Source organism: Vibrio sp. CB1-14 (assembly GCF_040412085.2).
Taxonomy (GTDB): domain Bacteria; phylum Pseudomonadota; class Gammaproteobacteria; order Enterobacterales; family Vibrionaceae; genus Vibrio; species Vibrio chaetopteri.
The window spans coordinates 57,672-173,014 of sequence record NZ_CP115920.1; the positions used below are offsets into that span (position 1 = coordinate 57,672).

Sequence of the window (115,343 nt, forward strand, 5' to 3'; positions counted from 1 at the left end):
CGCCGTGTGTCGTATTCGCGGTTCTATCTTGGATGAGCTGCGTCGCCTTGACTGGCGTTCACGCAAAACTCGTCAGGAGGCTCATGAGCTCAATGATGTCACGCGTGATTTAACCAAGCGCCTACGCCGAGCGCCAAGTGAGCAAGAGATCATCGCAGCCCTTGGCACCACACCTCAGGACTATCATGCCAGGCTAAACGCGACCATGGCGGCTGAGATGCAGAGCTTGGATCAACTGATTGAAGGTGGCTTTGAAAGCTCAGTGGAGTCCGGGTGTGAGGGCGTAAATCACGAACATATCCGCCGCAGCCTGGAGAAGGCACTCAGCCAGCTACCCAAACGCGAGCAGCTACTGCTGACGCTGTTCTACCAACACGATTTGAACTTACACGAGATTGCTCTGGTGTTAGAGCTGACCCCGCCACGGATTTGTCAGCTTCACAAGCAAGCGCTCAAGCAACTCAACCAACTACTGTCTTCTTAGGAGTCCACTATGCAAAAGTTTACTGGCGCAATCATCATTTTGATGTGTGTCTTCGGCGGTTACGTCTGGGCTGGAGGCAGTCTGATGGCCATTTGGCAACCGGCAGAAATGCTAATCATCATCGGCGCGACCATTGGCTCCCTCATCATAGGCAACCCGCCTCAAGTTCTTAAAGAGATGCGCAATCAGCTGCGAGGCATCATCTCTCCACCTAAGGATGAGCGCGAGTTCTACATGGAACTGATGGCGCTGCTGCAAGTATTGCTGGAAACCGTGCGCAGTGGTGGTTTCAAAGCACTAGATAAGCACATTGAAAACCCAGAACAGAGCGATATTTTTGCTCGTTACCCACGCGTAAGCAGTGATTATCGCTTAGTTTCTTTCATTACCGACAATTTACGTTTAATGGCAATGGGACAAATGTCGCCTCATGAGTTAGAGGGACTACTAGAGCAAGAGATTGAAGCGATTGAGGCCGACTATATGCAGCCCGCTCGCTCCATGCAGCGCACCGCAGAAGCCATGCCTGGCTTTGGTATTTTGGCTGCCGTTGGCGGCATCATCATTACCATGTCCGCCATAGATGGCTCTATTGCCATGATTGGCTATCACGTTGCTGCCGCTCTAGTAGGCACATTTATCGGTATTTTCGGCTGTTACTGCTGCTTAGACCCAGCAAGTAACGCCATGGCTCAACGCGTTAAACGCAACATGTCCGCTTTCGACTGCACCCGCGCCACCTTAGTGGCCTACGTCGCGAAGAAGCCGACACTATTGGCGATTGACGCTGGCCGCAAGCACATTCAGCTAGACATTAAACCGACCTTTAATCAAATGGAGGTGTGGCTCGCTGAACAGGAGGGATAATGCAAAAACATGAGCAAGTAGTCTTCAAACGCGCCAGTCGTAGTCATCATCATGAGTCTCATGGTGGTGCATGGAAAGTAGCGTTTGCTGACTTTATGATTGCCTTGATGGCGTTATTCCTCGTACTTTGGGTCATGCAGGTGGTCGACAAAGAAGAGCGCAAAGCGATTGTCGCCCATTTGCAAATGGCCAGTGTCTTTGACCAAGGCAGTGGCAACCTATTCGACACCTCAAAAAGCATTTCTCCTATCGATCTAACCACGGATTCGTCCGTGGCCAGTCGTCACGATTCGGTGCATTCGGTTAGTTCTTTTTTCCAAGGCGATCGCGAAGGGCCAGAATCGGACTCACTTATCGACGGCACCTTTGATACCCAAGAGCGCCTAGCGGCTCTTGCTGAGGTCATCAATGACATGGTGCGTCAGATCAATGCTCAAGGAAATGTCGATGTCACCGTTACGCCTCAAGGATTGCGCATCGTGCTGCAAGATGACTACAAACAGAACATGTTTGGTCGCGGCGGCTCAACGTTAACGCCATTTTTTGAAGATTTATTGCTAGCTTTAGCACCTGTGTTTGAGCGAGTGGAAAATCCAATGATCATCAGCGGTCATACCGATGCGACTCAGTATCGTAAAACCTTCTCCAGCAAATCCAACTGGGAGCTCTCTGCCTCACGCGCCAACGTCGCTAGACAGACTCTCGCCTCTGGCGGCATGCCAGAGCAACGTGTGCTGCAAGTAACGGGCATGTCTGACCGTGCCTTACTCAATCACAGCGATCCCTCATCAAGCGAAAACCGCCGAATCGAACTGTTTATCCTCACCACACCCGCGGCTGAGGTCATCAACACCTTGTTTGGACAATCGCCAAACAGTGAATCGAAGAACGAGCTAGAGAAGGCGCGCGACAAGGCCAAATTCAATCAACCTGTGTTTCGAACCGACACCATTCGATTTGACGCAGGCGACGCCTCAAACGCGACCTCCAACGTGCAAGCACTGTAACTTGCACCTTTAATAGGGTGTTCTATGCTTTTGGTAGTACACCCTTGATCTCACTATCTTTTGCTATTGAGCACCCAGTCAGTAGGGCATGTTATGCGACAATCTATCCCGCACATACCGCCAAAATCAAACCGATCGCCAGATGGATTACAAAAGGCGTTCCTATGGCTGATCATCATTGATTACGCCCTACTTGCACTGTTCTTAAGTCAACTCACCACCCTCTCGCTAAAGGGCGGTACGTTAATCAGCTTGTTATTAGTGGTATACAACAGCCTACTTACTTTTATGTGCTTTAGACGCACCGCACGTCAAGATGCCTACATCATCTATCCGACGATATCGGCTACCTTGTTGGCGTTTGTGTGTTTTTTGTATTTTTTCTTTTTGGTTTGATGGCAAAGACTAGAACCCGTTCGCTCGAAGCACAGTCACCTAAAGCACAGTTTTCCAGAATACTGACATCCACAACAACGTCATTCTCGTGGAAACGAGAGTCTTCTGACGCGTGTACCTTGGGTTATTGGGACAATAATAAGTGAGCCACGTGCGGTGGGAGATCCTCACTTGCGTGAGGATGACGATTGCTGTTTAGATTGATTATTTTAATAAAGCCACGACCGTATGACGTCTCACATTCGCCTGTGCATTGAGCGCCTGAAATGTTGTCGTAAAATCTTGTGAAAGCTGACTAAAGCCAGAGAGCGTTTCGTTAACTTGTTGCTCGGAAGGGAGCTTGGATTGGCTCTGAATACGCGTCATTTGCGTATCGAGTTGGGATTGGAATTGCCTTGCTTCGCTTAAGCTGGATTGTGCTTGTTTTAGGTGTTGGTTCACCTTGGCGATGGATTGTTTGATGCCATCGCGAGAACCTAGGTCAAACTTGAGTTCCGCCATGCCATCTGGCTCAGCTTGAATCGAGAAAGTGTTGGCTTGTCCTGCCGGGAAGCGGTGGCCTTCGCCTGTGACTCGAACTTGCTGCTGCATCGCAGCGTAGGCCGATTCGTGCACCTCAAATACGATGCTGCCATCGTTGGCAAGTGACGCGCGCATGCCCATTGGGATGACGCTTCGGTCGAGCTGTTTAACGGTGCGCTGGCCGTCTGACTGGCCGTCAAATTGCAGCATCACCGAGCCGCCGCTTGGAAAGTCTAGACGCACTTGTTCGGCACGCTCGCTCATGCGGTGCACATTGAGACCCGGGATCGAAAAGCGCCTTACATCCGAGGTATCAAGCTTTAGATGCAGCTCATTGTCGACCACACGTTTACCATCAAAGCGTGCCTGATTAAGCGTTGCTTCAATCACTTGCTTTGAACGCGACAGCTTGTCGGTCATCTGTGGCGTGGAACCGTGCGATAACGCTTGGGTGAGCTGCTTTTTCACTTGTGTCAGCTCTTTGCCCACGCCTTGTAGTGCTTTCGTGGCAATTTGTACCGACGTGGCGTGCTGCTGACCTTGTGTCAGCAGCACGCCGGATAACGAATAAGCGGAAGAGATTTCCGCTTGCGGCTTGAGAAGATGTTTGGAGAGCGAGGTTGTTGTGGTATCAGACGCTTGCGAGGGAGCAATACTCGTCGTTCCCTGCCCTGTGAGCTTTATACTATGCGGTCTAACTTCAACCGTACTTACTGCCATAACACCGTTCCTTGAGCCTTATTGCCGAGTGGCAAAAACGACCGCTAAATGCGGTCGAATAGAGATAAATCATTAATCTGCATGTAGCTGGCCTGTGTGGCTTGCAGCGCTGCCATATAGTTGCTAAGCCGCACCGACGCCTCGCCGTAATCGAGTGCAGAGACATCACTAGTCACCTTGTCGACAAACAGCTTGTTCTCACTGTGGGCGCCATCCATCAAATCGAGGTTGTTGTGGCGGCCGCCAATTTCTGTCATCGCACCAAGCACATTGCCTAAGGTATTATCAATGGCATCCAGACTGGCACCAACTTCGGTTTGAAAATTTGGACTCGGGTTCTGAAATTCCACAATCAATCGGTCGATTTGATTCAATACATTGTCGCCGCCACCTAAATCTAAGATGTCTTGCGCCGTAGTATTAGACTCCATTGTTACGCCTTTAGCGACGGTCACTACACGCTTATCACTGTTGCCATCCAAGGAATACACACCGCCTCCCGCATCAGAAATCGCTGGGGTATCGGTTTTAGTACCGGAGAAAAGGTAATGACCCTCTTCATCTTGAGAGTTGAATGATGACTGAACCGAGTCACGCAAGCTTTCAAGTTCCGTAATCATCCCTTGTCGGTCTTCATCGGTAAGCGTACCGTTCGCCCCCCAAAGCACCAACTCGCGCATGCTTTTTAGACTCTCATTGACCGAGTCTAAGTGAACTTCTTGACTAGATAGCGTGGTTTTGACATTGGCGATGTTGCGCTGATACTGATTGATTGCCGCGCCTTCTCGATCGAGGTTGAGCAATTGAATCGATGCCATTGGGTCATCTGACAATTTAATCAGTCGATCGCCTGTGGCCATTTGCTGCATCACTTTGCCAAGGCCTGCGTTATTGGTTTGCAGGCTTTGCAGCATCATTTGGCTAAATTGAGTATCACTGATCCTCATGGTCTCTCCTTAAAATAGCTGCAATACCGAATCAAACAGTTGATTCGCTGTACTGATCACTTTCATGTTGGCGTTGTGTGCGTTAGCAAACGTCATTAGGTTCGCTGCTTCTTCGTCGCTGTTGACCGCACTGACATTATCGCGTGCGGCAACCGCCTGCTCAGACATCGCCTGCTTCGCCTGATAATCCGACTCAGCCTGTCTAGCTCGAATAGCGGTGTCACCTACCATAGCGGTAAATGCATCATTGAGGGTGACTGACCCATAGCCGCTGATGGCCACCTGTTTGTTACTGATATCAATCAGGTCTTTAAGATTGTCGCTGTTGCCTGGATTCCCATCGCTAGAAAATGCCAATTCATCAGCACTGATAGCAGTAATATCTAAACTGGCCGCAGGGTTAGCAGGGTCGTAAGTAAACAGTGGCGCACCCGGATTACCATTGAGATCAGTGCCAGCTGCCAATACCGCATTAAACTCGTCGGCCACACTGCGCGCCATATCATCAATCGCCTGTTGATTCGGCTTGAGCACGTCGATTTGATAATCATGCAGCGCCCCCAGCTTGCCGCCAATATCCCCTTTGGCTGCAAACGTCTGATTGCCAAATTCGATGTGCAAATCCGCAAGGTAAGGGTCACTTGGATCTGGAATCGCTTTGATGACACTGGCATCTGAGCCCATGACTAAGGGCTGACCAGACGCTAAAGAGACTTGAACACTGCCATCAGGCTGCTCTGTGGTTTTCACCGCCATGATGGTAGACAACTCACCAATCAAGGCATCACGGGTATCCATTAGTTGCGAAGAATTACCGCCCGTGCCTTGCATCTCAACGATCTGCTTGTTCACTTGGGCAATGTTAGCCATCACACTGTTGGCATGCGACAGTGCAGCATTGCGCTGATCGTGTACATCTTTATGCTGATTATGCAGCGATTCGGTGAGCGTATTGAAGCGGCGCGCTAGGGCTTCCGATTCATTGACCACCTGCTGACGAAGTGGGGTCGATTCTGGTTTGGTGGTCGCATCGTTGAGTGAAGCAAACAGGCTATCAAGCCCAGATGACAAACTGAAACCATCGGCACCCAGCATATTTTCTAACTGGCTCATCGCCGACGTATAGCCAGCAGAGTAGTTAGCTTCACTGGCTGTGGACCAGGTTTGCTTCACCAAGTATTGATCGGTCACGCGGCGAATGCTGGTGACTTCCACGCCCATTCCTGGTGAATTGTAATCGTATTTTCCCCCCGTTACCGAAGACATGAGTGCCTGCTGGCGACTGTATCCAGGGGTATTCACGTTCGCCACGTTTTGCGCGGTGACATTTAATGCCACGCGATTGGCATTCATCCCGGTGAGGGCGATATTAATAAGACTCATGACGATTAACGCTCCGTGATTTTCATAAGAGGCTGAGAAAATGCCATGGTCATGGCTGCCTCACTAGGCGACTGAAGATTAAAGGCGGCCGCGTTATTGGCTTCATTAACCGCAGGTGCGCCATTTGTAAGGCTGGCTGTATGAGATTGTGATTTGGCTTCCAAATCGTTGGCCGCCCCTAACGATTGTACGCGCGAGGCATCAAACTGCACTTCTCGATTCGACTGAAAAGAGTGAGCGGGACCGAGCTGTTTTACCAGCATGTCGGCAATGCCAGAGTTCTGTTTTTTGGCCAGTTCAATCGACAGCTGTCCATCGTGCATATCTCTAAATACGCCGTGTTGTTGCGAGGAAAACGGACTGTCTTCGTCGGCCAGTGCGTCACTGCTGCTACGCATTTGTCTTAGCACCATTTGCAAGAACATGGCCTCAAACTGCCCCGCCACTTCTTTTAGCGCTTCAGGGCTGTCGTTGCTGTGTTTGATATTAGTTAGCGCCGCATTGTCATGATAAAGCATGCTGTTGACGCGAGTCGTATCGTTCATGGCATCGATTTTCATACTGCGTCTCCTATATCACAACCAGCTCAGCATTGAGCGCGCCTGCTTCGTGCAGCGCTTGCAGAATAGACATCAAGTCTGTTGGCGTTGCACCTAAGCTATTGACTGCATTGACAATAGTATTCAGTTCGGTTCCTTCCGGCCAAATCACCATTTGTGCTTGGTCTTCATTAATGTCGATTGTGGTTTGGTCTACCACTACGGTATCGCCATCGGCAAAGGCATTAGGCTGACTGACGCGCTGCGATTCACTGATCGCGACCGTCAAGTTGCCATGGCTAACCGCCGCTTCCGTGACTTTGACGTTTTTACCCACCACCACAGTGCCGGTGCGCGAGTTAAACACAATGCGCGCTGGCTTGCGGCCTTCAACCACGCTCATCTCTTCAAGCATCGACATCATAGTCACGCGCTGCTGGGAATCCTTTGGCGCGCGCATATCCACACGAACCTTGTTGACCGCAATTGCTACATCGGGACCAAAGGTGCCGTTGATTTCACGAGCGATGTTCTTCGCCGTGGTAAAGCTTGCTTTGCGCAGGTTTAAGGTAATTTGTGGACGAGTATTAAAGTCGGATGGAATTTCACGCTCCAGCGTCGCGCCATTTGGCACGCGGCCGGCTGTTGGCGTGTTCACGGCTATCTTAGACCCACTGCGCCCTTCCGCAGACACACCGCCAACAACCACGTTGCCTTGAGCCACAGCGTACACTTCACCGTCCACACCACGCAGAGGTGTTAACAATAACGTGCCGCCACGCAAGCTCTTGGCATCACCAATCGACGAAACCACGATATCCAGCATTTGGCCGGGACCTGCCATCGGATCGACCGAGGCGGTCACACTAACCGATGCCACGTTACGCAGCTTTGGGTTAGCATCGTCGCCAATCTGCACGCCAAACTGACGCAACATATTGGTAATAGATTGAGCGGTAAATTTCACTTGGTTGCGGTCGCCTTGGCCATCAAGGCCTACTACCAAGCCGTAACCGACAAGTTGGTTGCTACGCACACCTTGTACGTCAACCAAATCCATAATTGGGATTTCCACTTCCGCCTGTGCCATTGGCATTAAGCCAAGGGCAAGCACAGCAGTAAGGGCGTTAAAAAAGTGACGAAGTTTCAACATTAGAATGGCATCCAAGGGCTTGTGAAGAATTGCGTTAGCCAACCCGCTGAGTTGCTATCTGCTAAAGCGCCGCGTCCTGAGTAAGTAATGCGAGCATCACCGATACGGTGTGAAAAGACTTGGTTATAACGGTCAACATCGTCAACGCGGACGATACCAGTGACGCGGATAAATTCATCACCTTGATTGAGGCGGATCCACTTTTCACCGCTGACTTTGAGTACGCCATTTGGCATCACTTCATGCACGGTGACCGTAATGGCACCCTCAAGCTTGTTGCCTTGCGAACTGGCGGCACTGCCGTCAAAAGCGCGGTTACCGCTAATGCCCACCGCCGTTTCATTAATCGTAGTACCACCTATGTTGGCGGCACCAAAATCCACATTCGATGACTTACCAAACTTGGTATCGGCTTTTTTGCTCGATTGGGTTTCTTCCACCAGCAAAATGGTGAGCACATCGCCGACGCGATAGGCGCGGCGATCTTGAAATAACGTAAGGTTGTATTGATGACGGTACAAACTGCCATTGGTTGCCTCGGGCAGCGCGTAGTTTAACTCTGGCGGCGCGTACTTCTGCTCATCTGGCTCTGGCGGCACAAACTCTTGTCTGGCTGCACATCCAGCGAGCAGTAGCACCGTCAGTGCCACTATGCCTTTTTCTATTAGGCGTCGCGAAAACCATTTCATATTACTACTTCCTTTCACGTTATCTCCCGCTCACTCAACTCAATTCCTCAACGAGTTTGGTTAACTTGTTTGGTTAACGGAACCCGTTACACCGCTTGCGCGACAAACTTAAGCATGTCATCGGCCGCCGATACGACCTTGGCGTTCATTTCATAAGCGCGCTGTGTGGTAATCATGTCGACCATCTCTTCCACCACTTGCACGTTTGAGCCTTCCAGTGAGCCTTGCTTGATGCTACCTGCGCCTTCTTCACCCGCAATCAGCTCTTGTGCTTGACCGCTTGCTTCAGTCTCTTTAAACAAGTTGCCACCAATCGCTTCAAGGCCAGCGGGGTTAATGAATTTAGCTAGGGTAATTTGACCCAGTTCTTGTGGTGCAGGGCCGTCGGCTGTTGTTGCCGTCACCGTGCCATCGACACCCACAGAAACCGTCAAGGCGTTGTCTGGGATCTGCACTTGCGGCTCAAGCGGTAGACCTTGGCTGTTGACCATTAAACCTTCTGAGTTGACATGAAACTGGCCGTTACGGGTGTACATGATCTGGCCATCGGAATTTTCGATTTGGAAAAAGCCCTGTCCCATGACGGCTAAATCTAGCTCTTGCCCTGTGTTTTGTGAGCTGCCTTGAGTGAACACTTTTTGCGTCCCCACAACGCGAACACCGCTACCCAACTGAACACCGGTTGGTAGCTCATTCACTTGGTCTACCTGAGCACCAGGTTGGCGCTGAATGCTGTAGAACAAGTCCTCAAATACCACTCGGTCACGTTTGAAACCGACGGTATTAACGTTGGCAAGGTTGTTGGAAATCGCCGTCATTTTGGTGTCTTGGGCGGCCATCCCTGTTTTACTGACCCACAATGCTGAATGCATGGTTAACTCCTGTTGGCGAGCCTTCTAGCTCGCACTCATTAATTTGTTTCCGGATTGCGCTAAGGTTTCCGCGGTTTTCATCATGCGGATCTGCATCTCGAAGTTGCGGGTGAGTGACATCACGCTCAGCAGCTCATCAATGGCTGAAACGTTACTGCTCTCGATATGCTCAGGCGCTAGATTGACCGTCGCATCCGCCGCAAACGGCTGACCATCAAGACTATGCAGTAGGCTGTCACTCTCTTTTTGCAACTGAGTGATATCCGGCTTAACCAGTTTCAGCGTGCCAACTTCCACTTCCGCACCGCCGCCAGGTGGGATCACCGACACACGGCCGCGTTCACTGATTTCCACTTTCTGAAATTCAGGCAATACCATAGGACCGTTATCACCAACAACGGCAAAGCCATTGATGCTCATAGCACCCAAATCGTCCACTTTGATGTTACCGGCGCGAGTGTAGGCTTCGTTGCCGGCAGGGGTTTGAACACTGATATAGCCTTCGCCCATGATGGCAATGTCAAGCGGGCGACCGGTTTTCACCACGTCGCCTGAATCAAATCGCGTCGCGGCTGAGTTGGTGACCACCATAGTGCGGCCATCGAAACCTGAGCCTTGCAATGGAACGCTGTTGACGCGCTCCATATCCGCACGAAAGCCCGCCGTATCGGCATTCGATAAGTTGTTTGAACGAACATGCTGCGCTTTAAGGACGCGACTTGCGCCCGTGGTCGCAGTAAATAGCAAGCTATCCATGGCCTACCTCTATACCGCGTTAAACAGCGCTTGAGTAAGTTTGTCAGACGTTGAAATCGTCTTCGCGTTCGCTTGGTAATTGCGCTGCGCCGTCATCAGGTTCACAAGCTCAGATGTGAGGTCTACGTTGGAGCCTTCCAGCGCACCCGGTGTCAGATCGCCCAATACGCCTGTACCCGGCGTGCCCACCACTGGTGCACCAGAGCTAAAGCTCTGTGTCCACGCGGTACCATTGGTTTTCGCCAGGCCTTGTGGGTTCGCGAAGTTCGCCAGCACTACCTGACCTTGTAGCTGTGACTGACCGTTGGTGTAAGTCGCGAAAACCATGCCGTTGTTCTCAACACGCACACCCGCAAGCTCACCAGAGGTGTAACCATTTGGACTGTTGGTACTTACGCCAAATGCCGCGCCAAACTGGGTGCTGCCCGCTAGACTGATATCGATGCTCATCCCTTTTGCACCGGCAGCAGGGAAAGAAACATTAAAGCTGCCAGTTGGAGAAGCAAGCGTACCGTCAGCTTTAAAGTCTACTTGCTGTGTTGTCGCTGGCGTCGTTGGCGAACCATCCACCTCAACATTCACCTGCCATGTGTTGTCCGCAGTTTTAGTGAAGTACTGCGTCACTGTGTGAGAGTTACCCAATGAGTCATAAACCTTTGAGGTATAAGACGAGTTAAAGGAGTCTGGGTTGCTTGGGTCAAAAGCAATTGCGGTCGAATCGTAAACTGGGTTCGGTGTCACGCCGTCGGCCTCAAATGGAGCGAGTGACGGATCGCCAGCAGGTACGACATTAGTCGCCGATGCACTTGCATCGAAATTAGCGATAAAGTCCAGCTTGTCGGTTGCTTTTGCGGCGAGAGATGAGGTGCTGATTTTGATGTCGCCAACGGAGCCTTCAAGCAGGTTGTTATTTCTATCAACACTGTAGCCTTGCAGCTTAGCGCCTGTATTACCGACTACGTAGTTGTCTTTGTCCGTACCAAACACACCAGATCGGGTGTACAGGGTTTGCCCCATGCCGTCTTTAGTGACAAAGAAGCCGTTACCATTGATGGCCAAGTCCATCGAACGCCCCGTGCCGGAAACCGAACCATTTTTGTCGAAGTTTTGTGAAATAGATGCCACTTCCACACCGCCTGCCTGCATGCCGTTATAGACCGCAGAAAACTCGGTACGCGCTTGCTTAAAGCCATACGTCGAAGCGTTAGCAATGTTGTGACTGATAGTGTTTAGCTGAGTATTCGTAGCATCCAAGCCACTTAAAGCAATATTAAAACTCATGATGTCCTCTTAATTCTGATAATTATGGGTTTTACACTCGGCGCTAAGCACCAAACTGACTGATTTCATAGAAAGGCACATTGCCCACGCCAGCGACATTGACCATCGCCGCGCCGCCTGTGCTAGGAATACGGACTTGTTGAACTTCACCTGCCAGCAGCAAATTTGGCTGCGCTTGACCGTCTTGTACTTCGACTGAAATAGAGTACTTGCCCGGCTTAAGACCCAGCTCTTCTGGGTTGATGGTGAAATCCACGTCACCGGCAGGGTGAGCGCCCAGTGGCACTTTGGTTTTTTGACCAAACTCGTCTTCCACCACCACATTCACTTGGCTCGATGAATGGGCGAGCTCAATACGACCTTTTTGCGCGCCGTCCGCCAGTTCAACCTCGTTGCTGCTGACATACACGGTTTGACCCACTAGGCTTGCAGTCGATAGCACCTGCATGTTGTCGAGAAGCACCATGCTGTTTTGCATTAGTGTTGACATGTTCTCGGTACTTTGTACCTGAGAGAACTGCGCCAGTTGGCTAACGTACTCGGTGCCATCAAGCGGGTTGAGTGGATCTTGGTTCTGGATTTGCGCCACCATTAAGGTGATAAACTCATTTTGTAGTGAGCTAGCGCTGTTGGCGTCTTGCGGATTCGCAGACACATTAGCATTAGTTTGCTGGGCGACTGGAGAGTCCGTATCCAGCGCGGTGAACTGTGCAATACTCATTAGCTGCCCTGCCCTAAACGAAGTAATCCTTGCTGCATGCTTTTCACATTCGACAGCACTTCCACATTGGTTTCAAAGCTGCGTGATGCGGACATCATGTCTGCCATTTCCGCCACCACATCAACGCCCGGGTAGTAGACATAACCTTCTTCATTGGCGAGTGGGTTATTCGGCTCAAAACGTTGTTCGGCTTTAGCACCACTATTCACCACATCGACAATGCGCACTTCGGCATTGGGGTACACCCCTTGATCACTCGCCAATTGGGTTTGGCTGTAGACAGTGGCAAACACAGGCTTGAGCGGCTTATAAGCGTCATCTGGGTTGGCCGACACGGCGTCTGCGTTGGCAAGGTTACTGGCCACGGTGTTAAGTCGTACCGTTTGCGCCGTCATGGCTGAGCCAGCGATAGAATAAATATCGGTAAATGACATGATTAACGTCCCTCAATCGCTTTCGCTAGCCCGCTAAACTTCATGTTCATGAAGGTCAGGCTAGTTTGAAAATCCATGTTGTTTTGGGTGAATTTGGCCTGCTCAACGCCCAGCTCTACCGTGTTACCGTCTTTGCTGTTCTGGTACGGCACGGAGTATTGAGTGGCAATGTCCAACTTTGGTGTCGTGCTGTGCACACCATTGGCGCTGGCTTGCTTCATCACCGTGGTAAAGCTCAGGTCTTTTGCTAGGTACCCAGGTGTATCGACATTTGCTAAGTTACTGGCTAGCACCTTGGTTCTCTGAACTCGAAAATTGAGTGCTTCGGGATGCACGCCTAACGCACTGTCAAAACTGATTGCCATCTCTTTGTCCTTAAATGGGCGGTCGTCCCTAATTAACAACAAGATGCGTGCCAATTTTTTATTTCAATAAAAACAATGAATTACACAAAACAAAGGAAGAGGAACTTCCGATTCACGGAAGCGAGATATGACATGGGGAAATGGATCATAGGTCTATTATTGGGGGCAATATCACTGTCTGCTTTCGCCACCAGCCACGCCAAAATGACGCGGTTGGATATCGAGCACGCGGTGCGCCACGCGCTTGATTTGGAGATTGAGCAGCTCGCCGAGCGCCATCGCTGGGGTAAGCACGACGCCAAACTGGTGATATTGGTTCCAGAGTCAGCAAAACATCTCGATCAATGCATAGCACCGCTCATCATCAGTAGCCGTGACCATCAAGCGCTGCCTGTAGGCAATTTAAAACGCAGCGTCAGCTGTGAAGACGGAGTGAATGATTGGCGCATTAATGCCAGCATCAAGGCGACCTTATCCTTGCCTGTGGCAGTGGCAACCACCACGCTCAATCGTCATACCACGGTAGATGCCACATCGGTTCGACTCGAAACACGCACCTTGTCGCGCGCAACGGCCTTTGTGACCGACCTGTCGACATTGCGTGGTAAACAGGTCACGCGAAGGATGCGTGCCGGGCAGATCATTGATGCTAAGTTTGTCAGCAATCCACCGTTGGTCGAGAAGGGCAACGAAGTGGTGATCATCGCCGCCAAGGGAGGCTTTAATGCCACCACCAAGGGCGTCGCGCTACAAACGGCAGGAGAAGGTGAACAGATCAAAGTACAAAATAGCCAGTCGAAGAAAGTGATTCGCGCCGTTGTCACTGGCTTGAACCAAGTTCACACTCAGTTTTAATTTTCTGACTCAAGGTAACAAATTTCACACAGCACGCTCGAAATTAATACTGAGATTAAGATAGAAAAAAAGGGCAACAATTTAGGTGGGCAGATTTAATACTGTCGCTCGCTTTGTCGCCCTATACTGTTATCGACATCTTGATAGGACAGCAACACCATGAAAATCGACAAAGTGGCTGGCGGACATGTTCCACAAACTAACTTCAACCAGTCTAAAACTCAAACCGCAGAAACGCCGCAGCGTAAAACCGTGTCTGAAGCCGCATTCAACGCCAACACAGCCGCGCTAGACAAGGCACAAGCCGAACTCGCTGCTATGCCAAATGTGGATATGGCCAAAGTCGAAGCGGTGCGTAATGCACTGGCGAATGGCGAATTGGGTCTGGATGTTAAAGCCCTGTCGCAAGCGGTGATGCGTTTTCATACTGGTCACGAATCCTAAGCACGCGACCCCATTGAGTGGAGTAACCAACCATGGCCGCATCGAAAACCGAGCTAGTACAAGCCTTCGTGCTGAGCATTTCTGACGATATTAAACTGTACCGAAAACTGCTCGCACTACTGCAACATCAAAAAGCCTTGTACCTCAAGTTTGATGGGGAATCGCTGAGCGACAATATCCAGAGCCAACTGCCGATATTGAATCAACTTGGCCGCAATGCCAGCAACCGCAGTCAGGCACTCACCCAATTAAAACTGCCTTGCTCTCAAGCTGGGGTTGAACGCTTAATTAGAGCGCTGCCTGCAAAGCTGTCAGACAACGTGCACAAACAATGGCACATCCTTGAGTCTTTGATTGCACAGTGCCAAAAATACAACCAAAACAACGGCCAAAGCTCTGCCGCTTTCCAAGAATTACTCGGCGAGTTAACGGGTCAAAAACAGCACAGTTATGAGGAACATGCTCGAACGGTTTAGCCGTTATTGGCGCCAACCTCACTGGCATACTTTGCTAGTGATGAGCCTGCTGTGCCTTGGGCACAGCGTGAGTTATGCCAAGCCGACCCAAGGTGCCCCAGCCCAAGCGGACATAGCGCCGCACATCGCCACGTTAAAACCCTATCAAACCCATATCACTAAAAAGTTCGAAGAGTTCAGTCCTTTAGTGGATGAGATATTCAAACAACTAAGCAAAAGGTCACTACCAGAAAGCCTCGTACTGGTGCCGATGCTAGAATCTTCCTATAACCCCAAGGCGGTTTCACCAGCGAAAGCCGCTGGGCTCTGGCAACTCATGCCTGCCACCGCAAAACGCTTCGGGTTAATCGTAGAGCAAAACCTCGATCAGCGATTTGACATCGAGCCGAGCACGCAGGCAGCGATGCAATATCTGTCATTTTTATATCGAAAATTTGAGGGCGATATTAATCTTACTCTAGCGGCCTATAACGCGGGAGAAGGACGAGTACAACGCGCAATCAATAAAGCGGGCAGTCGTGAATTCTCAAAACTCAAACTGCCCAATGAGACCGTGCACTATGTACGGCGTTTTTACGCCTTAATGAGTCTCGTCGACATTTCTTCACTTAAAGGAAATCACGTTGATACCTTATGGCTGTTTGCCAGTGAACCTTCATGGCAACAAGCGCCATTGATCGATCTGACACCGCTGCCACCGCTGATCTCACTTTAGTTGAGCTCGCTGCAATCTTGTGTGATTCGTCACCACAAACTGCTGTTTTCAGAATGCCATTCACTGGTAAGATGCAGACATTGTTTACTCCATCCTAATGCTAACTCTCCATGCAAAACGAACGCAAAGCCCTGCTGTTTGGGTTATCTGCTGTCCTACTGTGGTCTACGGTCGCGACGGCATTTAAACTCACATTGGCTGAATTTACCCCTGCGCAAATGGTCGCCGCAGCATCGGTTGCCTCAACCATCGCTCTGGTCATTGTCTGTGCCGTAAAAGGGACGCTGTCTCAACTCAAAACCACGTTTTTTTCCAATCCTTGGTACTACCTATTGCTGGGACTCATCAACCCACTCGCGTATTACCTTATTCTGTTCAAGGCGTATGACTTACTGCCAGCGTCGCAAGCGCAGCCCATCAATTACAGCTGGGCAATCACATTAACCTTAATGGCGGCGGTATTCCTAAAACAGAAAATCCGTCCGCAAGATTGGTTTGCGTGTGCACTCGGCTATTTAGGCGTGGTGGTCATCGCTACTAAAGGGGATGTGCTAGGACTGCAATTTGATAGTCCAGCAGGCGTGGCACTAGCGCTGCTTTCCACTTTGCTTTGGGCAGGCTATTGGATCCTGAACACCAAAAACACTGCCGATCCGGTTGTTGGTGTACTGCTCGGCTTTTTGGTGGCGTTACCATTTGCTTTCGGTGTCGCGATCTATGAGGGCGCCGCTTGGTCAAGTATCACCCTAAAGGGCTGGCTGGCGGTAAGCTATGTGGGTCTTTTCGAAATGGGTATTACCTTTGTTCTTTGGCTGAGCGCTTTGAAGCTGACACAAAATACTGCGCGTATCAGTAATCTGATCTTTGCTTCGCCATTTATCTCACTGATGCTGCTTGCCACCGTTATCGGCGAAGAAATCCATCCATCGACACTCGTCGGCTTAATGTTAATTGTGATTGGACTGGTTGTGCAGCAGCTGAAGAGAAAACCTAAAACTTAATCGCTAGATAGCACCCTATTACTAGCGTCGCGAGCCTTTGTGCTCGCGACTCCTTCCAATATTTTTCCTACTCTTTTTTGCCAACCTCCAATGAGGATGCATTATCTATCCCAAGATAATCAGCACAAACATCCACTTCTAACTCATTTTATAGATACACCGACCAAACCAAGGCGTCCTTTTCATTCCATCACATTGCATCCTGCTGAAATTACTGTAGAAATGAATGTGTTGGAAATAATTTTTTATCGTTTCGTAAATAATTTTTTACAGCGATTGCAGTACGGATAATAATCATAAAGGACTCATGTCATGGATACTTCACTCCCTTCAGAGCCAGCATCACGCCCAGGCTTATCTCACTTAGTACGTTCTCTTGGTCCAGGCATCATGATGGCAGCGGCCGCCGTTGGTGGTTCTCACCTTGTTGCTTCTACTAAAGCAGGTGCCATCTATGGCTGGCAACTCGCAGCACTGATCTTGCTCGTTAATCTATTTAAATACCCATTTTTTAGAGCTGGGGTTCAGTACACCGTCGGTACAGGCAATAGTCTGATTCAAGGCTATGAAGGATTAGGCCGTGGATACCTTTGGGTATTTACGCTGCTGACGGTCATTTCCGCAGTGGTCAATACGGCAGCACTACTCTTGTTTAGCGCCAGTTTACTCGGCTACTTTTTACCATTTGAGCTGTCCTCGCTTGCCCTTTGCGGGGTTGTGCTGGTGACCTGTATTGGGATTTTATTCGCCGGTCACTACAAAGCGCTCGACGGACTGTCCAAAGCGATTATGGCCACATTGACGGTGGCAACTGTGACAGCGGTGATTATCGCAGCGTCTAACGGCAGCGTCGCGCCCGCCGATTATCAAGCCCCATCTCCGTGGACCATTGCCGCCATCGGCTTTATCGTAGTGACTATGGGTTGGATGCCTGCACCGATTGAGATATCTAGCATCACGTCCATGTGGCTTAAGAGTCAGTGTAAGAAGCAGAAAGTGACCGCTGAGTCGGCGCTGTTCGATTTTAATGTGGGCTATATTGGTACGGCTTTATTAGCCTTGGTTTTTGTTGCGCTGGGCGCACTGGTTATCCACGGTTCTGGGACAGAGCTGTCTGCTTCGGGAGTGGGGTTCTCTCATCAAATAGTCGGCATGTACGCATCAACCATTGGTGAATGGTCACGCTACCTGATCGCTGTGATTGCCTTCTTCTGTATTTTTGGCAGCACCATTACCGTGATTGATGGCTACTCGCGCGCAATTGCCGAGTCACAGCGCCTGCTTCAAAACAAGACTGAAGAGAACCCGAAGTCTTACCAAGCATGGGTCATTGTGGTGTCGATTGCGGCTATTTCGATTATCGCTTTCTTTGCCAAAGCACTGATGCCAATGCTCAACTTTGCGATGATCATGGCGTTTGTTACCACTCCAGTGTTTGCACTGCTCAATTATGTTTTAGTGTCTAAAACGGCTCTTCCTAAAGCGCTGCAAATGGGTAGTAAACTAAAAGCACTATCGATTATTGGTCTTGTTTACCTGTTTGGTTTCCTTGCCGTGTTTATTTGGTGGAAGTGGTTGATGTAACGACATTACACACTTGAGATCAAAGAGGCCTAGGGACAGTATCGTCACCTAGGCCTTTTTCGTAGAGGGAGGAAAAGGTATTAGCGCTTACGCCATCGCCTCCAAGAACTCATTCACTTCCTGGCGCACGGATGCTACGTGACTGCCGAAGATGATTTGAATGTTTTGGCCTTTGTTGACCAGACCCATAGGGTTCGATTCTTGAATTTTCGCCTCGTCCACCAAAGATGGGTCACGAACCTCCACACGCAATCGGGTGTAGCAGTTTTGCACATCAACGATGTTATCTTTACCACCTAGACCTTCAATGATAGCAATCGAGTTGAACTCACCGACTGCAATATCAATGGCGTCTGTTTTGTTGCGGTTCTTGTAGTCGTCTTTGGTTTGTAGCTTCATTTCAGCTTCACCGCGACCAATGGTTTTTAGATTGAGGTGCGTGATCAGCGCGCGGAACACAAAGTAGTACACCGCTAGCTGAACCAGACCAATCGCCACGTACATCGGCCAATCGGTTTTATCGGTACCCAGTGGAATGTTGTAAACGATGAAGTCGATAAGACCACCTTTACCTACCGCCACGACATCCAGCAACGACAACACAGCCATGAATAGACCAGTAAGGATAGCGTGCACAACAAACAGGATTGGCGCTACGAAAAGGAATGAGAATTCAATCGGCTCAGTAACACCCACCAAAATAGAAGACAACACAGCAGGGAACACAATCGCTTTCACTTTTTCGCGCTTGTCTTGGTCAGCACAGTGGTACATAGCAAGACCCGCACCTGTCAAACCAAAGATTTTTACTAGGCTGCGTGAGTCAAACACGATTGAACTAGAAAGACGCGTAGTCTCTGGGTCACCAATTTCAGCAAGGAAGATATTCTCGATGCCGCAGTAGTTTTGACCTGCGACAGCAGCACAGCCACCGAGATCAGAGAAGTGCATTGGCACCCAAAGCAAGTGGTGAAGACCTGTTGGAATCAAGATACGCTCTAGGAAACCGTACACACCAACACCCATAGAACCTGCGCCGCGAATGCTTTCGCCAAAGCCGAAGATAGCGTGCTGAACCGGTGGCCAGATGTGGGTAAACAGAATACCAAGGCCAATCGCAACCGGGATCATGATAATAAGCACAAGTCGAGATTCACCGTATAGTGATAGCGCGCCTTTAAGTACCTTTTGGCTGTATTTGTTGTGGAAGTAAGCGTTAACAATACCGATCAGCATGCCAACGAAGATACCTGTATCGACCACTTGCAAGCCAAGGATGTTCGCCTGACCGGTTCCCCCTAAGTCACCATCTAATAGCAGACCATTGAACTTCATATAGGTATGCATGGTGTACAAGTAGATGAAGTAGATGATCAGCGCGTTAAAGCCAGCTAGGTGCTTGTCTTTTTTCGCAAGCCCCATCGAAATACCGACAGCGAAGATGATATGCAGGTTAATAAGAACGCTCAGCGTTGACCAAACCAACACTTCTCCCATCCCTTTAAAGAAAGGGGCATCTAAGAAAGGCAGTACTTCGACAATGCCTGGGTTGGTTGTTGCCGCTCCGATGGCAATCACAAAACCCACTAGTGGAAGGACATATATCGGTGCCAGCATGGCGCGCGATAAGTCACTCATATAAGTGGTTATAGCTTCTTTGTTCATTATTGATGTTCCTAAATACGCTATTAATTATTTTCTTTCTGAAAATCACTTTATTCAGAAAAGAAGTCATAACAACTTTGTTGCACCTAGAATGTGATGAATGACCTAATATAGAACCAATTTATTATGTTATTTTGATATTGATATAACCAATAATTTTTTGGAAATGACATCGTGCTATACGTAAAAGTATTAGAGAGCTTAAAAGAGAAGATCAACGCGGATGTGTACAGCGTTGGATCAGCATTACCGACAGAAAAGCAGTTAATTGAAGAGTACCAAGTCAGCCGCATCACCATTCGCAAGGCCGTGGATGAACTGGTTAAGCTCAAGCTGGTCGAAAAGCGCCGTGGGTCTGGTACCTATGTACTGGAAAAGCAATATTCGCATCAACTCAATTGTTTGGCTGGCACCTCTGAAATCCTGACCCACAACAATAAAACCGTGAAGTATCAGGTGACGCAATTTTTGATGAGTAGTGACAACGCCCCCGTCCATAAACTCCTAGGACTAAAACCCAACGAGCCCTTGTATTACATACGTCGGGTGAAGTTTATTGATGACCAACCAAGGATTGTCGAAGACAGCTATATGCCGGTCGCATTGTTTCCCGACCTCAATATCTCTACGTTACAGAAATCAAAATTCGATTATGTCGAGCATGAGAAAGGAATGTTGATACAAGGCAGTCGCCAAGAGTTCACCGCCGTTGACTCCGATGAGGAGATTATGGCCTTGCTTGGAATGGAGAAAAGCCACCCGATCATGAACCTGCGCTCAATATCCAACCTAGAAGATGGGCGCTACTTTGATTATACCGAAGCCTGGTTTCACCCTAACGCTCACAAACTGGCAATCTACTTATCTCGTAAAAGAGGGCATAGAAAACCCGTATTTCCATAACCAATCCCAACTATTGTTTGAATACGATCACACATTAAAGGTATTCAATTTGTCACATCAGATCAAATCCATAGGATAAGACTTATTCAATATAGGTTATAAATTACATGACCTTTAAAATATCCGAACAGCATTCAAAATCAAATTGGAGTTGGTTATGACCAAGCAACCACAAATCATCGCAATCGCAGGCGGCGGCTCAACATACACTGCCGGTATCGTTAAAGCTCTTCTAATGAAAGGGGGTGACTTCCCTATCGCGGAAATCCGCATGTACGACATTGATGCCGAGCGCCAAGACAACGTTGCAGTATTGGTGGACTACGTGGTCAAAACTCACGCTCCACACGTGAAACTGACGGTGACGACGGAACCAGAAGTGGCTTTCTCTCACGCTGACTTCGTGTTTGCTCAAATCCGCGTAGGTCAGTACAAGATGCGTGAAACTGACGAAAAAATCCCTCTTCGTCACGGCTGTGTAGGCCAAGAGACTTGTGGTGCTGGCGGTCTGGCTTACGGCATGCGTACTATCTTCCCAATGATTGAGCTTATCGATCATATGGAGCGCTTCGCTAAAGAATCTTGCTGGATGCTGAACTACTCAAACCCAGCGGCGATTGTGGCTGATGCAGTTCACCGCCTACGTCCTAACGCTCGCGTGCTTAACATCTGTGACATGCCAGTGGCGATTGAGCGTAACCTATCGAATATCCTTGGTGTGAATCGTTATGATCTCGACGTTGAGTACTTCGGCCTGAACCACTACGGCTGGTTTACGTCTATCAAAGTTGATGGCGAAGAGAAAATCCCGTTCCTTCGTAGCCACATCCAAAAATTCGGCATGCTGACTGAAGAAGAAGTGGAAAACGCGTGTCACTCTGAGCCTTCTTGGATTAAAACCTTCAAGAACACTCAGCCTCTAATGCAAATGTTCCCAGAGTACGTGCCAAACACTTACCTTCAATACTACCTAATGGCTGATGATATCGTGGCTCAGTCTAACCCAGAGCACACTCGTGCTAACGAGGTCATGGAAGGTCGTGAGAAGAAGATGTTTGAAGCGATTGAGCAAATCAAAGCATCAGATGGCAACGTTGAAGGCAAATTCCATGTTGGCGTGCACGGTGAGTTTATTGCAGACGTGGCGATGTCGATGGCTTATGACCTACGCCAGAAGTGGCTAGTGATCATTCCTAACAACGGCATCATCAAAGGCTTGCCAGATGACGCAATGGTGGAAGTGCCTGCACTACTCGGCCGCGATAAAGTCTACCCAATCCAAGTGGGTGAAGTGCCACACTTCTACCAAGGCATGCTGCAGCAACAGCTAATGTCTGAGAAGTGCTTAGTTGATGCTGCAATTGAAGGCTCTTACGACAAAGCGCTGCAAGCCTTTGCGCTTAACAAAACCATTCCATCAGCGAAAGTGGCGAAGCTTATCCTTGATGACATGCTCGAAGCGAACAAAGAGTACTGGCCGGAACTTAAGTAATCCAATCCCGACCCTTGAATGAGAAAACAAGAGAACGAATGATGAAAAACAAACAAATCAAAGATCTTAATGCCTCAGCGGTGGGTTTTGGCTGCTGGGCAATCGGCGGGACTTGGAACAACGTCTCTGACAATGAATCCATCAAAGCAATCAAAGCGGCGCTCGACAACGGCATCAACTTTTTCGATGTTGCACCGGTTTACGGTAAAGGTCACGCGGAAACGGTACTTGGCCAAGCGCTGAAAACCGAGTCTCGCGACAACATTATCATCGCGACCAAGTGTGGCCTGCCATGGTCTCAAGATGAGCGCAAAAAGACTCGTAAAGATCTGACAAAAGAGAGCATCTCCAAAGAGATTGATGACTCACTAACTCGCTTGCAAACTGAGTACATCGACCTGTACCAAGTGCATTGGCCAGATCCAAACACGCCAATTTCAGAAACGGCAGAGGCACTGGCTGAACTTAAACGACAAGGCAAAATTCGCCACGTCGGTGTATCGAACTACTCGCTTGATATGACGCGTGAGATGATGACAGGTGTTGAAGTGGCGACCTTCCAAGGTCTCTACAACCTACTTGAGCAAAACCCAGAGCATTACCACAACATTCCGCTGCAATACCGTGCACGTGAAGAAGCGCTGCCGTTCTGTAAAGAGCACGACATGAAGTACCTACCGTACTCACCGCTAATGCAGGGTCTGCTGACGGGTACGTTAAAGCGCTCTGGTAACTGGGATGAGAACGACGACCGTCGTAACAACCCTAAACTCAATGGCGAAGCGTTTGAACCCTACTTCAACTGTGTTGAAGAGCTAAAAGCGCTGGCTAAAGAAGCCAACATTCCGCTTTCACACTTAGCGATCCACTGGCTTGTGGCGCAAGAAGAAGTAGGGCCTGTGATTGCTGGCGCGCACACTGTCGAGCAAGTGCGTGATAACGCAGCGTTCATGCAATCGACATCGAGCACTGAGTTACTGGCACGTGCCGAAGCGATTGTAGAGAAATGGGAACTAAAATAACGGCTCTCGAGCCTGTTGCTAGGCTAATGACAATTTAAAGCTTGGAATGCGCTTGCAGTAGACCCCTGCCTGCGCAGGGGTGACGAAATTTTAGGGTAAGACAAATCCAAAACGTACGTCATTCCTGCGTAGGCAGGAATCTAGTTTGAATGCGATCGAAATTACGATAGAACTCTGTTGCGATAATTATACGTGCTGACCCGCCACAAATCCTGATGACCAGCACCATTGGAAGTTGTAACCCCCTAACCAACCCGTCACGTCCATGACTTCACCGATAAAGTACAAGCCCTCAATAGACTTACACTCCATCGTTTTAGAAGAAAGGTGGTTAGTGTTCACTCCGCCCAGCGTCACCTCTGCAGTGCGATAGCCTTCGGTGCCATTAGGCGCAATCGTCCAGTTTTCTAGTGACTCACGAATCGCCACCAGCTCTTTCGGGTTGTACTGTTTAAGTGGCTTATCCGCAAACACCTTACGCTCAATCAGCACTTCGACCAAACGCTTTGGCAATAATCGTGCTAAGGTATTTTTCAGGCTTTGATTAGGATGTTTCTCTAGCGAGCGCGTCAGAAGCTCTTCAATATCTGCCTCTGGTGCTAGGTTCACCGACACGTTTTGTCCCGGCTTCCAGAACGAGGAAATCTGCAGCACCGATGGACCAGACAATCCACGGTGAGTGAACAGCAATGCTTCTTTGAAGAGCGTACCATCATTCGCCGTAATCTCTGCTGGAACGGCAATGCCAGAGAGCTCCGCAAAATCTTCTTTGTCTTCTTTGTGCAGCGTAAATGGCACTAAACCCGCTGTCGTTGGCACAACTTCAAGGCCAAATTGCTCGGCAATCTTATAACCAAACGGCGTCGCACCCAGTTTTGGCATTGAAAGACCACCCGTAGCCACCACTAAAGAGTCACATTCAATCGTGTCGGTATCGGCATGCAAAGAGAAGCCTTGCTCGGTTTTCTCGATGCTATGCACATCGGTTTGGTAGCGGAACTGAATGTTTGGAGACTCACACTCAGAGAGCATCATTTTAACGATGTCTTTCGCTGACTCTAGGCAAAACAGCTGACCGTGATCGCGCTCTTCAAACTCGATGCCGTATTTACTGACTAACGAGATAAAGTCCCAGTTAGTGTATTGCGACAGCGCCGATTTTACGAAGTGTGGGTTTTGACATAAATAGTTGTTTGCCGACACATCGTAGTTAGTAAAGTTACACTTACCACCACCGGAAATCAGAATTTTACGACCTGGTTTTTTTGCATGATCCAGCACCAGCACGCGACGACCTCGCTTGCCCGCTTCTGCTGCGCACATCAACCCCGCAGCGCCTGCACCAATAATCACCACATCAACTTTCTGATTCATCACGGTTTTCCGACAAAATTCAAATAAAAAAAGGATGTGCGTATTGCACATCCCTTCAACAATCTGGCGCTATTCTAGCGGCTTCATCGATTAAAGCCAACACTTCCAACGCTACTAAGCAGCCGGAGACTGACACCAAGTTCGTTGCGCCGTACACGACCGCAACCGGCTCACTATTGTCAGCTATCGTCTAAAGCATAAAGCCAGCAAGTAAGGTCACACCTGTCAACGCCACACAGAGTACAAACAACTCACGGACGCGATCACACTTACCTGTAAACACCGGATCATGGTGGTGATGGTATTCTTTGCTTTTGAGATAGTGATACAGCCTCACTTGCTTCGACATATTGCCGTGCGTCGTGAAAAAGCCACGTCCGTCGACTTGCTGATACAAGAGCGGATGTGCCTCACGCATGATGAAAATTAGTGCGCGTAGTGCTGTCAGATACCTCGCCATATTGACTGAGGTAATGAGCATCAATGCTAATAGAATAGTGTCTCCACTGATCATCTTTTCCTCCCTACGTCTTCCTAGACACCCAAGAGAAAAAGACAATCAATGGTCTTTTAAACGCTGATGTTACTCAGCAGGGGCGTCCATAATGGAAGAAGAACCCTCTTTTGCTAACGTTGCTAAATCCTTGTCGATGAAGAATAACGCCTGTCCATTTTCACCTACGAGTTCTAGCTTATCTAAGATCCCTTTAAACAATTTTTCTTCTTCATGCTGCTCCGCAACATACCACTGAAGAAAGTTGAACGTTGAGTAGTCTTGAGCCGAGAAGGCAACATGCGCCAGCTTGTTGATTTTCTCCGTAATCATCTGCTCATGTTTGTACGTTTCGCGGAACACATCGCCAAGGCTTTCAAAATCGTGACGAGGTGCCTCAATACTGCCCAAAATTGGCAGTGCACCGGTTTCGCTTACGTAGGTAAACAATCTTTGCATGTGCTGCATTTCTTCGTCCGCATGCTTACGAAGAAATTCTGCCGCGCCTTCAAATCCTTTGTCTTCACACCAAGCACTCATTTGTAAGTATAGATTGGATGAAAAGAATTCGAGGTTAATTTGCTCGTTCAGGTGTTGAACCATAGATGGAGAAAGCATTTACGACTCCTAATTTCGTAACTGGAATTAACGCCACTATAACATAACTAATTGAGGAGTCTTCTGATCTCATGCCCAAACCTGGCAACAACTGTGCACTCAGCGCTTACTTTGATTCTAGAAAACTTTAGCGACTTTGCTCACATTTTGTCGTCTTGTAATTGAGAAAATTATTGAGGGAGACTCGTTGTATTTAGTCACGACAAGGCAGAGTTTTATAGCTATGACGACCGATTTGGGATCACATCAGCATAATTTTCAGGTGTTAAATGCTATGTTTTTAGTAGGACGAACGTCAGGAGGAGTGCGTTATGGGTTACAAACATATTATGGTCGCATTAGATCTCTCAGAAGAAAGCAAAATGCTCATAGACAAAGCGGTCTCACTCGCGAAACCATTGGATGCCGAGATATCGTTTATTCATATCGACGTCAACTATGCCGAGCTTTATACCGGCTTGATTGACCTCAATATGGCAGAGACACAGCATCAGGCCATGGAAGCCTCGATGACTCAGCTAAGAGAATTTGCTGAGTACGCGAATTACCCGATTAAACATTCATTGGTTGGCAGCGGTGACTTAAGTAATGAGCTGCGCGATACCATTGGTGAATACAATGTCGATTTAGTGGTGTGTGGTCACCATCAAGACTTTTGGAGCAAAATCCTGTCGTCTACCAGACAGCTTATCAACACCTCACCCGTCGATATGTTGGTCGTGCCGATCAAAGACTAAAAATTGCAAAAGGCTTCTTCGGAAGCCTTTTTTGATCGGATCTCTCATCGTGACGAAAAGTGTTACACTGACGGCATTTGTTATTAAATGATAATTGTTAACTATGGGTTATCTCTATTCTGTTACCCTGCTTTGGGCTTTTTCTTTCAGCCTAATTGGGGTTTATCTCGCGGGTCAGGTTGATTCTTGGTTTTCGGTACTAATGCGCGTTGTCCTAGCGGCACTGGTCTTTTTGCCGTTCACTAAGTTCAAGCAAGTTCCCAACAAGCTCAAAGCCAAACTGATGGCGATTGGTGGTATCCAGCTAGGACTGATGTACTGCTTCTACTATCAATCATTTTTGCTGCTTTCGGTGCCGGAAGTGCTGCTGTTTACCGTTTTCACACCAATCTACGTCACCTTGTTCTATGACTTGCTCAAAGGTCGCTTTTCGCCATGGTATTTGGTGACGGCGGCAATTGCGGTCGCGGGCGCGGCGTTCATCAAGTTTGCTGGCATTAACGATAACTTCTTGATGGGCTTCTTGGTCGTGCAAGGCGCGAACCTCTGTTTTGCTATTGGTCAGGTGGGTTACAAATACGTGATGGAGCAAGAGCAGGTTGAGCTGCCGCAGCATAGCGTGTTTGGTTATTTCTATATTGGCGCGACGATCGTAGCCACCATCGCCTTCTCGATTTTTGGTAGCTTCGATAAGATGCCAACAACGGGCGTGCAGTGGGGTGTGCTTATCTACTTAGGAACCATTGCTTCTGGATTGGGTTACTTTATCTGGAACAAAGGTGCGACAATGGTCAACGCGGGCGCACTGGCGGTAATGAATAACCTTCTGGTGCCAGCGGGGCTTATCGTTAATATTGTGATTTGGAATCGCGATGTGGACTTGGTGAAACTGTCGATTGGTGGTGGGATCATCTTGCTATCACTCGTGGTCAACGAGCTTTGGGTCAAACCAAAAGCAGAAGCCCAGCTGGCAAACAGCTAGGCTTAGCTCGAAATAAAGATCTTATTAGTGCAGCTGTTCTGGCTGCACTTTCATTACCTGCTTTTCAACCGTGGCTGCCGCTAACTGGTACTTGTGCTCAAGTTTGCTCTGCTTACGTAACAACTTCTGACTTTTCTTCAGTACCTTACGCAATTTCTTCTGCGCTTTTTTCTGCGCTTTGAGTGCTTTTTTCGCACGCTTCAGTGATTTCTTATCGATAGCATCTACGCTCAACGCTTCGGTCATTTCCACGTTGGCCGCTGGTTTAGGCTCGGCTTTGTTGGCAATCTTGGTTAGTTTCGGCACAGTTGTGGTCGGCAATGCTTCAGCCAACACACCACATTGCTGCTGTTCAGCTATTGGCTTGCTTTGGCAAGATGCTGGCGGGATAGCCGCCGGTTTGCAAAGTGTGGATTTATCGGCGGATGAACGTGAGCAAGAACGGCACAGGAACTTAGGTTCTGCGACCAAACGATGGATGTCACCAAGGTTGTCACTGATGTCACGACGATTTAACTTGCACAGTCGCTTCTTTCCAACAGATACGGTCATACCACTTAATCTCCAACTAACCACAACGAAAACAGGAATGATTCTTAGTTAGATATAACGTCAATTGGCAGCGGTTGCAAGTAACTTGCTCCAGTTACACCAGAGCAAGTTACTCAAAAACATATAGGAAAGGATTAACTCATTGATGCGTTAACGTAAACATCGAAGCGATTTTTTTTGGTCTCAATCGCCATTGTCGGTTTTTTCTCATCCAGCCACTCGGCGTAGTCTGGACGTTTGACCACAACGCGTTTTGCCGCAAGCTTAAGAGCAGGCTCAAGCAGTCCGTCTGCATCGGTATCTGCGCCAACCAAAGATTGAAAAACACGCATCTCTTTTTTCACCAGCGCCGATTTCTTTTTGTTCTCTGGATGCGGATACATAGGGTCTAGATACACAACATCGGGCTTGATAAAGGCGTTGTCATCGGCAAGTTCACTTAAGGCATCTAGGCTCGACGCATGCAGCAGCGACATACGCTCACTGACCCACTCGCCAATTTCAGAGTCTTGTTTGGCGCGCTCAAGGCCATCATCCAGCAATGCGGCGACCACAGGATGGCGCTCTACCATCTGCACCTTGCAGCCAAGAGATGCGAGCACAAAGGCATCGCGACCTAGACCAGCAGTACCATCGAGCACCGTAGGTGTCGCCCCTTTGTTTAAACCTGCTGCTTTAGCAATAGCTTGACCTTTACCACCACCAAACTTACGCCTGTGCGCCACTGCACCACCAGCAAGATCGACGTAAATCGCGCCCAGTTTCGGTTCATCCAGCTTTCGAAGCTCGAGTCTTTGTTCGGTCAGCACCAATGCAAATTCGGAATCGTCAGACGCCACCAACCCCCAACGCTCGGCAAGTTGCTGAAGCTCTGGTTGACGTGGTTGATGTTCGCAAATGAGTTGAATGTGCAAAGTGAAACTCCGAAATAAGACAATGGGCGCCAGTGTACCTCAAGTCGATAGCACGACCAATAAGCGTGATCGACACAAAGACGACTGCGCAAAAATAGTGATAAGCTTGTGCACCAATGAAACGGCACGTGTTCAGCGATGTCGCCCACTCACTCAGACAAAGGATTCGATATGCACGGTACCAACAATCTCGACGATCTGGATAAAGCGATCCTAAAAACCTTGATGGAAGACGCCCGTCGCCCGTATGCCGAGATGGCAAAACAGTTTGATGTGAGCCCAGCGACGATTCACGTGCGTATCGAGAAGATGAAAGCGGCCGGGATCATTGAGGGTACTGAGGTGGTCGTGAACACCAAAAAGCTCGGCTATGACGTGTGCTGCTTTATCGGTATCAACCTATACGCTGCGCGTGACTATCACTCGGCGCTGGAGAAGCTCAATGCCTTGGATGAAGTGGTCGAAGCCTACTACACCACTGGGGCGTATAACATCTTCGTGAAGTTGATGTGCCGCTCGATTGAAGAGCTGCAGCACGTGTTGATCGATAAGCTGCAGGCGATTGAAGAGGTGCAATCGACGGAGACGCTGATTTCGTTGCAGAACCCGATTAGTCGAAATGTGAATCCTTAGGTTTGGTGGACGTTCAGTGAACACGCGCTGTTAGTAGATTCCTGCCTGCGCAGGAATGACGACATGGTTGAGTGTGATACCTTTTATTAGTGCGTCACCAAACCCAAAAAAGGCGCTCATCAGAGCGCCTTTTTACTATTTCAAGTGAGAGATTAAACCCACTTAATCTTAGTTGCTTCTTTCACTGCAGACATAACCAGCGTTGGTAGTGATGCTGCCATGATGACACCAAATAGGTGACCTGCTGCCAGTGCTTCAGTATTGAAGATTAGCTGGCCTAGACCTGTGTAGATAACCCCTAGCGATAGAATCGCTGACACCGATACTGCACCTAGTAGGTACTTGTTGGTGAAAGGGTTTCTGCGGTATAGCGACGTAAATGTACGTGAGTCAAATAGATGCCATAGCTGAGCAAAGACTAGCATCGCAAATGCCATTGTCTGTGCGTAGTTCGCAGAGAAACCATTGGTCAGTGCCCAGTTGAACGCCATGTAGCTCATGCCACCCAGTGCTAGACCACGAGTTAGGATACGAGTACCTAGGTGGTCACTGAAGAAGCTCTCGTTACGTTTGCGAGGCTTACGCTCCATCAGATCTTTCTCTTCTGGCTCAACACCTAGCGCAAGCGCTGGTAGACCATCCGATACCAAGTTGATCCATAGAATCATTAGCGGTGTTAGCGGCAAGATAGCCTCTGGCCCCATCATTAGGAACGCAAACAGGATAACCGATACTTCACCCACGTTCGCTGTCAGAGCCTGACGGATGAACTTACGAAGGTTATCGAAGATTTGACGACCTTGGCGTACCGCTTTCACGATAGTGCTGAAGTTGTCATCCAGTAGGATAAGGTCACCTGAGTCTTTCGCTACAGACGTACCAGTGATACCCATAGCAACACCGATATCTGCACGGCGCAGTGCTGGTGCATCGTTCACACCGTCACCTGTCATCGCTGCTACTTCGTTGTTGAACTGCTGAGCCTGAACGATACGTAGCTTGTGCTCTGGTGTTACACGGGCAAATACTGCAACTTCCGGACAGATCTGACGAAGCTTGTCATCGTCCATCTCATCAAGCTCTGCACCCGTCACAACCAGATCTTTCTCGCTGCGGATGATACCGATATCACGTGCAATCGCTGCTGCTGTTAGCGCGTGGTCACCGGTGATCATTACCGTTCTCACACCTGCTTGGTAGCAGCTTTCAATCGCATCGCGTACTTCTGGACGCGGTGGATCCATGATGCCGTAGAGACCCAATACCGTAATATCTTTCTCTAGCTCTTCAAAGTCACGCTCTAGGTCTGCTTCTGTTAGCTCTTTGAAGCCAACGGCTAGCGTACGCAGTGCGTCTTGAGCAAAGTTTGCAATCGCAGCTTCGTAGTTTGCAACGATCTCAGCACTTGGGCTAGTCGCTAGCGCAAGGTTGCCGTCCGATGCTGTTGGTGTGTGCTCAACAGACGTACCGTCAACCATGAAGCCTGCTGCGTTGCGAAGAATCACATCTGGCGCACCCTTGATAGCAAGGAAGTGATTGCCTTCAGGACCTTTCACGATAACCGACGCCATCTTACGAGAAGAATCGAACGGGAATTTCTCAACGATAGAGTAGCCACCTGACGTTAGCATCTCAGACTGGTTCAAACCCGCCTTCGCAGCTGCCACAATCAGTGCACCCTCTGTTGGGTTACCACGAACAGCCGACTTGTCGCCATCCATGATGTACTCAGAATCGTTACATAGTGTCGCGACGACTAGACCCTTCATCATCTCTGGGCTTTGCTTGGCATCTGTGCTGTGCGATAGCGGCTTGAACTGACCTTCAGGGCTGAAGCCTTTACCGCTTACTTGCCAGTAACGACCGCTTGCATCGTACGCCTTCATTACCTGCATTTGGTTTTGAGTTAGCGTACCTGTCTTATCAGAACAGATAACCGTGGTTGAACCTAGCGTCTCAATCGCAGCCAACTGCTTAGCCAGAGCATTGTTCTTCACCATGCGAGTAGAACCCATGGTTAGAACAATAGTGATGACCGTCGGAAGACCTTCAGGAATCGCAGCGACAGACAGAGAAATACCTGTGTTGAGGATCTCTAGCCAAGGCATACCGTAGTAAAGACCGATAGCACACACAACCGCTACAACGCCTAGGGCTACTAGCATTAGCGTTTTAGCAATGGTGTCCATGCGCTCTTGCATCGGCGTCTTGGTTTCTTCAGTGTTCGCCATTAGGTCAGCGATGTGACCCACTTCGGTCTGCATACCTGTCGCAACCACAACACCTAGACCTGTACCCGATGTCACCATCGTCGTCATAAAGCCCATGTTTAGCTGGTCGCCAAGGCCTACGGTTTCGTCTTCGATAACCTTAGACGTCTTGTCTACTGGCTCTGACTCACCCGTTAGCGCTGCTTCGTCGATAGATAGACGGTTGGCCTCGAGGATACGTACATCAGCCGCTAGGATGTCACCTGTGCTGATTTTTAAGATATCACCTGGAACGATGTCGCTCGCTGGGATGTCAATCCACTCACCATCACGCTTAACCTGCGCCGACGGTGCCGCCATTTGACGTAGCGCTTCCATACCTTTCTGAGCTTTGAACTCTTGCCAGAAAGCAATCAATGCGTTGATAAAGATGATCGCTGTAATCGCGATCGCATCCACTAGGTGCCCGGTGAAATAGGAAACAATGGCACCGACGCCCAGAATGAAAATCAGTGGATTTTTAAATTGGTGGATAAACAGCTCAAGCGCAGATTTGCCAGCCTTCTCTTGCAGCTCGTTTTTTCCGTATTGTGATTGGCGCTCGGCTACTTCCTTTGAAGTCAGGCCTTGCTCCGCCGACACACCCTGCATCTGCTGAGTGTTCTCAACGGTTTCAGTAAACCATTTTTTAGTCATGGGGGTAACTCTCCAAGTAAATTCAGTCGACATCGGTAGAATGACAAACCGATAAAAAGCAATCGCTGAATAAAATGATGAAAATGCCCCGCCTTTAATTTGCATTTTTATTAACATTTAATGCGTAAGCGGAAAGCCAAATTAAGTTACCCGAAACTGAATATCCCTGTAATTAACTTTCGGAGAGCTGGCATGCACTCTAGGACGCTTCTTTGACTCAAAACAAACTTAGATTTTATTCGAGTCTCAAACGTAGCAAGGCTTTGTAAGCAAAGTTAAATAACACCTAATTTTGGCTGAAAGGATACTTCTGTTTTTTCGAAGTGTGAAAGTGGGTGACATTATTGGGAAGGTGATTGGGGGATACATTTTGGCAACCAAATGGGGCCGAGAGGGTTTTATTCAATAGTTATTCACTGGGGATATATCATTTGAATTGGAGGAATGACCACGTTGCGATGCGACGATAGGAGCTAGCATAAGTTCTCCCCCTTTATAACGGGGCGCTGTAGTGGTTTAATGATCCCGGACACCAAATTAGGTGGTAAAGTCTCCACCGTAAATGAGGTGTTCAATGACAAAACGACAACGACGTACATTTTCTCCTGAGTTCAAAGTAGATGCCGCAAGCTTGGTTCTTGATCAAGGTTACTCAATATCTGAGGCGGCACGATCCTTAGATATCGGCGATACAGCCTTACGACGCTGGGTAGATCAACTAAAGATTGAGCGCGGCGGAGAAACGCCAGCGGTTAAAGCTCTAACGCCAGAACAGCAGAAGATCCAAGAGTTAGAAGCTAGGATTAATCGCTTGGAAAGAGAAAAATCCATACTAAAAAAGGCCACAGCTCTCTTAATGTCGGACGAACTCGAACGTTCTCGCTAATTGACCAGTTGAGGGAGCATGAACCGGTCAAAGTTCTTTGTGAGCTGTTCGATGTAGCTTCTTCCTGCTACTACGAGTTTAAACAACGAAAGCCGGATGCCAATCGTATTCGGTTAGTCAGCCGAGTTAAGCAGCTCTTTAACATGAGTCGTGGCTCTGCCGGAAGTCGGACTCTTGCTTCTATGCTGCAGTCTGAAGGCTTCGATGTCGGACGCTTCAAAGTACGCAAGCTTATGCAAGAAGCCGGGCTGATGAGCAAACAACCAGGCTCGCATCGCTATAAGCAAGCTAAGCTAGAGCGACCAGATATCCCCAATCGATTGAAGCGTGAGTTCTCAGTTTCCACTCCAAATGACGTTTGGTGTGGCGATATTACTTACATCTGATCCGGTTCAAAGTGGAGTTATCTGGCTGTTGTACTCGACTTATTTAGTCGCAGAGTAGTGGGTTGGGCGCTATCAGACAAACCCAACGCAGAGTTGACTTGCAAAGCTTTGGATATGGCTTGGGAACAACGAGGACGGCCTAGCAACGTGATGTTCCACTCAGACCAAGGAAGCCAATACAGTAGCCTTAAATACCGTCAAAGGCTTTGGCGATATCGCATAACTCAGAGCATGAGTCGTCGAGGTAACTGCTGGGATAATGCTCCTATGGAGAGGCTATTTAGAAGCTTAAAAACCGAATGGATACCAGCTACTGGATACCTGACCCAAACTCAGGCAAAGAAGGATATCAGCTATTACTTGATGGATTACTACAATAGGCAACGGCCTCATCAAGCAAATGATGGGCTATCGCCAGTTACTGCCGAAAATCGGCTTAAGTTAGTGTCCGGAATTTGTTGACCACTACACGCGTAGCCGGGGGGGGAGTTAGAGGGGGGTGCTCTTGGGCTCTTTGCTTTTTTACTTTAATGGGCAAAAACAAGAAGAGCACCCCTCCCAGCCTCCCCTTATTAAGGGGGAGGAGCTACTGGCTCGCTCGCGCGTCGCCCTGTTTTTCTCAATAACACAGTTTTGCGATGCGACACCAGGAGCAAAGGGCTAACTAAGCACTAATCCCAGAATGACGCAGCAATGCATCAATCTCTGGCTCACGGCCTCGGAAGCGCTTAAACAGCTCCATCGGCTCTTCACTGCCACCCATCTCTAGGATGTTGTTTAGGAAGCTTTGGCCAGTCTCTTTATTAAAGATGCCCTCTTCTTCAAAACGTGAATAAGCATCTGAAGACAACACCTCTGCCCATAGATAGCTGTAGTAGCCAGCACTGTAGCCACCAGCAAAGATATGGCTGAAGCTGTGTGAGAAGCGGTTCCACTCTAGGCTTGGCAATACGGCGACCTTGGATTTCACATCCGCAAGGGTTTCTAGAACGCGTGCGCCGATGTCTGGATCGTATTCTGTGTGCAGCGTGAAGTCGAACAAACCGAACTCAAGCTGACGCAGGATAAACATCGCCGATTGGAAGTTCTTCGCTGCCAGCATCTTGTCGAGCATGGCTTTTGGTAGCGGCTCGCCGGTTTCATAGTGACCAGATATAAATGCCAGCGCTTCTTCTTCCCAGCACCAGTTTTCGAGGAACTGACTTGGCAGCTCGACCGCATCCCATGGCACACCGTTAATGCCAGACACAGCACCAGTATCGATCTTAGTCAGCATGTGGTGAATGCCGTGGCCAGTTTCGTGGAATAGTGTCACCACTTCATCGTGAGTGAACATGGCAGGCTTATCACCCACTGGTTTGTTGAAGTTGCACGTTAGGTACGCCACTGGGGTTTGCAGTTCACCTTCAGCATTGGTGCGGCGCACTCGACATTCGTCCATCCATGCTCCGCCACGTTTGTGCTCACGTGCATACAGATCTAAGTAAAAGCTGCCGCGCAGCGTGTCTTCACTATCGAAGATATCAAAGAAACGTACCGACTCATGCCAAGTATCCACACCTTCACGTTCAGTAATCTTCATACCGAAGACGCGATTAAGCACCTCGAACAAGCCACTAACCACTTTTGATTCTGGGAAGTATGGGCGCAGCTCTTCATCTGAGAACTGGAATAGGTGCTGCTTTTGCTTCTCGCTGTAGTAAGCGATATCCCAAAGGTTTAACTCAGTGACGCCAAACTCTTTTTCGGCAAATTGGCGTAGCTCTTCGACTTCACGTTCACCTTGAGGCTTGGCTTTCGTCGCGAGATCGTTCAAGAAGCCAAGCACTTGCGCCGGGCTCTCAGCCATTTTGGTCGCCAGTGATTTCTCACTGAAGGTACCAAAACCAAGCAAGCGAGCAATTTCATGGCGCAGTTTTAACTGCTCTGAAATGACATCTGTGTTGTCCCACTGACCCGCTGTCGGGCCGCGATCAGAGGCACGAGTGACGTATGCTTCATACAATTCTTGGCGCAGCGCTTGGTTATCACAGTAAGTGAGAACTGGAAGATAAGATGGAATATCGAGCGTTAATAAATAACCCTCGAGTTCTTTGGCTTCAGCGGCCGCTTTCGCTGCGGCCAGCGCCGATTCCGGCATGCCTACTAGCTCTTTCTCATCGGTGATGTGCTTAGTCCAGCCCATAGTGGCATCGAGCACATTGTTAGAGAACTGCGAGCCTAGCTCTGACATGCGCTTGCTGATCTCGCCGTAGCGATGCTGCTCGTTAGCAGGTAAGCCAATACCAGATAGCTCAAAGTCACGCAGTGAATCTTTGATGGTTTTTTGCTGAGCTTGGCTTAACGCCTCAAACTCATCGCTGGCTTTGATCGCTTTGTAAGCTTCATACAGACCTTTGTGCTGGCCTACCCAAGTGCCGTACTCCGACAAAATAGGCAAACAGCTTTCATACGCTTCGCGCAGCTCGTCGCTGTTGACCACAGAGTTCATATGGCTCACTGGTGACCAAAGGCGGCTTAGCTTGTCATCAATCTCTTCGATTGGCGCAACAACATTATCCCAAGTCGGATTGGTATTGCCTTCAAGCACCGCATCAATTTTCGCGCGGCAGGCATCAATCGCTTGCTCGACTGCTGGTTTCACATATTCTGGTTTAATTTGTGAAAAAGGAGGTAAGTCGGTAAACGTCAGTAGTGGGTTTGACATGCAGCGTCCCTTTTTAGTTATTGGGTTCCCTCACTCATTGGGTAGCAAGTGAGCGTAATTATTAAATAAATGTAGTCATTGGACTCGAATTTCAATCCTTACGATAAGACGAAGTTGTAAGATCTCTGCCGCTTCGGGAAAGAAGAGGTTATACTTCGTGCATTATTGTCTAACCGAGTCATTATTTTGCTGAGCTATCGTCACAGTTTTCACGCGGGCAACCATGCCGACGTCGTGAAGCACATAGTACAAAGTCTTATCCTTAATTCTCTAAAAAACAAGGAAAAGCCATTCGTTTATCACGACACCCACTCAGGCGTAGGTCGCTACGATCTTACCCATGAATGGTCGGAGAAAACGGGCGAATACAAGCAAGGTATCGGCAAACTTTGGGGTAACTCAGACATCCCAGAAGACATCGCCAGCTACATTGAGTCGATTGATACGCTAAATAACGGTGATGCTCTGCGCTACTACCCAGGCTCCCCACGTGTGGCGCGCGCGCATCTGCGCCCGCAAGACCGTATGGTATTGACCGAGCTGCACCCCAGTGACTTCCCGCTACTTGAGCAAGAATTCCATCGCGACCGTCAGGTTAAGATCTTTAAAGAAGATGGCTTTAAGCGCCTAAAAGCGAGCCTACCACCAGCAGAGCGTCGCGGCTTAGTACTGATAGACCCACCCTACGAGCTCGCCAGAGAGTATCGCGATGTGGTGACCGCGATTGCACAGAGCCATAAACGCTGGGCAACGGGTATCTACGCGATTTGGTACCCAGTGGTGAATCGCTACGACATCGACGACATGATTGATGGTCTGGAAGGGCTTGGCATTCGCAAGATCCTTCAAATAGAGCTTGGGGTGTCTCCTGATACCAACGAGCGTGGTATGACAGCTTCAGGCATGATTGTTATCAACCCGCCGTGGATGCTAGAGCAGCAGATGAAAGAGATCCTGCCATACCTTAAAGAGAAAATTGCCCCAGCAACAGGCCACTTTAAGGTGGAATGGATTGTTCCTGAATAAGCTCTGATATAAATCGGTGAACGAAACGAAAGGCGCAAGCATCTGTTTTTCATAACAAGCTTGCGCTTTTTTATTGTCTCGAACACCTTCTCTAGAAAAATATTTCGACTTTTTTGAAATTATTTTCGTCTTATTCAAACACCACTCGTCTTACTAGTGAAAGTACTGAAGCAGTACACCCAAATTACATCCTAGTGAGGAAACCAACATGATTAAGATTGTTAGCTTTAAGATTTGTCCCTTTGTTCAACGCGTGACAGCAGCACTAGAAGCTAAGCAGATCCCTTACGAGATTGAGCACATCAGTCTAAAAGACAAACCGCTGTGGTTTTTAGATATCTCACCGAATGGGCAAGTACCAGTCATGGTGACCGAGTCCGGCACGGCGCTGTTTGAGTCTGACGCCATCATTGAGTACATCGAGGATGAATATGGTTCGCTAGAGCAAGGCGTCACCAATGAGCAACGAGCGCTTGACCGCGCATGGAGTTACCTAGGGTCGAAGCACTATCTTGCTCAGTGCGGCACCATGAGCAGTAAAGATCAGCAAACTTTTGAAGAGCGCGCAGAGAAGCTGATCAAAGCGTTCCAAAAAGCAGAGAACCAACTGTCGGGTGAGACAAAGTTCTTTAAATCGGATGCGCTCAGCAATGTGGATATGGCATGGCTACCGCTACTGCATCGAGCTGCCATTGTTAAAGCCCACTCTGGGTATGATTTCTTCTGTGGTCTACCTAAGATGCAAGCATGGCAGCAAAACATTCTCAAGTCGGGTCTGGTCGAGAAAACCGTATCAGAAGACTTCGATACGCTGTTTAGCAACTTCTATCTAACCAACACCTATCTGGCGGAAGGTAAAGATATGGCTACAACATCAGGCTGTGGAACAAGTAGCTGCTGTGGTTAATCATGACGCTCTGAGGGCGCTCGCCCTCAGACTCATCGACATTAATCGTTATTAGTCATAATCAACGCAACTTTTTCCCATTGGAGAAAGTTGCTAGACTCGATTTATTATACGGACAGAGATTGTGGCTAACGTTTTGGGTTGTTGAGTTCTGACAACATCGCCCCAATATGCTTTAGTACAAGCAATCAAAATATTTATAAGCTCTTGGAGAACGTAATGGCAACGCATTTTGACTATATCTGTATTGGTGGCGGCAGCGGCGGTATCGCATCTGCAAACCGTGCGGCAATGTATGGCGCGAAGGTTGCGCTTATCGAAGCGAAAGACCTAGGCGGTACTTGTGTAAACGTTGGCTGTGTACCTAAAAAGGTCATGTGGCACGGTGCACAAATTGCTGAAGCCATGAACCTATACGCGGAAGACTATGGTTTTGACGTTGACGTTAAAGGCTTCGACTGGAACAAGCTGGTTGAAAGCCGCCAAGCGTACATTGGTCGTATCCACCAATCTTACGATCGCGTACTTGGTAACAACAAAGTAAACGTTATCAAGGGCTTTGCTAAATTCGTTGACGAAAAAACCGTTGAGGTTGATGGCGAGTTATACACGGCTGACCACATCCTTATCGCAGTCGGTGGTCGTCCAACAATTCCAAACATCCCTGGTGCCGAGTACGGCATCGATTCAAACGGCTTCTTCGACCTAGACGCACAACCAAAGCGTGTTGCCGTAGTAGGTGCAGGTTACATTGCTGTTGAGATCGCAGGCGTTCTCAGCGCACTGGGTACAGAGACACACCTATTTGTTCGTAAAGAGTCACCACTACGTAGCTTCGATCCAATGATCATCGACACCCTAGTCGAAGTAATGGATGCAGAAGGTCCTACACTGCACACCCACTCTGTGCCAAAAGAAGTAGTTAAAGAAGCAGATGGCAGTCTGACTCTGCACCTAGAGAACGGTGAAAGCCAAAACGTTGACCAGCTAATCTGGGCAATTGGTCGTCACCCAGCAACAGACGCAATCAACCTAAGCGCTACAGGCGTTGAGACTAACGATCGCGGCTACATCAAGGTAGACGAATACCAAACAACCAATGTTGAAGGCATCTACTGTGTGGGCGATATCATGGAAGGTGGTATCGAGCTAACACCAGTGGCAGTTAAAGCCGGTCGCCAGCTTTCTGAGCGTCTGTTTAACAACAAACCAAACGCGAAGATGGACTATGACCTAGTTCCTACCGTGGTATTTAGCCACCCACCTATCGGCACCATTGGTCTAACAACACAAGAAGCTGAAGCTAAGTACGGCGAAGACAACGTGAAAGTGTACACATCAGGCTTCACAGCGATGTACACCGCTGTCACTAAGCACCGCCAGCCTTGTAAGATGAAGCTAGTATGTGCGGGCGACGATGAGAAAGTGGTTGGTCTACACGGCATCGGCTTTACGGTTGATGAGATGATTCAAGGTTTTGCCGTTGCGATGAAGATGGGCGCAACCAAAGCGGACTTTGATTCTGTTGTGGCTATCCACCCAACGGGCTCTGAAGAGTTCGTTACCATGCGCTAAAAGCCGCGCAGCTCACTTAATACGATTTCAGCCCAGTTTCGACTGGGCTGTTCTACATCTAAAGTTTCGAACCACTACACACCTTTGCGTAATCGAGCAAACACTCATTCCTCCCTAGCTTGAGACGCCTCGCATCGCTTGAACCTCAAGCACAGGATTAATGGTTTTCACAGTAACTAGCACATAGCCTTTGTTTTAGTTTTTTCTGCTAGCTAACAGATCTCATCCAGCATGAGTCTCTGCAAACTAGTCAAATTAAATAAAAGGAACGTGAAATGAAACCTTCTCATTTGTTGGCAGTTGCGACACTTATCAGCACCAGCTTGCCCGCTTTTGCAGTCAACCCGCAACCCGATCCAACCAACCCCACGGGTTACGTGTTACTGCGCAGTGAAGTGCAAGCCAGCGCAGCCGCCCAAACCAATGACCCTATGTATGCGGTATGGGCAAATGCCCTCTCCACTGCACCAAACACTGTCGTCGATGCGATTGACGCAGGATTGGCGACCAATCCCGGCAACGTAAAACGTGCCGAGCGCGTATTCCCGAGCTCGGAATGGGACTTTCTCACACAAATGGCCGCATCAGAATACACCTACCAGCGTTTTTTGCAGGCCATCGGTAAGTTTCCCGCATTTTGTGGCGACTACACGGATGGACGTGATGCCGATGCCATCTGTAAGCGCTCCATTGTCACTGCATTTGCCCATTTCGCCCAAGAAACCGGTGGACATATCGCACTGGATAACACTTGGGATAACCCGCTTGCTTTAGAGGAGTGGCAGCAAGCTTTAGTTCATGTGCGTGAGATGGGATGGTCTGAAGGTCAGGAAGGCTATACCACAGGTTGCGGACAGAATGACTGGCAAAACAAACGCTGGCCATGTTCACCCAATCAAGGATATTTCGGTCGCGGCGCCAAACAGCTTTCCTACCATTTTAACTACGGTCCTTTCTCGGAAGTGATGTTTGATGGTGATGCGACGGTACTACTTAACAATCCAGCTCTGGTTGCCGATTCTTGGTTAAACCTTGCCTCTGCGATTTGGTTCTTCCTAACTCCACAAGCACCTAAGCCCGCCATGCTTCACGTGATTGACCGTACATGGAAACCCTCACAGCGAGAAATTGACGCGGGGATTGGCTATGGTTTTGGCACCACTATTAACATCATCAATGGTGGCATTGAGTGTGGCGAGCAGAACAAAACCAAAGGCCAACCGGTTAACCGTATTCGTTATTGGGAGGGGCTAGCGGCACACTACCAGATCCCCATTGAAGCCGATGAAGCCAACACCTGCTGGCAACAAACACCTTATGGCAGCCTCAATCTCAATGGTGCGACCGATGTGCTCTACACCAACTGGGAAGCAAGCTGGAAGTACCATGCGAACCGCCCAGGTGGCGTCTCATTTGAATGTAATCTAGTGGGATATCAAACCGCCTATTCGGCACTGGTTCCTGGTGACTATGAAAAGTGTGTTACCAACTTCTACGGCTCTCACGCTAATTGGCTCGAGGTGCGTATTGTCGATACATTGCCATCTGATGGTGGTACCGGCGGCGGAAACACTGGTGGTGGCGACACAGGTTCAGACACCCCTTCTAGTATTCTCGTTTGGGAGGCCGGAGTCACTCAAGCTAAGGTTGGCGACACCGTGATTCATCAAGGCAAGTGTTTTACCGCCAAAAACAAACCTGGCGTATGGGAAACACCAGCGCAAACTAACTGGTTTTGGCAGCAAGTGAATTGCCCAGATTAAGAACATCACCAATATCTATAAATTACTGATTTATTATAGAAAACAGAGCAGCAGTTCGGTATCCTCTAGCCTGGTTAAAAAGGACGCATTGGCCAGACATTGAAACATGGACATCGCACAGAGCTGCTGCTCAACTTCCACTATATGGATGAGACTGAGCAAGCCACATATCTTGAACAACTAAAACACTCAGATCCCAAGCTGCATCTCGAGCTACTCAGTGAACAGAGCACCGCACATTCGGAGCTAACACAAATATTAGGTCGACACGCCAGTGTGCATGTCGATGACTCAGCGATTGCCCAAACTAAGCTCGGTTCCTATCGAGTTTGCGAGCGAATTGGGCGTGGTGGCATGAGCCAAGTCTATCTGGCCGAGCGATGTGATGGTCGATTTGAACAGTCCGTCGCCATTAAGGTGTTCGAGCCGCACCTGAGCAATATGGTTGGCAAAACCATGCTGTATTGGGAAGCGCAGCTTCTGGCGAAGCTCAATCACCCCAATATCGCCAATGTACTGGATGCTAACGAAACAGATTCCTCGGTATTTTTGGTGATTGAACATGTAAAAGGTCAATCACTCACGCAATGGCTGACCACTAGTCCCTGCAATAGCGTTAAACTAGCACTGTTTTTCGATATTACCGACGCCATACACCACGCTCATGCGCAAGGTGTGTTCCATGGGGATCTCAAGCCAGAAAATATCCTCGTCGACGAGAATGGCGACGCCAAGGTGATCGATTTTAGTATCGCGACTCATGATGCTCGCTATGCTGATCTGCACATTTACAGCGCCGACTATGCCAGTCCAACGCAAAAACAAACCGGTAAAGTCGATGCCTCAAGCGACATTTATGCCCTTGGAAAAATTTTCAACAAACTGTTTCCCAACCAACAGCACAAATCTGAATGGCAATGGGTCTATCAAAAGTGTACTCAGCCAAGTGCACTTCAATACTCTCGTATAGCGGAGTTGAAGTCAGACATTAAAGCACTTCAGCACAATAAGCCCATCTCCCACCCGGATGCAAACGCCCTTTATCGATGTGGCAAGCTTTTAAAGCGAAGACCACTCGCCAGCGCCTTGACGGTGCTACTCATGACTTCCGGCTTAGGCTTTGTTTCTGCGTTAATCAATAAAAACCTTGAACTCCAACAGCAGCAACGCGTCTCCAATGAACTATTACTCGAAATGACGCAGCTACTGTTTCACGGCCATCACAGTGATGCCACCTCTCTAAAAGCCATGCTGGACTTAACCAGCATGCGGCTACTGAGCCATCAAGATTTACCCATTGATATCAAACAGAAGCTGGTATTGGCGATGTTAATGCCAGAGCAAGGCTCTGCCGAACAAGAACAACAAGACATAGGTACAACCTCAGAATGAAACGTATGAATCCTGCCTGGGTGGCCATGGTAACCACCCTTGCGAGCACACAAATTTTCGCAACTGATATTCAGATAGGCCACTTTATTGATGCACCCGTCACAGGCCTCTACTACGAGACCAGCTCCAAGATTCGCGGTTACACCCAACAGGGACAATTTGAGTTTAAAGACGGCGATGAGGTTCGCTTTTACTTGGGCAGCAACAACCAACATAAACTGCTCGCCACAGTTGCCGCGCAAGAGGTGGTTACGCCTAATCTCGCTTCAACCACACCCAGCAAAAGCCTTAATATGGTTCGTCTCTTGCTTGGCATCGATACCGCTCCTAATCGCGACGACCTCATCAAGCTCGATAGTGACTGGCTGTCAACGGATAAGGTTCAAGCGCTACTCAACGCACTGGATCTCAACAACCTACCTGAGAGTCTCAGCATCTCGAATAAACCTCTCGCCAGCGTGCATGAAGCCGCCAAACACCTAGAAAGCAGCCAGCAATACATAGAGCAGAACTTTACCTCCAAACAAGTGCTCACAGCGCCATTAGACGTAAAGCTAGTCAACACAATTCTTAAACGTCGAGACTGGCGAGGAAACCTGTGTTTTTACGATACTGCGCGACGCGACGAACCGAATTATCACGGTCCAATTGGCAGCACCACCTATAAAATTGTTGATGGAGGCATAATTCTCTATCCGGATGTGGGCGATTACTATGGCAGCCGTGATGGCTCCGTCAGCAGCTGTGAAGTCAATGTCAGTCAAAGCTACCAAAAGCAAGAGTTTGAGAAGATAGACGACTATTCCGACTGGGGCGGACTCATCGCTTGTGCCCATACCGGCTGCACCCACCTAGACCTAAATGGATTCGATATCGAAGATTTTGATGATGAGGGCGATTGGAAGTACCGAACCGTGGCAATTAGCTACAACACCACCACCAAGCTACTGACTCAAAAGTCGCAAGGGTTGGGCAAGAAGGCTAAGGTAGAACACGACAATCTGACCGAGCACCTATGGTTTACCTCAGCTGTAGATGAAAAGCAGTCTATCGATTTCCAAGGCTATTGGCGCCAGCGTAATCTTGCGTCCGGTGACACTCGTTGTCTGTACATTGACAAGGATCACGTTCTACAAAGTAAGCGAGCAACATGCACTAAAAACCACCAAGACTATACCCAAGATGTCACGGCAGAGTTTGGCGATATGTGGTGGCTCAGCAGCGACGGTTCGAGTTCAGCAAGTATTGAGCAGCTCAACAGCGGAGTAAAGTGGTACAGCACCGATAACACACCTCGCTATAGCTTATGGGAGTTCTTACCGACTCAAAATCAGTGGAGCGAGGGCAAAATTTATCGCCGCTTTCAAGACATTCAAGTCGACCAGTTCGGCAAACAGCAAGCTCGCACCATTGCTGTGTTCGAACTGGAAAGATTAGCCAACAACTCATGGATATAGGAAAGCCAATGCAACTGACAGATATCATCGTCCGGTGGCACAACGGCGATAAGCAGGCTGAGGGGCTGCTGTTTCATTATGCCTATGAACAACTAAAGAGCATCGCCCACAAAGAGCGGGTGCGTGCTTTAGATAAATTTGGTGATAATGCAGAACACCACGAGCAAGAGGTAAACAACACCACAGCTCTGATCCATGATGCTTACGTCAAACTGTCCCAGCATGACGTCAGCTATCTGCAGAATCGGAAGCAATTCTTCTTACTGGTCTCCAAGGTCGTACGCCAAATCCTTATCGACCAATCCAGAAAACGCCTCGCACAAAAGCGCCAACCCACAACCGCGACCACGCGAGACCAACAGAACTTTGATCAACTGATGAGCTTTGATAGTGCTTTAGGAGAGCTTAAAAAACGCTTCCCACGCCAATCCGAAGTGCTCCAATTGCGCTACTTTGCTGGCCTTAAAAATAAAGAAATCAGTGACATGCTGCAATGCAGCCCCAGTCTTATCGAGAAAGACCTCAAGTTCTCTCGCAGTTGGATGCAGTCACAGATATAAATTATTTTTACGGTTTTTTGTGACAATTACGTTCCTTGTTGCTCATTCAGTAAACGGTTAAAAAAGGGTCATTAACCGAGTGAAACCAAACAAGGAACGACCCTATGAAACAACTTAGCGCAATCGCCATCGCGGTTTCTTTGATTCTTACTGGCTGCGGCGGTAGCGATAATGGTGATGCCGGCACCTCAACTGGCGGCGGTGAGCAAACTAAGCCTTCGTTGCAGCGACTAGCTCTTGATGGCTACTTGGTAGACGCTGATGTCTACATTGACCGTAACCGTAACAACATTGCTGAAACCGACGAGAAGTTGACGGCTACCACTGATTCACAGGGTAAGTTCACCATTTCGGAGGCCGATGCCGAGTTCCCAGTCATCGTTCGCGCCGTTGCAGGTCGCAGTTACGATACCGATAAAGGCGGCAGGCTGATCAACACATTTGAGATCGCGGCACCAGCAGGCACCGCAGTTGTCAGCCCATTCTCAACCATTGCCGTTCTCGAACAGAAAACGCTGGAAGAAGTCGCGACAGATTTAAATATCGACAGCACCACCCTAGATACTGACTACGTGGCTGCAAAGCAAGCCAACGCCAACGCGAAACAAGTGCATGCCATTGCTCGCTCACTAACGTTGCAACTAGATAATGATCTCGCCAGCTCAGAAGCGAACCTTTCTGATATCAAAACTCAGCTCACAAACATCCAAGATAAAATTGCAGAACAGGTAAATAACGACGTCGATCTAGACACCATCATCGTTGATGAAAAGGGTAACGTTAGCGAATCGCCAAAAACCGTCAAAGACATGATGGTCGGCTCAACCTATTACTATGTGTCGACCAATGATGACTATTTCCACAAAGAGGGGGTTTCAGAAATCACCTTCCACGAGAATAAAGTCAGCTTTATCGATGACAACGGCAAAGTCGGCGAACACTCGCTTACCTACACCGATACTGGCTACATTACTCCTGACGGCGAAGAGACCATCATTTTACTTGGTGAAAAGCTCAGTCTAACCGTGACGCCTCAAAACGATTTGTTTGTCGCTAGCCAAGTAAACTTTGGTGACAACGGCTACGAAAAGCGTGTGGTAACGGCATCAGAGTTTGCTGGCAAGACTTTGTATCACTTCTGGGATGATTCCACGTCTAACAAGGCGGACCCAGATATGGCGAAGATTACCCTCAACACGGATGGTAGTGGCGTGATTGTGGAAAGACAGGGACTCAATTGGCCAGAGACTGAAATGCAAGGATCATGGCGTATTAGTGACCAAGGCGACCTCGTCCTTAGTGCTAGCGACTTCGATGAAGATTGGGTGATCTCGTTCACTACATTAACAAGCCAAGGCTTGCATGTAGCCTACGAAGACAGTCGTAATCAATCTAAGCCGCTATTGTTTACTGAGAACCACGATCTGGCTGACAACCTATATAGAGAATGGCTTAAACTCGCGAAGTAACGCGAGATCCTCAAACTGCCCTGCGGGGCAGTTTTTACACAACTCTGATCCCCACTCCCTTTCTTAGTTGGCAAAACTTCCTTATAGTTTGTGAAGACTGTAAGGAGTTGTTAATGGACAAAAAACACGTTTATTTCTTTGATGCGATGCGCTGTGTGGCGGCGCTGGCGGTGATCATCATTCATGCGCTTGGGCCTTACCGTCATGAACTTGGACAAATCCCAATGGGCGAATGGGTAACAGCGATCACCTTTAATGGTTTTAGCCGCTGGGCAGTACCAGTGTTTATCCTTATCACTGGCGCTCTCATGCTTAATGATACGCGCCCTTTCGATCTTAAATACTACCTATCGCGCCGATTAGGCAAAGTGCTGATCCCATTTTTAATGTGGTCGCTGTTTTACGCCTATTTGTCAGGCTGGACGATTGAAGGTTTTAATGGCGAAACGGTAAAAGAGGTACTCGCTGAGAGTTATCATCACCAAACTTATTACCACCTGGGATTTTTTTACTACTTCATCCCACTTTACGCAGCTATTCCGTTTCTGCAAATCTTCGTTCGTAAATTCGACGATGGGGCGCTTTATGCGTTCACAGGGCTCTGGTTATTGACGACCCTGCTATTCTTGATGCGTATAGATGGCCCTTGGAGTGAGCAGTTCTGGCTGTATATGGGATTGCTGCCACTGGGCTACATTTTGTATCAAAAGCTGCCTGCCAGTCGCGGCGTGGTGGTGATATCCGTCATCCTTGGCGTTGGTGCGATGGCACTAAGCAGCTACATGGTGGTGCAAGGCAGTATTGAAGCCGACCGCTATTATGTCGGCCGCTGGTTCTCATACAAGACGCTGAATACAGTTCTCGCGGCAAGTATGATTTTCATTGTCTGTAAGGCATATGCGGACAATCTAAAACCAAAAGTGAAGAAAGTGGTGAGCTTTATCAGTCAATACAGTTTAGGTATCTATATTCTGCACCCGCTGTTTTTATGGCCGATGAATGAGCTAGGACTGCACCATGGACACCCGATTTATATGATCCCTTTCTGGGTCATCATCAGCGGCAGTTTGGCGCTGGCCACCAGCTGGCTGCTCGCTCGCAGCGCAAAAACTCGCTGGTTGCTGCCATAACGTTTACTTCCCGACACACACCACGTTCAGCAAGGTGTTACCTTTAAGCGGTGACACCTTGCCGTTGGTAAATAGTCCCTTCTGACCATCTCCCCAATACGGCATTTGCATCGGCCACTGGTTGTTGTTCATGACCTTGGAACCAACAAGTGCTTGCCACTCACTGTTGCTCACTAAATGCATATCGAGATCGCTGCATACCTTAATGGCGCTGTTGTAGCTTAAACGATTCCAAGCCTTATCATGCTCCATATAGAACTGATGGTCACCGCCCGAGAGGTAAGGAACAGCATAGCGTTTGCCATCGACCTGTGTAGAGAGTCGAACGGAGAGAGAAAAAGACTTGGTTGTAGGCAGTGCTGGAATGGTTGTCGCTTTCTTGGCAGGTTTTGGCGCTGTCGATTGGGATTGAGGTGTTGGTTGGGACTTGTCTTGGCCAGACTGAGGCTTAAGGGCAAGGGTTTTCTCAGATGCTTGTGGTTTACTGAAGGCGGCTTTTACACCGGTAGGGTTGGAGGGCTTGGCAACGGAGGAAGACGAAGCGCTCACCATCTTCCCGCTGCGCTCAACCACACGAATAAATGCATCTCCGTAGCCGCTTACTCCTTTAACCTCGATTAAGTCCCGCTTGGCTTTATTCACATCGGTGTAAGGGCCAATCAAACAGCGGTAACTGCTCTGCTGTGGCAGCATCCAGACATCGGAGGATATCTCCGAGTACAGTGGCATTGCCTGCTCAAGAGGCATCGGCGTCTCGAGTATCCCACATTGAATCCAATAAACAGCGTCTTTAGACTCCGGAACTGTGCTACCCCAAACCCCACTGCCGATGGGGCAGTTTTCCGCTAACACTGGGAGTTGATTCGTAGAAGCTTGGCTAGCATCACACAGAGCATCGTCTGCCAATACGTTCGTCGACACAGTCAATACCCCGAGCAGAACACTACTACGCAGCCAGCGTGATGAAACGCTTGCTAATCCCTTAACTCTGCCGAAAGAGCCCATACCTATCCCCTGAACACTTCATCTGGAATTTGCGACACAAATAAAAAGAGTCGCAATCATTTGCGACTCTTAGTGTAGTGAGGATTGGGTTTAAAAATCAATCTCTCTCGATCACCCTTTGTAGATTTTCGGGTTAAATACATCACGTAACCAGTCACCTAATAGGTTGATTACTAGTACTAAAGTGATCAGAACCAGGCCTGGGAACGCCGTGATCCACCAAGCACCCGAGAAGATGTACTTGAAGCCGATACTGATAAGTGCACCCAGCGACGGTTGGTCAACCGGTAGACCAAGTCCAAGGAACGACAGCGCTGCTTCTGACATGATCGCGTTCGCCACCTGTACTGTTGAGATAACTAAGATTGGCGACAAACAGTTTGGCAGAATGTGACGGAACATGATGCGTGGTGCTTTAAAGCCCATCACGCGCGCCGCTTCCACGTACTCTTTCTTCTTCTCAGCCAGTACCGAAGCACGGATGGTACGCGCATACTGTGGCCATTCGGCAATACCGATGATCACCACCAGCATCAGCACCGCATATTGACTGAAGAACTCGCTGCCAAAGCTCGCCTTAAAGATAGCCGAAACAATGATCGCCACCATCATGGTTGAGAACGATAGCTGAACGTCAGCAAAGCGCATTAGGAAGCTATCAACACGACCACCGAAGTAACCCGCTGACAGACCAATAACGGTACCTAGAAGTAGCTGAAGACCTACAGCAGCAAAGCCAATCGTTAGTGATAGACGAGAGCCGTAAAGAATCGTCGACAGAATATCACGACCTTGCTCATCGGTACCCAGCGGGAAGGTTGCGTCGCCGTCTTCCATCCAAGATGGTGGCAACTCGGCATCCATAATGTCGATGGTACTGAGATCATACGGGTTATGCGGTGCAATCAACGGCGAGGCCAACGACATCACTAGAATCACCATAAAGACAGTGAAACTCGTCATCGCAACCTTGTCGCGCTTAAAGTAATACAGAAAATCCGATTGTTTGAAACGCTCCCAACGTGAAGGAACAGTTTGTACTGCTTGTGTCATGGTTATGCTCCTTTACCAGTTAGGTTTACAGTTGGGTTAATCAGGCCGTATAGCAGGTCGACAATAGTGTTCGTCACAACGAAGATAAGACCTACAAAGATAACGTACGCAGTAATAAGTGGCGTATCTACACGGTTGATTGCCTCAAGGAAAAGGAAGCCTGTACCAGGCCACTGGAATACTGTTTCGGTTAGAATGGTATACGCCACCATAGTACCGATTTGTACGCCACCTACCGTCAATACCGGCAGCATGGTGTTTTTAAGAGCGTGTTGGTAGTAGATCTTATGCAGCGCTAGACCTTTCGCCTTACCAAACTTGATGTATTCAGAGCTCAGCACTTCTAGCATTTCTGCGCGCACTAGACGAATAAACAGCGGCAACATAATGGAAGCCAGTGCGATACATGGCAGCACTAGATGCGCCAGACCATCAAGCGTTAGGAAGCCAGAGTCCCAACCAAACCAGTTTGCGGTTTCACCTCGTCCGTAGGACGGGAGCCAGCCTAGTTCGATAGAGAAGACATACATCAACATGATTGCGGTTAGGAAAACAGGGATCGAGATACCGATGCTACTGCCTGCCATCACAACTTTGGTAAAGAAACTCTTCGGGTTAATTGCAGAGTAGACCCCAAGAGGGATAGATAAACAGATTATGATTAACGTGGCACCCAGTACCAGCTCTAGCGTCGCCACTAATTTGCTCGCAATCACTTCAACCGCAGGGCGCTTGAAGAAGTATGAGTTACCTAAATCACCTTGTACCGCGTTACCAAGAAAACGCGCGTATTTCGTAATGAAGGGATCGTTGAGGCCCATTTCATCTCGCATCGCTTGACGCTCTGCTTCTGAAACCGACTGACCTACAAGTTCACGCAACGGGTCGCCCAGGTTATCCTGAATGGCAAACGCCACCAAACTGATCACAAACATCACTATCAGTGCCTGAAACAGGCGCTTGACCAGAAACGAAAACATTCCTTGCCCCTTATGTATCCATTACATTAAAAATTTCGTTCAGCCTAAAAAAACGCGCTCTGCTCGCTGAACAAAGCAGAGCGCGATTATCTGTCGCTTACTCAGCGAGAGAGTGCCGCTTACTTAACGACTAGATCACCAAAGTATGGGAAGTTCATGCCGTTGATGATTGGGCCAATCTCAACGTTAGACTTCGCTGCCCATGATGGATCTTGCCAGTGTAGAGGAACAAACGCCGCTTCATCGTATAGCGTTGCTTCAACTTGCTTAAGCATCGCGCTTCGCTTCGCTAGGTCTGTCTCAGAGTTAGATGCAGCAACAATCTTGTCCACTTCTGGGTTAGAGTAGTGACCACAGTTGTACTGACCACGACCCGTTGTTTCATCACGAGTCATTGTTAGGAACTCTGTGAAGTTCGCTGAATCTTCTGTATCTGGGTGCCAGCCGATCATCATCATGTCTGCTGCACACTTATCAAACTCTGGCCAGTATTGCGCTTTAGGCATTGTCTTCAGATCAACCTTGATGCCGATCTTAGACAGCATTGCTGCCGCAGCTTGAGCAATCTTGTCATCGTTCACGTAACGGTTGTTTGGCGCCATCATAGATAGCGTAAAGCCGTTCTCGTAACCCGCTTCCTTCATTAGCTCTTTCGCTTTCTTCAGGTCGTAGCGTGGTGTTAGCTCTTCGTTGTAACCCGCGTAACCAACTGGGCTTTGCTGACCTGCAGGTGTCGCAGCACCTTTCATGATCTTCTTAGCAATACCTTCGTTGTTGATGGCGTGAACGATAGCTTGACGAACGCGAACGTCTTTCAGCGCTTCGTTGCTGTTTTGGTTCATTTGGAACGTGATTACACGCGTACCAGGCATAGTGTATAGGTTGATGTTGCTCGCGCTATCCACACGTTTGTAGTCGTTTGGTGCTACTGGAGCAATCATGTCTACGTCGCCAGAAAGAAGTGCTGCTACACGCGTTGCTGCTTCTTTGATTGGTACAAGTGTTAGGTTATCAACGTTACCTTTTGATGCGGTATCCCAGTAGTTAGGGTTACGCTCAAACTCAACCTTGATGCCTTGCTCACGTGATTTGACCGTGAATGGGCCAGTACCAGAAACGTTAGTAGAAGCAAAAGAGTTACCGTGCTTAACGATTTCGCCTTTGTCTGTACCGTCTGCCGCTGTACCTGAGTAGAACTTGCTGTCCATTGGGAAGATGTACGTTGCCACGTTCTCAACTAGCGGGTAAGTACCGTCAGTCTTGATTTCGATGGTGTAGTCGTCAACTTTAGTCAGTGATACTAGCGGCGCAAAGATACCTTTAAAGTCAGCAGACTTCTTAAGACGCGCAAATGTCCATACTACGTCGTCAGCCGTTAGCTCGTTACCAGAGTGGAACTTAACACCTTTACGTAGGTTGAAACGCATAGTTTCGTTGTCGACACGATCCCAAGACTCAGCCAAACGAGGCTCAAATTCCATGTCTTGGTTAAAACGTACTAGTGGGTCAAATACCATGTGTGAAAGCTGCATCACACCGCCAGATAGCTGCTCTTGTGGATCAAGCGTTACTGGGTCAGCGTCGTATGCTACGGTGATGTTTGCCGCTGCAGCGCTAAAGCTCAGGCCAGCTGCCATCAAAGCCACTGCTAATTTACTTTTCATGGTTTTCATTGTGCATAACTCCTTCATGCGGGGATCCGGATCCCTTTTTGTTGTGTTTGCTTCTGCTTATATTTCCATTAGGAACTTATTTGGCTTACGCCGTTTTTACTACTTCTTCTCTTAAACCTGTAAATTCAGGCATCAAGGAAATCAGGTGTTGGCTGTATTCGTGTTGTGGGTCGGTAAACAATTGCTCGGTTGGTGCCACTTCCAGTAGCGTACCCATCTGCATTACACCCACTCGATCACACATCTGACGGATAACCGGCAAATCGTGACTGATGAACAGCATGGTGAGGTTCAGCTCTTGCTGAAGGTCTTTAAGTAAGTTCAAAATCTGCGCCTGAACCGATACATCAAGGGCTGATGTAGGCTCATCACAAATCAATAGACGTGGACGCGTTGCCAGTGCGCGCGCGATAGAAATACGCTGACGCTGACCACCGGAGAACTCATGCGGATACTTCACACCCGCCATCTTACCAAGCCCCACGTGCTCAAGCAGATCTTCAACAATCTGTTTGGTTTCTGACTCGTTTGCGGTCAGTTTGTGGAAACGAATTGGCTCAGCGATGATGTCGTAGATCTTCATACGCGGGTTCATTGAGGTGTATGGGTTTTGGAACACCATCTGCATCTGACGACGCATTGGACGGCGCTCTTTCTCCGACTTAAGTGAGGTTAAGTCGATACCCTCAAAGGTCACTTTGCCTGAGTTTGGCGCGTACAGACCCGCGATAACGCGAGCAATGGTTGATTTACCAGAACCTGACTCACCCACCAGACCAAATGTCTCGCCCTCATGAACCTCAAAGCTCACGTTGTTCGACGCCTGAACGTACTCACGACGGCTTTCGAACAAAGAATCTTTGGTCACAAAGCGAAGGTTTACGTTCTCTACGTTAAGGAGTGGACCGGTGTAGTCACGGTGATCTTGGCTTTGACCTAGCCAGTGGTTTTTTACATCAAGCGGCTCCATTTCTTGAGCTTCTTCGATGTAACTAACCAGCGGGAAGCGATCCAGTTTCATGTCTGAACGAGGAACCGCAGAAATCAGGCTACGTGTATATGGATGATCAGGGTCACCCAGTACTTTCTTAGTCGCACCAAACTCAACCAGGTCACCGCGATACATTACCGCCACCCGGTCAGTCACGTTAGAAACCACACCCATATCATGCGTAACTAGCATACAACCCACGTTGTTCTTAATGCACAGGTCGCGAATCAAACCTAAGATTTGATCTTGAATTGATACATCCAGTGCCGTGGTTGGCTCATCAGCAATGATTAGCTCAGGCTCTCCCGCTAGCGCGATAGCGATAACCACACGCTGACGCATACCACCAGAGAACTGGTGTGGGTATTGTTTAAGACGGTTTTCTGGTTGTGGGATACCCACTTGCTTCATTAGGTTAAGCGAGCGCTCATAGGCTTGCTCATCCGTCACCTTCATATTGGCGTGGATGGTCTCTTTTAATTGTTGCTCAACCGTGAAGAGTGGATTAAGTGAGGTCATTGGGTCTTGGAAAATAAACCCGATTTTTGAGCCACGAACTTTTCGCATCTGTTCAGGAGATAGACCGGAGATTTTCTCTCCATCCAAGAACACTTCGCCACCAGCGATCGTTCCTGGAGGTGATAGCAAATCAATGACCGCATTACCTACGGTCGATTTACCTGCACCAGACTCACCCACAACACCAACAATTTCGCCGCGCTCAATATTGAACGACAAATTTTTAACCGCGGCATGTACCCCATGGCGAGATGGGTATTCGATACGAAGATCTTTAACTTCTAATAATGACATTACCAGACCTCTACTGCTTTGGCAGTTTTCTGCCCCTGTCTGAAAAATTGAATCCATTCTTAGACAGCATTTTCTGCTGACTAATTACAAGTGCATCAATTTGGCAAATCTTTCACAGAAAAGCAACAAAAATAGGATAAAAATTCGAATTCAGGCAAATCTAAAGCAGTATAAATAAATATTTATGCACATTAACTACATATAGCAATGGTAAGACCTATTGAAAAACTTGATGTAGCACCAATAAAACCCACTAAAAAACGATCATAAATCGCTACACATCACGATATTAGCCACATTAATAACTAACCAGCTTCGAATAGTTATTCCACAATGATTTTAACACCATGGAAACATAAATTTTGTCACAAAGTCATTTGCAGAACTAAAGTCTAGATCTTAATCACACTTCCTAGCCTAAATGCTCAGATTTTGAAAGTGAGCAACATTTTACTCTACATTAAATTGCAACATAGTCAGTGCTATCATTATGAACAAAACTCTAGCTTTTCCAGAAAACGCAGAGCGAAGCACCATTTCTTATCTCACAAGAATCGTAGAAATGTTATTCAGCCTACTCCAAGAGACACATCAGGCTATTTATAGAAAGAAATAGTACCTAGAAGAGTAAGCTTTCGCGTTTTAATCACAGCAATCATATGAAACCAGACTAGCGAAAGTCATGAAATCGAGCTCATTAGCTCTCCTGAGTTCACTCACCTACGCCACTTCGGAGTTTTCCAACCATCGAAAACGATAAAACCCCGTCTTTTGACGAGGCTTTCGAATAGTGGTCGGTAGAGGGATGTGATTGGTTCGACACTCGACGGCAGGGCTTCCATGGGACTGGCCACCTAGCCTCCCACCCGCATGGGCTTTCCTAAAACTTATGAAAACACATACGAAAAAGGCCTTGTCTTTCGACAAGGCCTTGAATGGTGGTCGGTGAAGAGGGATTCGAACCCCCGACCCTCTGGTCCCAAACCAGATGCGCTACCAAGCTGCGCTATTCACCGACAATTTTTATTACGCTTTGCAACGTAAAGGGGAGCACTTTAATTTGAAAGGCTACCAAAATTAATGGGGTGGCTAACGAGATTCGAACTCGCGACCACCGGAATCACAATCCAGGGCTCTACCAACTGAGCTATAGCCACCACAAATTTTGTTTTGTCACCGTTAATACGATAACTAAAATAGTGGTCGGTGAAGAGGGATTCGAACCCCCGACCCTCTGGTCCCAAACCAGATGCGCTACCAAGCTGCGCTATTCACCGACGATGTTCTTTTCAGAACGATTTCGTTTCGATTAAATCAAAACAGGAGACAAAAGTCACCGAAATAATGGGGTGGCTAACGAGATTCGAACTCGCGACCACCGGAATCACAATCCAGGGCTCTACCAACTGAGCTATAGCCACCACTATTTGTTGCCAATAATTATATCCGGATGGCACGCCCGAAAGGATTCGAACCTTCGACCTTTGGCTCCGGAGGCCAACGCTCTATCCAGCTGAGCTACGGGCGCATGCCCTATCGGCGGATGGGAATAATACGGATATCACACTATGTCGTAAAGTACTTTTTCAACTTTTTTTCTCGTTTGTTGTCTTTTTCAGCACTTTGGTACCGAAAATAGTAGCTTGACGATGTGATTCACCCCGTGAAGCTGAAAAGTTGTGGTTTATTGCAACAAGTTAACAGGATATAATCACCCAATGTTTACATTGATTTAACAGCTGTTAGATCAGCAAGCAGAATAAAATCGTATAAATGAATAGCAAGCACCGACTTGCTACCTTGTTGGATAGTAAAGTGAGTTTAATGGATATGTCTCGTCGAATCTTAACTGTGTTGGTCGCTGCACTAACTTTTTCTACTGCCTCTTTTGCAGCGGATGTGAGCCAAGAAGAATATGACGCTATCGCAGAGCGTATTAAACCTGTTGGTGGTGTTTACTTAGCCGGCAGCGAGCCAGTTGCTGCAGAGCCGACTGGTCCACGCGATGGTGCAACTGTTTACAACACCTTCTGTACAGCTTGTCACTCAATTGGGGTGAGTGGTGCACCGAAAACGGGTGATGCGGGTGATTGGGCTCCGCGTATTGCACAAGGCAAAGACGTGCTAGCGGATCACGCAATCAACGGCTTTAACGCAATGCCAGCAAAAGGCTCTTGTATGGATTGTTCGGATCAAGAAATCATCGATGCTATCGAGCACATGATTGCTGGTCTGTAATTCAGAAAAAGCACTCTATATAAAGAAGGGGCTCACTAACCAGTGAGCCCCTTCTTTATATAGAGTGCAAAATGTCGTTACTTCTTATTGAACATCGCACGAATATTGGCAATGTGCGCTTGGCCTTTTTGCATCCGCTCTTCGGCAGAGACTGGCTTTTTGGATTGCTCCCAATCGACATCATCAAATGGAAGCTCATCTAGGAAACGACTATGCTCGGGTTTGATGAGCTCACCAAACTGACGGCGCTCTTTACAAATAGTAAATGTCAGCTCTTTTTGTGCCCGCGTGATACCCACATACATAAGTCGGCGCTCTTCCTCGACGTTGTCCTCATCAATACTGGTTTGATGCGGCAAAATCCCCTCTTCCGATCCAATCAAATAGACATAAGGGAACTCCAAGCCTTTTGAGGCATGCAGAGTCATAAGTTGAACAGCGTCGCTATCATCATCTTCTTCACCGCGCTCCATCATGTCACGCAAAGTAAGGCGCTGAACCACCTCTTTAAGTGTCTTCTCTTCTTTATCGTAATTGTCGCCCTCTAAGTCTGCGACAATCCAGGAATAGAGATCCGACACGTTCTTCATGCGCATTTCTGCTGCTTTTGCGCTTGATGAAGTCTCGTAGAGCCAGTCTTCGTAATTAATATCACGAACTAAGGCGCGCACAGCTTCTACTGTGTTTCCACGCTCGGCATTGTCGCCAATGGTCACTATCCATTGAGTAAAGCGACGCAGATTCTCAAGCCCCCGACCAGTTAGGTGCTGCTCTAGCCCCAACTCAAAACTGGCTTCGAACAGGCTCTTGCTACGCATATTGGCGTAGCTACCCAGCTTCTCCAATGTCGCCGGTCCAATTTCTCGACGCGGCGTATTGACGATGCGCAAGAATGCATTGTCATCGTCCGGGTTCACCAACACACGCAGGTAAGCCATGATGTCTTTAATTTCGGCACGAGCAAAAAACGAGGTGCCACCCGAGATCTTGTAAGGTACTCGGTTTTGCATCAACGCCTTTTCAATCAAGCGCGATTGATGGTTGCCTCTATATAAGACGGCATAATCACGATAATCGGTGCGATTAACAAAGCGGTGTGCAATAAGCTCGCCCGTAACGCGCTCTGCCTCATGTTCTTCATTCTTGGCTTTGAGTACCTTGAGCTTTTCGCCATCAGGGATCTCTGAGAACAGTGATTTCTCGAAAACGTGTGGGTTGTTAGCAATCAAGATATTCGCCGCACGCAGAATTCGACTCGTTGAACGATAGTTCTGCTCGAGCATCACCGCTTTAAGATTTGGGAAATCTTTGTTAAGCAGAACCAAGTTCTGAGGCTTAGCACCGCGCCATGAATAGATAGACTGATCGTCATCGCCTACCACGGTAAAACGAGCTCGCTCGCCAACAAGCAGCTTAACCAGCTCATACTGGCTGGTATTGGTATCTTGATACTCATCCACCAGCAAATACTGAATGCGTTTTTGCCAGCGTTCGCGCACTTCTTGGTTGGTTTTAAGCAAAATCACTGGCAACGCAATCAGATCATCAAAATCGAGCGCGTTGTATGCTTTCATCTGGATTTGGTACATCTCAAAACAGTAAGCAAATAACTGCTCTTGCTCTGATCGCGCACTGCCTTTGACCTGCTCAGGAGTGAGCAGGTCGTTTTTCCAGTTCGATATGGAACTCAGTAGCAAGCGCAACAAATCTTTATCGCCATCAAGCTGCTTTTCTGTCAGCTCTTTGAGCAAAGCCATCTGATCCTGATCGTCGAATAGAGAGAAGCCAGCTTTCAAACCCAGCGCTTTGTACTCGCGGCGGATAATATTCAGCCCCATGGTATGGAACGTCGATACCATCAAGCCTTTTGATTCATTCTTTCCTAAGGTTTGCCCTACACGCTCTTTCATTTCGCGCGCAGCTTTATTGGTAAACGTCACCGCAGCGATATTTCTCGCCTTATACCCGCAGTTTTGTACTAGGTAGGCTATCTTATTAGTAATCACGCGGGTTTTACCCGACCCTGCGCCGGCAAGAACCAGACATGGACCAGAGACGTATTTAACCGCCATATCTTGCTGCGGATTTAGCTTCATTGAAGTGCTCACTAGTGAAGTTTTGTAACGCGCACATAATAGACTGCGAATGCAGACAATGCCATGTCCCGTAGGTTTTTTTAACCTTTATAAAAGAAGGTTAAAAAATAAGTTGCACAAATATGCCCAGATTGTTTTATAATGAATGAACGTTCATTCACTGATAAGCGGATGGCTAATGATGGCAATCAATACCAACGACAAACGACTGCAAATCCTAGAAGCGGCGCAAAAAATGGTCGCCGAAGTTGGGATACAGGGCGTGTCGATGCAAAAACTCGCCAATAGAGCAGGTGTCGCAGCCGGCACAATTTATCGATACTTCGATGATAAGGACCATCTTTTAGAAGAGCTACGACAGTTTGTGGTGTCTCGCATGGCGAAGGCAGTACAAGAAGGCGTGGATGCGGACAAACCGCTCAAGGAGCAGTATCGCACCATGTGGTTAAACATTTGGCGGGTAGCAGCCTCCAATATCGACTCGTTAAAGACTCGCGTCCAATACGATTCGATTCCTTCAAAAAATAGTTATGAAACTCGGGAACAGGAACGAAAAATGTTTGCCCAAGTGGATAACCTATTCAACGAAGGAAAGAAACAAGGGGTTTTCAAAAACCTCGATAATGAAATTCTGTCTGGACTAAGCTTAGAAGCAAGCGTATCGCTTGCTCGCAAGCATGCTCTGGGTCTGTATCAACTTGATGATGCATCGCTGGAAGCTGCGATTGAAGCAAGTTGGGATGCAATTATTAAACACTAATGTGGAGTTCTCGTTAGAATGAAAAAGTGGACATTTTTCATGCTACTTATCGCAATACTGCTGTTCGGCAGTGTGATAGGTTTCAACCTGTTCAAGCAACAGAAAATTGCTGAGTATTTAGCTAACCGCCCGGAGCCTGAGTTTCCAGTCACCGTGACCACTGTTAAACCTGTAGATTGGGTACCAGTTATCGAAGCCATCGGTTTCGTAGAACCTAACCAAGGTGTCACGCTGACTTCAGAAACGAGTGGTGTGATCAGCAATATCTCGTTTGCATCTGGCTCTATGGTTGAAAAGGGTCAATTGCTGGTATCTCTGGACTCAGACGTAGAAAAAGCGAACCTTAAAAGTTCACAGGCGCGTCTACCTGCAGCGAAAGCAAAGTACGAGCGTTACCAAGGTCTTTACAAGAAAGGCTCTATCTCTCGTGAAGCTTACGATGATGCCGAAGCGAGCTACTTCTCTCTATCCGCGGATATCGAAAGCTTGAAAGCTCAGATTGACCGCCGTGAGATCAAAGCGCCATTCTCTGGTGTTGTTGGTATCCGTAACGTATTCCTTGGTCAATACCTACAACCAAGTGACGACATCGTGCGTCTTGAAGACACTAGCCTAATGAAGCTGCGTTTTACTGTTCCTCAGACAGATTTCTCTCGCGTTTCGATTGGCCAAGATGTCGACATCTTTGTTGATGCATATCCAAACCAACCATTTAAAGGCTCTATCTCTGCGATTGAACCTGCGGTTAGCATCCAAAGTGGTCTGATCCAAGTTCAAGCAGACATTCCAAACAACGATGGCAAACTGCGTAGCGGTATGTTCGCTCGTGCGAACATCATTCTGCCTAAGCTAGAGAACCAAGTGACGCTACCGCAAACTGCTATCACGTTTACGCTATACGGCGACAACGTTTATGTCGTGACTGATGTTGATGGCGAGAAACGCGTTAAGCAGCAAGTCGTTAAAGTTGGTGAGCGTACTGGCGATATCGCCCACATCCTAGAAGGCGTGAGCCCAGATGACATCATTGTTACCTCTGGTCAGGTTCGTCTGAGTAACGACGTGAAAGTTAAAGTGGTGGAAAGTGATGCGACTGTCCCACCAGCTGAGACACCGATGCTGTAATTGGAGGCAAAATGCGTTTTACTGATATTTTCATAAAACGTCCTGTTCTTGCGGTATCGATCAGTTTCTTGATTGCCTTGCTTGGTTTGCAAGCCGTATTCAAGATGCAGGTACGTGAATACCCAGAAATGACGAATACGGTTGTCACAGTGACAACCAGCTACTACGGTGCGAGTGCCGACTTGGTGCAGGGCTTTATTACTCAGCCCCTAGAGCAAGCGGTGGCACAAGCCGACAACATCGACTATATGACATCGCAATCGGTGCTTGGTAAGTCGACAATTACGGTAAACATGAAGCTCAATACAGATCCGAATGCGGCGCTGTCAGATATTCTGGCAAAGACCAACTCGGTTCGTTCTCAGCTTCCTAAAGAGTCTGAAGACCCTACGGTAACCATGTCGACGGGTTCGACAACCGCGGTACTTTATATCGGCTTTACCAGTGATGAGTTGGCGTCGAGTCAGATTACCGACTACCTAGAGCGTGTAATCAACCCGCAGCTATTTACCGTCAACGGCGTATCGAAAGTGGATATGTATGGTGGTATGAAATACGCACTACGCGTATGGCTAGACCCACTGAAAATGGCCGCACTGAAGATGACGGCATCGGACGTAATGAACGTTCTGAATGCCAACAACTATCAGTCTGCAACGGGTCAAGCAACGGGTGAGTTCGTTCTGTATAACGGCAGCGCCGATACTCAGGTATCGAACACAGAAGAGCTAAAGAACCTTGTTGTGAGCTCAAGTGACGGTCAAGTGATTCGCTTAGGTGACATCGCAAAAGTGACGCTTGAGAAAAGTCACGACGTATACCGCGCAAGTGCGAACGGCCAAGAAGCGGTAGTAGCAGCGATCAACGCGGCACCAAGTGCTAACCCGATCAACATTGCAGCCGATGTGCTTGAACTTCTTCCTCAGCTTGAGAAGAACCTACCAAGCAACATCAAAATGAACGTGATGTATGACTCAACAGTAGCGATCAACGAATCGATTCAAGAGGTTATCAAAACCATCCTTGAAGCGGCATTAATCGTACTGGTGGTTATCACTCTATTCCTAGGTTCGTTCCGTGCGGTACTGATCCCTATCGTAACTATCCCGCTATCCCTGATTGGTGTAGCGATGGTGATGCAGGCGATTGGCTTCTCATGGAACCTGATGACGCTGCTGGCGATGGTACTGGCTATCGGTCTGGTAGTAGATGATGCGATCGTTGTTCTTGAGAACGTCGACCGTCACATCAAACTAGGTGAGTCACCGTTCCGTGCAGCCATCATTGGTACACGTGAGATTGCGGTACCGGTTATCGCAATGACACTTACATTGGGTGCAGTATATGCGCCGATCGCTTTGATGGGTGGTATCACAGGCTCGCTGTTTAAAGAGTTTGCCCTGACGCTGGCGGGGTCGGTATTTGTCTCCGGTATCATCGCATTGACGCTATCGCCAATGATGTGTTCGAAGCTACTCAAAGCGAACGAGACACCAAACCGTTTCGAGGAAAAAGTACATCATGTACTTGATCGCATGACCGCTCGCTACGAGAAAATGCTAACGGCAGTTATGCTGCACCGTCCGGTTATTATCGGCTTTGCGATCATCGTGTTTGCCTCTCTCCCTATGCTGTTCAAGTTCATTCCAAGTGAACTTGCACCATCGGAAGATAAAGGCGTAGTGATGTTGATGGGTACTGGTCCGTCGAATGCGAACCTAGACTATCTACAAAACACCATGAACGATGTGAACAAAATTCTGAGCGATCAGCCGGAAGTGGCGTTTGCACAGGTGTTTACTGGTGTTCCTAACTCAAACCAAGCATTTGGTATTGCGTCAATGGTGCCGTGGAGTCAACGTGAAGCAAGCCAAGCTGAAGTGGCGAACCGTGTAGGTGCTCTTGTCGCTGAAGTACCAGGTATGGCTGTGACTGCGTTCCAGATGCCTGAGCTTCCTGGTGCAGGTTCAGGTCTGCCTATTCAGTTTGTTATCACGACACCAAACAGCTTTGAGAGCTTGTTTACTATCGCGACTGATATCTGGAGTGACGTACAGCAAAACCCACAGTTTGTATACTCAACACTGGATTTGAACTACGACTCAGCGACGATGAAAATCAATATCGACAAGGACATGGCTGGCGCCTACGGCGTGACCATGCAAGATATCGGTATTACGCTGAGTGCTATGATGGCCGATGGCTACGTCAACCGTATCGACCTAAATGGTCGTTCGTATGAGGTAATTCCTCAGGTTGAACGTAAGTATCGTCTAAACCCAGAGTCGATGAACATGTACTTCGTACGCTCTGACGACGGTCAAGCTATCCCACTAGGTAGCCTTATCAGTATCGATGTGGTTGCAGAGCCTCGCTCACTGCCTCACTTCAACCAGCTGAACTCAGCAACGGTAGGTGCGGTACCGTCACCAGGCGTAGCGATGGGTGATGCGATTGCATGGTTTGAATCGATTGCAGAAAGCAAACTGCCAAGCGGCTACAACCATGACTACATGGGTGAAGCTCGTCAGTACGTAACTGAAGGTAGCGCACTGTACGCAACATTTGGTCTGGCACTGGCGATCATCTTCTTAGTACTGGCTATCCAGTTTGAGTCGATTAAAGACCCATTCGTTATCATGGTCTCGGTACCGTTAGCGATTTGTGGTGCCTTGATTGCTCTAGCTTGGGGCGCAGCGACCATGAACATCTACTCGCAGGTTGGTTTGATTACCCTAGTCGGTCTGATCACCAAGCACGGTATTCTTATCTGTGAGGTAGCTAAAGAAGAGCAGCTTCTGCATAAGAAGAGCAAGATGGAAGCGGTCATGGAAGCGGCGAAAGTACGTCTTCGCCCAATCCTAATGACAACGGCGGCGATGATCGCAGGTCTTATCCCACTGATGTACGCATCAGGTGCGGGTGCGGCTCAACGCTTTAGTATCGGTATCGTAATCGTTGCAGGTCTTGCCATTGGTACGCTGTTTACGCTATTTGTACTGCCAGTTATCTACACCTACTTGGCAGAACGTCATAAGCCACTACCTGTGTTTGTTGAAGACAAAGACTTAGAGAAAATTGCACGAGTTGACGAAGCTTCAGCTGCATGCAAAGAGAATCGCGTATAAACAGTTAATGTGATTCTACGTTGTTAATTGAAGATAACGTAATTAGAAAAAGGCCACATTGTGGCCTTTTTTATTACGCTAAATAACGACATTGCTCGGTGGATTACATAGAATAGTGGGATTACTTAAGGAGTTACCAGACATGTTTGACCCAAAGAAACTTGAACAGATTGCTAAGCAAATTCACGACTCTATGCCACAACCCGTGAAAGAGCTTGGTGCGGATGTTGATCAGAAAGTACGTCAAGTGATTCAAGGCCAATTGAATAAGCTTGATGTGGTTAGCCGTGAAGAGTTTGACGTGCAGACTCAAGTACTGCTTCGTACTCGCCAAAAGCTAACGGAAATGGAACAAAAGCTTGCCGAGCTAGAACAAAAGCTAGCTGACAAGTAACCATTTGTTCGCTGCATTCCGAGCATTAAGCTCAAATGACACTGACAAAAAAAAGGGGCTACCGATTGGTAGCCCCTTTTACTATGTTGTGTTTACTTTTTTATCTAATTTATGGTCGGCTTAGCCGCCTACAGCGATGCGCTTCATGTCTGTCATGTAGCCACGTAGCTCTTCACCGATGTACTCAACTGGGTGGTTGCGGATAACGTCGTTTACTTCGATTAGCTTGCCGTTATCTACATGGTTAGATGTCTCACCTAGGCCTTTACCGATTACGTCAGTACCTACTGATGGCATGAACTTCTCACGAAGAAGTGGGGTTGCAACGTTAGCGAATAGGTAGTTGCCGTATTCAGCAGTATCAGAGATTACTACGTTCATTTCGTATAGACGCTTACGTGCAATCGTATTTGCAATCAGTGGTAGTTCGTGTAGAGACTCGTAGTATGCAGACTCATCGATAATACCAGATGCCGTCATTGCTTCGAACGCAAGCTCAACACCGGCACGAACCATAGCCACCATTAGGATGCCGTTGTCGAAGTATTCTTGCTCAGAAATTTCTACATCAGATGATGGGTAGTTTTCGAATGCTGTTTCAGCAGTTTCTTCACGCCAGCCTAGAAGGTTCACGTCATCATTTGCCCAGTCAGCCATCATAGTGCTAGAGAATTCGCCTTGGATGATGTCATCCATGTGCTTGTTGTAAAGCGGACGCATTAGGTCTTTTAGCTCTTCAGACAGGTCAAACGCCTTCACTTTCGCTGGGTTAGATAGGCGATCCATCATGTGCGTGATGCCACCAAATTTCAGTGCTTCCGTGATAGTTTCCCAACCGAACTGAAGTAGTTTACCTGCGTAGCTTGGGTCAATACCGTCAGCAATCATCTTCTCGTAACATACGATTGAACCCGCTTGTAGCATGCCACAAAGGATAGTTTGCTCACCCATTAGGTCAGACTTAACTTCAGCAACGAATGAAGACTCTAGAACACCTGCACGGTGGCCGCCTGTTGCTGCTGCCCATGCTTTCGCGATTTCAAGACCATCACCTTGAGGATCGTTTTCTGGGTGAACTGCGATAAGAGTCGGAACACCAAAACCACGCTTGTATTCTTCACGAACCTCTGTACCTGGACACTTAGGCGCAACCATGACAACCGTTAGGTCTTTACGGATTTGCATACCTTCTTCAACGATGTTGAAGCCGTGAGAGTAACCTAGTGATGCGCCTTCTTTCATTAGCGGCATTACCGTCTCAACCACGTTAGTGTGCTGCTTGTCTGGAGTTAGGTTAACAACTAGGTCAGCTTGAGGGATTAGGTTTTCGTAGCTACCAACAACGAAGCCGTTGTCTTTCGCGTTTTTGAACGATTGACGCTGCTCATCAATTGCAGCCTGACGAAGTGCGTACGACACGTCTAGGCCAGAATCGCGCATGTTCAAGCCTTGGTTTAGGCCTTGAGCACCACAACCAACAATGACTACTTTCTTACCTTTTAGGTAATCCGCTTCTGAAGCAAATTCAGAGCGATCCATAAAACGACAACGACCTAGTTGGTCTAATTGCTCACGCAAGTTAAGAGTATTGAAATAGTTAGCCATAGTTGGGCTCTCCTGTTGAATTCTGTCCATAGTGTCGATGCTTATCATCGAATGACTTCATACTAAAACAGAGACCAAATTGCTTAAAGTGATATATTCACAATTTGTTATTGCAATTAATGCAACTACCGATATCTTTAGTGTTATGAATATTAAAAGCCTTCAAGCTTTTATCCACCTTTGTGAGAGTAAAAGCTTCAGTAAAACCGCAACAGCGATGCATGTCAGTGCTTCTGCACTGAGTCGCCAGATTCAAAAGCTAGAACAAGACACCCATCAAAGCCTGTTCTTACGTGATAACCGCTCAGTAGAGCTAACGCCTGCAGGCAAGAAATTACTGCCGATCGCCGTTAACATTGTGAGTGAGTGGCAACAGTTTCAATCAGACAGCCAACATGGTGAACAGGAACTTCGCGGCAAGCTACGACTGTTTTGTTCGGTCACCGCAAGTTACAGCCATCTGCCCGAACTATTGGCAGAGTTTAGGCTGCTCTATCCCTATATCGAGTTTGAGCTCTCAACAGGCGATCCCGCGCAAGCAATAGATAAAGTCATTAACGATGAGACCGACATTGCTATCTCAGCTTTGCCCGAACTGCTTCCTGCAAGGTTGGAATTTGAGACCATCAGTGAGATCCCTCTATCTGTCATCGCGCCAGCAGGGGTCAGCAGCTTTGGCTCTGAACTTGCTGATGGCATGCCAGACTGGAATAAGATCCCGTTTATAGTCCCAGAAGCGGGTACCGCTCGCGAAAGAGCCAATCTATGGTTTAAAAAAATGCGCATTAAGCCCAACATCTATGCACAGGTATCGGGTCATGAAGCCATTGTTAGTATGGTGGCACTGGGGTGTGGCGTGGGCATTGCACCAGAGGTCGTTATCGTCAACAGTCCGGTTCGGGACAAGATCCAGCGTCTAAAGCTGGAGCCTATCAAACCCTTCAAGTTAGGGGTGGTATGTAAACGCTCAAACCTCGATAACCCACTGCTGTCCGCATTTTGGAAAGTCGCTGAGAAGGTCTATATTCAGCCTTAGTACAGCAGTGGTCGCATCAACAAATCTGTTGACTGCATATAGTGTGTACGGACGATATAAGTAGAAAAATACGAAAAAGGCTCTGACCTAAGTCAGAGCCTTGAATATAGCAGATGTAAAAAAGCCCCGTCTTTCGACGAGGCTTTAAATATGGCAGGGGTGGACTGGGTCGGCATTCCGGAGATTCGACCGGGCTGGCGACCCAGCTCCCAACACGTTGCTTTGAAAAAGCAAAACGAAAAAGGCTCCGACCTAAGTCAGAGCCTTTGAATATGGCAGGGGTGGAGAGATTCGAACTCCCAACACGCGGATTTGGAATCCGCTGCTCTGCCAATTGGAGCTACACCCCTAAAGTGTTATCTAATCTATGCTATTTAATTTCTTAAATCAACACGTTAGATTCAAAAAAGCCTCGTCGTTAGACGAGGCTTCTTAATAAGTGGCGGAGTGGACGGGACTCGAACCCGCGACCCCCGGCGTGACAGGCCGGTATTCTAACCAACTGAACTACCACTCCGCAGTGGCATACTTGCTATTGCAAGTGTCCAAAATTCAAAGCCTGGCGATGTCCTACTCTCACATGGGGAAACCCCACACTACCATCGGCGCTATTGCGTTTCACTTCTGAGTTCGGCATGGAAATCAGGTGGGTCCACAATGCTATGGTCGCCAAGCAAATTCTGTTTTGCCTTCAGATTTTCTGAAAATCTGAAAACAATAAATTCGGAAAGCTGTTAATGCGTTCTCTACACATTCAATTTGTTCTTGCTTTGAGTCCAATCAAAACCCTTTGGGTGTTGTATGGTTAAGCCTCACGGGCAATTAGTACAGGTTAGCTCAACGCCTCACAACGCTTACACACCCTGCCTATCAACGTTCTAGTCTCGAACAACCCTTTAGGACACTTAAAGTGCCAGGGAAGACTCATCTCAGGGCTCGCTTCCCGCTTAGATGCTTTCAGCGGTTATCGATTCCGAACTTAGCTACCGGGCAATGCCATTGGCATGACAACCCGAACACCAGAGGTTCGTCCACTCCGGTCCTCTCGTACTAGGAGCAGCCCCCTTCAATCTTCCAACGCCCACGGCAGATAGGGACCGAACTGTCTCACGACGTTCTAAACCCAGCTCGCGTACCACTTTAAATGGCGAACAGCCATACCCTTGGGATCAGACTTCAGCCCCAGGATGTGATGAGCCGACATCGAGGTGCCAAACACCGCCGTCGATATGAACTCTTGGGCGGTATCAGCCTGTTATCCCCGGAGTACCTTTTATCCGTTGAGCGATGGCCCTTCCATTCAGAACCACCGGATCACTATGACCTGCTTTCGCACCTGCTCGAATTGTCATTCTCGCAGTCAAGCGGGCTTATGCCATTGCACTAACCACACGATGTCCAACCGTGTTTAGCCCACCTTCGTGCTCCTCCGTTACTCTTTGGGAGGAGACCGCCCCAGTCAAACTACCCACCAGGCACTGTCCGCAGCCCCGATAAGAGGTAGACGTTAGAACATCAACACTACAAGGGTGGTATTTCAAGGACGGCTCCACGAATACTGGCGTACTCGTTTCAAAGCCTCCCACCTATCCTACACATGTAGGGTCAATGTTCAGTGCCAAGCTGTAGTAAAGGTTCACGGGGTCTTTCCGTCTAGCCGCGGGTACACTGCATCTTCACAGCGATTTCAATTTCACTGAGTCTCGGGTGGAGACAGCGTGGCCATCATTACGCCATTCGTGCAGGTCGGAACTTACCCGACAAGGAATTTCGCTACCTTAGGATCAGTTATAGTTACGGCCGCCGTTTACCGGGGCTTCGATCAAGAGCTTCGACCTAAGTCTAACCCCATCAATTAACCTTCCGGCACCGGGCAGGCGTCACACCGTATACGTCATCTTACGATTTTGCACAGTGCTGTGTTTTTAATAAACAGTTGCAGCCACCTGGTATCTGCGACTCCCCATAGCTCCATCCGCAAGGGACTTCACCGCGAGGAGCGTACCTTCTCCCGAAGTTACGGTACCATTTTGCCTAGTTCCTTCACCCGAGTTCTCTCAAGCGCCTTGGTATTCTCTACCCGACCACCTGTGTCGGTTTGGGGTACGATTCCTTACAATCTGAAGCTTAGAGGCTTTTCCTGGAAGCATGGCATCAATGACTTCACTACCGTAGTAGCTCGACATCGTGTCTCAGCCTTAAAGAGAGCCGGATTTACCTAACCCTCAAGCCTACGCACTTGAACCTGGACAACCGTCGCCAGGCCCACCTAGCCTTCTCCGTCCCCCCATCGCAATTGTAAGAAGTACGGGAATATTAACCCGTTTCCCATCGACTACGCCTTTCGGCCTCGCCTTAGGGGTCGACTCACCCTGCCCCGATTAACGTTGGACAGGAACCCTTGGTCTTCCGGCGTGGAGGTTTTCACCCCATTATCGTTACTCATGTCAGCATTCGCACTTCTGATACCTCCAGCAGACCTTACAGTCCACCTTCAACGGCTTACAGAACGCTCCCCTACCCAATGACCTAAGTCATTGCCGCAGCTTCGGTTTATAGCTTAGCCCCGTTACATCTTCCGCGCAGGCCGACTCGACTAGTGAGCTATTACGCTTTCTTTAAATGATGGCTGCTTCTAAGCCAACATCCTAGCTGTCTAAGCCTTCCCACATCGTTTCCCACTTAGCTATAATTTGGGATCTTAGCTGGCGGTCTGGGTTGTTTCCCTCTCCACGACGGACGTTAGCACCCGCCGTGTGTCTCCCGGATAGTACTTACTGGTATTCGGAGTTTGCAAAGGGTTGGTAAGTCGGGATGACCCCTAGCCTTAACAGTGCTCTACCCCCAGTAGTATTCGTCCGAGGCTCTACCTAAATAGATTTCGGGGAGAACCAGCTATCTCCAGGTTTGATTGGCCTTTCACCCCTAGCCACAAGTCATCCGCTAATTTTTCAACATTAGTCGGTTCGATTCCTCCAGTTGATGTTACTCAACCTTCAACCTGCCCATGGCTAGATCACCTGGTTTCGGGTCTATATCCAGAGACTGAACGCCCAGTTAAGACTCGGTTTCCCTACGGCTCCCCTAAACGGTTAACCTTGCCACTGAATATAAGTCGCTGACCCATTATACAAAAGGTACGCAGTCACACCACGAAGGTGCTCCTACTGCTTGTACGTACACGGTTTCAGGTTCTATTTCACTCCCCTCACAGGGGTTCTTTTCGCCTTTCCCTCACGGTACTGGTTCACTATCGGTCAGTCAGTAGTATTTAGCCTTGGAGGATGAATTTTTATATTCAGACAGGATATCACGTGTCCCGCCCTACTCGATTTCACTGATGATGAGATGTCGACTACGGGGCTATCACCCTTTACTGCGGCACTTTCCAGAGCCTTCGTCTGTCTCATTAAAAGCTTAAGGGCTAATCCAATTTCGCTCGCCGCTACTTTCGGAATCTCGGTTGATTTCTCTTCCTCGGGGTACTTAGATGTTTCAGTTCCCCCCGGTTCGCCTCGCTGAGCTATGTATTCACTCAGCGATAACTGCTTATGCAGTTGGGTTTCCCCATTCAGGAATCCCAGACTCAAAGGTTATTACTACCTAATCTGGGCTTATCGCAAGTTATTACGCCTTTCATCGCCTCTGACTGCCAAGGCATCCACCGTGTACGCTTAGTCACTTAACCATACAACCCCAAAGAGTTTCAAAGAAACCTCGAGATTGTCGTTAAACAACCAAAGTTGTCTGCATTTTTATACATGTGCAGACTCGATTTTGCCGGACTCAAATAACTCTTTGTTTCCGCTTTTAAGAAAAAGCAGAGGCAAAAAGTGGACTTTCGTCACTTCCAAGAACACTTGAATGTGTGTTGGTACCTAAATGATTAAATCATCTAGGATTTGAGAACTTTTAAATGAATAACATTAATCAAATGTTATTCGTCAGCTTTCCAAATTGTTAAAGAGCAATGCAAACTTAATGCATTTTCTAAAGAATCTCAGAGTCAAAAATGCCAACCACGTACGTTTTAATGAAGTGGTTTGGAAAATCTTAATCCAAAATTACTTAGAGAATGGTGGGCGATACCGGGCTCGAACCAGTGACCCCCTCCTTGTAAGGGAGGTGCTCTCCCAACTGAGCTAATCGCCCACATAAGTTTCCTATTGTTTTTACTTTAGTAAAAGTAAAACAAAGGCCATTCCTTCGTGGAAAAGAATGGTGGGTCGTGCAGGATTCGAACCTGCGACCAATTGATTAAAAGTCAACTGCTCTACCAACTGAGCTAACGACCCAATGGTATCCCGTAGGGGAGTCGAACCCCTGTTACCGCCGTGAAAGGGCGGTGTCCTAGGCCTCTAGACGAACGGGACACTAAGCAGTAAGTGTTGGGCACTTACTATTTTCTGCTTTCGCTTTTCAGCAAAAACAAAATCTCTTTATCTTTACAAACCTAATCAATCTGTGTGAACACTCATCGCAATAATCTATTCGTATAAGGAGGTGATCCAGCCCCAGGTTCCCCTAGGGCTACCTTGTTACGACTTCACCCCAGTCATGAACCACAAAGTGGTGAGCGTCCTCCCGAAGGTTAAACTACCCACTTCTTTTGCAGCCCACTCCCATGGTGTGACGGGCGGTGTGTACAAGGCCCGGGAACGTATTCACCGTGGCATTCTGATCCACGATTACTAGCGATTCCGACTTCATGGAGTCGAGTTGCAGACTCCAATCCGGACTACGACGCACTTTTGGGATTCGCTCACTTTCGCAAGTTGGCCGCCCTCTGTATGCGCCATTGTAGCACGTGTGTAGCCCTACTCGTAAGAGCTATGATGACTTGACGTCGTCCCCACCTTCCTCCGGTTTATCACCGGCAGTCTCCCTGGAGTTCCCGACATTACTCGCTGGCAAACAAGGATAAGGGTTGCGCTCGTTGCGGGACTTAACCCAACATTTCACAACACGAGCTGACGACAGCCATGCAGCACCTGTCTCAGAGTTCCCGAAGGCACCAAAGCATCTCTGCTAAGTTCTCTGGATGTCAAGAGTAGGTAAGGTTCTTCGCGTTGCATCGAATTAAACCACATGCTCCACCGCTTGTGCGGGCCCCCGTCAATTCATTTGAGTTTTAATCTTGCGACCGTACTCCCCAGGCGGTCTACTTAACGCGTTAGCTCCGAAAGCCACGGCTCAAGGCCACAACCTCCAAGTAGACATCGTTTACGGCGTGGACTACCAGGGTATCTAATCCTGTTTGCTCCCCACGCTTTCGCATCTGAGTGTCAGTATCTGTCCAGGGGGCCGCCTTCGCCACCGGTATTCCTTCAGATCTCTACGCATTTCACCGCTACACCTGAAATTCTACCCCCCTCTACAGTACTCTAGTCCGCCAGTTTCAAATGCAGTTCCGAGGTTGAGCCCCGGGCTTTCACATCTGACTTAACGAACCACCTGCATGCGCTTTACGCCCAGTAATTCCGATTAACGCTCGCACCCTCCGTATTACCGCGGCTGCTGGCACGGAGTTAGCCGGTGCTTCTTCTGTCGCTAACGTCAAATGATGCAGCTATTAACTACACCACCTTCCTCACGACTGAAAGTGCTTTACAACCCGAAGGCCTTCTTCACACACGCGGCATGGCTGCATCAGGCTTGCGCCCATTGTGCAATATTCCCCACTGCTGCCTCCCGTAGGAGTCTGGACCGTGTCTCAGTTCCAGTGTGGCTGATCATCCTCTCAGACCAGCTAGGGATCGTCGCCTTGGTGAGCCATTACCTCACCAACTAGCTAATCCCACCTGGGCTAATCTTGACGCGAGAGGTCCGAAGATCCCCCTCTTTGGCCCGAAGGCGTTATGCGGTATTAGCCATCGTTTCCAATGGTTATCCCCCACATCAAGGCATATTCCCAGGCATTACTCACCCGTCCGCCGCTCGACGCCGTTAACGTCACCCGAAGGGTCAGTTAACTCGTTTCCGCTCGACTTGCATGTGTTAGGCCTGCCGCCAGCGTTCAATCTGAGCCATGATCAAACTCTTCAATTTAAGATTTTGTCGGCTCAATGAATACTGACTTTAAACTACATAAGTAATCTAAAGCTATTATCGTTCCAACAGAACGATAATGAATTGACTGTGCCAAGACTAAGTTCTTTTACAAGAAAGTAATCTCGATTGGTCACTCAGTTCATTGAAAACCTAATTTGATACCGAGGTATCTAATTTGATTATCATCAACGAGTGCCCACACAGATTGATAGGTTTATATTGTTAAAGAGCTTGTTTCAAAGCTTCCCTTGAAACGGACGGTCATTTTAGCGAGATAAGTTTTTGTGTCAACCACTTTTTTTAACTTATTTTGCTAAGCTTCTTAGAAGCTTGTGACCTTCTGACTCGTTGGGGATTTCGTTGTCCTTTCCCGTGTCAGCGAGGGGGCATTATAGAGATCGGATTAAAGTTGGCAACCCTTTTTTTAAAGTTATTCGCTTTTTTTTATCGTTCGCTTAAAAACGAGTCAAAACGGCGTAAAAACCAACATTATCTCTCTATAACTGGGCAAATTTCTCGGCAAACAGCCTCACTTTCTCCCAATTAGTATACTCAACTTCCTTGGTGGTATCCGTTTCGCCACCTGTCATGGTCATAATTAGCTTAATCATAAAGCGATCAAACGAATTATAACGCGGGTAATAGAGGGCACCAGCAAAAACACCGATCAGGGTCGGCTGCCAAGGCGACTTTTTAAGAAACGTCTTTATATAGGCGCTGCCTTCTGGCGTATCTTTGCCTTGCTCTTCTTTTCTGGCCGTCAGGTTCACGCAGAAGAACGCCGTCTTCATCTCATCCAGTTGCTTTTGGTTTGCTTCAATAAACTGATACAGCTTCTTATTTAGGTGGCCATAACGAATAGAGGCACCAATGAGTACTTTGTCATAGTCACTCAGATTTACATCTGGGTTTTCATGAAGGTTAATAGTGGCGGCATCATTATGACCAAGCTGCTCAGCAATACGTCCAATGATTTTCTTTGTTTGTCCTTCGCGAGAAGAATAGAGATAGAGAACTTTTTCCACGATGATTTCCTTCGCTGCCATCTATTAATAAATTAGCTATTGATGAATTAGCTTCGCCAGAATGCTGGCGTCAGTAGTATAAGAAGAGTGAACACTTCTAATCGCCCAAACAGCATCGACACAATCAGTACCCATTTCGCCTTGTCGTTCACATCGCCAAAGTGAAGTGCCACCTCACCAAGGCCTGGACCAAGGTTATTCAGTGTCGCCGCTACGGCTGAGAAAGCACTGAGCTCGTCCATACCTGTTGCGATAAGCGCCAACATACACACCACAAACACCAAAGCATAAGCGGAGAAGAACCCCCAAACCGCATCGACAACGCGCTGTGATAGTGCTGTCCCGCCGACTTTAATGGTATAGACCGCCCTTGGGTGAACCAAGCGCTTCATTTCACGGGCACCTTGCAGTGTCAGTAGAAGAATACGAATAACCTTCATGCCACCACCCGTTGACCCCGCACAACCACCAATAAATGATGAGAACAGCAGTAGTACGGGCAAGAACAGAGGCCACTCCGAGAATCCCGTTGTCGTAAAGCCGGCTGTCGTCGATATCGAGACTGACTGGAACAGAGCCTGATCGAACGCGTCGTACATGGAATTGTAGGAGTGATGCTCAAGTAAGATAAGGAAGCAAACCAAAAACAGAACCACCTGAATAAAGATGAAAGCTCTAAACTCAGGATCTTTCCAATAGTATTTAGGATGCACGCCGCCAGATGCAAAGGCCGCAAAGTGCAAAGAATAGTTACACGCAGATATCAGCAGGAATACGACCGTAATCATGTTAATAGCCGGACTATTGAAATAACCCATACTGGCATCATGGGTCGAGAAGCCGCCAATCGCAATCGTCGAGAAGCTATGGGCAATCGCATCAAATGGCGTCATGCCTGCCACCCAAAATGCCGCTGCACAAGCAATAGTCAAACTCAGATAGATGTACCAAAGCGCCTTAGCGGTCTCTGCAATACGCGGCGTCATCTTACTGTCTTTAACCGGCCCCGGGATCTCGGCACGATAGAGCTGCATACCACCGATACCAAGCACCGGTAGAATCGCCACCGCGAGTACAATGATACCCATACCACCAAACCACTGAAGTAGCTGACGATAGAACAAAATCGCCTTAGGAAGTTCATCCAAGCCAACGATCACTGTCGCCCCTGTCGTCGTTAGTGCCGAGAAGGATTCAAAGAAGGCATCCGTGACAGAGACATTGGGATAATCAGATATCAAAAAAGGCAATGCACCGGCACTACCGATTACGGTCCAAAACAGTACAACAATAAGAAAGCCGTCTCTGGCTTTAAGCTCGTGTTTATGACGACGGTTTGGAAACCAGAAAAACCCGCCGCAAACAAGTAGGACGAAAAAGGTAGTAACGAAAGGCACACCCGCACCATCTCGATAAATCAGTGCGACTAACGCGGGTACGAGCATTGAAACGCTAAACAGAGCGAGTAGCAGTCCGACAATGCGAATTATGGATCGAAATTGCATATGAGTTGATGAAGCGCTGCTTCGTTACGTCCTAGTTGTTTTCTACTGGGGAGACCATTGCCTTGGCTCCGCTTTTATTAATGATACTCTGCGTCAGTGCATCAACATGGTTCACTTCTAACTCAACAATAAGAATAACCTTGTCGGTGTAGTGCGACTCGACCTCAACCGCTTCGAAACGACTCAGCTCAGATTGAGCGATAGACACGAATGCATAGTCTAACTCTAGACGTAATTGTGTGGTGATTTTTTTTTCGATTGTTTGAATCAGCTTAAGTGCTTGTTGTACACCGCCACCATAAGCCTTCACCAAACCGCCCGTGCCAAGCTTGATTCCGCCAGAATAACGAGTGACCACAGCGGTTAGCTCTCCAATACCGGAACCACTGAGCTGCGCTAAGATAGGCTTACCTGCGGTGCCGGACGGCTCACCGTCATCACTAAAGCCCCACATCATCGAATTTTCAGGACGCCCCGCCACAAAACCCCAACAATTGTGTCGAGCACTGCTGTGCTGTTTCTTCACTTGATCAACAAATGCTTTTGCCAACTCAATACTTGGCGTATGAGCGATTTGCGTGATGAACACGCTCTTTTTGATCTCTTCTTCAAAAATAACTGGGTGCTCAGGTATCAAGTATGCAGTTGAGTTCATTGAGTTTTACGAGGTTTGTCGCCTAAAAGGGGTATTCTAGCACGAGCGATAGCAATTGACTCCAAGATTGGACACTGGTCATAATGTTAAACAGTTGTTTAAAAAATGTATTGAAATTAAATTCTATGCGGTACACACTTAAATAACTGGTCTAACCAGAAGTAAAACTATAACAACCGCTTTCACACAATCACGGATTGTCTGTCACGGAGAATGACAATGATTTACCAATCTGAAACTCTACAGGTAAAGGAAGTACGCAGCGGCATCGCCGAGCTGTGCTTTAGCTCTCCCAAGTCGGTCAACAAACTGGACTTGGCTACTCTCGAAGCCCTAGATAAAGCCCTCGATGCGCTTGCTGCATGGAGCGACCTTAAGGGACTCATCCTAACAACTGACAAAAGCGCCTTTATTGTGGGTGCTGACATCACAGAATTCCTTGGACTGTTTGCCAAGCCAAAAGCTGAACTCAAGGAGTGGCTAGGGTTCGCTAACAACATTTTCAACAAGCTGGAAGACTTGCCAGTACCAACGCTATCTGCACTAAAAGGCTACACGCTAGGCGGTGGTTGTGAGTGCGTACTAGCGACGGACTTTAGAATAGGCGACAAGACCACCAGCATCGGCCTGCCGGAAACCAAACTAGGTATCATGCCTGGTTTTGGCGGTACCGTTCGTTTACCAAGACTGATTGGTGCAGACAGTGCCATGGAGATCATCACGCAAGGCAAAGCATGCCGAGCCAATGAAGCTCTAAAAGTCGGCCTACTCGATGCTATCGTCGACACTGATGCGTTGTATGACTCTGCACTGAACACTATTGAGCTAGCCATCAATGAAAAGATTGATTGGAAAGCGCGTCGCCAAGCAAAAGTATCACCGCTAACGCTCAGCAAGCTTGAATCCATGATGAGCTTTACTATGGCGAAAGGTCTCGTTGCACAAAAAGCCGGACCGCATTACCCAGCGCCAATGGCCGCAGTCAAAACTATTGAAGAGGCTGCTCGCTATGGTCGTGATGAGGCGCTTGATGTAGAAGCGAACTACTTCATCAACCTTGCTGGCTCAGATGTCGCTAACGCACTGGTTGGCATCTTCCTTAATGACCAATACATCAAAGGTCTTGCTAAGAAAGCCGCTAAGTCTGGTAAAGAGACTGAGCGCGCAGCAGTACTCGGTGCAGGTATTATGGGTGGCGGTATCGCCTTCCAATCAGCGCTAAAAGGCGTACCTGTTATCATGAAAGATATCGCTCAAGCCTCCCTTGAGCTAGGTATGACCGAAGCCTCTAAGCTACTCAACAAGCGTTTGCAACGTGGACGTATCGACGGGTTTAAGATGGCTGGCGTGCTGGCTTCTATTACCCCTAGCCTACATTACGCCGGTATTGAGCAAAGCAATGTGATTGTGGAAGCGGTGGTAGAGAATCCAAAAATCAAAGCCGCAGTACTGAGTGAAGTCGAAGAGATGGTCGGAGAAGGCACTGTCATCGCCTCGAATACCTCAACCATTCCTATCAATGTTCTTGCGAAGTCACTTAAGCGCCCAGAAAACTTCTGTGGTATGCACTTCTTTAACCCAGTACACCGCATGCCATTGGTCGAAATCATTCGCGGAGAGCACACCTCGGAAGAAACCATCAACCGCGTTGTTGCTTACGCTGCGAAGATGGGTAAATCCCCTATCGTTGTCAACGACTGCCCAGGGTTCTTTGTTAACCGTGTTCTATTCCCATACTTTGGTGGCTTTAGTCAGCTACTGGCGGATGGCGCGGACTTCATTCAAATCGACAAAATCATGGAGCGTAAATTTGGCTGGCCAATGGGTCCTGCTTACCTACTTGACGTTGTGGGCATCGATACCGCGCACCATGCACAAGCGGTGATGGCAGAAGGCTTCCCTGAGCGCATGGCAAAAGAGCAGCGTGATTCTATTGATGTGCTGTTTGAAAACACTCGCTATGGTCAAAAGAATGGCTCGGGTTTCTATGCGTACACCACGGACAAACGCGGTCGTCCTAAGAAAGCACCAAGTGAAGACATCAATTCACTGCTTGAGTCCGTCAGCAAGCCTGCACAATCATTCGATGATGACACCATTATTCAACGCATGATGATTCCAATGATCAACGAAGTCGTACTGTGTTTGGAAGAAGGCATCATTGCAACACCACAAGAAGCAGATATGGCGCTGGTTTATGGTCTAGGCTTCCCTCCATTTAGAGGTGGTGTGTTCCGTTATCTAGACAGTATCGGCATCGATAACTACGTTGTGATGGCGAAGCAATATGAGTCGCTAGGTGCAATGTACAAGGTGCCTCAGTCGCTGGTCGATATGGCAAGCTCTAGCAAGCGCTTCTACGACGTGCAGCAAGCTAGCTCACTGTAACCACCGATTGGATGAGGAATATCAAAATGAAAAATGTTGTCGTTGTTGATTGTCTTCGTACACCTATGGGTCGTTCCAAGGGTGGTGCATTTAGACATCAGCGTGCTGAAGACTTATCGGCACATCTAATGAAAGGTATCTTGGCTCGCAACCCACAAGTGAAGCCAGAAGAGATTGAAGATATCTACTGGGGCTGTGTACAGCAAACCCTAGAGCAAGGTTTTAACGTTGCTCGTAATGCAGCGCTACTGGCAGGCCTACCGATTGAAATTGGTGCCGTCACGGTAAACCGTCTGTGTGGCTCATCTATGCAAGCATTGCATGACGCTGCGCGCTCAATCATGGTTGGCGATGCTGAGATCTGCCTGATTGGTGGCGTTGAGCACATGGGACACGTTCCTATGACACACGGTGTGGACTTCCACCCTCAGCTTTCTAAAAACGTCGCGAAAGCAGCGGGCATGATGGGTCTCACCGCCGAAATGCTGGGTAAATTGCATGGCATCAGCCGTGAGCAACAAGATGAGTTTGCAGCGCGAAGCCACCAGCGAGCGCAAGCAGCAACGCTTGAAGGTCGCTTCAAGAACGAGATCTTGCCGACCGAAGGTCATGCTGAAGATGGTTCACTGTTTACCCTCGATTACGATGAAGTGATTCGTCCAGAAACCAATGTTGAAGGGCTATCTAAGCTTCGTCCAGTCTTTGACCCTGCAAATGGCACAGTAACCGCAGGTACGTCATCGGCACTGTCTGATGGTGCGTCTGCCATGCTGATCATGAGCGAAGAGAAAGCCAACGAGCTTGGTTTAACCATTCGCGCGAAGATCCGCTCTATGGCCATTGCTGGCTGCGATCCGTCGATTATGGGTTACGGCCCGGTACCTGCCACGCAAAAAGCACTGAAGCGTGCAGGTCTAACGATGGACGACATCGATATTGTTGAGCTAAACGAAGCATTTGCGGCTCAATCTCTGCCATGTGCTAAAGATCTTGGTCTACTGGATGTGGTCGATGAAAAGGTTAACCTGAATGGCGGCGCCATCGCATTGGGTCACCCATTGGGTTGCTCGGGCTCTCGTATCTCAACCACGCTTATCAATATCATGGAAAACAAAGACGCTAAGATCGGTCTTGCCACTATGTGTATTGGTTTAGGTCAAGGTATCGCAACCATCTTTGAAAGACCGTAGTCCTCTCATTACGGCTCTTCAACGCAAACAGCTCCGTTTTCGGGGCTGTTTTTATTTATGCATGTAATGCATACATCTAATGTTGAAGTTTCATTGTTTTTTTTCGAATTTCTCACCTACACTTTGCAGCAGATAACACGTCAACTCATTGGAGAACATCATGTTCAAAGCACTGTTACTTAACCAAGAAGACAAAAAAACAATCGCTACTATTTCTCAAGTAGACGAGTCACAGCTTCCAGAAGGTAATGTAAAAATAGATGTAAAATATTCATCTTTGAACTACAAAGATGGGTTGGCTATTACCGGTAAAGGTAAAATCATCCGCAATTTCCCAATGGTACCGGGTATCGATCTTTCTGGCGTCGTGTCGCAATCAGACGACCCTCGCTATAAGGAAGGCGACGAAGTGGTTCTCACTGGCTGGGGGGTCGGTGAGAATCACTGGGGTGGCATGGCTGAGAAAGCGAGCCTAAACGGTGACTGGCTAGTGCCAATGCCAGCAGGTCTCGATGCAGAAAAAGTGATGGCTATCGGTACTGCAGGTTTTACTGCAATGCTATGTGTACAAGCCATTGTTGATGCTGGCGTAAAACCAGAAGACGGCGAAGTACTGGTCACTGGCGCAAGTGGTGGTGTGGGTAGTGTCTCTGTCACACTACTTAGCCAGCTAGGTTACAAAGTAGCAGCAGTGACAGGTCGCGCTTCAGCGAATGGTGAACTACTAAAATCACTCGGTGCATCACGCATTGTTGAGCGCAGCGAACTGGAAGAGCCAGCGAAACCACTTGAGCGTCAATTCTGGGCTGCAGCTGTCGATACCGTAGGCAGCAACATGCTTGCTAAAGTACTTGCGCAAGTGAACTACAACGGTGTTGTTGCAGCTTGTGGTCTAGCGGGTGGCTTTGACCTGCCTACTACAGTGATGCCATTTATCCTGCGTAACGTGCGTCTACAAGGTGTTGACTCTGTAATGTGCCCACGCGAAAAACGCATCAAAGCTTGGGAGCAGCTAGCAACGCTACTTCCTGAGTCATACTACGCACAGGCTAGCAAAACCGTAGCACTAGAAGAGGCAATTCAAGCGGCTGAAGACATCACTAACGGCGCCGTAACGGGTCGCGTGACTATCAAAATCTAATTAACGATAACCTCGCTATAGAAAAGGCTCTCATTACGAGAGCCTTTTTTCTATTCAACCTAAACCCACATCTTCAATACGCTTAGCAATCAATTTTCCACACTCTTCTTTCACCACCGAGCGCAACCACTTTTGAGACTCCGAAGTATCGCATCGAGCATGCCAGATCAATGAATAGTCAAACGGCGTAAAGGCAAAAGGTAGCGGTTTAATCACCAAATCGTAGCGCTCGGCCACTAGGTAAGCGAGGTCAGCCGGAACGGTAATGATAAGCGGCATACTGTCGACGATCGCTAACGCCGCTTCTAGATGATACGCGCGCAACACCATCTTTCTTGGATTTTGATTAATAAGCGCAGCATCCAGTAGCGCTTTAACACCATCACTGATAGCGATCATCGCATGAGGCGCATTAATATAATCCTCAAGAGATAAAGGCTTGTCCGCCAAGGGATGATGTTTGGAAACCAAACAAGAAACGCCCACAGGTCCAAGCACTTCTTGATGCAAAGGCGTCACAGATCCGGTGGGACGGCAAATTGCCATGTCGACTTTGTCTGTACTTAGCTGTTTAAAAAGGCTTTCATGTTGCAGCGGCGCAAACTCTAACGAGATATTCGGAGCTAGCTGATAAATCTTAGGCAGCGCGTAGGGCAAAATGGTTTGCATCGCGTAGTCAGTGGTAGCAATAAGGAAACGCTCATTACAATAGTAAGGATTGAACTCGCTAGGGGTTAACAACTGACGAAAGGATTCAAGTGGCTGGTCTATTTGCTTACATATTTCAAGCGCCTTACTGGTCGGAATAATGCGCTGCCCCTGACGAGTAAATAGCGGATCGCCAAGTAAGTCTCGCAATCTTCCCAACACTCGACTCGTCGCAGACTGACTTAGGTTAAGTCGCACAGCAGCCTGACTAACACTGCCCTCCTCTACGAGTACCTTCAATGCCACCAATAAGTTAAGATCACGGCGATAGATTTCTTCGAGTTCCATAAGCCTTTCCTAGGTTTTATCTTTACTTAGTCTACACCTGGTTTGCTTTTCTTCAGATAAAAAAAATCCCGCCTTTCAGCGGGGAAGCCCAAGAAAATGGGGATAGTGTCGGAATGTCGTAGTGTGTTGAATCTATTTAATGGCAAATGTTTATCAATTGTTAATTTTCTTGCTCCTCAGAAGCATCTTGCCAGCGTCTCATCTCAAACCACAATCCCACGATTGCAGCACTCAAACCAATTAAAGGTGTCCAACCAGCTTGTGGTGAAGGCTGAAGTACCAAGGCACAAAACGCAATCACGCACAGTACCGAGTATATTGTTAATCTATCTAGTGCGGTCAACATAGCTACTTCCTTGCGTCTTTGTTACCAACTTGTTAATAAAGTTAAAGCAAAAAGATCCATTTGCCAAGGGGTTATTGCATATTTTTTCTTCATAAGTAGAATTTGGGCAGTTTTCTAGAGAAAAGAGTTCCCTATGACAATCAATACAGACCTTGCCACGCAAACGCTCGAGGCCGAAGGATTGCGCTGCCCAGAGCCAGTGATGATGGTCAGGAAGACAATTCGTAAAATGGAAGATGGTGATGTGTTATTGGTGAAAGCCGACGATCCTTCCACCACTCGCGATATTCCTAGTTTCTGTCGCTTTATGGATCACCAATTACTTGGTGCGCAAACAGAAACGGTGCCCTACCTTTACCTAATCAAAAAAGGCATGGCATAACGCATTAAAAAAGGCTGCCATTGGCATAATGCCGATCAGTTAACAACTAAATGATCGGTTGAACGATCCATTCAAAGTGTCAAAATCCGAGTGTATTCAATGCACTCGGATTTTTTTTATGTTTTTAAGACAGGCTCTTAACCAAGTTCATCAATTCTCTGCAGAGCAACTTTCGGGTTTATCTGATCTGCTTTCTCCAGAACTCATTTCCCAGTGTTTGGAAGATACAGGAATTACGACTATTCGCAGACGAAGGTTACCAATGGAAATGATGGTTTGGAGTGTTGTTGGGATGTCTCTGTATCGCCATTTGTCCATGGAGAAGGTCGTCTCGAAGCTGGATATTCTTCTCCCAGGTAAGAAGCCATTTGTTGCTCCGAGTGCAGTAATTCAGGCAAGACAAAGGCTGGGCTCCGATGTCATGAAATCCGTCTTTACTCAAACGCAGAAACTATGGAATGACAAAACGCCCCACCCAGACTGGCATGGTTTAACACTTCATGCGGTCGACGGTGTAGTCTGGCGAACCCCTGATACTAAAGACAATGATGAGCGCTTCAGTCGAACTCGGAATCAAAAGTGCTCGTCCGAATACCCTCAGGTCCGAATGGTCTGCCATATGGAGCTGACAAGTCACCTTCTAAATAGTGCATCGTTCGACTCTACATCAAAGAGCGAAGTGGACTTAACTACGGAGCTCATTGAGCGCTCTCCCGACCATAGCCTAACTATCTTCGATAGAGGTTTTTACGCTCTAGGACTATTGCACCGTTGGCAGACAACAGGGGTAGAGAGGCATTGGCTTATTCCAATGCGTAAAGGAGCTCAATACACAATGCTTCGCAAGTTAGGGCGTGGGCAAGAGTTGGTCGAATTAAAGCTATCCCCTCAAGCTAGGAAAAAGTGGCACGATGCACCAGAAACACTGGAAGCTCGATTGATAACTAAGACTATTAAGGGTAAGGAGGTACGGTTGTTAACCTCGATGACTGACCCCTTGCGCTACCCAGGAAAAGACATCTCAGAGCTTTATGGACATCGATGGGAGATAGAGTTGGGTTATCGAGAGATGAAACAATATATGCTTCAAAACAACCTGACTCTAAGAAGCAAAAGCCCGAACTAATAGAACAAGAACTGTGGGGGATGCTGTTGGCCTATAACTTACTTCGGTTCTTAATGTGCCAAATGGCCTACGACCAAAACAAGGTAATGCCTTACCAGATAGGCTTTAAACAAGCTTCGTTGTTCTTAATAGGACAGTTACAACTCCTTCCTGCCGTCGCACCTGGAAGAATCCCGGAGGTGATGAACTATATCCTAGATATGGCTGAGAGTTTTACGTTGCCAGAAAGGCGAGATAGGAGCTATCCAAGAGCGGTAAAAAGAAGGCCCAGTCGCTATGCGACTAGGCCTTCTAAAAGGTGTTAGCTTCTTAACTTACAAGCATTATGCCATTGGCAGCCTTTCTACTATTTGTTCCGTTGAAACTATTCGTTCCGTTGAAGCTATTCGTCTTGTTCGAGCTATTCGTCATACTCCAGCGTTCTGACTTCAGATTGAAGTTTCTTGATCTGCTTTTGCATCGAACGAATCTCATTGTGCATTGGGATAAGATGCTGAACCCGAATCCACGACTCGACAGCCAACCCGGCCATAATAATGGCGCCTACTACCATAGGTATCCACATATCCGTGAGTACCATACCCAGCAGCGTTAATACCAAACCGAACGTAAACAAACGGCTTTGGCTTTCTGCGGTCATTCCTGTGTAACGTGTAAGCATAATCTTGCCCTCTCGCTAGGATCCACATGATTAAAGTACCATGACAATTATGACACTAATATGTCATTCATCACGAATTTAGTCAGATTCAAGCGAGAGTTTGATCGCGATTAAGATTCGATACTCAGTTGATATTGTTATTAAAAAATGGCGGCTGCAATAGCGAGTCCCATAAACAAAATAGCAGTAATACGACGAATCCAATCAAGCGGTAATTTATCCGCAGACAATTTACCAATCAGCACCACGGGTACATTGGCAAGTAGCATACCGACCGTAGTACCTATCACCACCAAAGCTAGGGCATCCGCATATTGTGCACCAAGGATAGAAGTGGCAATCTGGGTTTTGTCACCGATTTCCGCGATAAAAAAGGCAATGAAACTAGCAACAAACGGGCCACGGCTTGAAATGCTTTCATTGTCATCCAGTTTGTCGGGTACCAAGATCCATGCCGCCATGGCAAGGAAGCTGATCACCAGCACCCATTTAAGGACATCGGGCGACAAGTAATCGGCCACCACGACACCTAGCCAAGCAGCTAACGCATGATTGGCAATGGTCGCTAGAAAGATAGCGGCAATGATAGGAATGGGTTTACGGTAACGGCTGGCCAGCAATAACGACAAAAGCTGGGTCTTATCGCCTATTTCGGCGAGTGCCACGGTAGTAATTGAAATAGCTAAAACGCTCACGACATGCTCTAAGGGGCAGGGTTTATAGTTTTTAACCTATAGACAAACCTCGCGCCCCACCCCGGTTCACGATGTTTATCTATGGTCTTGCTAAACTTGCGGGCACAAGTCTCGAGCGCCATGGTGATTTTGCACCAATTATGTTGACGAACGAATCCAAGCGCTTGCAAGCGTATGGATAAGCTACTCCCCAGAGATGGCGGCATTGTAATCACTCAACGAATCAATTTCAACAATCGTGGGGTTTGAACCCTTCTACATGGCGAACAACGCCGAAAAACCCCACTTTTTGGCTTTACGGGGATTAATTCAGCGCTTTTACCCCTACTCCCCTTAACGATTAATCGGTATACTTATTTGTTATTTTCTGATTATCAGATAGACCTTTTCACTTAGAGAATTGCGCGAATTACTATGCAAAAATACGATATCAAAACCTTCCAGGGAATGATCCTCGCGCTGCAGGATTACTGGGCACAGAACGGTTGTACTATTGTTCAACCACTAGATATGGAAGTAGGTGCTGGCACCTCTCACCCAATGACATGTCTACGTGCACTTGTCCCAGAGCCAATGTCTACGGCATACGTTCAACCTTCACGTCGTCCGACCGATGGTCGTTACGGTGAGAACCCGAACCGTCTGCAGCACTATTATCAGTTCCAAGTAGCGCTTAAGCCTTCTCCAGACAACATTCAGGAGTTGTACCTTGGTTCACTTGAAGTTCTTGGTATCGACCCGCTAGTACACGACATTCGTTTCGTAGAAGACAACTGGGAAAACCCAACGCTAGGCGCATGGGGTCTTGGTTGGGAAGTATGGCTAAACGGCATGGAAGTGACTCAGTTTACTTACTTCCAGCAAGTTGGTGGTCTTGAATGTAAGCCAGTAACTGGCGAGATCACTTACGGTATCGAGCGTCTAGCTATGTACATCCAAGAAGTAGATTCTGTGTACGATCTAGTTTGGAACGTTGCACCAGACGGCTCGAACGTTACTTACGGTGATATCTTCCACCAAAATGAGGTTGAGCAATCAACGTACAACTTTGAGCACGCAGACGTAGACTTCCTATTCACCTTCTTTGATCAGTGTGAGAAAGAGTGTAAAGAGCTACTTGAGCTTGAGAAGCCACTTCCGCTTCCTGCATACGAACGCATTCTTAAAGCGGGTCACGCATTCAACATCCTTGATGCGCGTAAAGCTATCTCTGTAACAGAACGCCAACGTTACATCCTCCGCATCCGCAACCTGACTAAATCTGTTGCAGAAGCGTACTACGCATCACGTGAAGCACTAGGCTTCCCAATGCTTAAGAAGGACGAGGAGAAGTAATCATGGCAAAAGAATTTCTAATTGAGCTCGGTACTGAAGAGCTACCACCAACGCAGCTTCGTACTCTAGCAGAAGCTTTCGCAGCAAACTTTGAAGCTGAGCTTAAAAGCGCTGATCTCGCACACGAAGGCGTAAAATGGTACGCAGCACCTCGTCGTCTCGCACTTAGAGTTGCCGGTCTTGCTGAAGGGCAGGCTGACAAAGTGGTTGAGAAGCGTGGCCCTGCTGTTTCTGTCGCATTCGATGCTGACGGCAATGCAACTAAAGCGGCTCAAGGCTGGGCTCGCGGTAACGGCATCACTGTTGAGCAAGCAGATCGTCTAGTCACAGACAAAGGCGAATGGCTGCTTTTCAAACAAGAAGTCAAAGGCCAAGCAACGACTGAAATCGTGGTTGAGCTTGCAGCAAAAGCGCTCGCTAACCTGCCAATCGCTAAGCCAATGCGTTGGGGTAACAAGACAACTCAATTTATCCGTCCTGTTAAGACGCTGACTATGCTAATGGGCTCTGACCTTATCGAAGGCGAGATCTTGGGTGTCGCCTCTGACCGCACCATCCGCGGTCACCGCTTTATGGGTGAGCAAGAGTTCACCATCGATTCTGCTGAGCAATACCCTGCGATCCTAGAAGAGCGCGGTAAAGTCATGGCAGATTACGAAGCGCGTAAAGCTATTATTCTAGCTGATGCTGAAAAAGCGGGTGCGGCTGTTGGTGGTATTACTGAGCTAGAAGATGACCTAGTTGAAGAAGTCACTTCTCTAGTTGAATGGCCAGTCGTACTCACAGCGAAGTTTGAAGAAGAGTTCCTAAAGGTTCCTTCTGAAGCGTTGGTTTACACCATGAAAGGTGACCAGAAATACTTCCCCGTCTACGATGAGAACAAGAAACTCCTGCCAAACTTTATCTTCGTTTCTAACATCGAGTCGAAAGAGCCTCGTTACGTAATCGAAGGTAATGAGAAGGTAGTACGTCCACGTCTAGCGGATGCAGAATTCTTCTTCAACACTGACCGTAAGCGTCCTCTTATCGACCGTCTACCTGAACTAGACCAAGCTATCTTCCAGAAGCAGCTTGGTACTATCAAAGACAAGACCGACCGCATCACTGAACTTGCTGGCTACATCGCTGAGCAAATCGATGCTGACGTTGAAAAGTCTAAGCGTGCTGGTCTTCTAGCGAAGTGTGACCTAATGACCTCTATGGTATTCGAGTTTACCGATACCCAGGGTGTGATGGGCATGCACTATGCGACTCACGACGGTGAAGATGAGCAAGTAGCACTGGCGCTATACGAGCAATACATGCCTCGCTTCGCGGGTGACGAGCTACCAAGCACTGGTATCTCTTCAGCGGTCGCAATGGCAGACAAGCTAGATACGATTGTGGGTATCTTTGGTATTGGCCAAGCACCCAAGGGCTCTGATCCATTCGCACTTCGTCGTGCATCGCTAGGTGTGCTACGTATCATCGTAGAGAACGGCTACAACCTAGACCTAACTGACCTGATCGCAAAAGCACAATCGCTATTTGCCCTAGAAGATGGTACTAGCAAGCTAACAAACGCGAACGTTGCAAACGACGTCATCGACTTCATGCTTGGTCGTTTCAATGCATGGTACAAGGACGAAGGCTTCAGCGTGGATATCATCCAAGCGGTACTGGCTAATCGTCCAACCAAACCAGCAGACTTCGACCAACGCGTTAAAGCGGTATCTCACTTCCGTGAGCTAGAAGCAGCAGAAGCACTAGCGGCAGCGAACAAGCGTGTAGGTAACATCCTAGCGAAATTCGACGGCGAACTTGCAGCAGAGATCGACCTTGCACTTCTACAAGAAGATGCGGAGAAGACGCTTGCAGAGAACGTTGAAGTGATGACTGAAGCCCTCGAGCCAGCATTCGCGACCGGTAACTATCAGGAAGCGCTAAGCAAACTTGCTGATCTACGTGAGCCAGTGGATGCGTTCTTCGATAACGTGATGGTAATGGCCGATGACGAAGCGCTTAAGAAGAACCGTCTAACGCTACTAAACAACCTGCGTAACCTGTTCCTGCAAATCGCCGACATTTCACTTCTTCAGAAATAGTCATCGATTCTGGTAACAAGAGTTAATTAAAAGGGAAGCTAAGGCTTCCCTTTTTTGTACCCTTCAAGCAGCATCAAGTTATTGTTAATTCTGTGAACTAGCAAGAAAATTGTAGGGAGCTTGCCTGCAAACTAGCGGTTATAGCACTCAGAATGTAGAGGTCGATATTTGATATAAACGTGGGATAACTTCAAGGAAGAGAACCCATGAAAAAGACCCTAATCTCTCTATCTGTGGCGATGCTCGGTGCCTGTAGCCAACTGCCCGACAATGCGTTACTACTTAGCCTAGAGGACCAACAAGTCGCTTTTGCTGCCAATGAACAAGGTTTACTGATTGCAGAAAAGAAACTCGACAAAGGCAGCTACACCTTTTCTATTGGTGATAATGCTCAAACCTGTGGCAGCAACTTCTCACTGGCTGAAGATGCGCGCATTAAGTTTAACCGTCCATTAAAGCTCGATGACTGTGCCGGGGAATCGGCGATTCCAATGCGAGTATTCAAGGCAAACACTTACCAGTTCACACTCAATCCGGCCAACAATGAGCTCACCGTGAAGGTGAAACCAAAACAGAGTAACGACTTTACCTCCACCTGCCCTGTCGCCACTGACAGCCCAAAAGTCATCGATGTCAGCGCCACCTTTGCCGATGGCACGGTACTTAGAGACGCGTTGAGCGGGCAACAAGCTACGGTCAGCAGCGGCAAGATTGCACTACAGCCCGGAGCAAACAGCCAAGGCCTATTGCTGCTAGAGCCGGCAGAGCAAGCTCCGAAGGCTGAGTTCGACTGGGACAACGCGACGGTTTACTTCGTAATGACCGACCGCTTCTACAACGGCAACCTAGATAACGATAACAGCTATGGCCGAAGCAAAGACGGCAAACACGAAATCGGCACCTTTCACGGTGGCGATCTTGCTGGTCTGACTAAAAAGCTCGACTACATTGAATCGCTTGGAGTGAATGCCATCTGGATCACCTCGCCACTGGAGCAAATCCACGGCTGGGTTGGTGGTGGTGATAAGGGCGACTTCAAGCACTATGGTTATCACGGTTATTACCACCAGGATTGGACCAAGCTCGATGCCAATATGGGCACCGAGGAAGAATTGCGTCAGTTTGTCGATACTGCCCACGAGAAAGGTATCCGCATCGTATGGGACGTGGTAATGAACCATACCGGTTACGCTACCCTAGCGGACATGCAAGAATTTGGCTTCGGAAAGCTCTACCTCTCCGATGAAGAGGCAAAAAAAGAGCTCGGTGAAAACTGGACCGATTGGCAACCTAAATCAGGTCAAAGCTGGCACAGCTTTAATGATTATATCAAATACAGTGATGATGAAGCGTGGGAGAAATGGTGGGGTAAGGATTGGATCCGCACCGATATTGGCGACTACGACGCGCCTGGATACAACGACAGAACCATGTCACTTAACTTCTTACCGGATCTAAAAACTGAATCGACACAGAAAACAGGTCTACCGAACTTCTATCGCAGTAAAGAGACCAATGCCAAAGATGTTCAAGCCACGCCAAGTGACCACCTGATCACCTGGCTCACGGATTGGGTTCGCGAGTATGGCATCGACGGCTTCCGTGTCGATACCGCTAAACACGTGGAAATGGAAAGTTGGGCTAAGCTCAAACAAGCCAGTAACGAGGCGCTGGCAGAGTGGAAGCAAAACAATCCAGACAAAGCACTGGATGATAAACCATTCTGGATGACGGGTGAGGTATGGGCGCACAGCGTGGTGAAGAGCCCATATTTCGATAACGGTTTTGATTCCATTATCAACTTCGAGTTCCAAGGTGACGTCGCCCCTAAGGCACTGAAGTGTTTCGCTAACCTAGACAGTGACTTTCAACGCTATGCTGAGCGCATTAACAGCGATAGCGAGTTTAATGTGCTGAGCTACCTCTCTTCGCATGACACCTCACTGTTCTGGGCTTCTCGAAGCCGAAGCATTGATGATCAGATGCGCGCCGCGAACGCTCTTATGTTGAGCCCTGGTGCGGTGCAGATCTACTATGGTGATGAGATAGCGCGAGACTTAGGTGTCAGCGGCTCAGACTCACACCAAGGTACCCGCTCTGATATGCCGTGGGATAGGATAACAGGTCAGCGCGAAGCGTTGCTCAAGCACTGGCAAGCGTTGGGGGATTTCCGCTTACGTCATCCAGCTGTCGCTAAAGGGCAACACATTACCCACCAGCGTGAAGGCTACTATGCGTTTGAACGCCGTTACCAAGATGACAAGATACTCATCGTCTACACTGGCGAGTAATCAACAGATTAAAACCGAGTAAATCACATCAAAGGGAGCGCTACGGCGGTCCTTTTTTATTGCTCATTTTCTTTGCACTCAAATAGTACTTTGCCTGCCGTAATCATTGCTGTATGTTCAAAGGTTCATCTTGCCACCAGCAGGATAAAACCCCTTATAAACACTACAAGTGAACACAATGAACTAGGTACAACAATGCAATTTTCTAAGTTTGGTGAAAAATTTAATCGTTACTCAGGTATTACCCAATTAATGGATGATCTTAATGATGGCCTTCGCACTCCAGGTGCCATCATGCTCGGAGGTGGTAACCCAGCCGCCATTCCTGCCATGCTCGAGTATTTTCACCAAGCCAGCAATGACCTCCTCGCCAGTGGTGAACTGGTGGCCGCCATGGCCAACTACGATGACCCGCAAGGAAAAGATGCATTTGTTAAATCGCTCGCCAAGCTGCTGCGCGATACCTATGGCTGGAATATTACTGAAAAAAACATCAGCTTAACCAATGGCAGCCAAAGTGGGTTTTTCTATCTGTTTAACCTACTAGCAGGTAAGCAAAGCGATGGCAGCCATAAGAAAATCTTGTTGCCAATTGCGCCAGAGTACATTGGTTATGGCGATGCAGGCATAGACGAAGATATTTTTGTTTCCTATCACCCAGAAATAGAACTGCTTGATAACGGTCTATTCAAATACCATGTGGATTTCGAACACCTAGAAATCGATGATTCGGTTGCGGCAATTTGTGCTTCACGCCCAACTAACCCAACGGGTAACGTACTAACCGATGAAGAAATCCATAAGCTGGATAAACTGGCTCGTGAAAATAATATCCCACTTATCATCGATAACGCCTACGGCTTGCCCTTCCCAAACATCATCTTTGAAGATGTGGAGCCGTTTTGGAATGAAAACACCATTCTCTGCATGAGCTTATCTAAGTTAGGTCTACCAGGATTGCGCTGCGGTATCGTGATTGCCAGTGAAGAAGTCACGCAAGCGATGACCAATATGAATGGCATAATCAGCCTAGCACCAGGCAGCTTTGGTCCTGCGCTTGCTCATCATATGATTGAGAAAGGCGACATTTTGGATCTAAGTTCAAACGTCATTAAGCCGTTCTACCAGCAAAAATCCCAACGCGCGGTTGAGTTATTACAATCGGCGATTACCGAACCACGTTTTCGAATCCATAAGCCAGAAGGCGCTATTTTCTTGTGGCTATGGTTTGATGAGCTACCAATTACCACTATGGAGCTCTACCAACGCTTGAAGGATCGTGGCGTGTTGATTGTGCCTGGGGAATATTTCTTTATCGGTCAGGAAGATGAATGGGATCATGCCCATCAATGTCTGCGCATGAACTATGTACAAGATGACGACAAAATGCAGCAAGGTATTGCGATCATCGCTGAAGAAGTTGAAAAAGCCTATCAGCAGGGCTGATTTTTCATTTCCTTTCGATATAAAAAGAGCACCTCAATGGTGCTCTTTCACTCTTAATTCCCGATAGGTATGGCTAGTTAAAGCCTATGGGCAATTAACCTTCGATTAGGTTATTACCACCAATAGCAATCTTACGTGGTTGCATCGCTTCTGGGATTTCACGCTCTAGGTCAATATGTAGTAAACCGTTTTCCATGCTTGCGCCTACCACTTTTACGTAGTCAGCTAGTTGGAATTTACGCTCGAAATCACGCTCTGCAATACCTTGGTACACGTACTTCTTCTCTTCTTCGGCTTTACGCTCACCCTTAACAATCAACATGTTCTCTTTTTGAGTCAGATCGAGTTGGTCTTCAGCAAAGCCAGCCACCGCCATAGTAATACGGAAATGGTTCTCATCTTGTTGCTCGATGTTGTATGGAGGGTAACCGCCAGAAGAGTTTTTCGCTGAGTTCGCTTCCATCATGTTGAATAGACGATCGAAGCCAATTGCGTTGCGGTATAAAGGAGTGAAATCTACAGTTCTCATAATGCTATCCTCATAGTAAGCAATAGTCTTAGCCGTGAGTTTTCAAAAGCACCCAGTCTATAAACCGGTGCCGTGACGACTAAGGGATTTATCCACCACTCCGCTGACAGCATTGGTGTTCGGGGACGTAGCAATAAATCAGTTTTTTAAGTGTGCCGTTAAAGTGATCCTCCACTGAGCGATACTTTGTCGGCGTTTAAAAGGTCTGTTTCTTCTCTCTTGAGCAAGACAGCTCCCCTTCATAACTAGATATAGGGATGGCGAAAATCGCTTTCAAGGTATTTTCTTAAACTATTTTTTATAACGGTTATTTTTCATAGAGTTAAAAACAAAAAAAGACCGTCATTAGTGACAGTCTTTTTTTAAATTGGTTTATCGAAGCTGGGTGAACTGAGTTCAAGGAGAAGGCGCCATTCTTATACCAATAAAGGTTTATAATCATAAATGAGCACCTTCGACGCAGAAATCAGTTCAGCCAGCGAAGAGAAATCAATCTAAACGTCTAGGTTGGCTACTTTAAGTGCGTTTTCTTCAATGAAGTTACGACGAGGCTCTACTTGGTCACCCATTAGTGTCGTGAACAGCTGATCTGCACCAACCGCATCTTCAATCGTTACTTGCATCATGCGACGTGTTTCAGGATCCATTGTGGTTTCCCAAAGCTGATCTGGGTTCATCTCACCTAGACCTTTGTAGCGCTGTAGGCTCAGACCACGACGCGACTCTTTGATTAGCCAATTTAGGGCATCTTCAAAGTGGCTCACTGGTTGAGTACGCTCACCACGTTTCACGTAAGCACCTTCTTCAATCAGACCTTCTAGAGCTTCCGATAGAGATGCTAGCTTGCCGTACTCTTTCGAGTTCAGCAGGTCGATACTCAGCACATGCTCATGAGTCACACCGTGGGTACGCACGATAATTTTCGGTAGGTTCAAACCTAGCTCAGCGTGCTGTTCAACCTCGAAGCTGTATTGGCTTGCACCCACTTCTTTGGCATTTAGCTGCTCAACAAGCTGCTTAGACCATGCTTCAACCGCAACAGCATCGTGACACTGCTCAGCCGTTAGGCGTGGCGTGTACATGAACTCACTCACTAGTGCGTGTGGGTAGCGACGAGCCATGCGATCGGCAATCTTCACTGCGCCGTTGAACTGCTGTACCAGTTTCTCTAGTGATTCACCTGCTAGTGCTGGTGCTTCAGGGTTCACGTGCAGAGCAGCGTTATCCAGAGCCAAAGAAACTTGGTACTGGTTCATCGCATCTTCATCTTTGATGTACTGCTCTTGCTTACCTTTCTTCACTTTGTAAAGCGGTGGCTGAGCGATGTACACGTAACCACGCTCGATAAGCTCAGGCATTTGACGGTAGAAGAAGGTCAAAAGTAGCGTTCGGATGTGAGAACCATCGACGTCCGCATCGGTCATGATGATGATGTTGTGGTAACGCAGTTTATCTGGGTTGTACTCATCGCGACCGATACCACAGCCAAGTGCTGTGATAAGCGTTGCCACTTCTTGTGAAGAAAGCATCTTATCGAAACGCGCTTTCTCTACGTTTAGGATCTTACCTTTCAGTGGAAGAATCGCTTGGTTCTTACGGTTACGACCCTGCTTAGCACTACCGCCCGCAGAGTCACCCTCCACTATGTACAGTTCAGAAAGCGCTGGATCTTTCTCTTGGCAGTCAGCCAGTTTGCCTGGCAGACCCGCTAGGTCTAGAGCGCCTTTACGACGTGTCATTTCACGCGCTTTACGCGCTGCATCACGTGCGCGAGCAGCATCAATAATCTTAGTACAAACAATCTTCGCTTCACCTGGGTTCTCTACTAGGAACTCAGACAGCTTCTCACCCATCGCAGACTCAACGGCAGATTTCACTTCAGAAGAAACCAGCTTGTCTTTGGTTTGGCTTGAGAACTTCGGATCTGGCACTTTCACCGATACGATAGCTGTTAGACCTTCACGAGCATCATCACCTGATGTCGCTGTCTTGGCTTTCTTAGAGAAGCCCTCTTTATCCATGAACGAGTTCAGCGTACGCGTTAATGCGGCACGGAAACCCGCTAAGTGAGTACCACCATCACGTTGAGGGATGTTGTTGGTAAAACAGTAAATGTTTTCTTGGTAGCCATCATTCCACTGCATCGCCACTTCTACGGTGATGCCATCTTCACGCTCAAAATCAAAATGGAAGATTTTTTGGATGATTGGTGTCTTATTGGTATTTAGATGCTCAACAAACGCTTGGATACCACCTTCAAACATGAAGTGATCCATTTTGTCTTCTTCACGCTTATCGACAAGCTTGATTGAGACACCTGAGTTTAGGAACGACAGTTCACGTAGACGCTTAGCAAGAATGTCGTAGTGGAACTCTACGTTTGAAAAAGTTTCTTCACTTGGCCAGAAACGGATTTCTGTACCTGTTTTGTCGGTATCACCAATCACAGCCAGTGGCGCTTGTGGCTCACCGTGGTGATAAGTTTGAGTATGAGTGTGACCGCCACGATGGATAGTCAGTGTGACTTGCTTAGACAGTGCGTTTACTACAGAAACACCTACGCCGTGCAGACCACCCGATACCTTGTACGAGTTGTCATCGAACTTACCACCCGCGTGAAGTACCGTCATGATAACTTCTGCCGCAGACACTTGCTCTTCTGGGTGCATTTCCGTTGGAATACCACGGCCATCATCGCTAACAGAAACAGAGTTGTCCTCATGGATAGTCACGATAATGTCGCTACAGTGACCTGCCAACGCTTCATCAATTGAGTTATCAACCACCTCAAAAACCATGTGGTGTAGACCGGTTCCATCGTCCGTGTCGCCGATGTACATTCCCGGACGCTTACGTACTGCATCCAGACCCTTTAGTACCTTAATACTCGATGAATCGTAATTTTCTGACATGAGTTTCTCTCACTATTTACCTTGCTCTATTGTGCCATGTTCCACATGAAACATCTTGCCATTTTCGTCAATCATGTCGGCAACTTGGCTTTCGGTAATAGAGCTTACAAAAACTTGAGCCTGAGTCTGTTTTAAGTAATCCGCTAAGCGTTTACGACGCAGGCTATCTAATTCTGAAGCAAAGTCATCTATCAGATAGATACATTGCTTTCCGGTCAACTCTGCGAGGTGCTGCCCTTGCGCAAGGCGCAACGCACACATCATCAGTTTCAGTTGACCACGAGACAACACATCCTCTACAGGGGTGTTGTTCACTTTAATTCTTAAATCGGCTTTATTTGGGCCACTAAAGGTGTACCCCAAACTTTGGTCACGCTCAAAGCTACGTTCTAAGAGCTCGCCATACGGCGTGTCTTTTTCCCAGCCACGGTAATAACCGAGTTTGATTTCAAACTCCGGCAGAAAAGACTGACACATTTCTTCAGCCAAGGTTTTCATTTGCTCGACATAGCTGCGGCGCCAACCATCGATTTGCTCAGCAAGCTGGGCTAAATCTCTATCCCAGTAACTTAACTCTCGGTAGCTGGTGGCAGTCTTAAGTAGCGCATTGCGCTGCTTACTGAGACGCTTAAAACGCCCCCAAGCCTCAAAAAAACCTGGCTCAGAGTGAAACACACCCCAGTCGATAAATGCCCGACGAAACTTAGGGCCATCAGTGAGCAATTCAAAGCCCTCTGGATGGATAAGTTGCAGCGGCAGAACCTTGGCAAGCTGAGCTAACTTTTGCCCAGATTGACCGCCTATTTTAACCTCTGTTGAGCCATCACGCTGCTTATTAATGCCAATGGGTATCTCAAATTGATCCGAGTTCAAAAAACGGCCATGTACAAACAGCTCTTGGCAGTCATTTTGTATCACTCGACCGGTGAGAGAACTCTTAAATGAGCGCCCATGACCAAGCAAATAGATCGCCTCCAACAAGCTGGTTTTGCCACTGCCGTTGGGGCCGATAATAAAGTTAAAGCCTGTAGATAGTTCAATATCACAGGCTTTAATATTTCGAAATTGCTGTACGATTAAACGCGTAAGCGGCATAACGTCATGCTCGTCTTAGAGACGAATTGGCATCACCACGTACATGGCACTGTCATCTTCGCTGTTTTCAATCAACGCACTGGCGTTGGCATTGGACATCGATATACGTACTTGGTCGCAGCGAAGCGTGTTAAGTACATCGAGAACGTAAGAAACGTTGAAACCAATCTCGAGCGCTTCACCTTGGAAGTTCACATCGAGCATCTCTTCTGCTTCTTCTTGCTCTGGGTTATTAGCCGTAATGCGCATCTCGTTGTCCGCCAGGTTCACACGAACGCCACGGAATTTCTCATTCGATAGAATCGCGGCACGGGAGAACGCTTGGCGTAACTCATCACAGTTTGTCTCGAGAGTCTTATCGGTATTTTGAGGCATTACGCGGCGATAATCTGGGAAACGACCATCAACAAGCTTAGAAGTAAAGACATAGTTGTTCACTTCGGCACGGATGTTAGAACTGCCAATTTGCAGTGTTACTGGCTGCTCTGGTGCATCTAGAAGCTTAGAAAGCTCCTGTACACCTTTTCGCGGCACAATGATCTGTTTGTTGTCAAAGCTGCCTTCTAGCGCCACCGTTGCCACCGCCATACGGTGACCATCGGTCGCCACTGAGCGCAATGTTGTTTGGTCTAACTCAAACAACATACCGTTTAGGTAATAACGCACATCTTGGTTAGCCATTGAGAACTGAGTCTTGTCGATCAGCGACTTAAGCTCGGCTTGAGTGACTGTCACCGCCACTTCTTGCTGCCAATCTTCAATGTTCGGAAAATCGCTTGCTGGCAATGTGGATAGTGAGAATCGGCTACGACCAGAGCGTACTTGTACGCGATCGCCTTCTAATACGATAGTGATCGTAGAATCATCAGGCAGACCACGACAGATATCGAGGAACTTACGTGAAGGTACAGTCACACTGCCCGCTTCAAACTCACTCTCTAACGTCACCTTACTTACCAGCTCTACCTCAAGGTCAGTCGCGGTAAGAGAAAGCACCCCTTCTTCTACTTTAAGAAGCAAGTTGCCCAAAATAGGTAATGTAGGACGGCCGCCTAGTGCACCAGAAACTTGTTGTAACGGCTTTAGTAGGTGATGACGTTCGATAGTAAATTTCATAGATAACTCTTCGTAAAGATGGCAATCCATGCCACTTATTTGCGAAATACAATAACTTGAATGCTAATTATAGTGATTATGCCACTATTATGAAGAAAGCGTGCGAATTAAGTTGGAATAGTCTTCCTTAATGTCATGACTCTCCTCACGCAGCTGAGCGATTTTACGACACGCATGCAACACGGTAGTGTGGTCACGACCACCAAACGCATCACCAATCTCTGGCAGGCTGTGGTTGGTCAACTCTTTGGCTAGCGCCATCGCCAACTGGCGTGGGCGAGCAACAGAGCGAGAACGACGCTTGGAAAGCAGATCCGCGACTTTAATCTTGTAGTATTCGGCAACCGTCTTTTGAATGTTATCAATCGTCACCAACTTCTCTTGCAGTGCTAGCAAGTCACGCAGCGCTTCACGAACAAAATCGATGGTTATTGGACGACCGGTAAAGTTGGCGTTAGCTATCACGCGGTTTAGAGCGCCTTCCAGCTCACGAACGTTTGAACGCAGACGCTTAGCAATGAAGAATGCAACTTCATCGGCTAGGTGAATTTGGTGGTCTTCGGCTTTTTTCATCAAGATCGCCACGCGAGTTTCTAACTCAGGTGGTTCGATAGCCACAGTCAAACCCCAACCGAAGCGAGACTTAAGGCGATCTTCTACGCCGTTGATCTCTTTCGGATAACGATCCGATGTCAGGATGATCTGTTGATTACCTTCAAGCAGTGCATTGAAGGTATGGAAAAACTCTTCTTGTGATCGCTCTTTATTGGCGAAGAATTGAATATCATCGATAAGAAGCGCATCAACACTGCGGTAGTAGCGCTTAAATTCTTCAATCGCGTTGTTTTGTAGCGCCTTAACCATGTCCTGAACGAAACGCTCCGAGTGCATGTACACCACTTTCGCGTTTGGCTTGTTATCAACAATGGCGTTGCCCACAGCGTGCAATAGGTGCGTTTTACCTAAACCGGTACCGCCATACAAGAACAGCGGGTTATAGGCCGCTCCTGGGTTATCTGCCACCTGACGTGCCGCCGCTAGACCAAGCTGGTTCGACTTACCTTCAACGAAGTTATTAAACTTGTGCTTGATGTTAACGTTTGAGCGGTGATTGATATCAGTGACCTCCGCTTCATTGTCCCAGGTTTTATGCACAGGTTGGCGCGCTTGTAGCTGCGCAGGTGCAGAAGACTCAGCCGCAACGTCAGCAGCAGTCTTAACTGGCTTGGGTGCTGGCGGCGCAGAAACCGGCTTACTGCCGACTTCGAAACGAAGATTCGGCACATCATTACCGCAGTACTCTTTTAGTAGACGGTTAATGCTGTTGAGGTATCTATCGCGCACCCAGTCGAGTACAAAGCGGTTAGGCGCAAATAGAGTTAGGGTGTTGTCATTAAGCTCAGCTTGTAGGGGTCTAACCCACATGCTGAATTCGGTAGCGGGTAGCTCTTCTTGTAGACGTTGCGCACATTGCAACCAAAGCGAAGATGACACAGTGCTCTCACTCTATTTATTGGAATTGGAAAAGATTGGTAATTTTACCTGTTGATAACCAAGATCGCCAGCAAATGATCGGCGATCCAGTGAATAAGATCTAAGTTATTCACAATTTTTCGGTCGATTTGGCTTGATCCCCACAAATTGCCCTAATTTTACTCACAAACGCATGCACAAAACACAGATCTACCCACAAAATTCGAATCATGATCTAACTTGTGTATAGATCCGTGTTCAAGCTGTCATCGAATTTGATCAAACTCTGAACAGAGATGAGCAAAAAGTCAGCGTTCAACCACGGATTTGTTATGGTTAATAACAACTCGTTATTTAACTTATCGACAGCTTTACCAGTAACATCCCTCTCCATAAATAGAAGGAGTAGTAAAATGAAAAACTGGATTAAAGGTCTATTAACCGCCTTGGCGCTTTCTGCAACCGTATCTCAAGCAGCTTATGCTGCGACAGCACAAGAAGTGAAAGTCGGCATGTCTGGTCGCTACTTCCCATTTACCTTTGTTAAGCAAGACAAGTTACAAGGGTTTGAAGTTGACCTTTGGGACGAAATTGGTCGCCGCAACGACTACGAAGTCGAGTACGTGACTGCGAACTTTTCTGGTTTGTTTGGTTTGCTTGAGACCGGTCGTATCGACACTATCTCTAACCAAATCACTATGACCGATGCACGTAAAGCGAAATACCTATTTGCAAACCCATACGTGATTGATGGTGCACAGATTACTGTTCGCAAAGGTAATGACAGCATTCAAGGTATTGAAGACCTCGCAGGCAAAACTGTGGCGGTAAACCTTGGTTCTAACTTTGAGCAGCTACTACGTAGCTACGATAAAGACAACAAAATCAACGTAAAAACCTACGACACAGGTATTGAACACGATGTTGCCCTTGGCCGCGCCGATGCATTCGTAATGGATCGCCTATCTGCACTTGAACTTATCAAGAAGACAGGTCTGCCACTACAGCTAGCAGGCGAACCGTTCGAAACGATTGAGAACGCATGGCCATTCGTGAACAACGAAAAAGGTCAAAAGCTGCAACAAGAAGTGAATGCGGCACTGGCAGACATGCGTGCAGATGGTACGCTAGCGGCTATCTCTGAGAAGTGGTTTGGCGCAGACATCACTAAAAAGTAAGTGATCACTATTATTACGCCCACTACGCTTGTTAGTGGGCGTTTGTTTTTCTAGAAGTTTGGTAACGTTATGGGATTTGATTTTCAATATATGCTGGAGCTGATGCCGATACTGCTCAAGTATCTTGGCACTACGATGGAAATGGCAGTATGGGGACTGTTTTTCTCTCTGATCTTGTCGGTCATCTTAGCGAATATTCGTGTTTTCAAGATCCCTGTCCTTGATCAGCTTAGTCAGCTCTACATCAGTTTTTTCCGCGGCACGCCACTTTTGGTGCAGTTGTTCTTGCTTTACTACGGTCTGCCACAAATTTTCCCATGGATGGTCGGACTGAATGCGTTTAGTGCGGCAGTCATCGGTTTAACACTTCACTTCGCCGCATATATGGCAGAGAGCATTCGTGCCGCCATCATCGGCATTGATCGCAGCCAGATGGAAGCGAGCTTGTCAGTGGGTATGACGACCAGCCAAGCCATGCGCCGCATTATTTTGCCTCAGGCAACCCGTGTCGCTTTGCCATCGCTGATGAACTATTTCATCGACATGATCAAATCGACATCGCTGGCCTTTACGCTCGGCGTGGCTGAAATCATGGCCAAGGCGCAAATGGAGGCGTCATCCAGCTTCCGCTTCTTTGAGGCTTTCTTGGCAGTGGCTCTGATCTACTGGGGCGTGGTGTTAGTGCTTACTCGCGTACAGCTGTGGGCTGAACAAAGATTGAACAAGGCGTATCAACGATGATTAAACTGGAAAATATCCACAAGCAGTTTGGCGATACAGAAGTCCTAAAAGGTATCGATATTGATATCAAACAAGGTGAAATCATCGTCATTATCGGCTCAAGCGGCACCGGAAAATCGACGCTGCTACGCTGCGTAAACTTTCTTGAGCAAGCAGATAAAGGCACAATCACCATTGATGACGTGACGGTCGATTGCCAGAACCACACCAATGCCGAAGTATTGGCACTGCGCCGTAAAACCGGCTTTGTATTTCAAAATTACGCTCTGTTCGCGCACATGACTGCGCGTCAAAACATTGCCGAAGGTCTTATCACCGTAAAAGGCTGGAAAAAAGACCAAGCGCTTGAAAAAGCACAGCAAATTCTCGATGACATCGGTCTAGGTGATAAAGGGGATCAATACCCTGCTTCCCTATCCGGTGGACAACAACAGCGTGTCGGTATTGGCCGCGCTATGGCGCTCCAGCCGGAGCTGTTGCTATTCGATGAACCAACTTCAGCACTCGATCCTGAGTGGGTTGGTGAAGTACTTAACCTTATGAAAAAGCTCGCAACTCAGCATCAAACTATGTTGGTTGTGACCCACGAAATGCAGTTTGCTAAAGAGGTCGCAGATAGAGTGATCTTCATGGCTAATGGCCATATCGTAGAACAAGGAACGCCGGAGCAAATATTCAATGATCCACAGGATATCCAACTTAAGAAATTCATAAATCAAGTTGGGATCTAATAATGATCCTTGCGCTCTAGCTCACAAAAAGTATAATTCGCCGGCTGGAATTGAAGTTGAACTGATTATTGACTCTTGACGAGTCAGTGATTACAATTCCGCCTCTTTGTTGAGAGGCGTCGGATTTCCTCTCTATCTCTATATAGAGAAGAAGACGGGAAATAAGTCCCACGCCGGGTTCAACGAGAACCTAAAACTACTGATCAGTAAAGGTAATAACCATGTCTAAACGCACTTTTCAACCTTCAGTTCTAAAGCGCAAGCGTACTCACGGTTTCCGTGCTCGCATGGCGACTAAGAACGGTCGTAAAGTAATTAACGCACGTCGTGCTAAAGGCCGTGCTCGCCTTTCAAAATAATCTTCTATTTTGAAAAAGCATGCCTTTATTCGGGAGTTACGCTTGTTAACTCCCGAGCATTACCAAAATGTATTTAAGCAAGCTCATCGAGCTGGCTCCCCTCATTTCACCATCATTGCCCGCAAAAACTCGCTATCACACCCTCGTCTTGGTCTAGCGGTTCCTAAAAAACAGATTAAAACAGCTGTCGGCAGAAACCACTTCAAGCGCCTGGTACGTGAAAGTTTTCGTAACAAACAACACGAACTTCCTAGCAAAGATTTTGTTGTAATTGCGAAAAAGAGTGCGCAAACTCTGAGCAATGAAGAAATATTCCAACTTCTAGATAAGTTATGGCATCGCCTGTCTCGCCCCTCGCGTGGTTAGCAATCGGTCTCGTCTATTTTTATAGATGGGTCATCAGTCCTCTTATTGGGCCACGCTGTCGGTTCAACCCAACTTGCTCTCTTTATGCAATAGAAGCCCTTAAAGCTCACGGTTTTGTAAAAGGGTGTTGGTTATCAGGCAAACGTCTATTAAAATGCCATCCTTTGAATGAAGGGGGTTTTGACCCCGTACCACCAGCCCAAAAACAAGACAGAGATAAATAACGATGGATTCTCAACGTAATATTCTGTTAATCGGTTTGGCTTTGGTTTCTTTTTTGCTGTTCCAACAGTGGCAATCTTATAAGAACCCAGCTCCAGTTCCGACTCAGCAGACGCAAAGCAGTACTCTACCTGCGCCATCTTTCGCTGATGAGCATGATCCTGCACCAGGCCACACAACAGCGGCCGCAGATAAAATCATCACAGTGAAAACCGACGTACTGACTCTAGGTGTGACAACTGTGGGCGGTGATGTTGTTACCGCAAACCTAAACGAGTACGCAACCGAGTTGGAATCTAGCGACCCGTTTGAGCTGCTCAAAGACTCACAAGGTCACCAGTTTATTGCTCAAAGTGGTCTGGTAGGCCCTCAAGGTATCGACCTTAGCAGCACAAGCCGTCCAGCTTACTCAGTATCAGCAGACAGCTTCACGCTGGCTGAGGGTCAAGATGAGCTACGTGTACCGATGACATTCGAAGCGAATGGCATCAACTACACCAAAACCTTCATTCTAAAGCGTGGCAAATATGACGTTGATGTTGAATACACAGTAAACAACAACTCTGGTCAAAATGCGACGTTCGGCATGTACGCTCACCTTCGTCAAAATCTTCAAGACAAAGGTGGCAGCATCACAATGCCTACCTACAATGGCGGTGCTTATTCAACTCAAGACACTCGCTACAAGAAATACAGCTTCGAAGATATGCAAGATCGCAACCTGTCTCTTAACCTGACTGATGGTCAAGGTTGGGCAGCGATGATCCAGCACTACTTCGCAGCCGCGTGGATCCCACGTGAAGCACCGGGTACTAACCTTTACACTCGCGTGATTGGTAACCTAGGTGATATCGGTGTTCGTATGCCAAACACTACGATTGCCGATGGCCAAGCAGCAACATTGAAAGCAACGCTTTGGGCAGGTCCAAAACTGCAAACCGAAATGGCTGAAGTTGCGCCAAACCTAGACCTAGTAGTTGACTACGGCTGGTTATGGTTCATTGCGAAACCACTTCACACACTACTGTCGTTCATTCAAGGTATCGTTGTGAACTGGGGTCTAGCTATCATCTGTTTGACCTTCATCGTACGTGGTGCGATGTATCCACTAACCAAAGCACAGTACACCTCTATGGCGAAAATGCGCATGCTTCAGCCTAAGCTGCAAGCAATGCGTGAGCGTATCGGCGACGACCGTCAGCGCATGAGCCAAGAAATGATGGAACTGTACAAGAAAGAGAAAGTAAACCCACTAGGTGGCTGTCTACCAATCTTGCTACAGATGCCTATCTTCATCGCTCTGTACTGGGCGCTAATGGAATCGGTTGAGCTTCGTCACTCACCATTCTTCGGTTGGATTCATGACCTTTCGGCTCAAGACCCATACTTCATTCTGCCTCTACTGATGGGTGCAAGTATGTTCATGATCCAGAAGATGAGCCCAACGACGGTAACAGATCCAATGCAGCAGAAGATCATGACCTTTATGCCGGTTATGTTTACCTTCTTCTTCCTATGGTTCCCATCAGGTCTGGTTCTTTACTGGTTGATTTCTAACATCGTAACGCTTATCCAGCAAACGCTGATCTACCGATCGCTCGAGAAGAAAGGTCTGCACTCTAAGTAGTCCAAACCAATTCGATTAGATAAAAGGCGACCTTAGTGGTCGCCTTTTTCATTGACCATGATTACAATTTGGCTAAAGCACGGCGAATAGGCAATTCAATGACAACAGACACCATTGTGGCACAAGCCACAGCCCCAGGCCGCGGTGGCGTGGGCATCATTCGCGTTTCTGGCCCTTTGGCTCAAGAAGTCGCACAGCAAGTAACAGGCAAAACTCTAAAGCCTCGCTACGCTGACTATCTGCCTTTCAAAGATGAAAATGGCGGCGAACTCGACCAAGGTATTGCGCTTTACTTCCCTAATCCGCACTCATTTACCGGTGAAGATGTTCTTGAGCTTCAAGGCCACGGTGGCCCTGTGGTGATGGATATGCTAATTAAACGTATTCTGCTCATTCCAGGTGTTCGCCCTGCCAGACCGGGTGAGTTCAGTGAGCGTGCGTTCCTCAACGACAAAATGGACTTAACCCAAGCCGAGGCGATTGCCGACTTGATTGATGCCAGTTCAGAAGAAGCGGCCAAATCAGCCCTGCAATCACTGCAAGGTCAGTTCTCGAAACGCATTCAAGTGCTGGTGGAATCACTCATCCATTTACGCATCTATGTTGAAGCGGCGATTGACTTCCCTGAAGAAGAAATCGACTTCCTCGCCGACGGTAAAGTGGCGGGCGATCTGCAGACCATCATCGACAATCTCGATTCTGTTCGCAAAGAAGCCAACCAAGGCGCCATCATGCGTGAAGGCATGAAAGTGGTCATTGCTGGGCGCCCAAATGCGGGTAAATCAAGCCTACTCAACGCCCTCTCTGGTAAAGAGTCGGCGATTGTGACCGATATTGCTGGAACCACACGTGATGTTCTACGTGAGCACATCCATATTGATGGTATGCCACTGCATATCATTGATACCGCAGGTCTACGTGATGCTTCTGACGAGGTGGAACGCATTGGTATTGAGCGTGCTTGGGAAGAGATCGAGCAAGCCGATCGTGTGCTGTTTATGGTTGATGGCACCACAACCGATGCTACGGATCCAAAAGAGATTTGGCCTGACTTTATTGATCGCCTCCCAGAGTCGATCGGTATCACCGTGATCCGCAACAAGGTCGATGAAACCGGTGAAACTCTGGGGATCTGTCACGTTAACGATCCGACGTTGATTCGTCTTTCTGCGCGCACAGGTGAAGGCGTACCAGCCCTTCGCGAGCACCTTAAGTCAATTATGGGTTTCTCTGGTGCCAGTGAAGGTGGCTTTATGGCTCGTCGCCGCCACCTTGATGCCTTGGAGCGCGCCGCCGAGCACCTTGATATTGGCCAGCAGCAGCTAGAAGGCTATATGGCGGGCGAAATTTTGGCAGAAGAGCTACGTATTACTCAGCAACATTTGAATGAGATCACTGGCGAGTTCAGCTCTGATGATCTACTCGGACGTATCTTCTCGTCTTTCTGTATTGGTAAATAAGCGGTATTGAAAAAGGAACATCAATGATTCATATCATCACAGGCAGTACACTTGGCGCGGCAGAGTATGTCGGCGACCATCTTAGTGACTTGCTGGTAGAACAAGGTCTAGAGACCACTATCCATAACCAACCAGAGCTTGCAGACATCCCTGCACAAGGCACTTGGCTGGTTATCACCTCAACGCACGGTGCGGGAGAATATCCAGATAACATTCAGCCGTTTATTGCTGCGCTGCAAGCGACCCCACCTCGCATGTCTGAAGTAAAGTTTGCGGTGGTTGGTATTGGCGACTCTAGCTATGACACCTTCTGCGCAGCAGGCAAACATGCTTACTCGCTACTTGAGGATATTGGTGGCACGCCACTGACGGACTGCTTGGAGATCGACATTCTCAACCATCCCGTACCAGAAGATGCAGCCGAAGAGTGGCTCAATGAGCACCTGAGCAAGTTTCAATAGGCACCATGTTTTATCAAACACAATGCGTGTGAAAAAAGCGGCATAAGCCGCTTTTTTTGTGCCTGTGAGTAACTTTTTCTACTAAACCAAATCCAATTGCGCACTATTTGACCTACCCGTCTGTGGATAAAACATGATCTTTCCGGTGAAAAACCTATATTTATCCAAAGAACAAGTTTTGATCCCCCACTTCCTTGTGTATAACATGCCATTTTGATCCCAGCTAATACAGTCCCAGATCAACGCTAGATCACAGCAATCGATCTCAAAAAGATCCATGGTATTGTTGATCATTTTTGAGTTATCCACAGAGATCGTGGATCCTAATAATAGATCTAATAAAAGATCATATATATAGATCTTATCTTTATATTCTTATTTCTTAGATCCAAAATGTTTTAAAAGCGATTTTCTCAATACCAGAAAAGCGGTAGAATACCGCTCCTTTTGGTTTGTCTATTTTATCGATTGAATACTGAGGTCGGTTCATGCTTTATCACGAAACATTTGACGTCATCGTTGTAGGTGGCGGACATGCAGGAACGGAAGCCGCACTCGCATCTGCTCGCACTGGGCAAAAAACACTTCTGTTAACGCACAACATTGATACGTTGGGCCAGATGTCATGTAACCCAGCAATTGGTGGCATTGGTAAAGGCCACTTGGTTAAGGAAGTCGATGCTATGGGTGGTCTAATGGCAGAAGCCATCGATCATGCTGGTATTCAGTTCCGTACGCTCAATGCGTCTAAGGGCCCTGCTGTTCGTGCAACTCGCGCACAAGCAGATCGTGCGCTTTACAAAGCGTATGTTCGTCATGCTCTTGAAAACACGCCAAATCTAACACTATTCCAACAGTCTGTGGATGACTTGATCGTAGAACAAGATCAAGTACGCGGTGTCGTCACCGAGATGGGACTTAAGTTCCACGCGCAGTCTGTCGTTCTCACCGTTGGTACCTTCTTAGGTGGTAAGATCCACATCGGTATGGAAAGCTCATCTGGTGGACGTATGGGCGATCAGCCTTCGATTGCGCTTGCTCGTCGTCTTCGTGAGCTGCCATTTAGAGTGGATCGTTTGAAAACAGGTACGCCTCCACGCATCGATGCTCGCAGTGTGAACTTTTCTGAACTTGAAGTACAACATGGTGATAACCCAACCCCTGTATTTTCATTCATGGGTCAACGCACTCAGCATCCAACGCAGATCCCATGCTTCATTACGCATACCAATGAAAGCACTCATGAAGTGATCCGCAACAACCTCGATCGCAGTCCAATGTATGCGGGAGTGATCGAAGGTATTGGTCCGCGCTATTGTCCATCGATTGAAGACAAAGTGATGCGTTTTGCCGATAAGAACAGCCACCAGATCTTTATCGAGCCTGAAGGTTTGACGACTCATGAGCTGTATCCGAACGGTATTTCAACTAGCTTGCCGTTTGATGTTCAGGTGCAAATTGTTCGTTCGATGAAAGGCTTCGAAAATGCGCATATCGTTCGTCCTGGCTACGCCATTGAGTACGATTTCTTCGATCCGCGCGATTTGAAGCAAACCTACGAAACCAAATTTATCTCCGGTTTGTTCTTTGCTGGACAAATCAACGGCACAACAGGTTATGAGGAAGCTGCGGCGCAAGGTCTAATGGCGGGTCTGAATGCAAGCTTGTACTCACAAGGCAAAGAGGGCTGGAGCCCACGCCGTGACCAAGCTTACATGGGCGTTCTGATTGATGACCTATCAACGATGGGCACCAAAGAGCCGTACCGTATGTTTACCTCTCGCGCGGAATACCGTCTGTTGCTGCGTGAAGACAATGCCGATATTCGTCTGACCGAAAAAGCACATGAGCTTGGTTTGATTAATGAACAACGTTGGAGCCGTTTCAACGAGAAAGTGGATAATATGGCCAAAGAGCGCCAGCGCCTGAAAGAGACATGGATTAATCCAAAATCTGAAGGGGTAGATGCTTTGAATACTTTGTTAAAAACGCCGATTTCCCGTGAAGCGAGTGGTGAAGATCTTTTACGTCGCCCAGAGCTAACGTATTCACAACTGACGGCGCTTGATATGTTTGCTCCGGCTCTTGAAGACAGCCAAGCGAGCGAGCAAGTTGAGATCCAAGTGAAATACGAAGGTTACATCCAGAGACAGCAAGACGAGATCGAGAAATCGCTGCGTCACGAAAATACTAAGATCCCCGCGGATCTTGATTATCGTGATGTTAAAGGGCTCTCTAATGAGGTGGTGGCGAAGCTTACTGAAGCCAAACCGGAAACGATCGGTATTGCGTCGCGTATTTCAGGTATTACGCCAGCTGCGATCTCAATCCTGTTGGTTTATTTGAAGAAACAAGGCGTGCTTAAGAAAGGTGAAGCTGCGTGAGCAACTTAAGAGTAAAACTTGATCAACTTATTGCAGAGACCTCATTAGAAGTCTCTGAACTTCAACGTGAACAGCTTGTCGGATACGTTCAGCTTCTTGACAAGTGGAACAAAGCTTACAACTTGACCTCGGTTCGTCACCCTGAAGAGATGTTAGTGAAACATATTCTTGATAGCATCATTGTTGGTGAGCATCTTGAGGGTGAGCGTTTTATCGATGTCGGCACTGGCCCTGGATTACCAGGTGTTCCGCTGGCTATCATGCACCCAACTAAGTCATTCATTCTGCTTGATAGCCTTGGCAAGCGAATTCGTTTCATTAAGCAGGTTGCGCACGAACTGAAGATTAAAAATGTCAGTCCAGTCCAATCTCGAGTGGAAGAATTTGACGCGGGAGAAGGCTTTGATGGAGTATTGAGTCGTGCATTTGCGTCGATGACAGACATGGTGAACTGGTGTGAACATTTACCAAAACCTGAGTCTGGTCGCTTTTATGCTTTAAAGGGTCAACTCCATGATCAGGAGATCACTGAGCTGCCGTCGTGGTGTTCTGTGATCGAAATCAAACCTTTGCAAGTTCCTGAGTTGGAAGGTGACCGTCATCTTGTAATCTTATCCAAGAAGGGATAACGGAGAGCTTGTCGTGGGAAAAATTGTCGCTATCGCGAATCAGAAAGGTGGGGTTGGAAAGACGACCACTTGTATTAACTTAGCTGCCTCGATGGCGGCGACAAAGCGTAAAGTGTTGGTGATTGACCTCGATCCACAAGGCAATGCGACAATGGCCAGTGGGGTCGATAAGTATCAGGTTGAAACAACTGCTTACGATTTACTGGTTGATGAGCTACCTTTTGAGCAAGTGGTGTGCACCGATACCTCTGGCCAATTTGACCTAATTGCAGCGAACGGGGACGTAACTGCTGCAGAAATCAAGCTTATGGAGGTGTTTGCGCGCGAAGTTCGTTTGAAACATGCGTTAACGCCAATCCGTGATAACTATGATTTCATCTTTATCGATTGTCCTCCCTCTTTGAACCTACTTACAATTAACGCGATGGCTGCAGCAGACTCTGTGCTTGTGCCGATGCAATGTGAGTATTTTGCTCTGGAAGGTCTAACCGCACTGATGGATACCATCAGTAAGCTGGCGGCTGTGGTCAACGAAAACCTTAAAATTGAAGGTTTGCTTCGTACCATGTACGATCCAAGAAACCGTCTAGCCAACGAAGTTTCAGAGCAATTGAAAAAACACTTCGGCGACAAAGTCTACCGAACCGTTATCCCTAGGAACGTACGCCTCGCAGAGGCACCAAGCCATGGCAAACCAGCGATGTACTATGACAAGTACTCCGCCGGGGCAAAAGCGTATTTAGCGTTGGCTGGTGAGATGCTACGACGAGAAGAAGTAACGGCTTAACGCTCTTAAGGAAAAAGATTCGATGTCTAAACGTGGTTTAGGGAAAGGACTAGACGCCCTGTTGTCGACTAGTTCGCTTGCACGAGAAAAGCAGCAGGTGGCAACTCAAAGTCAGACGCTATCCAGTGATGGACAGCTTACTGAACTGTCAATTAACAGCCTTCGTCCAGGCATTTATCAGCCAAGAAAAGATATGGCGCCTGAAGCTCTGGAAGAACTGGCTGCATCCATCCAATCTCAAGGAATTATCCAACCGATTGTTGTACGAAATGTCGGACACGATCAGTTTGAGATCATCGCCGGTGAGCGCCGTTGGCGTGCCGCGCGACAAGCGGGATTAAAAATGGTCCCTTGCTTGATAAAAAATGTCCAAGATCGCGCGGCGGTAGCCATGGCGTTGATCGAGAACATTCAACGTGAAGATCTCAATGCGATCGAGGAAGCTCAAGCGCTTGAACGTTTGCAAGATGAGTTTGAACTTACCCACCAGCAGGTCGCGGATGTGATTGGTAAGTCACGAACCGCAGTCAGTAACCTGTTGAGGCTAAACCAGCTTGAAGCACCAGTGAAAAAACTGGTGGAGAGCAAACAGATCGACATGGGTCATGCGCGTGCGCTACTTGCGCTAGAGGGGGATGTGCAGTGCGAAATCGCACAAGCCGTTGCCAAGAAGCAGCTCACCGTACGACAGACCGAAGACTTAGTGAAAAAGTGCTTAAAACCGAACTCTTCCGAGAAAAAACAGTCAGAAGACCGTGATGCACAAGAAATTTCGCTACGTTTGAGTGAAAAACTCGGCGCGAAAGTGTCTTTGGTAAGAAACGCGAGTGGAAAAGCCAAGGTGACGATAAGTCTTGATGAACCTCACAAATTGGAGCAACTTATTGCCAAGCTTGAGAGCTAAATGAGATAATTGACCTACATCAATTATTTATAAATGCAATTTATGTGCGAAAGTTATGGTTTTGTGAATGAAAGTGTATCTTTTTGATACGCTTTGATTGCAATAACTTTGGTAGAAAGTATAATTTTCGCCAATCTCCCAGCACAGTAGTTATTAGGTGCAAAGTGGATAGAACTAAAGGTAAGAATACATGGTAGCGGCATTAGCTAAACCAGGGCGGGCGCTTGCAAAGCGGTTGTTACTGATACAGGCCAGTGCGGTTACGTTAGTGGCTGTTGGGATGACAGTGGCTGTAAATGCTGAGTGGGGAATTTCAGCGCTCATTGGTGGTGGCAGTTTTGTTATCGCGAATGCTGTTTTTGCGTTGTGCGCATTTATGTTTAGTGGGGCTCGGGCAGCGAAAAAAGTTGCCGCGTCTTTCTATGCGGGTGTTGCCCTGAAAATCCTTATTATTGCCTCCCTATTCTCAATAGCTTACATGTATATTCAGGTGGAAGTGATTCCCTTGAATCTCACATTTTTACTGGTTGTCTTAATTAACCTTATGGCTCCAGTAATTTTCGTTAACAACAAAAAATAGGATGAGTTATGGCTGCGCCAGGTGAAGCGCTAACATCGGCCGGATACATTTCTCACCACTTGACTAACCTTTCTTTGGGAAGTTTAGGTTTAGTGGAGGAGACAAGTTTCTGGAACGTACATATCGATAGCCTGTTTTTTTCTGTGTTCACTGGTTTAATATTCCTTGGAGTATTTCGTTCAGTAGCTAAGAAAGCAACAGCTGGTGTGCCAGGCAAGCTGCAGTGTTTTGTTGAAATGATTGTGGAATTCGTTGACGAAAACGTCAAAGAAACCTTTCATGGACGCAATGCGCTAATCGCGCCTTTAGCACTAACTATCTTCTGTTGGGTATTTTTAATGAACGTCATGGACCTTGTGCCAATTGACTTTCTACCTTATCCAGCAGAGCAGATGGGTATCCCTTATTTGAAAGTGGTTCCTTCTGCTGATGTCAATATCACCATGGCTATGGCGCTAGGTGTTTTTGCTCTGATGATCTACTACAGCATCAAAGTAAAAGGTCTAGTGGGCTTTACAAAAGAGTTGACTCTACACCCATTTAATAACCCAATCATGATTCCATTTAACATGCTTATTGAGGTTGTGTCTTTGCTTTCAAAGCCACTATCACTCGGTATGCGTCTATTCGGTAACATGTTTGCGGGTGAGGTGGTCTTCATCCTTTGTGCGGCAATGCTGCCATGGTATTTACAATGGATGGGCTCACTACCATGGGCGATATTCCATATTCTAGTTATTTTGATTCAGGCCTTCGTATTTATGATGCTAACGATTGTTTATCTATCGATGGCTCACGAAGACAATCACTAATATTAACGCGTTTTATTTAGGCAAATTTTAGCCAACAACTATAAATTGGAGATAGTAATGGAAACTTTACTGAGCTTTTCTGCAATCGCCGTAGGTATCATCATTGGTATGGCTGCATTCGGTACTGCGATCGGTTTTGGTCTTTTGGGTGGTAAATTCCTAGAGGGTGCTGCTCGTCAACCTGAAATGGCTCCGATGCTTCAAGTTAAGATGTTCATCATCGCTGGTCTACTTGATGCGGTTCCTATGATTGGTGTTGTTATCGCACTTCTATTCACATTCGCGAACCCATTCGTTGGTCAGCTAGGTTAATCAGTATTTTCTCCGACAAGTTTTGGACTTGTCACCTGATTAAACTTTAGCTCGTCAATGAATCTTTAGAGGGGTAGCTGTTGTGAATATGAACGCAACTCTGCTAGGTCAAGCAATCTCATTCGCAATGTTTGTGTGGTTCTGCATGAAATATGTATGGCCGCCAATCATGAATGCGATTGAAGAGCGTCAGAAAAAAATTGCTGACGGTTTGTCAGCGGCTGAACGCGCTGCAAAAGACTTGGATCTAGCACAAGCCAACGCTTCTGATCAATTGAAAGAAGCGAAGCGCACTGCAACCGAGGTTATTGAGCAAGCAAACAAGCGTAAAGCACAGATTATCGATGAAGCTCGTGAGGAAGCTTTGGCAGAACGTCAAAACATCCTAAAGCAAGCGGAAGCGGAAATCGAAGCGGAACGTAACCGTGCTCGTGATGACCTGCGCAAACAGGTTGCAACTCTGGCTGTAGCTGGTGCTGAGAAGATTCTTGAGCGTAGTATCGATAAAGATGCGCAAAAAGATATTCTCGACAATATTACTGCGAAACTTTAAAGCGAGGGGCGCATATGTCTGAATTGACTACAATCGCACGCCCCTATGCTAAAGCAGCATTTGACTTTGCGGTGGAAAAACAAGCGCTAGACCAGTGGGTCGAAATGCTAACGTTTGCCGCTGCAATCGCTAAGAACGATGAAATTGCAGACCTGATCTCAGGCTCTGTAACAGCGACGCGAGTGGCTGAAATTTTCAACGCAATTGGTGGTGAACAGTTTGATGAATTTGGTCAGAACCTGGTTAAGGTAATGGCTGAAAATGGTCGACTAGTGGCGTTGCCTTATGTGTTAGTTGAGTTTCTAGAACTTAAAAAAGAGCTAGAAAAGCAAGTAGATGTAGATGTTATTTCTGCATCTGAACTAACAGAAGAGCAACGTACTGAGATCAGCAACAAACTTGAAAAGCGTCTTGAACGCAAAGTTAAGCTGAATTGCAGTGTAGATGAGACCCTACTTGGTGGGGTTATTATTCGAGCCGGAGATCTTGTAATTGATAACTCAGCACGTGGTCGTTTGAACCGCCTGAGTGAAGCAATGCAGTCTTGATGGGGATTGGAGCATGCAACTTAATTCCACAGAAATTAGCGACCTAATCAAGCAGCGTATCGAATCTTTCGATGTTGTGAGTGAAGCTCGTAATGAAGGTACTATCGTATCGGTAAGCGATGGTATCATTCGCATTCACGGCCTAGCGGACGTGATGCAAGGTGAAATGATTGAATTACCGGGTGGCCGTTATGCACTAGCACTTAACCTTGAGCGTGACTCGGTTGGTGCGGTAGTAATGGGCCCTTATGCCAACCTTAAGGAAGGCATGAAAGTAACAGGTACTGGTCGTATTCTTGAAGTGCCAGTTGGTCCAGAAATGCTTGGTCGTGTTGTAAACACGCTAGGTGAGCCAATCGATGGCAAAGGTCCAATTGAAGCTAAGCTTACGTCACCAGTCGAAATGATTGCACCTGGTGTAATCGACCGTAAATCGGTTGATCAGCCAGTACAAACTGGTTATAAGTCAGTTGACTCAATGATCCCAATCGGTCGTGGTCAGCGTGAGCTTATCATCGGTGACCGTCAGATCGGTAAAACCGCGATGGCGATCGATGCAATCATCAACCAGAAAGACTCTGGTATCTTCTCAATCTACGTAGCGATTGGCCAAAAGGCTTCTACTATCGCAAACGTAGTACGTAAACTGGAAGAACACGGTGCACTTGCAAACACTATCGTAGTGGTTGCTTCTGCTTCTGAATCTGCTGCACTGCAATATCTTGCGCCATACTCTGGTTGTGCAATGGGTGAATACTTCCGTGACCGTGGTGAAGATGCTCTGATTGTTTATGATGACCTATCTAAGCAAGCGGTAGCTTACCGTCAGATCTCTCTACTACTTAAACGTCCACCAGGCCGTGAGGCATTCCCAGGTGACGTATTCTACCTTCACTCACGTCTACTAGAGCGTGCAGCTCGTGTAAACGAAGAGTACGTAGAGCGTTTCACTAATGGTGAAGTGAAAGGTAAGACGGGTTCTTTGACTGCTCTTCCTATCATCGAAACTCAAGCGGGTGACGTATCTGCATTCGTACCTACGAACGTAATCTCGATTACCGATGGTCAGATCTTCCTACAAACTGAAGCCTTCAACGCGGGTGTACGCCCAGCTGTTGACCCAGGTATCTCAGTATCTCGTGTAGGTGGTTCAGCACAGACTAAGATCATTAAGAAGCTATCTGGCGGTATCCGTACTGCACTAGCGGCTTATCGTGAACTAGCGGCATTCGCACAGTTCTCATCTGACCTAGATGAAGCAACTAAGCGTCAGCTAAGCCACGGTCAAAAAGTTACAGAGCTAATGAAGCAGAAGCAATACGCTCCTATGTCTGTATTTGACCAAGCGCTAGTTATCTTTGCTGTTGAGCGCGGCTACCTAGATGATGTTGAAATCAACAAGATTCTAGACTTCGAAGCAGCGCTTCTATCGTATGCTCACAGTCAATATGCTGATCTTGCTAAAGAGATCAACACTACGGGTGCTTACAACGACGATATCGAAGCTCAGCTTAAGAAACTGACTGACGATTTCAAAGCAACTCAGACTTGGTAATTGGTGGGTGACCTTCTGGTCACCACTTATGGAGA

Annotated in this window: 97 protein-coding genes, 10 tRNA genes, 3 rRNA genes and 2 pseudogenes (1 of these 112 only partly in view); 60 read left to right on the forward strand and 52 right to left on the reverse strand. The window is 47.8% G+C overall.

The window, feature by feature from the left end; all coding sequences use genetic code 11:
- The 4 genes from PG915_RS00265 to PG915_RS00280 all read left to right on the forward strand — a co-directional run.
- Positions 1-484, forward strand: partial view of a FliA/WhiG family RNA polymerase sigma factor gene (locus PG915_RS00265; protein ID WP_353497406.1) — the 3' portion only. The gene continues 245 nt to the left of window position 1, outside the view; 484 of the gene's 729 nt are visible here — the last part of the coding sequence; the start codon falls outside the window, past its left edge; the stop codon is at positions 482-484.
- Between the two features lie 9 nt (positions 485-493).
- Positions 494-1,351 (forward strand): flagellar motor stator protein MotA, encoded by an 858-nt coding sequence (gene motA / locus PG915_RS00270; protein WP_353497407.1) that lies wholly within the window; start codon positions 494-496, stop codon positions 1,349-1,351.
- Positions 1,351-2,358, forward strand: a complete 1,008-nt coding sequence (locus PG915_RS00275; protein WP_353497408.1) for a flagellar motor protein MotB — start codon at positions 1,351-1,353, stop codon at positions 2,356-2,358. The genes motA and PG915_RS00275 overlap by 1 nt, the downstream gene beginning before the upstream one ends.
- A 93-nt stretch (positions 2,359-2,451) precedes the next feature.
- Positions 2,452-2,754, forward strand: a complete 303-nt coding sequence (locus PG915_RS00280) for a hypothetical protein (RefSeq protein ID WP_353497409.1) — start codon at positions 2,452-2,454, stop codon at positions 2,752-2,754.
- Between the two features lie 204 nt (positions 2,755-2,958).
- Here the strand turns inward: PG915_RS00280 and PG915_RS00285 are convergent, their stop codons facing one another.
- The 12 genes from PG915_RS00285 to flgB form a co-directional block, all read right to left on the reverse strand.
- The gene (locus PG915_RS00285) at positions 2,959-3,996 is read right to left on the reverse strand and encodes a flagellin (protein ID WP_353497410.1); all 1,038 of its coding nucleotides are present in this window, start codon (positions 3,994-3,996) and stop codon (positions 2,959-2,961) included.
- A 44-nt stretch (positions 3,997-4,040) separates the two neighbouring features.
- Complete coding sequence (gene flgL / locus PG915_RS00290; RefSeq protein WP_353497411.1) at positions 4,041-4,943, reverse strand: flagellar hook-associated protein FlgL; 903 nt, start codon at positions 4,941-4,943, stop codon at positions 4,041-4,043.
- A gap of 9 nt (positions 4,944-4,952) precedes the next feature.
- Entirely contained in the window at positions 4,953-6,326 is a 1,374-nt protein-coding gene (gene flgK / locus PG915_RS00295; RefSeq protein WP_353497412.1) for a flagellar hook-associated protein FlgK, read from the reverse strand.
- Between the two features lie 5 nt (positions 6,327-6,331).
- Positions 6,332-6,886, reverse strand: a complete 555-nt coding sequence (locus tag PG915_RS00300) for a rod-binding protein (protein ID WP_353497413.1) — start codon at positions 6,884-6,886, stop codon at positions 6,332-6,334.
- Between the two features lie 10 nt (positions 6,887-6,896).
- Positions 6,897-8,018, reverse strand: coding sequence for a flagellar basal body P-ring protein FlgI (gene flgI / locus PG915_RS00305; RefSeq protein ID WP_418641805.1), 1,122 nt, complete (start codon positions 8,016-8,018; stop codon positions 6,897-6,899).
- A complete protein-coding gene (gene flgH / locus PG915_RS00310; protein ID WP_353497414.1) occupies positions 8,018-8,707 on the reverse strand; it encodes a flagellar basal body L-ring protein FlgH in 690 nt (229 codons plus the stop codon). Before flgH ends, flgI begins: the two co-directional genes overlap by 1 nt.
- Positions 8,708-8,793: 86 nt before the next feature.
- Positions 8,794-9,579 (reverse strand): flagellar basal-body rod protein FlgG, encoded by a 786-nt coding sequence (gene flgG, locus PG915_RS00315; RefSeq protein ID WP_353497415.1) that lies wholly within the window; start codon positions 9,577-9,579, stop codon positions 8,794-8,796.
- A 24-nt stretch (positions 9,580-9,603) separates the two neighbouring features.
- The gene (locus PG915_RS00320) at positions 9,604-10,335 is read right to left on the reverse strand and encodes a flagellar basal body rod protein FlgF (RefSeq protein WP_353497416.1); all 732 of its coding nucleotides are present in this window, start codon (positions 10,333-10,335) and stop codon (positions 9,604-9,606) included.
- A gap of 9 nt (positions 10,336-10,344) precedes the next feature.
- Positions 10,345-11,616 (reverse strand): flagellar hook protein FlgE, encoded by a 1,272-nt coding sequence (gene flgE, locus PG915_RS00325; RefSeq protein ID WP_353497417.1) that lies wholly within the window; start codon positions 11,614-11,616, stop codon positions 10,345-10,347.
- A 43-nt stretch (positions 11,617-11,659) separates the two neighbouring features.
- On the reverse strand, positions 11,660-12,337 hold the full coding sequence (gene flgD / locus PG915_RS00330; RefSeq protein WP_353497418.1) for a flagellar hook assembly protein FlgD: 678 nt from the start codon (positions 12,335-12,337) through the stop codon (positions 11,660-11,662).
- A complete protein-coding gene (flgC, locus tag PG915_RS00335) occupies positions 12,337-12,771 on the reverse strand; it encodes a flagellar basal body rod protein FlgC (RefSeq protein WP_353497419.1) in 435 nt (144 codons plus the stop codon). The genes flgD and flgC overlap by 1 nt, the downstream gene beginning before the upstream one ends.
- A gap of 2 nt (positions 12,772-12,773) precedes the next feature.
- Complete coding sequence (gene flgB, locus PG915_RS00340; protein WP_042502033.1) at positions 12,774-13,136, reverse strand: flagellar basal body rod protein FlgB; 363 nt, start codon at positions 13,134-13,136, stop codon at positions 12,774-12,776.
- Between the two features lie 132 nt (positions 13,137-13,268).
- On the opposite strand from flgB, the gene flgA reads away from it, so the two are divergent.
- From flgA to PG915_RS00370, 6 genes are all read left to right on the forward strand, one after another.
- Positions 13,269-13,991 (forward strand): flagellar basal body P-ring formation chaperone FlgA, encoded by a 723-nt coding sequence (gene flgA, locus PG915_RS00345; RefSeq protein ID WP_353497420.1) that lies wholly within the window; start codon positions 13,269-13,271, stop codon positions 13,989-13,991.
- A gap of 159 nt (positions 13,992-14,150) precedes the next feature.
- A complete protein-coding gene (gene flgM / locus PG915_RS00350; protein ID WP_042502029.1) occupies positions 14,151-14,435 on the forward strand; it encodes a flagellar biosynthesis anti-sigma factor FlgM in 285 nt (94 codons plus the stop codon).
- 32 nt (positions 14,436-14,467) lie between these two features.
- Positions 14,468-14,911: a flagellar export chaperone FlgN gene (gene flgN / locus PG915_RS00355; protein ID WP_353497421.1), complete on the forward strand. Its 444-nt coding sequence runs from the start codon at positions 14,468-14,470 to the stop codon at positions 14,909-14,911.
- A 40-nt stretch (positions 14,912-14,951) separates the two neighbouring features.
- Complete coding sequence (locus tag PG915_RS00360) at positions 14,952-15,626, forward strand: lytic transglycosylase domain-containing protein (protein WP_418642303.1); 675 nt, start codon at positions 14,952-14,954, stop codon at positions 15,624-15,626.
- A 110-nt stretch (positions 15,627-15,736) separates the two neighbouring features.
- Positions 15,737-16,627: a DMT family transporter gene (locus PG915_RS00365; RefSeq protein ID WP_353497423.1), complete on the forward strand. Its 891-nt coding sequence runs from the start codon at positions 15,737-15,739 to the stop codon at positions 16,625-16,627.
- Between the two features lie 312 nt (positions 16,628-16,939).
- Positions 16,940-18,211: an NRAMP family divalent metal transporter gene (locus PG915_RS00370; RefSeq protein ID WP_353497424.1), complete on the forward strand. Its 1,272-nt coding sequence runs from the start codon at positions 16,940-16,942 to the stop codon at positions 18,209-18,211.
- Between the two features lie 87 nt (positions 18,212-18,298).
- Here the strand turns inward: PG915_RS00370 and PG915_RS00375 are convergent, their stop codons facing one another.
- On the reverse strand, positions 18,299-19,876 hold the full coding sequence (locus PG915_RS00375) for a PTS transporter subunit EIIC (protein ID WP_353497425.1): 1,578 nt from the start codon (positions 19,874-19,876) through the stop codon (positions 18,299-18,301).
- Between the two features lie 174 nt (positions 19,877-20,050).
- Here PG915_RS00375 and PG915_RS00380 point away from each other — a divergent pair, with 174 nt between their 5' ends.
- From PG915_RS00380 to PG915_RS00390, 3 genes are all read left to right on the forward strand, one after another.
- Positions 20,051-20,779, forward strand: a complete 729-nt coding sequence (locus PG915_RS00380) for a GntR family transcriptional regulator (protein ID WP_353497426.1) — start codon at positions 20,051-20,053, stop codon at positions 20,777-20,779.
- 157 nt (positions 20,780-20,936) lie between these two features.
- Positions 20,937-22,271, forward strand: a complete 1,335-nt coding sequence (locus PG915_RS00385) for a 6-phospho-alpha-glucosidase (RefSeq protein WP_353497427.1) — start codon at positions 20,937-20,939, stop codon at positions 22,269-22,271.
- 38 nt (positions 22,272-22,309) lie between these two features.
- The gene (locus PG915_RS00390; RefSeq protein WP_353497428.1) at positions 22,310-23,293 is read left to right on the forward strand and encodes an aldo/keto reductase; all 984 of its coding nucleotides are present in this window, start codon (positions 22,310-22,312) and stop codon (positions 23,291-23,293) included.
- A gap of 186 nt (positions 23,294-23,479) precedes the next feature.
- Here the strand turns inward: PG915_RS00390 and PG915_RS00395 are convergent, their stop codons facing one another.
- The 3 genes from PG915_RS00395 to ftnA all read right to left on the reverse strand — a co-directional run bounded on the left by PG915_RS00395 (position 23,480) and on the right by ftnA (position 25,778).
- Positions 23,480-24,667 (reverse strand): NAD(P)/FAD-dependent oxidoreductase, encoded by a 1,188-nt coding sequence (locus tag PG915_RS00395; RefSeq protein WP_353497429.1) that lies wholly within the window; start codon positions 24,665-24,667, stop codon positions 23,480-23,482.
- Positions 24,668-24,857: 190 nt separating this feature from the next.
- Positions 24,858-25,181, reverse strand: coding sequence for a universal stress protein UspB (gene uspB / locus PG915_RS00400; RefSeq protein ID WP_353497430.1), 324 nt, complete (start codon positions 25,179-25,181; stop codon positions 24,858-24,860).
- Positions 25,182-25,250: 69 nt separating this feature from the next.
- Complete coding sequence (gene ftnA, locus PG915_RS00405; RefSeq protein WP_042502012.1) at positions 25,251-25,778, reverse strand: non-heme ferritin; 528 nt, start codon at positions 25,776-25,778, stop codon at positions 25,251-25,253.
- A gap of 311 nt (positions 25,779-26,089) precedes the next feature.
- On the opposite strand from ftnA, the gene PG915_RS00410 reads away from it, so the two are divergent.
- Together PG915_RS00410 and PG915_RS00415 are read left to right on the forward strand one after the other, a co-directional pair.
- On the forward strand, positions 26,090-26,515 hold the full coding sequence (locus PG915_RS00410; protein WP_353497431.1) for a universal stress protein: 426 nt from the start codon (positions 26,090-26,092) through the stop codon (positions 26,513-26,515).
- A gap of 103 nt (positions 26,516-26,618) precedes the next feature.
- Entirely contained in the window at positions 26,619-27,497 is an 879-nt protein-coding gene (locus tag PG915_RS00415; RefSeq protein ID WP_353497432.1) for a carboxylate/amino acid/amine transporter, read from the forward strand.
- Positions 27,498-27,521: 24 nt separating this feature from the next.
- Here the strand turns inward: PG915_RS00415 and PG915_RS00420 are convergent, their stop codons facing one another.
- Positions 27,522-28,049: a hypothetical protein gene (locus PG915_RS00420; protein ID WP_353497433.1), complete on the reverse strand. Its 528-nt coding sequence runs from the start codon at positions 28,047-28,049 to the stop codon at positions 27,522-27,524.
- 134 nt (positions 28,050-28,183) lie between these two features.
- Positions 28,184-28,963, reverse strand: a complete 780-nt coding sequence (locus PG915_RS00425) for a class I SAM-dependent methyltransferase (protein WP_353497434.1) — start codon at positions 28,961-28,963, stop codon at positions 28,184-28,186.
- A 171-nt stretch (positions 28,964-29,134) separates the two neighbouring features.
- Here PG915_RS00425 and asnC point away from each other — a divergent pair, with 171 nt between their 5' ends.
- The gene (asnC, locus tag PG915_RS00430; protein WP_042502002.1) at positions 29,135-29,596 is read left to right on the forward strand and encodes a transcriptional regulator AsnC; all 462 of its coding nucleotides are present in this window, start codon (positions 29,135-29,137) and stop codon (positions 29,594-29,596) included.
- A gap of 152 nt (positions 29,597-29,748) precedes the next feature.
- Here the strand turns inward: asnC and PG915_RS00435 are convergent, their stop codons facing one another.
- Positions 29,749-32,502, reverse strand: coding sequence for a cation-translocating P-type ATPase (locus PG915_RS00435; RefSeq protein ID WP_353497435.1), 2,754 nt, complete (start codon positions 32,500-32,502; stop codon positions 29,749-29,751).
- Between the two features lie 574 nt (positions 32,503-33,076).
- Between PG915_RS00435 and PG915_RS00440 the strand changes: the two are divergent.
- Positions 33,077-34,236, forward strand: a pseudogene (locus tag PG915_RS00440) (IS3 family transposase).
- A gap of 202 nt (positions 34,237-34,438) precedes the next feature.
- On the opposite strand, the gene prlC reads toward PG915_RS00440, so the two are convergent.
- Positions 34,439-36,481 (reverse strand): oligopeptidase A, encoded by a 2,043-nt coding sequence (gene prlC, locus PG915_RS00445; RefSeq protein ID WP_353497436.1) that lies wholly within the window; start codon positions 36,479-36,481, stop codon positions 34,439-34,441.
- Between the two features lie 186 nt (positions 36,482-36,667).
- Between prlC and PG915_RS00450 the strand changes: the two genes are divergently transcribed.
- From PG915_RS00450 to PG915_RS00490, 9 genes are all read left to right on the forward strand, one after another.
- Entirely contained in the window at positions 36,668-37,507 is an 840-nt protein-coding gene (locus PG915_RS00450; protein ID WP_353498626.1) for a 23S rRNA (adenine(2030)-N(6))-methyltransferase RlmJ, read from the forward strand.
- Positions 37,508-37,715: 208 nt separating this feature from the next.
- The gene (locus PG915_RS00455; protein WP_353497437.1) at positions 37,716-38,414 is read left to right on the forward strand and encodes a glutathione S-transferase family protein; all 699 of its coding nucleotides are present in this window, start codon (positions 37,716-37,718) and stop codon (positions 38,412-38,414) included.
- A 219-nt stretch (positions 38,415-38,633) separates the two neighbouring features.
- Positions 38,634-39,989: a glutathione-disulfide reductase gene (gene gorA, locus PG915_RS00460; protein WP_353497438.1), complete on the forward strand. Its 1,356-nt coding sequence runs from the start codon at positions 38,634-38,636 to the stop codon at positions 39,987-39,989.
- 275 nt (positions 39,990-40,264) lie between these two features.
- The gene (locus PG915_RS00465) at positions 40,265-41,752 is read left to right on the forward strand and encodes a chitinase (protein WP_353497439.1); all 1,488 of its coding nucleotides are present in this window, start codon (positions 40,265-40,267) and stop codon (positions 41,750-41,752) included.
- A 99-nt stretch (positions 41,753-41,851) separates the two neighbouring features.
- A complete protein-coding gene (locus PG915_RS00470) occupies positions 41,852-43,144 on the forward strand; it encodes a serine/threonine protein kinase (RefSeq protein ID WP_353497440.1) in 1,293 nt (430 codons plus the stop codon).
- Positions 43,141-44,601, forward strand: coding sequence for a chromosome partitioning protein ParA (locus PG915_RS00475; RefSeq protein WP_353497441.1), 1,461 nt, complete (start codon positions 43,141-43,143; stop codon positions 44,599-44,601). The genes PG915_RS00470 and PG915_RS00475 overlap by 4 nt, the downstream gene beginning before the upstream one ends.
- Positions 44,602-44,609: 8 nt before the next feature.
- Positions 44,610-45,161 carry an ECF-type sigma factor gene (locus PG915_RS00480; RefSeq protein ID WP_353497442.1) on the forward strand — a complete coding sequence of 184 codons (552 nt, stop codon included), beginning with the start codon at positions 44,610-44,612 and terminating at the stop codon, positions 45,159-45,161.
- Between the two features lie 104 nt (positions 45,162-45,265).
- The gene (locus PG915_RS00485; RefSeq protein ID WP_353497443.1) at positions 45,266-46,630 is read left to right on the forward strand and encodes a hypothetical protein; all 1,365 of its coding nucleotides are present in this window, start codon (positions 45,266-45,268) and stop codon (positions 46,628-46,630) included.
- A gap of 113 nt (positions 46,631-46,743) precedes the next feature.
- Entirely contained in the window at positions 46,744-47,760 is a 1,017-nt protein-coding gene (locus tag PG915_RS00490; protein WP_353497444.1) for an acyltransferase, read from the forward strand.
- 3 nt (positions 47,761-47,763) lie between these two features.
- Here PG915_RS00490 and PG915_RS00495 read toward each other — a convergent pair whose 3' ends face one another.
- The 10 genes from PG915_RS00495 to PG915_RS00540 all read right to left on the reverse strand — a co-directional run bounded on the left by PG915_RS00495 (position 47,764) and on the right by PG915_RS00540 (position 55,803).
- A complete protein-coding gene (locus tag PG915_RS00495; RefSeq protein WP_353497445.1) occupies positions 47,764-48,765 on the reverse strand; it encodes an SPOR domain-containing protein in 1,002 nt (333 codons plus the stop codon).
- A gap of 111 nt (positions 48,766-48,876) precedes the next feature.
- Positions 48,877-49,818 carry an ABC transporter permease gene (locus PG915_RS00500; RefSeq protein ID WP_353497446.1) on the reverse strand — a complete coding sequence of 314 codons (942 nt, stop codon included), beginning with the start codon at positions 49,816-49,818 and terminating at the stop codon, positions 48,877-48,879.
- Between the two features lie 2 nt (positions 49,819-49,820).
- Entirely contained in the window at positions 49,821-50,798 is a 978-nt protein-coding gene (locus PG915_RS00505; RefSeq protein WP_353497447.1) for an ABC transporter permease, read from the reverse strand.
- A gap of 119 nt (positions 50,799-50,917) precedes the next feature.
- The gene (locus PG915_RS00510; RefSeq protein WP_353497448.1) at positions 50,918-52,471 is read right to left on the reverse strand and encodes an ABC transporter substrate-binding protein; all 1,554 of its coding nucleotides are present in this window, start codon (positions 52,469-52,471) and stop codon (positions 50,918-50,920) included.
- A gap of 85 nt (positions 52,472-52,556) precedes the next feature.
- Entirely contained in the window at positions 52,557-54,275 is a 1,719-nt protein-coding gene (locus tag PG915_RS00515) for an ABC transporter ATP-binding protein (RefSeq protein ID WP_353497449.1), read from the reverse strand.
- A gap of 939 nt (positions 54,276-55,214) precedes the next feature.
- A tRNA-Pro gene (locus PG915_RS00520) sits at positions 55,215-55,291 on the reverse strand.
- Between the two features lie 65 nt (positions 55,292-55,356).
- A tRNA-His gene (locus PG915_RS00525) sits at positions 55,357-55,432 on the reverse strand.
- A gap of 43 nt (positions 55,433-55,475) precedes the next feature.
- Positions 55,476-55,552: transfer RNA gene (locus PG915_RS00530), tRNA-Pro, on the reverse strand.
- Positions 55,553-55,620: 68 nt separating this feature from the next.
- A tRNA-His gene (locus tag PG915_RS00535) sits at positions 55,621-55,696 on the reverse strand.
- Between the two features lie 30 nt (positions 55,697-55,726).
- Positions 55,727-55,803, reverse strand: a tRNA-Arg gene (locus PG915_RS00540).
- A gap of 296 nt (positions 55,804-56,099) precedes the next feature.
- Between PG915_RS00540 and PG915_RS00545 the strand changes: the two genes are divergently transcribed.
- Entirely contained in the window at positions 56,100-56,513 is a 414-nt protein-coding gene (locus tag PG915_RS00545; RefSeq protein ID WP_042501986.1) for a c-type cytochrome, read from the forward strand.
- 77 nt (positions 56,514-56,590) lie between these two features.
- Here the strand turns inward: PG915_RS00545 and rep are convergent, their stop codons facing one another.
- A complete protein-coding gene (gene rep / locus PG915_RS00550) occupies positions 56,591-58,609 on the reverse strand; it encodes a DNA helicase Rep (RefSeq protein ID WP_353497450.1) in 2,019 nt (672 codons plus the stop codon).
- 181 nt (positions 58,610-58,790) lie between these two features.
- Here rep and PG915_RS00555 point away from each other — a divergent pair, with 181 nt between their 5' ends.
- From PG915_RS00555 to ubiK, 4 genes are all read left to right on the forward strand, one after another.
- The gene (locus PG915_RS00555; RefSeq protein WP_353498627.1) at positions 58,791-59,369 is read left to right on the forward strand and encodes a TetR/AcrR family transcriptional regulator; all 579 of its coding nucleotides are present in this window, start codon (positions 58,791-58,793) and stop codon (positions 59,367-59,369) included.
- A gap of 18 nt (positions 59,370-59,387) precedes the next feature.
- Entirely contained in the window at positions 59,388-60,494 is a 1,107-nt protein-coding gene (locus PG915_RS00560; protein ID WP_353497451.1) for an efflux RND transporter periplasmic adaptor subunit, read from the forward strand.
- 11 nt (positions 60,495-60,505) lie between these two features.
- Positions 60,506-63,622 (forward strand): multidrug efflux RND transporter permease subunit, encoded by a 3,117-nt coding sequence (locus tag PG915_RS00565; protein ID WP_353497452.1) that lies wholly within the window; start codon positions 60,506-60,508, stop codon positions 63,620-63,622.
- 142 nt (positions 63,623-63,764) lie between these two features.
- Positions 63,765-64,016, forward strand: a complete 252-nt coding sequence (gene ubiK, locus PG915_RS00570) for a ubiquinone biosynthesis accessory factor UbiK (RefSeq protein WP_042477776.1) — start codon at positions 63,765-63,767, stop codon at positions 64,014-64,016.
- A 120-nt stretch (positions 64,017-64,136) separates the two neighbouring features.
- On the opposite strand, the gene ilvC is transcribed toward ubiK, so the two are convergent.
- Positions 64,137-65,621 (reverse strand): ketol-acid reductoisomerase, encoded by a 1,485-nt coding sequence (ilvC, locus tag PG915_RS00575; protein WP_353498628.1) that lies wholly within the window; start codon positions 65,619-65,621, stop codon positions 64,137-64,139.
- 145 nt (positions 65,622-65,766) lie between these two features.
- On the opposite strand from ilvC, the gene ilvY reads away from it, so the two are divergent.
- Entirely contained in the window at positions 65,767-66,657 is an 891-nt protein-coding gene (gene ilvY, locus PG915_RS00580; protein WP_353497453.1) for an HTH-type transcriptional activator IlvY, read from the forward strand.
- A gap of 273 nt (positions 66,658-66,930) precedes the next feature.
- Here ilvY and PG915_RS00585 read toward each other — a convergent pair.
- The 11 genes from PG915_RS00585 to PG915_RS00635 all read right to left on the reverse strand — a co-directional run bounded on the left by PG915_RS00585 (position 66,931) and on the right by PG915_RS00635 (position 75,893).
- Positions 66,931-67,007 (reverse strand) — tRNA-Trp (locus PG915_RS00585).
- Positions 67,008-67,097: 90 nt separating this feature from the next.
- A tRNA-Asp gene (locus PG915_RS00590) sits at positions 67,098-67,174 on the reverse strand.
- 40 nt (positions 67,175-67,214) lie between these two features.
- Positions 67,215-67,331 (reverse strand): 5S ribosomal RNA (gene rrf / locus PG915_RS00595).
- Positions 67,332-67,458: 127 nt separating this feature from the next.
- Positions 67,459-70,345, reverse strand: a 23S ribosomal RNA gene (locus PG915_RS00600).
- 388 nt (positions 70,346-70,733) lie between these two features.
- A tRNA-Val gene (locus tag PG915_RS00605) sits at positions 70,734-70,809 on the reverse strand.
- A 67-nt stretch (positions 70,810-70,876) separates the two neighbouring features.
- Positions 70,877-70,952, reverse strand: a tRNA-Lys gene (locus PG915_RS00610).
- A gap of 2 nt (positions 70,953-70,954) precedes the next feature.
- Positions 70,955-71,030, reverse strand: a tRNA-Glu gene (locus PG915_RS00615).
- A 123-nt stretch (positions 71,031-71,153) separates the two neighbouring features.
- A 16S ribosomal RNA gene (locus tag PG915_RS00620) occupies positions 71,154-72,705 on the reverse strand.
- Together the 16S, 23S and 5S rRNA genes with 5 tRNA genes alongside form the textbook arrangement of a ribosomal RNA operon.
- A gap of 500 nt (positions 72,706-73,205) precedes the next feature.
- The gene (gene hemG, locus PG915_RS00625; protein WP_353497454.1) at positions 73,206-73,733 is read right to left on the reverse strand and encodes a menaquinone-dependent protoporphyrinogen IX dehydrogenase; all 528 of its coding nucleotides are present in this window, start codon (positions 73,731-73,733) and stop codon (positions 73,206-73,208) included.
- A gap of 47 nt (positions 73,734-73,780) precedes the next feature.
- A complete protein-coding gene (locus PG915_RS00630) occupies positions 73,781-75,238 on the reverse strand; it encodes a TrkH family potassium uptake protein (protein WP_353497455.1) in 1,458 nt (485 codons plus the stop codon).
- A 31-nt stretch (positions 75,239-75,269) separates the two neighbouring features.
- Positions 75,270-75,893: a YigZ family protein gene (locus tag PG915_RS00635; RefSeq protein WP_353497456.1), complete on the reverse strand. Its 624-nt coding sequence runs from the start codon at positions 75,891-75,893 to the stop codon at positions 75,270-75,272.
- Positions 75,894-76,112: 219 nt separating this feature from the next.
- Here PG915_RS00635 and fadB point away from each other — a divergent pair, with 219 nt between their 5' ends.
- The 3 genes from fadB to PG915_RS00650 all read left to right on the forward strand — a co-directional run bounded on the left by fadB (position 76,113) and on the right by PG915_RS00650 (position 80,612).
- Positions 76,113-78,281 carry a fatty acid oxidation complex subunit alpha FadB gene (fadB, locus tag PG915_RS00640; protein ID WP_353497457.1) on the forward strand — a complete coding sequence of 723 codons (2,169 nt, stop codon included), beginning with the start codon at positions 76,113-76,115 and terminating at the stop codon, positions 78,279-78,281.
- A gap of 26 nt (positions 78,282-78,307) precedes the next feature.
- On the forward strand, positions 78,308-79,471 hold the full coding sequence (gene fadA / locus PG915_RS00645) for an acetyl-CoA C-acyltransferase FadA (RefSeq protein WP_042478154.1): 1,164 nt from the start codon (positions 78,308-78,310) through the stop codon (positions 79,469-79,471).
- A 160-nt stretch (positions 79,472-79,631) separates the two neighbouring features.
- A complete protein-coding gene (locus PG915_RS00650; protein ID WP_353497458.1) occupies positions 79,632-80,612 on the forward strand; it encodes an MDR family oxidoreductase in 981 nt (326 codons plus the stop codon).
- 54 nt (positions 80,613-80,666) lie between these two features.
- On the opposite strand, the gene PG915_RS00655 is transcribed toward PG915_RS00650, so the two are convergent.
- Complete coding sequence (locus tag PG915_RS00655; RefSeq protein ID WP_353497459.1) at positions 80,667-81,608, reverse strand: LysR family transcriptional regulator; 942 nt, start codon at positions 81,606-81,608, stop codon at positions 80,667-80,669.
- Positions 81,609-81,768: 160 nt separating this feature from the next.
- Entirely contained in the window at positions 81,769-81,954 is a 186-nt protein-coding gene (locus tag PG915_RS00660) for a hypothetical protein (protein ID WP_353497460.1), read from the reverse strand.
- Positions 81,955-82,087: 133 nt separating this feature from the next.
- On the opposite strand from PG915_RS00660, the gene tusA reads away from it, so the two are divergent.
- Both tusA and PG915_RS00670 read left to right on the forward strand, forming a co-directional pair.
- On the forward strand, positions 82,088-82,336 hold the full coding sequence (gene tusA, locus PG915_RS00665) for a sulfurtransferase TusA (RefSeq protein WP_042502471.1): 249 nt from the start codon (positions 82,088-82,090) through the stop codon (positions 82,334-82,336).
- 118 nt (positions 82,337-82,454) lie between these two features.
- Positions 82,455-83,767: pseudogene (locus PG915_RS00670) on the forward strand (IS4 family transposase).
- Between the two features lie 95 nt (positions 83,768-83,862).
- On the opposite strand, the gene PG915_RS00675 reads toward PG915_RS00670, so the two are convergent.
- Positions 83,863-84,123, reverse strand: a complete 261-nt coding sequence (locus tag PG915_RS00675) for a hypothetical protein (RefSeq protein WP_042502468.1) — start codon at positions 84,121-84,123, stop codon at positions 83,863-83,865.
- Positions 84,124-84,263: 140 nt separating this feature from the next.
- Positions 84,264-84,818, reverse strand: a complete 555-nt coding sequence (locus PG915_RS00680; protein WP_353497461.1) for a TMEM165/GDT1 family protein — start codon at positions 84,816-84,818, stop codon at positions 84,264-84,266.
- Positions 84,819-85,232: 414 nt separating this feature from the next.
- Between PG915_RS00680 and glyQ the strand changes: the two genes are divergently transcribed.
- The 4 genes from glyQ to PG915_RS00700 all read left to right on the forward strand — a co-directional run bounded on the left by glyQ (position 85,233) and on the right by PG915_RS00700 (position 91,974).
- On the forward strand, positions 85,233-86,153 hold the full coding sequence (glyQ, locus tag PG915_RS00685) for a glycine--tRNA ligase subunit alpha (protein WP_353497462.1): 921 nt from the start codon (positions 85,233-85,235) through the stop codon (positions 86,151-86,153).
- 2 nt (positions 86,154-86,155) lie between these two features.
- Entirely contained in the window at positions 86,156-88,237 is a 2,082-nt protein-coding gene (gene glyS / locus PG915_RS00690) for a glycine--tRNA ligase subunit beta (RefSeq protein WP_353497463.1), read from the forward strand.
- Positions 88,238-88,443: 206 nt separating this feature from the next.
- Positions 88,444-90,528, forward strand: a complete 2,085-nt coding sequence (locus tag PG915_RS00695) for an alpha-amylase (RefSeq protein ID WP_353497464.1) — start codon at positions 88,444-88,446, stop codon at positions 90,526-90,528.
- A 195-nt stretch (positions 90,529-90,723) separates the two neighbouring features.
- Entirely contained in the window at positions 90,724-91,974 is a 1,251-nt protein-coding gene (locus tag PG915_RS00700) for a valine--pyruvate transaminase (protein WP_353497465.1), read from the forward strand.
- A gap of 94 nt (positions 91,975-92,068) precedes the next feature.
- Here the strand turns inward: PG915_RS00700 and PG915_RS00705 are convergent, their stop codons facing one another.
- The 5 genes from PG915_RS00705 to dnaA form a co-directional block, all read right to left on the reverse strand.
- Positions 92,069-92,503 (reverse strand): Hsp20 family protein, encoded by a 435-nt coding sequence (locus tag PG915_RS00705; protein WP_353497466.1) that lies wholly within the window; start codon positions 92,501-92,503, stop codon positions 92,069-92,071.
- A gap of 494 nt (positions 92,504-92,997) precedes the next feature.
- Positions 92,998-95,415: a DNA topoisomerase (ATP-hydrolyzing) subunit B gene (gene gyrB / locus PG915_RS00710; protein WP_353497467.1), complete on the reverse strand. Its 2,418-nt coding sequence runs from the start codon at positions 95,413-95,415 to the stop codon at positions 92,998-93,000.
- Positions 95,416-95,427: 12 nt separating this feature from the next.
- Positions 95,428-96,510 carry a DNA replication/repair protein RecF gene (gene recF, locus PG915_RS00715; RefSeq protein ID WP_353497468.1) on the reverse strand — a complete coding sequence of 361 codons (1,083 nt, stop codon included), beginning with the start codon at positions 96,508-96,510 and terminating at the stop codon, positions 95,428-95,430.
- A gap of 15 nt (positions 96,511-96,525) precedes the next feature.
- The gene (gene dnaN, locus PG915_RS00720; protein WP_353497469.1) at positions 96,526-97,626 is read right to left on the reverse strand and encodes a DNA polymerase III subunit beta; all 1,101 of its coding nucleotides are present in this window, start codon (positions 97,624-97,626) and stop codon (positions 96,526-96,528) included.
- Between the two features lie 87 nt (positions 97,627-97,713).
- Positions 97,714-99,120, reverse strand: a complete 1,407-nt coding sequence (dnaA, locus tag PG915_RS00725; RefSeq protein ID WP_353497470.1) for a chromosomal replication initiator protein DnaA — start codon at positions 99,118-99,120, stop codon at positions 97,714-97,716.
- Positions 99,121-99,512: 392 nt separating this feature from the next.
- Here dnaA and PG915_RS00730 point away from each other — a divergent pair, with 392 nt between their 5' ends.
- The 19 genes from PG915_RS00730 to atpA all read left to right on the forward strand — a co-directional run bounded on the left by PG915_RS00730 (position 99,513) and on the right by atpA (position 115,308).
- Positions 99,513-100,277: an amino acid ABC transporter substrate-binding protein gene (locus PG915_RS00730; RefSeq protein ID WP_353497471.1), complete on the forward strand. Its 765-nt coding sequence runs from the start codon at positions 99,513-99,515 to the stop codon at positions 100,275-100,277.
- Between the two features lie 69 nt (positions 100,278-100,346).
- On the forward strand, positions 100,347-101,018 hold the full coding sequence (locus tag PG915_RS00735) for an amino acid ABC transporter permease (protein ID WP_353497472.1): 672 nt from the start codon (positions 100,347-100,349) through the stop codon (positions 101,016-101,018).
- Positions 101,015-101,749: an amino acid ABC transporter ATP-binding protein gene (locus PG915_RS00740; protein ID WP_353497473.1), complete on the forward strand. Its 735-nt coding sequence runs from the start codon at positions 101,015-101,017 to the stop codon at positions 101,747-101,749. Before PG915_RS00735 ends, PG915_RS00740 begins: the two co-directional genes overlap by 4 nt.
- Positions 101,750-101,970: 221 nt before the next feature.
- Positions 101,971-102,108: a 50S ribosomal protein L34 gene (gene rpmH, locus PG915_RS00745; protein WP_004400210.1), complete on the forward strand. Its 138-nt coding sequence runs from the start codon at positions 101,971-101,973 to the stop codon at positions 102,106-102,108.
- 9 nt (positions 102,109-102,117) lie between these two features.
- On the forward strand, positions 102,118-102,474 hold the full coding sequence (rnpA, locus tag PG915_RS00750; RefSeq protein WP_353497474.1) for a ribonuclease P protein component: 357 nt from the start codon (positions 102,118-102,120) through the stop codon (positions 102,472-102,474).
- Positions 102,441-102,698: a membrane protein insertion efficiency factor YidD gene (gene yidD / locus PG915_RS00755; protein ID WP_081941688.1), complete on the forward strand. Its 258-nt coding sequence runs from the start codon at positions 102,441-102,443 to the stop codon at positions 102,696-102,698. Before rnpA ends, yidD begins: the two co-directional genes overlap by 34 nt.
- Positions 102,699-102,700: 2 nt before the next feature.
- Positions 102,701-104,323 (forward strand): membrane protein insertase YidC, encoded by a 1,623-nt coding sequence (gene yidC, locus PG915_RS00760; protein WP_353497475.1) that lies wholly within the window; start codon positions 102,701-102,703, stop codon positions 104,321-104,323.
- Positions 104,324-104,421: 98 nt separating this feature from the next.
- A complete protein-coding gene (gene mnmE / locus PG915_RS00765; protein WP_353497476.1) occupies positions 104,422-105,783 on the forward strand; it encodes a tRNA uridine-5-carboxymethylaminomethyl(34) synthesis GTPase MnmE in 1,362 nt (453 codons plus the stop codon).
- A 23-nt stretch (positions 105,784-105,806) separates the two neighbouring features.
- Positions 105,807-106,244 (forward strand): FMN-binding protein MioC, encoded by a 438-nt coding sequence (mioC, locus tag PG915_RS00770; protein ID WP_353497477.1) that lies wholly within the window; start codon positions 105,807-105,809, stop codon positions 106,242-106,244.
- 488 nt (positions 106,245-106,732) lie between these two features.
- Entirely contained in the window at positions 106,733-108,628 is a 1,896-nt protein-coding gene (gene mnmG, locus PG915_RS00775; RefSeq protein ID WP_353497478.1) for a tRNA uridine-5-carboxymethylaminomethyl(34) synthesis enzyme MnmG, read from the forward strand.
- Entirely contained in the window at positions 108,625-109,257 is a 633-nt protein-coding gene (gene rsmG / locus PG915_RS00780) for a 16S rRNA (guanine(527)-N(7))-methyltransferase RsmG (RefSeq protein WP_353497479.1), read from the forward strand. Before mnmG ends, rsmG begins: the two co-directional genes overlap by 4 nt.
- A 13-nt stretch (positions 109,258-109,270) precedes the next feature.
- Complete coding sequence (locus tag PG915_RS00785) at positions 109,271-110,044, forward strand: ParA family protein (protein WP_042502439.1); 774 nt, start codon at positions 109,271-109,273, stop codon at positions 110,042-110,044.
- Positions 110,045-110,066: 22 nt separating this feature from the next.
- Positions 110,067-110,948 carry a ParB/RepB/Spo0J family partition protein gene (locus PG915_RS00790; RefSeq protein WP_353497480.1) on the forward strand — a complete coding sequence of 294 codons (882 nt, stop codon included), beginning with the start codon at positions 110,067-110,069 and terminating at the stop codon, positions 110,946-110,948.
- A gap of 190 nt (positions 110,949-111,138) precedes the next feature.
- Positions 111,139-111,528 (forward strand): F0F1 ATP synthase subunit I, encoded by a 390-nt coding sequence (locus tag PG915_RS00795; protein ID WP_353497481.1) that lies wholly within the window; start codon positions 111,139-111,141, stop codon positions 111,526-111,528.
- Between the two features lie 8 nt (positions 111,529-111,536).
- Positions 111,537-112,340 (forward strand): F0F1 ATP synthase subunit A, encoded by an 804-nt coding sequence (atpB, locus tag PG915_RS00800; protein WP_353497482.1) that lies wholly within the window; start codon positions 111,537-111,539, stop codon positions 112,338-112,340.
- A 57-nt stretch (positions 112,341-112,397) separates the two neighbouring features.
- Positions 112,398-112,652: a F0F1 ATP synthase subunit C gene (gene atpE, locus PG915_RS00805; RefSeq protein WP_006073065.1), complete on the forward strand. Its 255-nt coding sequence runs from the start codon at positions 112,398-112,400 to the stop codon at positions 112,650-112,652.
- A gap of 82 nt (positions 112,653-112,734) precedes the next feature.
- Complete coding sequence (gene atpF, locus PG915_RS00810; protein ID WP_112460760.1) at positions 112,735-113,205, forward strand: F0F1 ATP synthase subunit B; 471 nt, start codon at positions 112,735-112,737, stop codon at positions 113,203-113,205.
- Positions 113,206-113,219: 14 nt separating this feature from the next.
- Positions 113,220-113,753 carry a F0F1 ATP synthase subunit delta gene (gene atpH, locus PG915_RS00815; protein WP_353497483.1) on the forward strand — a complete coding sequence of 178 codons (534 nt, stop codon included), beginning with the start codon at positions 113,220-113,222 and terminating at the stop codon, positions 113,751-113,753.
- 13 nt (positions 113,754-113,766) lie between these two features.
- Complete coding sequence (gene atpA / locus PG915_RS00820; RefSeq protein ID WP_353497484.1) at positions 113,767-115,308, forward strand: F0F1 ATP synthase subunit alpha; 1,542 nt, start codon at positions 113,767-113,769, stop codon at positions 115,306-115,308.
- Positions 115,309-115,343 lie beyond the last annotated feature (35 nt).

Excerpts from the sequence above, each read along its gene's own strand:
- motA (WP_353497407.1), top strand. The coding sequence starts at position 494 with ATGCAAAAGTTTACTGGCGCAATCATCATTTTGATGTGTGTCTTCGGC.
- PG915_RS00275 (WP_353497408.1), top strand. The coding sequence starts at position 1,351 with ATGCAAAAACATGAGCAAGTAGTCTTCAAACGCGCCAGTCGTAGTCAT.
- PG915_RS00280 (WP_353497409.1), top strand. The coding sequence starts at position 2,452 with ATGCGACAATCTATCCCGCACATACCGCCAAAATCAAACCGATCGCCA.
- PG915_RS00285 (WP_353497410.1), bottom strand. The coding sequence starts at position 3,996 with ATGGCAGTAAGTACGGTTGAAGTTAGACCGCATAGTATAAAGCTCACA.
- flgL (WP_353497411.1), bottom strand. The coding sequence starts at position 4,943 with ATGAGGATCAGTGATACTCAATTTAGCCAAATGATGCTGCAAAGCCTG.
- flgK (WP_353497412.1), bottom strand. The coding sequence starts at position 6,326 with ATGAGTCTTATTAATATCGCCCTCACCGGGATGAATGCCAATCGCGTG.
- PG915_RS00300 (WP_353497413.1), bottom strand. The coding sequence starts at position 6,886 with ATGAAAATCGATGCCATGAACGATACGACTCGCGTCAACAGCATGCTT.
- flgI (WP_418641805.1), bottom strand. The coding sequence starts at position 8,018 with ATGTTGAAACTTCGTCACTTTTTTAACGCCCTTACTGCTGTGCTTGCC.
- flgH (WP_353497414.1), bottom strand. The coding sequence starts at position 8,707 with ATGAAATGGTTTTCGCGACGCCTAATAGAAAAAGGCATAGTGGCACTG.
- flgG (WP_353497415.1), bottom strand. The coding sequence starts at position 9,579 with ATGCATTCAGCATTGTGGGTCAGTAAAACAGGGATGGCCGCCCAAGAC.
- PG915_RS00320 (WP_353497416.1), bottom strand. The coding sequence starts at position 10,335 with ATGGATAGCTTGCTATTTACTGCGACCACGGGCGCAAGTCGCGTCCTT.
- flgE (WP_353497417.1), bottom strand. The coding sequence starts at position 11,616 with ATGAGTTTTAATATTGCTTTAAGTGGCTTGGATGCTACGAATACTCAG.
- flgD (WP_353497418.1), bottom strand. The coding sequence starts at position 12,337 with ATGAGTATTGCACAGTTCACCGCGCTGGATACGGACTCTCCAGTCGCC.
- flgC (WP_353497419.1), bottom strand. The coding sequence starts at position 12,771 with ATGTCATTTACCGATATTTATTCTATCGCTGGCTCAGCCATGACGGCG.
- flgB (WP_042502033.1), bottom strand. The coding sequence starts at position 13,136 with ATGGCAATCAGTTTTGACAGTGCGTTAGGCGTGCATCCCGAAGCACTC.
- flgA (WP_353497420.1), top strand. The coding sequence starts at position 13,269 with ATGGGGAAATGGATCATAGGTCTATTATTGGGGGCAATATCACTGTCT.
- flgM (WP_042502029.1), top strand. The coding sequence starts at position 14,151 with ATGAAAATCGACAAAGTGGCTGGCGGACATGTTCCACAAACTAACTTC.
- flgN (WP_353497421.1), top strand. The coding sequence starts at position 14,468 with ATGGCCGCATCGAAAACCGAGCTAGTACAAGCCTTCGTGCTGAGCATT.
- PG915_RS00360 (WP_418642303.1), top strand. The coding sequence starts at position 14,952 with ATGAGCCTGCTGTGCCTTGGGCACAGCGTGAGTTATGCCAAGCCGACC.
- PG915_RS00365 (WP_353497423.1), top strand. The coding sequence starts at position 15,737 with ATGCAAAACGAACGCAAAGCCCTGCTGTTTGGGTTATCTGCTGTCCTA.
- PG915_RS00370 (WP_353497424.1), top strand. The coding sequence starts at position 16,940 with ATGGATACTTCACTCCCTTCAGAGCCAGCATCACGCCCAGGCTTATCT.
- PG915_RS00375 (WP_353497425.1), bottom strand. The coding sequence starts at position 19,876 with ATGAACAAAGAAGCTATAACCACTTATATGAGTGACTTATCGCGCGCC.
- PG915_RS00385 (WP_353497427.1), top strand. The coding sequence starts at position 20,937 with ATGACCAAGCAACCACAAATCATCGCAATCGCAGGCGGCGGCTCAACA.
- PG915_RS00390 (WP_353497428.1), top strand. The coding sequence starts at position 22,310 with ATGATGAAAAACAAACAAATCAAAGATCTTAATGCCTCAGCGGTGGGT.
- PG915_RS00395 (WP_353497429.1), bottom strand. The coding sequence starts at position 24,667 with ATGAATCAGAAAGTTGATGTGGTGATTATTGGTGCAGGCGCTGCGGGG.
- uspB (WP_353497430.1), bottom strand. The coding sequence starts at position 25,181 with ATGATCAGTGGAGACACTATTCTATTAGCATTGATGCTCATTACCTCA.
- ftnA (WP_042502012.1), bottom strand. The coding sequence starts at position 25,778 with ATGCTTTCTCCATCTATGGTTCAACACCTGAACGAGCAAATTAACCTC.
- PG915_RS00410 (WP_353497431.1), top strand. The coding sequence starts at position 26,090 with ATGGGTTACAAACATATTATGGTCGCATTAGATCTCTCAGAAGAAAGC.
- PG915_RS00415 (WP_353497432.1), top strand. The coding sequence starts at position 26,619 with ATGGGTTATCTCTATTCTGTTACCCTGCTTTGGGCTTTTTCTTTCAGC.
- PG915_RS00420 (WP_353497433.1), bottom strand. The coding sequence starts at position 28,049 with ATGACCGTATCTGTTGGAAAGAAGCGACTGTGCAAGTTAAATCGTCGT.
- asnC (WP_042502002.1), top strand. The coding sequence starts at position 29,135 with ATGCACGGTACCAACAATCTCGACGATCTGGATAAAGCGATCCTAAAA.
- PG915_RS00435 (WP_353497435.1), bottom strand. The coding sequence starts at position 32,502 with ATGACTAAAAAATGGTTTACTGAAACCGTTGAGAACACTCAGCAGATG.
- prlC (WP_353497436.1), bottom strand. The coding sequence starts at position 36,481 with ATGTCAAACCCACTACTGACGTTTACCGACTTACCTCCTTTTTCACAA.
- PG915_RS00455 (WP_353497437.1), top strand. The coding sequence starts at position 37,716 with ATGATTAAGATTGTTAGCTTTAAGATTTGTCCCTTTGTTCAACGCGTG.
- gorA (WP_353497438.1), top strand. The coding sequence starts at position 38,634 with ATGGCAACGCATTTTGACTATATCTGTATTGGTGGCGGCAGCGGCGGT.
- PG915_RS00465 (WP_353497439.1), top strand. The coding sequence starts at position 40,265 with ATGAAACCTTCTCATTTGTTGGCAGTTGCGACACTTATCAGCACCAGC.
- PG915_RS00475 (WP_353497441.1), top strand. The coding sequence starts at position 43,141 with ATGAAACGTATGAATCCTGCCTGGGTGGCCATGGTAACCACCCTTGCG.
- PG915_RS00480 (WP_353497442.1), top strand. The coding sequence starts at position 44,610 with ATGCAACTGACAGATATCATCGTCCGGTGGCACAACGGCGATAAGCAG.
- PG915_RS00485 (WP_353497443.1), top strand. The coding sequence starts at position 45,266 with ATGAAACAACTTAGCGCAATCGCCATCGCGGTTTCTTTGATTCTTACT.
- PG915_RS00490 (WP_353497444.1), top strand. The coding sequence starts at position 46,744 with ATGGACAAAAAACACGTTTATTTCTTTGATGCGATGCGCTGTGTGGCG.
- PG915_RS00495 (WP_353497445.1), bottom strand. The coding sequence starts at position 48,765 with ATGGGCTCTTTCGGCAGAGTTAAGGGATTAGCAAGCGTTTCATCACGC.
- PG915_RS00500 (WP_353497446.1), bottom strand. The coding sequence starts at position 49,818 with ATGACACAAGCAGTACAAACTGTTCCTTCACGTTGGGAGCGTTTCAAA.
- PG915_RS00505 (WP_353497447.1), bottom strand. The coding sequence starts at position 50,798 with ATGTTTTCGTTTCTGGTCAAGCGCCTGTTTCAGGCACTGATAGTGATG.
- PG915_RS00510 (WP_353497448.1), bottom strand. The coding sequence starts at position 52,471 with ATGAAAACCATGAAAAGTAAATTAGCAGTGGCTTTGATGGCAGCTGGC.
- PG915_RS00515 (WP_353497449.1), bottom strand. The coding sequence starts at position 54,275 with ATGTCATTATTAGAAGTTAAAGATCTTCGTATCGAATACCCATCTCGC.
- PG915_RS00545 (WP_042501986.1), top strand. The coding sequence starts at position 56,100 with ATGGATATGTCTCGTCGAATCTTAACTGTGTTGGTCGCTGCACTAACT.
- rep (WP_353497450.1), bottom strand. The coding sequence starts at position 58,609 with ATGAAGCTAAATCCGCAGCAAGATATGGCGGTTAAATACGTCTCTGGT.
- PG915_RS00555 (WP_353498627.1), top strand. The coding sequence starts at position 58,791 with ATGGCAATCAATACCAACGACAAACGACTGCAAATCCTAGAAGCGGCG.
- PG915_RS00560 (WP_353497451.1), top strand. The coding sequence starts at position 59,388 with ATGAAAAAGTGGACATTTTTCATGCTACTTATCGCAATACTGCTGTTC.
- PG915_RS00565 (WP_353497452.1), top strand. The coding sequence starts at position 60,506 with ATGCGTTTTACTGATATTTTCATAAAACGTCCTGTTCTTGCGGTATCG.
- ubiK (WP_042477776.1), top strand. The coding sequence starts at position 63,765 with ATGTTTGACCCAAAGAAACTTGAACAGATTGCTAAGCAAATTCACGAC.
- ilvC (WP_353498628.1), bottom strand. The coding sequence starts at position 65,621 with ATGGCTAACTATTTCAATACTCTTAACTTGCGTGAGCAATTAGACCAA.
- ilvY (WP_353497453.1), top strand. The coding sequence starts at position 65,767 with ATGAATATTAAAAGCCTTCAAGCTTTTATCCACCTTTGTGAGAGTAAA.
- PG915_RS00630 (WP_353497455.1), bottom strand. The coding sequence starts at position 75,238 with ATGCAATTTCGATCCATAATTCGCATTGTCGGACTGCTACTCGCTCTG.
- PG915_RS00635 (WP_353497456.1), bottom strand. The coding sequence starts at position 75,893 with ATGAACTCAACTGCATACTTGATACCTGAGCACCCAGTTATTTTTGAA.
- fadB (WP_353497457.1), top strand. The coding sequence starts at position 76,113 with ATGATTTACCAATCTGAAACTCTACAGGTAAAGGAAGTACGCAGCGGC.
- fadA (WP_042478154.1), top strand. The coding sequence starts at position 78,308 with ATGAAAAATGTTGTCGTTGTTGATTGTCTTCGTACACCTATGGGTCGT.
- PG915_RS00650 (WP_353497458.1), top strand. The coding sequence starts at position 79,632 with ATGTTCAAAGCACTGTTACTTAACCAAGAAGACAAAAAAACAATCGCT.
- PG915_RS00655 (WP_353497459.1), bottom strand. The coding sequence starts at position 81,608 with ATGGAACTCGAAGAAATCTATCGCCGTGATCTTAACTTATTGGTGGCA.
- PG915_RS00660 (WP_353497460.1), bottom strand. The coding sequence starts at position 81,954 with ATGTTGACCGCACTAGATAGATTAACAATATACTCGGTACTGTGCGTG.
- tusA (WP_042502471.1), top strand. The coding sequence starts at position 82,088 with ATGACAATCAATACAGACCTTGCCACGCAAACGCTCGAGGCCGAAGGA.
- PG915_RS00675 (WP_042502468.1), bottom strand. The coding sequence starts at position 84,123 with ATGCTTACACGTTACACAGGAATGACCGCAGAAAGCCAAAGCCGTTTG.
- glyQ (WP_353497462.1), top strand. The coding sequence starts at position 85,233 with ATGCAAAAATACGATATCAAAACCTTCCAGGGAATGATCCTCGCGCTG.
- glyS (WP_353497463.1), top strand. The coding sequence starts at position 86,156 with ATGGCAAAAGAATTTCTAATTGAGCTCGGTACTGAAGAGCTACCACCA.
- PG915_RS00695 (WP_353497464.1), top strand. The coding sequence starts at position 88,444 with ATGAAAAAGACCCTAATCTCTCTATCTGTGGCGATGCTCGGTGCCTGT.
- PG915_RS00700 (WP_353497465.1), top strand. The coding sequence starts at position 90,724 with ATGCAATTTTCTAAGTTTGGTGAAAAATTTAATCGTTACTCAGGTATT.
- PG915_RS00705 (WP_353497466.1), bottom strand. The coding sequence starts at position 92,503 with ATGAGAACTGTAGATTTCACTCCTTTATACCGCAACGCAATTGGCTTC.
- gyrB (WP_353497467.1), bottom strand. The coding sequence starts at position 95,415 with ATGTCAGAAAATTACGATTCATCGAGTATTAAGGTACTAAAGGGTCTG.
- recF (WP_353497468.1), bottom strand. The coding sequence starts at position 96,510 with ATGCCGCTTACGCGTTTAATCGTACAGCAATTTCGAAATATTAAAGCC.
- dnaN (WP_353497469.1), bottom strand. The coding sequence starts at position 97,626 with ATGAAATTTACTATCGAACGTCATCACCTACTAAAGCCGTTACAACAA.
- PG915_RS00730 (WP_353497471.1), top strand. The coding sequence starts at position 99,513 with ATGAAAAACTGGATTAAAGGTCTATTAACCGCCTTGGCGCTTTCTGCA.
- PG915_RS00735 (WP_353497472.1), top strand. The coding sequence starts at position 100,347 with ATGGGATTTGATTTTCAATATATGCTGGAGCTGATGCCGATACTGCTC.
- PG915_RS00740 (WP_353497473.1), top strand. The coding sequence starts at position 101,015 with ATGATTAAACTGGAAAATATCCACAAGCAGTTTGGCGATACAGAAGTC.
- rpmH (WP_004400210.1), top strand. The coding sequence starts at position 101,971 with ATGTCTAAACGCACTTTTCAACCTTCAGTTCTAAAGCGCAAGCGTACT.
- yidD (WP_081941688.1), top strand. The coding sequence starts at position 102,441 with ATGGCATCGCCTGTCTCGCCCCTCGCGTGGTTAGCAATCGGTCTCGTC.
- yidC (WP_353497475.1), top strand. The coding sequence starts at position 102,701 with ATGGATTCTCAACGTAATATTCTGTTAATCGGTTTGGCTTTGGTTTCT.
- mnmE (WP_353497476.1), top strand. The coding sequence starts at position 104,422 with ATGACAACAGACACCATTGTGGCACAAGCCACAGCCCCAGGCCGCGGT.
- mioC (WP_353497477.1), top strand. The coding sequence starts at position 105,807 with ATGATTCATATCATCACAGGCAGTACACTTGGCGCGGCAGAGTATGTC.
- mnmG (WP_353497478.1), top strand. The coding sequence starts at position 106,733 with ATGCTTTATCACGAAACATTTGACGTCATCGTTGTAGGTGGCGGACAT.
- PG915_RS00790 (WP_353497480.1), top strand. The coding sequence starts at position 110,067 with ATGTCTAAACGTGGTTTAGGGAAAGGACTAGACGCCCTGTTGTCGACT.
- PG915_RS00795 (WP_353497481.1), top strand. The coding sequence starts at position 111,139 with ATGGTAGCGGCATTAGCTAAACCAGGGCGGGCGCTTGCAAAGCGGTTG.
- atpB (WP_353497482.1), top strand. The coding sequence starts at position 111,537 with ATGGCTGCGCCAGGTGAAGCGCTAACATCGGCCGGATACATTTCTCAC.
- atpE (WP_006073065.1), top strand. The coding sequence starts at position 112,398 with ATGGAAACTTTACTGAGCTTTTCTGCAATCGCCGTAGGTATCATCATT.
- atpH (WP_353497483.1), top strand. The coding sequence starts at position 113,220 with ATGTCTGAATTGACTACAATCGCACGCCCCTATGCTAAAGCAGCATTT.
- atpA (WP_353497484.1), top strand. The coding sequence starts at position 113,767 with ATGCAACTTAATTCCACAGAAATTAGCGACCTAATCAAGCAGCGTATC.